Source organism: Phreatobacter aquiterrae, assembly GCF_053471285.1.
In genome coordinates this window covers 222,480-334,542 of sequence record NZ_JBJPHW010000002.1, presented here as the reverse complement: position 1 = coordinate 334,542, position 112,063 = coordinate 222,480, and the positions used below count along the sequence as shown (strand labels likewise).

Here is a 112,063-nt window from a genome sequence, read left to right as displayed (position 1 = left end):
GTGCCGCGCCCCAGCGTCGAGCGGATGCGCAGCGACCCGCCATGCATCTCCACCAGCGACTTGGCGATGGCAAGGCCAAGCCCCGACCCCTGATGGTCGCGCGAGAACTGGCTCTGGACCTGCTCGAAGGGCTTGCCGAGCTTGTGCAGCGCATGGCGGGGAATGCCGATGCCGGTGTCCTCGATGGCGATGGCGACAACGCCGCGGGCTTTGCGGGCGCGCACCGAGATCATGCCGCCACGCGGCGTGAACTTCACCGCGTTGGACAGGAGGTTGAGGGCGATCTGCTTGATGGATCGCCGGTCGGCGACGAGATCCATGCCGGCGGGCACCTCGGCCTCGATCAGGATCTCCTTGTCGGCGGCCATCTTGGAGACGACGCGCATGGTCTCGTCCAGCGTCTCCTCCAGGCAGATCGCCGCCGGCTCCAGCGTCAGCCGGCCGGCCTCGATGCGCGCCATGTCGAGGATGTCGTCGATGAGGGACAGCAGAAAGTGCCCGCTGTCGTGGATATCGCGGGCGTATTCGAGGTATTTCAGCGCGCCGAGCGGGCCGAAATGCCCGTCCTTCATCACCTCCGAGAAGCCGATGATGGCGTTGAGCGGGGTGCGCAGCTCGTGGCTCATGGCGGCGAGGAACTCCGACTTGGCGCGGTTCGCCTCTTCGGCCTGCGTCTTCTGCTCGGAATACATCTCCGCGAGCTCGGCAAGCTGCTGGGTCTGCTTCTCGAGCGTGTACTGGCTGCGCTGGAGGTCGGCGACGCCGGCGCGCAGGCGCTGTTCGCTGGCGGTAAGCTGCGTCTCGTGGCGCTTCAGCGCGGTGATGTCGGTGCCGACCGAGACGAAGCCGCCGCAATGGGTCCGCCTCTCGCTGATCTGCAGCCAGCGGCCGTCGACGAGTTCCACCTCCAGGTCGCGGGAGCCGTCATGCGAGCGATCCGACAGGACGCGGCCGTCCTTGACCCGCGCGCCGCCGCCGGTCGCCGCCAGGATCTCGTCATAGCGGCCGCCGGGGAGCGCCTGCTCCTCGGTGAGACCGTTCAGCTCGCGGAACTTCGAGTTGCAGACGACGATGCGGTCCTGGTCGTCGCAGACCACGAAAGCCTCCGAAATGGTCTCGATGGCCTCGCGAATGCGATGGTCGGCGGCGGCGTTGCGCGCGGCGAGTTCGAGCTGCTCGGTGATGTCGACGACGATGCCGACGAATCGGGGATGGTCAACCCCGGAGAGGCTGAGGCCGCGGCCGCGGGCACGCAGCCAGATCCAGCGCCCGTCGGCGTGGCGCATGCGGAACTGGAAGTCGACGGCGTTGCGCGGATCGAGATCGGTGAGGTTGGCGATGCCGCCGAGATAGCCGTCGTCGGGGTGAAGCAGAGGGAGGAGTTCGTCGAAGGTAACGAGCCCGTCGCGGTCGCTCATGCCGAGGATCTCGAACATGGAGGCGGACCAGTACATCTGGTGTGTGCCGATCTCCCAGTCCCACAGACCGCAGCCGCCGCTCTCCAGCGCCGCGTCGATGGTGGCGCGGGCGTTCTGGTTGATCATGTCGGCGGTGGCGGCGCGCATGGTCTGGATGTGGAAGGCAAGGCCGATGACGAGAAGCAGCAGGCCGGTGGTGGTGAACAGCGTGCCGGTCAGCACCGAGGAGCGCCACCACTGCGCCAGAGCTGCATCGGGCGTCTGCAGGACGTAGAGATGGGAGAGCGGCAGCGGCAGTGGCCGCGTCACCAGAATCACGTCGGCTCCTGACGACAGTTGGATTGCGATGGCGCCAGCGCCGATCGCCGGCGGCGCGGCGAAGACATCGCGCACCGGCTTGCCGATCCACTGCCGGGCGGCCGGCGGCGTTGCCGCGACGACGTGTCCGGAGCCGTCAGCGACGAGGATGATCCGGCCGGCGGACGCGCCGATGCGCGGGGCGGTCAGGTCGAGCGCCAGCTGGGCCGCCGTGCCGACGTCGCCATCGGTGACCGCGATGCGGTGGTTGAGATCGATGTCGATGGCCGATGCGGCGATGGCGAGGTCGGCGCCGATGCCGTTGAGCGCCTCGACCCGGCTGGTGAGAATCTGCTGGACGGCGCCGGCGCCCATGACGACGAGGAATGCGATGATGAGGGTCGGGACGAGCCGCCGCAGGAGCGGCTCGTAGGGGGACAGCCAGGTCTCCAGCGACGTGTCGAACGTGCTGGCGAAGCCCTGCGATCTCGTGGCGTGAATCAGCGCGTCCGCGCTGGGCGCGACACTGCGCTCCATCGCCGGTACCCCCGTCGAATCTCTGAAGTTTCGCTCGGAGATCGAGCCCCAGCCCCTCCGAATCACGGCCATAAGAATCGATTTGCCGGAGGGCTGTCTAGAGTCGCGGAATCACACGGAAGGAAATATTTCGTTAATGCGGTTGGGAATGAATCCCTTGTCAGCCAAGCGAGCGGGCGACGATGTCGCGGACATCGGCCGACAGGGTGCCGACGGCGGCGACCCGTTCGAGTGCCGCGCGGGCCTTGCCACGGCGGCCGATCTCCAGCGCGCGCCAGCTCCGGAAGGCGGAGAGGAGCCGCGCCGCGACCTGCGGATTGCGGCCGTCCGTGTCGATGACGACCTCGGCGAGGAAGTCGTAGCCGGCGCCGTCGGCACGGTTGAACTGGGTCTGGTTGGTGGTGGCGAAGCTGCCGACCAGCGCCCTCAGGCGGTTCGGGTTGCCCATGGCGAAGGCGGGGTCTGCGAGGAGGGCGCGCACCCGGTCCAGCGTCGCCGCCTCCGGAATGGCGGCCTGCAGGGCGAGCCACTTGTCGAGGATCAGCGCATCGGCGCGGTAGCGTTCGCGGAACGCGGCGAGCGCCGCCTCGCGTCGCGGCCCGACATGCTGGGCGAGAACGGCGAGCGCGGCGAAGCGGTCGGTCATGTTGTCGGCGTCGCGGTGGCGGGCTTCCACCACGGCCAGCCTGTCGTCGGAGCCGCCGGCTGCCCAGAGGTCGAGGGCGACGTTGGACAGGGCGCGCCGGCCGGCCGAGGCGGCGTGGGGTGAATAGGGTCCCGGGGTGGCGAAGCGGCCGAGGGTCGCCTCGAGCCGTGCCGACAATTCTGTGCCGACGGCGCGCCTGAGCGCGCCGCGCGCCCGGAAGATCGCGTCCGGATCGACATCGCTGCCGCTCTCGCGGGCGATGTCGGCCTCAGACGGCAGGGTAAGGCACTGCGCCGCGAAGGCGGGATCGGTCGCCGCCCCGTCGAGCACGGCGGCGAGAGCCTCGGCCACGGCCTGGGCGCCCTGGGGTTCCGTTCCGCCCCGGCTGACCGCGACGAGATGCTCCGTCGCCAGTGTCTGGATCGCCTGCCAGCGGTTGCAGGGGTCGCTGTCGTTGCGGGCAAGGAAGGCGAGATCGGCGCGGCCGAGGTCGGTCTTCAGTACGATGGGTGCCGAAAAGCCGCGGTTGATCGACAGCACCGGGCGGGTCGGATGGCCCGAGAAGGTCACCGTGCGGTGCGTCTCGTCGAGCGCGATCACCCCCGGGATCGTCCGTCCGTCTTCGGTGAACAGCGGCCGCTCCGTACCGTCAGGACCGATGAGCCCGAAGGCGAGGGGAATGACCATGGGCTTCTTGGCGTTCTGCCCTGGCGTCGGCCTCAGTGTCTGCGTGAGGTCGAGCGTGAAGGTGCCGGCCTTCGCGTCGTGGCGGGTGGCGACGGAGACCTCCGGCGTTCCGGACTGGCGATACCAGAGGAAGAACTGGCTGAGGTCGCGGCCGCTCGCCTCGGCGAAGCAGGCGATGAAGTCCTCCACGGTTGCCGCGTCGCCGTCGTGGCGGGCAAGGTAGAGGTCCATGCCATCACGGAACGCCTCCGCGCCGATCAGCACTTTGAGCGCCCGGATCACCTCGGCGCCCTTCTCATAGACGGTCGCCGTATAGAAGTTGTTGATCTCGTGATAGATTTCAGGGCGGACGGGATGGGCGAGGGGACCCGCATCCTCGGCGAACTGGTGGCTCTTCAGCAGCCGCACGTCGGCGATGCGCTTCACCGCGCGCGAGCGCATGTCTCCCGAGAACTCCTGGTCGCGGAAGACGGTGAGGCCCTCCTTCAGGCAGAGCTGGAACCAGTCGCGGCAGGTGATGCGGTTGCCGGTCCAGTTGTGGAAATACTCGTGGGCGATGATGGCCTCGATCGCCGCGTAGTCCTGGTCGGTGGCGGTGTCGGGAAGGGCGAGAACGTACTTGTCGTTGAAGATGTTGAGGCCCTTGTTCTCCATCGCCCCCATGTTGAAGTCGGACACGGCGACGATGTTGAAGACGTCGAGGTCGTATTCGCAGCCGAAGGCCTCCTCGTCCCAGCGCATGGAGCGCTTCAGCGCGTCCATGGCATAGGCGCAGCGGTCCTCCTTGCCGTGCTCGACGAAGATGCCGAGGCGGACGACACGACCCGAGCGCGTGGTGAAGCTGTCGGTGACCTCGGCGAGATCGCCACCGACGAGGGCGAAGAGGTAGCTTGGCTTGGGATGCGGGTCGTGCCAGACGGCAAAGTGGCGTCCGCCGGGCAGGTCGCCGGCCTCGACGAGGTTGCCGTTGCCGAGCAGAACCGGCGCCGCCTTCTTCTCCGCCTCGATGCGGGTCGTATAGACCGCGAGCACGTCGGGACGGTCGGGAAAATAGGTGATGCGGCGGAAGCCCTCGGCCTCGCACTGGGTGCACCAGGTGCCCGACGAGCGGTAGAGGCCCATGAGCTGCGTGTTGGCCTGCGGGTCGATCACGGTTTCCACTGTCAGGCGAAATCGCTGGGTCGGCGGCGCGTGGATGACGAGGCGGTCGGGCGTCGCCTCGTATTCGCCGGGGTTCAGGACGCGCCCGTCGATGGCGATGGCGGCAAGCGTCAGGCCGCCGCCGTCGAAGACGAGCGGAGCGTCGGCGCGGCCCTCGGGGTGACGCTCGATCTCGGTCACGGCCTTCACGGTGGTCGCGGTCGGATGCAGCGCGACGTCGAGATGCACGGTCTTCGCGACATGGTCGGGAACCCGGTACTCGGAGAGACGCACGGGGTTCGCCTGTTCGCTGCGCATGAAACCATCCTCGTCTACGATCGTCGGGGCCGCGGTGAACCTAGGGTGGTCGCGGCGGCTATGAAAGGGCGCGCGGCGGCTCGGTGTGGCCGACGACGCGGATCACCCGCGCATGGATGCGCCGGAACCTCCGCTCGATCTCGTCGACGGCCTCGTGGACGGCCTCCACCGTCAGCGACGGGTCGGCGCGGCAATGATAGGTGACGACGACGCCCTGGCCCGTCTCGCGAACCCTGACGCTGTGGACGTCGGTGATCGGGCCGGTCTCGGCGGCGAGCGCCGCCAGGCTCGCCGCAACGTCGGCGACGCGGGAGGGCTCGGCGTCGCTGCCGATCAGCATCTCCACCTGCAGCGGCTCGATATGGGTCTCCACCTCGACATCAGCGCCGAGTTCGCCGCGGATGGCGGTTTCCAGCCGGCTGGCGATCTCGTGCGCCTCGCCGAGCGTCAGCGCGCCGTCCACCTCAAGGTCGAGACCGACGCAGAGCTGCTCGCCGAGATGCTGCACCGTGACGTGGTGGACCGCGAGAGCGTGCCGGCGGGCGGTCAGGTGGACGCGCTCCATCACGGTCTCGTCGTCGAGCGCGACCGGCTCGGTGGTCACCGTCGTGACCGTGCCCGCATGGGCCGTCGCGGCGGCGGCGGCGATGGCTGACTTGATCTCGGCGACCCGTTCCAGTGGCAGGGTGCGATTCACCTTGACGATGACCTCGGCGAGCGTGTCGGTGCCGACCTCGCGCAGCCGGATGCTCTCGACCTCGACGACGCCCGGCACGCCCGCAACCGCCTCGCTGACCGCAGGAGTCGCCCCCTTCGGCGCCCGGTCCATCAGCGTGTCGATGGTGCGGCGGCCGAGCTGCCAGCTCATGACGCAGATGAGGATGGCGACGACGATGGCCGCGATGGCGTCGGCCTTGGGAAAGCCGAGCCAGACGAACAGCAGCCCGGCCAGCACCACGATCGAACTCGCCATGTCCGCGGCGAAATGCAGGGCGCCCGACTCGAGCGCGTGGCTGCCGGTTTCCTCGGCGACGCGCCTCATCACCCTGACGCGCCAGTAGTCGATGGCGATCACCGCCACCATCAGACCGGCCATCAACGGCGTCACCTCGACCGCGTGGCCGCCGCCGGCCAGCCTCCGGACCGCCTCGGTGACGACGATGCCCGAGACGAGGAAGAGGAAGGCTGTTTCGGCGAGGGCGGCGATGGATTCGACCTTGCCGTGGCCGTACTGGTGATCGTCGTCGGCCGGCTTGTCGGCGAGCCGCACGGCATAGAAGGTGAGCAGGGTCGCCGCCGTATCGACGAGGCCATGCGCGGCCTCCGCCAGGATCGCGATGGAGCCGCTGGCAAGGCCCACCGCCCCCTTCGCCGCCGTCAGGACGACCGTGACCAGGATCGAGGCCAGCGCCGCCTTTTGCTTGATGGAGACCATGGTCGCGGATCCTTGGCCGTGGATTGAAGCGGAGGCCTAGTCGCTGCCCCGCCGCGGGTCAATCGCCATACATGATCCCGGCCGCCGCCCGCGCGGCTGCCGCCCTGCGCGCGCCCTTGACGCTGCCGGCCCGGCAGGGTCCCGTGGGCGCCGATCCCCGTTCCGGACCCGGCCGCCATGACGCCCATCGACCTCGACGCTCAATACAACAACCGCGCCATGGTGCCGGAACACCCTGCCGTCATGGCCGGCTGGGCCAGCGACGCGGCGGCCTTTCGGGTGGCGCGGCCGGATGCCGCCCTCGACCAGCCCTACGGCACCGGCGAGCGGCATCGCTACGACCTCTTTCCGGCCGCCATGCCGCGGCCCGGCGCGCCGGTGGCGCTGTTCATCCACGGCGGCTACTGGCAGGCCCTCGACAGGGCCTCCTTCAGCCATATGGCGGCTGGCGCCAATGCCCATGGCCTCGACGTCGCCGTGACGAGCTACGACCTCTGTCCCCAGGTGAAGCTGGCGGCGATCGTCGACAATGTCATCGCATGCATCCGCGCCCTGCGCGAGCGCACCGGCCGGCGGGTGCTGCCCTTCGGCCATTCGGCCGGCGGTCACCTCGCCGCCTGCATGGCGGCCGCCGACTGGCCCCGCATCGGCGAGGCCGCCGACATCATCGCCGCGGCCATGCCGGTCTCGGGCCTGTTCCATCTGGCGCCGCTGGTGCCGACCTTCGTCAACCGGGCCATGGGCATGGATGCGGGGGAGGCGGCCGCACTCTCGCCGCTCGTCTGGACCCCGCCGGGGGGATTGAAGGTCACGGCCGTGGTCGGCGGGGCCGAATCCGGCGAGTATCACCGCCAGACCCGCACGCTGGTGGAGTGCTGGGGTATTCTCGGGGCGGAGACCCGGGAGATCGTGGTGCCGGGCGCCAACCACTTCACGATCATCGGCCCCTTCGCCGATGCCGGGTCGGATCTCACGGCCGAACTGGTGCGCCTCGCCTCTTGATCGACCACAAGGCTCTCGCTGGCGCGTCATGACATGCTGCACGACACTCCCAGCTCCGAGGCCCTCATGCTCCCCCGCGTTCCCCACGTCTTCGTTGCCTTGCTCATCGCCGCCTGCCTGCTGCCGGACCTGGCCGCGGCGCAGAGCCAGCGCGTGCTCATCCGGCGTGGCGAGACGCTGGTGCGCCAGCACTGCGCCCTCTGCCACGGGGTCGGCCGGGAGGACACCAGCCGCTATCCCAATGCGCCGCTGTTCCGCGAGCTGAGCAAGCGTTATCCGGTGGACGTGCTGGAAGAGGCACTTGCCGAGGGCTTCACGTCAGGCCATCCGGCAATGCCGGAATATACCTTCTCGGCGGACCGCGCGGCGGCCATCGTCGCCTATCTCATGTCGATCCAGACCGATCCGAACGCCCGTCCGCAGCGGCAGTGAGACGGCGTCGCCGCGGGACCCGTGAAACGACAAAGCCCGGCGCGAGGGCCGGGCTTTGCTGCAGGACGAGGATGGCGCCAGGGTTCAGAAGAACGCCTGGATTCCGGTCTGGGCGCGGCCGAGGATGAGCGCGTGCACGTCGTGGGCGCCCTCGTAGGTGTTGACCGTCTCGAGGTTCACCATGTGGCGGATGACGTGGTACTCGGCCGAGATGCCGTTGCCGCCGTGCATGTCGCGGGCCATGCGGGCGATGTCGAGGGCCTTGCCGCAGTTGTTGCGCTTCATCAGCGAGATCGCCGGGGGCGCGAAATTGTGCTCCTCCATCAGCCGGCCGAGGCGCAGCGCGCCGTGCAGGCCAAGCGTGATCTCGGTCTGCATGTCCGCGAGCTTCTTCTGGACGAGCTGGGTGGCGGCCAGCGGCTTGCCGAACTGCTTGCGGTCGAGCGTGTACTGGCGGGCACGGTGCCAGCAGTCTTCCGCCGCGCCCATGGCGCCCCAGGCGATGCCGTAGCGGGCGCGGTTGAGGCAGCCGAACGGGCCGGAAAGCCCCTTGGCGTTCGGCAGCATGTTCTCGGCAGGCACGAAGACGTCATCCAGCACGATCTCGCCGGTGACGGAGGCGCGCAGGCTGACCTTGCCTTCGATCTTCGGGGTGGAGAAGCCCTTCATGCCACGCTCGACGATGAAGCCGCGGATGGCCTCGTCGGTCTTGGCCCAGACGACCGCAACGTCGGCGATCGGCGAGTTGGTGATCCACATCTTGGACCCCTTGAGCACGCAGCCGCCGTCGACCTTCACAGCGCGGGTCTTCATGCCGGCGGGGTCCGAACCGGCATCGGGCTCGGTCAGGCCGAAGCAGCCGACCCACTCGCCCGAGGCGAGCTTCGGAAGGTACTTCTTGCGCTGCTCCTCCGAGCCGTAGGCGTAGATCGGGTACATGACCAGCGAGGACTGCACCGAACAGGCCGAGCGATAGCCGGAATCGACGCGCTCCACCTCGCGGGCGATGAGGCCATAGGCGACATAGCCGAGGTCGGCGCCGCCATATTCGGAGGGCAGCGTCGAGCCGAGAAGGCCGAGTTCGCCCATCTCGCTCATGATCTCGCGGTCGAAGCGCTCGTCGAGGAAGGCCGAGGTGACGCGCGGCAGCAGCTTCTCCTGGCAATAGGTGCGGGCCGTCTCCTGCACCATGCGTTCTTCTTCTGTCAGCATGCCGTCGAGGTTCAGCGGGTCTTCCCAGTTGAACTCTTCGCTGTCCTTCACATAGGAGCCGGAAGCGGGGGTGAGCGAGGCGACGGCCATGGCGATGATCCTCAAGCGACTGATGGCGCTGTCTTAGGCCAAAGGCCCGACAGCGCCAAGCACCCGATGGTCATACCCTGCCTGCCGCCGGCGCGGGATGCGGCATCGTCGCAAGGCGCGCCAGGGGCGATGCGACGGAGACGAGAGCGGAGGCGGCGAAGGCGACGGCCACCATGGCGATGGCCGCGTCGAGGCCCGCATATTGGCCGACGAGGCCGCCGGCGAGCGCCCCGATCGGGCGGATGCCATAGATGGCGACCTGAATGGTCGCCGTCACGCGCCCCATGAGGGCGGGCGGCGTCACGATCTGGCGGACCGAGGTCTGCATCACCAGCCAGAGCATGGGGCCGAAGCCGATGAGGCCGAAGGCGAGGGCGGCCATGGCGAGCCCGCCGATGCGCGGCGACAGCGCCATCAGGATTGCGCCCAGCGCCGAAGACAGCGGCCCGAACAGCAGGACGGCGCGCGGCTGCACCCGCGCGAAGATGAACGGGGCGGCAGCCGCGCCGGCGATCATGCCGAGCCCGTTGACCCCCTGGGCGAGGCCGGCGCCGGCCGCATCCGTGCCGAGGCGGGTGAGGGCGAAGGGCACGAACACCGCCAGGAGCGCGACGAAGGCGAAGTTCCAGAACACGGCGCAGAGGCCGATGGCGCGCAGCAGCGGATCGGCGACGACGAAGCGTGCACCTTCGGCGATGGCCTGGAGGACGGGCGGCTTGGCGGTCGCCGCGGCTGTATCCGGCACCCGCAGCCGCGTGGCGCAGGCGAGCGCGCCGAGCGCGAGCATGGCGGCGAGGAGATAGCCTGAGAGCGGCGATGCCCGGGTCGCAAGAAAACCGACGATGAAGGGCGCGGCGGCGCTGGCGAGGGCTCGCGCCAGTTCGATCCGCGCATTGGCGCGCGGCAGGTTGGCGGTGGCGACGATCTCGGGCATCAGCCCGATCTGGACGAGGACGAAGGTCACGGTGCCGGCCGCCGCGAGAAACGCGGCGATGCCGAGCAGAACCGGATTCTGCAGTGCGGCCGCCGCGACCGCGCCGGTGGCGCCGAGAAGGCTGAGTGCCAGGGCTGTCAGCAGCACCCGGCGCTTCGACAGCCGGTCGACGACGACGCCCGCCGGCAGCGACACGAGGAGCCAGGCGGCGGTCTGCGCTGCCACCAGCGCCCCGACGAGGCCGGGGCCTGCGCCCATGACGAGGATGGCGGTGACGGGCAGGGCGGCTAAAGCGATCTGGTCGGCCGTCTGGACGAGGCCGGCGGTCGCGAAGAGGCGGGAAAAGGCGGTGGGCGAGCGGGTCGCGGTCGTGTCGGTCATGGCGGATCTCCTGCCGGCAGACCTGTCACGACTGGCGGCGGGGCGACACCCGATCTCTCCACCCGATTTCTGCACGGTCCGGCAGCCGGCGTTCCGGTGGCTGTGATGCGGAACCGTCACCCTCCCCTGGAGGGGGAGGGTCGGCGGCCGAAGGCCGACGGGGTGGGGTGGATGCTCGCACATTGACCGAAGTATGCCGCGTCACCCCACCGCACCCCGCTCTCGCTCCGCTCAAGCGACCCTCCCCCTGCAGGGGGAGGGTCAAGATGGCGCGCAACCTCGCATGGTGGGGCCGTACTTTTCAGGGAACCGGCACCATGAGCCGACCCTCGGGAGCCTACCGCCCGGCGCGCTCCATCAGCAGCGGCCGCCCGCCCTCGGCCGGGTCCTTCGTGAAGCCGGTCGCGGTGAGGAGGAAGGAGAGGCTGTTGCCGTCGAGGCCGTAGAGCACCAGCTTTGGCGCCTCGATCCGCCAGGAGGCGAGCCGAAGCCGCGTAACGGCGGGCTGGCAACCCTGCGCGGTGACGCGGACCGCATAGCTTTCCTGACCGCCGGGCGGCGGCCGGTCGGACAGGTGGAGGCGGCAGACCACGTCGCCCTCAGGCCGGCGCAGCACCCAGTCTCCGAAGGCGTCGCGCGCATTGGGCACCCGGTCGATCCCCTCGGGCGCCTTGACGAGCACATATCCCGGCGCGGGCTCCATGGCGGAATAGGACGCATCCTCGTTCTCGCGGAAGCGCAGCAGCGTGCGTCGGGCCGGGTCGATGAGGCTGATGCCCTCGACCGGGCTCCAGGCCGCGGCATTGGCGATGGCGGGAACCCGCTGGGCACAGGGCGGAGACACCGCCAGGCCGTAGCCGCCGATGGCCGGCGTCGTCGCCAGCGTGACGCGGCAGCCGGGCGCGCCATCGGCGGGCGCGACAAGCCATGTGCCGGCCAGCGAGCGCAGGATGCCGGGATCGATGCCCTGCGCTCCCGCCGGCAGGCCGAAGGCCATGACCAGAAGCGTGAGCGCGGCGCGGATCATGACGGATGATCCCACACCGCTCCCGTCCCTGTCAGGCCACACGGGCGAACTGGAAGTTGCGACCGGGGGCCGCCTCGAACAGCGCGCGGGTATATTCGTGCTGGGGGGCGGCGAAGATGTCGGCCGTCTTGCCGTGCTCGACCACGACGCCGTTCTGCATCACCGCGATGCGGTCACAGATCTGCGCCGCGACCCTGAGGTCGTGGGTGATGAACAGCACCGCGAGGTCGAACTTCTTCCTGACGTCGTCGAGGAGGTCGAGCACCTGCGCCTGCACCGACACGTCGAGGGCGGAGACCGCCTCGTCGGCGATGAGGATCTCCGGCTCCATGGCCAGTGCCCGGGCGATGCAGATGCGCTGGCGCTGGCCGCCGGAGAACTGGTGCGGATAGCGGTCGAGGGCGTCGGGCGACAGGCCCACGAGGTTCATCAGGTCGCGCGCCTTGGCGATGGCGTCGGCCTCGCTCTGCCCGAAGTTGATCGGCCCCTCGATGATCGAGGCCCCGACCGAGCGGCGCGGATTGAGCGAGCGGTAGGGGTCCTGGAAGACGATCTGGCAGTGCTTGCGGTGCGGACGGAGCTGGCGCTCGCGCAGGTTCGCGATGTCGATGTTGCTGACGAGGATGCCGCCGGAGGTCGGCTCGATCAGGCGGGCGATGCAGCGCGCCACCGTCGACTTGCCGGAACCCGATTCCCCGACGATGCCGAGCGTCTCGCCGCGCCGCACGCGGATCTCGACGTCGGAGGCGGCGCGCACCTCGCGCTTCTTCTGGAAGAAGCCGCCGCCGCCATAGACCTTGCACAGCTTCACCGTCTCGAGCGCCAGAGCGCCGGTACGCTCCTCGCGCACCGGAGGGGTGAGCGTCGGCACGGCGTTGATGAGCATCTTGGTGTAGGGGTGCTGCGGGCTCTTCAGCACCTCGGTGGCCGTGCCGGTCTCGACGACCTTGCCATGTTGCATGACGACGACGCGGTGGGCGATCTCGGCCACGACGCCGAAGTCGTGGGTGATGAACAGCACGCCGGTGCCGCGGCGCTCCTGCATCTCGGCCACCAGCTTCAGGATCTGCGCCTGCGTCGTCACGTCGAGCGCCGTGGTCGGCTCGTCGGCGATGAGGAGAGCAGGATCGAGCACCAGCGCCTGGGCGATCATGATGCGCTGGCGCTGGCCGCCGGACAGCTGGTGCGGATAGGCGTCGTACATCTTCTCCGGGTCGGGAAGACGCACCGATTCCATCACCGCGAGCACCTTCTCCTTGCGCTCGGTGGCGCCGAGATCGGTGTGGATGCCCAGCACCTCGTCGATCTGTTCACCACAGGTGACGACCGGATTGAGCGCGGTCATCGGCTCCTGGAAGATCATCGACATGCGGGTGCCGCGGAGCGCCCTGAGGCGGCTGCCGCTGGCCTGCAGCACGTCCTCGCCCTGGAGGAGGATCTCGCCGCCCGTGGCCTTGAGCTGGCCCTTCGGCAGAAGCCCCATCACCGCATGCGAAGAGACCGACTTGCCCGATCCGGACTCGCCGACGACGCAGACGATCTCGCCGGGATAGACGGAGAAGGAGACGTTCTCCACGGCGTTCTTGCGGTCGGCGCCCTTGGGCAGTTCGACCGTCAGGTTCTTGATATCGAGGATCGGGGCGCTCATCCGCGCTTCTCCATTTTCGGATCGAGCGTGTCGCGAAGCCCGTCGCCGAGCATGTTCACGGCGAGAACCGTGAGGGCGAGGAAGATGCCCGGATAGAGGATGTTGTGAGGGAAGATGCGGAAGAGCTGTCGCCCCTCGGCCATGATGTTGCCCCAGGTCGGCACGTCCGGCGGGATGCCGATGCCGAGGAAGGAGAGGATCGCCTCCACCAGGATCGCCGAGGCGCAGATGAAGGTGCCCTGCACGATCAGCGGCGCCGCCGTATTGGGCAGGATGTGGCGGATGATGAGCTTGATGGTCGGCGTGCCGGACATGATCGCCGCCTCGACATAGGGCTCCTCGCGCACCGACAGGACCACCGAGCGGACGAGGCGCACGACGCGCGGCACCTCCGGCACGACGATGGCGATGATGACCGAGACGAGGCCGGCGCGGGACAGCGACACCACTGCGATGGCGAGCAGGATGGCGGGAATCGCCATCAACCCGTCCATGATCCGCATGATGATGCCATCGAGCCAGCGGATGTAGCCGGCGGCCAGGCCGATGACGAGGCCGATGCCGATCGACAGGATCGCGACGGCGACGCCGATGAAGATCGACACCCGCGCGCCGTAGATGACGCGCGAGAACACGTCGCGGCCGAGCGTGTCGGTGCCCATGTAGTGCTTCACCGTCACCCGCGTGCCGTCGTCGAGGCGCATGCTGCTTTCCGCCATGGGGAAGCGGTTGCGCGCGGCGGGGTTGATGGCTGAGGGGTCGGAGGTGGCGATCAGCGGCGCGATCAGGCCGATGAAGACCATGATCAGCACGATGGAGAGGCCGATGATGACCGAGGTGTTGCGGAACAGCTTGCGCCAGACCGTCGGCTTTGCGGGCGCTGCGACGGGCGCGTCAGCGGCCGGCAGCGGTTCGAAGGAGGCGGGGGCGGTCAATAGCGGATCCTCGGATCGAAGATCGTATAGGACAGATCGACGAGCAGGTTGATCATGACGTAGACGAAGGAAAAGGCGAGAATGATCGCCTGGATGACGGGGAAGTCACGCGCGAGCACCGCGTCCACCGTCAGGCGGCCGAGGCCCGGAATCGAATAAACGCTTTCGGTGACCACGACGCCGCCGATCAGCAGCGCGACGCCGATGCCCACCACGGTGACGATGGGCACGGCGGCGTTCTTGAGCGCGTGCTGGAACAGCACCTTCACTTCCGTCTGCCCCTTGGCGCGGGCGGTGCGGATATAGTCCTCGGACAGCACTTCCAGCACGCTGGTGCGCGTCATGCGGGCGATCAGCGCGACATAGATGACGGAGAGCGTCACGGCGGGCAGCACGAGGCTGCGGAACCAGGGCCACACCCCACCGCCGATGCGCTGGTAGCCCTGGACCGGGAACCAGCCGAGCTTGATCGCGAAGACGTAGATGAGGAGATAGCCGATCACGAAGACCGGCACGGAGAAGCCGATCACCGAGAAGCCCATGACGATGCGGTCGATCCAGGTTCCCTGCTTGTAGGCGGCGATGACGCCTAGCGGAATGGCGATCATCACGGCGAGGACGATGGTCAGGAAGGCCAGCGACAGGGTCGGCTCGATGCGCTCCGAGATCAGCTCGAACACCGTCTTGCGGAAGAAGAAGCTCTCGCCGAGGTCGCCGCGCAGAAGGCCGCTGAGCCAGATGAAGAACTGCTGGAGGATGGGCTGCTCAAGACCGAGCTTGGTGCGGATGTCGAGGATCTGCTGCGTGGTGGCATTGTCGCCTGCGATGATCGCGGCGGGGTCGCCCGGCGTCAGGCGCAGCATCAGGAACACCATCACGGCGACGGTGAACAATACAGGGACGGTCGCCGCAAGGCGTCGAAGGATATACGAGAGCATTGGAAAGGGGGCCTGACTGCAATGGGAAGGTGGCGGCCGGGAGAACCCGGCCGCCAGTCGTCAATTCCTCACGCGCCGCGGCCCTTCTCGATGTTCCAGAACACCGGGGCAGGCGATTCGAGCCAGCCCGAGATGTTCTTGCGGTGGGCGCCCGGCGAGTACCACTGACCCAGATGGATGTGCGTCGGGGCTTCCGACACGCGGCGCTGGACCGCCTCGGCGATCTGCTTCTGCTCGGCCGCCGTCGCGGCGCGGGCATAGCGGGCGCGCAGCGCCTCGATCTCCGGGTCGCTCGGCCAGCCGAAGGCCGCCTTGTCGCCGGAGGCGTTGAAGAAGCCGGCCATCACCGGGTTGAGGATGTCGGCCGCCACCCACGAGGTGAGCATGGCGCTCCAGCCGCCCTGGGTCGGCGGGTCGCGCTTCACGCGGCGCGCCACGACCGTCTGCCAGTCCATGGACTGCATGTCGACGACGAAGCCGGCGCGCTCGAGCAGCGACTTGGCGACCGGGGCGAGGTTGGTGAGAACCTGCAGGTCGGTGGAGTGCAGCAGCACGACCGGCTCGCGATTGTAGCCGGCCTCCTGGAGGAGCTGGCGCGCCTTGGCGAAGTTCGATTCCAGCTTGTCTTCCATGCCGGCCATCGTCTCAAGCGGCGAGCCGCAGACGAACATGGCCTTGCAGACCTTGTAGTATTCCGGATCGCCGATGGTCGCCTTCAGGAAGTCCTCCTGGTTCAGCGCATAGAGCACCGCCTGGCGGATCTTCGGATTGTTGAACGGCGCCGTCGTGTGGTTGAAGCGCATGGTGTACTGGTTGCCCAGCACGTTCCAGTTGAACAGCTTGACGTTGTCGTCCGACTTCAGCAGCGGCAGAAGGTCATGGCTGGGCGACTCGATGATGTCGATCTCGCCGGCCTGCAGGGCGTTGATGGCCTGCTGCTGGTCGGTGATGACGCGCCACTCGACGCGGTCGACCTTGGCGACCTTGCCGCCGGCAAGGCCCGAGGCCGGCTCGGAGCGCGGCTTGTAGCCCGCGAACTTGGCATAGACGGCCTTGTCGCCCGGCTTCCACTCGTCACGCACGAACATGAACGGACCCGAGCCGATGAACTCGGTGATCTGGGTGTTCGGGTCGGTCTCGGCGACGCGCTTCGGCATCATGAAGGGCACGTTCGACGAGGGTTTGCCGAGGGCGAAGATGAGGAGGCCGGTGGCTTCCTTCAGCTTGATCTCGAAGGTCTTGGGATCCTTAGCTTCCATGGAGGCGACGAAACCCATCACGGTCTGGCCGAGCGGGTCGCGGGCGGACCAGCGGCGGATCGAGGGGATGATGTCGGCAGTCGTGACGGGCGTGTTGTCGTGCCACATCAGGCCGTCGCGCAGGGTGAACGTGTAGGTCAGCTTGTCGTCGCTGACCGTGAACTTGTCGACCATCTGCGGCTGCACCTGGCCCTTGGAATCCAGGGCGAACAGCGTGTCGTAGATCATGTAGCCGTAGTTGCGGACGATGTAGGCGGTCGTCCAGATCGGGTCGATGATGCGCAGATCCGAGTGCATCACGACGCGCAGCACGTTCGCCGAACCCTGGGCGGAGGCGCCCGTGGAACTCGCCAGCGCACTTGCGGCGGCGGCGCCGGCCATCACCGTGCGGCGGGACAATTTGACGGATTTCATGACGACTCTCCCCTGGAACTCCGCAGCCGGGCTCGACCCCTGATCGACCCCTGGCCGCGAGAAGTGCGGATCAGACGATGCTTGGTCGAGCGGTGTCAATCCCGTTGCGCAGGCAACTGCCGCGCAAAAACCAAGCAGACGGCTGCGACTTAGGCGCGCGTGTGCGACATCGGGACGCGTGCGAACGGGCGCTCGGATTCAAAGGCCCGCATGGCCCTGAGAACGAGGGCCTCCTGGCGCTTCCAGCCGACGATCTGCAGGCCGATGGGAAGGCCGTCCGCGTCGAGGCCGCAGGGCACGGTGCCAGCCGGCTGCTGGGTCACGTTGAAGGGCGGCGTGTAGGGGCACCAGTCGGTCCACAACGGTCCCCACTCGGACTGCCCGGCGAATCCCGAAGGCGGCAGGTCGGCCCCGAGCGGAATGGCGCCGGTGGGCATGGTCGGCGTGATCAGCAGGTCGTAGCGGTCGAAGAACTCGGCCATGGCGATGACGGTCTTCGTGCGCCGATAGAGCAGGGCGTCGATCAGTTGGGCCGCCGTGAACAGGGAGCCGGTCTCGGCGCAGCCGACGAGACCGGGATCCATCGTCTTGCGCTGCTCGGCGTCATAGGGAGAGAGCGCCAAGGCTGCGCCGGCGTTCCAGATGTCCCAGGCGATGGGGGTGGGGTCCTCGATCGGCGGATCGACCTCCTCGACGATGGCGCCCATGGCGGCGAAGGTCGCCGCCGCAGCCGCCACCGCTTTCTCCACCTGCGGGTCGAGCTTCTTCACGAAGCCGAGGCGCGGCGAATAGGCGATCCTGAGACGCCGCACGCCGTCGTCGAGCCCGACGCGATAGTCGGGGGCCGGTGTGTTCCAGGCCATCGGGTCGCGGGCATCCGGTCCCGACAGGATGGTGAGGAGGGCGGCGACCTCGCGCACGTCGCGGGCGATGGGCCCGAGATGGGCGAGTTCGCCCATCACCGAGATCGGGTAGGCCGGCACGCGGCCATAAGTGGCCTTGATGCCGGCGACACCGCAGAAGGCGGCCGGGATGCGGATGGAGCCGAGGCCGTCCGAGCCGAGATGGAAGCGGCCGATGCCGAGCGCGGCCGCGGCAGCGCCGCCGGAGGTCGATCCGCCGGCCGTGCGCTCCCTGTTCCACGGGTTGCGGGTGTGGCCGGTCAGCGGCGAGGTCGACAAGCCGATCCAGCCGAACTCCGGCATGGTTGTGAGACCGAGAATGACGAGGCCCGCCTCCCTGCAGCGGGCGGTAACCGGCGCGTCGAAGCTCATCGGCGTGGTCGGGACGACCTTCGATCCCTTCATCGACGGCCAGCCGGCGACGGCCATGTTGTCCTTCACCGTGACGCCGACGCCGTCGAAGGGGCTGAGCGGCTCTCCCTTCGCCCAGCGAGCCTCCGATTGGCGGGCCCAGCCGAGCGTCCGCTCGCGATCGATCAGCGAGAAGGCGTTGATGCTGGACTGGCTCGCCTCCGCCCGGTCGAGCGCGTCCCTGGCGACCTCGACGGGCGACAGGGTCCGACGCCGGAAGGCGTCCCCCAGCGCGAAGGCGTCGAGTTCGGAGATGGCGGTCGAATAGATGGTCATGAAACGGGGCTCCCGCGACGCAGCATGCAACGGCGACGTGCCCCAATGATAGGGGGCAAGGCGGGCGACGGTCATGCGGGCCGGCGGCGCCTGCGCCTCAGCGCCTTGATCTCGGCGATGCGTTCGGTGTCCTCCACCTGGAGGTAGCGGCCCCGCTCCATGATCTCGAGCGTGTACTCCTCATAGGTCAGGCCGAGCCGGTCGGCCTTCTCCATGCGGAACCGCATGACATCCGCCGACACGCTCTTCCAGGCCGCCTTGTGGGCGCGCTTCCAGTGCAGGAACATGTGAGGGTCGCCCTTGCCCCAGGGCGGTCCGTCATAGTCGTCGAGCGGCGGTCCGCCATTGTGCCGTGCAGCCGACGGGGCGGAGGTCGCCGGGGCCGGCTTGCCCCGCGTTCCGATCAGCATTGGCCTCGCCCTGCGGCGCATGGGTGCAGCGTCTTTCCTGTTTGATGGAATTACGCTCCACTATCATGGAAAAAATGGCAAGCCAAAACCGATGCCGCATTGGCATATCGATATTGCGGCGGTCCTATCGGTCCATGAGGGCTGGCAGGATGGTCATCAGGCCCGGGAAGGCCATGGCGATGGCGAGACCAATTCCCTGCAGGATCCAGAATGGCATGATCCCGCGATAGACGACGCCCATGGAGAGGTGCGGCGGCAGGGTGCCCTTCATGTAGAAGAGCGTGTAGCCGAAGGGGGGCGAGATATACCCCATCTGGATGGTGATGGCGTAGAGCACGCCGAACCAGATCTCGTCGAAGCCGAGGAATTTCACCACCGGAATGAAGACCGGGACGGTCAGCAGGATGATGCCGATCTCGTCCAGCACTGTGCCGAGGAAGATCAGGATCGCCATCATCACCAGCAGGATCACGATAGGGGCGACGTCCATCGACTTGATCAGGCCGAGCAGCGTATCCGCGCCGCCGAGGCCGGTGAAGATAGCGACATAGGCCTTGGCGCCGATGGTGATCCACAGGATCATCGCGGTCGCCTTGGCGGTGTCGATGGCGGAGGAGACGAGAGCCTCCTGCGTCAGCCGTTTCTCCATCGCCGCGGCGATGAGGGCGCCGAGGACGCCCACGGCGGCCGCTTCCGTCGGTGTGGCGACGCCGAAGAAGATGGAGCCGAGGATCATCACGATGATGAGGGTCGGCAGGATGAGCGAGGTAAGGGCCGCGAGCTTCTCGGCGAGCGGCACGTCGCCGGTGTCGTCCGAAAGCGGGGCCATCTCGGGCTTCAGCCACGAGATCACGACGATATAGCCGATGTAGAGCGTCGCCAGGATGAGGCCCGGCACGATGCCGGCCATCAGCATCTTGCCGATCGAGACCTGCGCCGTGATCGCATAGACGATGATCAGCACCGACGGCGGAATGAGGATGCCGAGCGTTCCGGCCGCGCAGATCGTGCCGGTGGCGAGTTCCGGCGAATAGCGTCGCCGCAGCATCTCGGGCAGGGCCAGCAGGCCCATGGCGGTGACAGCCGCGCCGACCACGCCCGTCATCGCCGCCATGATGACGCAGATCACCACCGTGCCGATGGCGAGGCCGCCGCGCAGCCGTCCGAACCACAGCTCCATGGCGCGGTAAAGCTTCTCGATGATCCCCGATCGCGACAGCAGCGCCGCCATCAGGATGTAGAGCGGGATGCCGAGCAGCGCCTCCGACTTCATCGTGTCGAAGATCTGCAGGACGAGGATGACCACCGCCTGCGGGTTCCACAGCGTGACCGTGATGACCAGCGACAGCCCGCCGAGGACGAAGGCGATGGGCAGGCCCGTCATCATGAACAGCGTCAGCCCGCCGAACATGATGACGAGGATGGCGGTGGAGGAGAGGGCCGGCGTCATGACGCGACCGCTTCAAGGCTGGGGTCGCGGAACAGCAACCGGAGGAATTCGGCCATCGCCTGGGCGAGCATGAGGGCGAGAGCCAGCGGCACCGCTGCCTTGGCCCACCAGATCGGCGGGTTCCAGGCGGAGAAGGACGTCTCGCCGTAGTTCCACGAGTCGATCGCCAGCGGCAGCGAGTACCAGAGCAGGATGCCGGCAAAGACGATGATGATCGGCATGTTGACGAGGTCCACCAGCCGGCCGGCGGCCGGCGACAGGCGCTGGCGGACGATGTCCATGGCCACGTGCCCCTTGAGGTGCAGGACATAGGGGCCGGCGAGCAGGAAATAGGGGCCGAAGATCAGGACCGCGAGCTCCATCGCCCAGACCGTCGGCTTGTTGAAGACATAGCGCATGGCCACGTCGATCAGCATCACCGGCACGATGGCGTAGATGGAGAGCGCGGCGAGGTGGAACGCCGCCCGGTTCAGCGCGGTGACGGCGCGCGTGAAGGCGCTGATGATCGGCGGCACGTCCTGCTCCTCGGGACTACGCGCTGGGGAGGGCAGCCGGACGCGGGGCGCCCGGCCGCCATGTGTGCGTCAGGCGAGGACGCCGAGCTTCTTCATGAAGTCGATCTGGCTCGTCAGGATCTTCTTCGCCAGCGCGTTGTCCTTGGTCGCCGCCTGCCAGGCCGCGACAGCCTTGGGGCGATTGGCGAGGATGTCGGCGCCGTCCAGCGTGTGGATGGTGCAGCCCTTGGCCTTGTACTTGTCGAGCACAAGAACGTCCTGCACGAGGATGTGCTGGCGCAGGCTGGTCGAGATCTCGCGCGCCGCCACCGTCAGCGCCGCCTTGAACTCGGCCGGCAGGGCGTCGTGGGCGCGCCGGTTGGCGACATAGCTCGTCGCCGTGGTCGGCTGGTGGACACCCGGCAGCACGACGTGCTTGGCGACCTCGGCGAGGCCCGCCTCGAAGTTCGCGGTCAGGTCACCGCGGTCGGCGATGTCGATGACGCCCTTGTCGAGCGCCGAATAGACCTCGCCCGTCGGCAGCGGCGAGACCGAGACGCCGAAGGCGGCCATGACGGCGGAGGCGAGGCCGACGAAGCGGCCCTTCTTGCCGGCGAGATCGGCGATCTTGGTGATCGCCACCTTCGAATGGATCGGCTCCTGGCCGTAGATGGTCGGCGCGATATAGACGAGGCCGGCGGGCGCATAGGCCTCGCGGGCCATCTCCAGTCCGCCCATCTCGTAGAACCAGGCCTCGTACTGGTCGGACTCGGGGAAGCCGAAGGGGATGGTCGAGGTGAAGGCGAAGGCCGGGATCTTGCCGGCCTCGTAGCCGTCGAAGGTCTTCATCATCTCGAAGGCGCCGCCGCGGACCGCGTCGAAGGCCTGCGCTGCCGGGACGATCTGGCCGCCGGCGAAGAGGTCGATGGTGAACTTGCCGCCGGTCAGCTCGCCGACGCGCTTGACGAAGCGCTCCTCGAACTTCTGCGGGGTCGTGCCCGGGTCCCACAGCGCCTGCATGCGCCACTTCACCTGGCTCTGCGCCAGGGCGGGAGCGGCGAGGCCGGTGGCGGCGGCGGCGACGGCCGCGCCCTTGAGTACGATGCGTCGATCGAGTGTCATGTCTTCCTCCAGGATTGTTGTCGTTTTGGACGGATGCGTGCGCCGAGGCACGCCCCGCATGCGCTGGTCAGCCCTGACGGAGCCGCGCCAGAATCTCCTTCGCGCGGTCGGTCCGCACGTCGTGGGCGGCGGCGAGTTCCGCCGCCACTGTCTCGATCTCCGCACCGGTGGCCCCCGCCACGATGGCGATGTTGCGGGCGTGCAGCGCCATGTGGCCGCGCTGGATGCCTTCGGTGGCCAGCGCCCTCAGCGCCGCCATGTTCTGGGCGAGTCCGACCGCCACCGTCACCTCGGCCAGTTCCTGGGCCGACTGGACGCCGAGAATCTTGAGCGAGAGCTGGGCGAGCGGATGGGTCTTGGTCGCGCCGCCGACGAGGCCGAGCGCCATCGGCATTTCCAGCGTGCCGACGAGGCGGCCGTCGGTGGAGAGTTCCCACGTCGAGAGCGAGGTGTAGCGCCCGGACCGCGCCGCATAGGCATGGGCGCCCGCTTCGATGGCGCGCCAGTCGTTGCCGGTGGCGACGACGACCGGGTCGATGCCGTTCATGATGCCCTTGTTGTGGGTCGTCGCGCGGTAGGGGTCGACCGCCGCGAAGGTGTAGGCGTCGAGGATGCCGTCGATCATACGCTGGCCGGAGAATTCGGCCGTTTCGAGCGCCTCTGGCGTGAGGCTGACGCGGGCGCGGGCGATGCGCAGGTCGGCGAGGTTGGAGAGGATGCGCAGGCGCACCGTCCCGCCGGTCACCCGCTCGGCGATGGGGGCGACCGTCTCCGCCATGGTGTTGACGGTGTTGGCGCCCATGGCGTCGCGCACATCGACCAGCAGGTGCATGACGACGATGGCGCCGCGCGGGGTGTTCGGAAAGACGTGGACCTCGATGTCGCGGCAGCCGCCGCCGAGCGAGATGAGTACCTTGTCCTTGGCGTTTGCCGCCGCGACGATCTCGTCGCGCGCGCCGAGCAGCCGCAGCCGCGCGCCGTAGGGATCGGTCAGGCCGACGATCTGCACCTGCGCGCGCATGATCGGCAGGGTCGACGAGGTCTCGAAGCCGCCGCAGCCGCGGGCGATGCGCGCCATGTAGGAGGCGGCGGCGACGACGGAGGGTTCCTCCACCGCCATCGGCACGAGATAGTCGCGGCCGTTGATCTGGAAATTGGTGGCAACGCCGAAGGGCAGCTCAAATGTACCGACGACGTTCTCGATCATGCCGTTGGCGCGGGTCAGCGGTAGGGCGCCGGGCGACGACAGCAGCGCCTGCTCGGCCTCGGTGAGACCCACCGCGCCGGAGAGCATGGCGATCCGCTCGGTCGGCTCGAGGTTGCGGTAGTTCGCAAGACGCGAATTGACGGCGTTGCGACGCGACGTGTCGGCAGTCATCGGCAGTTTCCTCACATGGTGGCCGCGCTGTCGGGCCACGCTTGATTTTCATGTGAGTTTGGCCAGTCTGCGCCATCCCACAAGGTACAGTTCGGCGTATCGTCCGCCAAACTGTGCCATTCATTCGACTGGTACGATTTGCGATGCGCACGACACGTTCGGAACAGATCGCCGCGATCATTCTCAAGCTGATCGAGCAGGGACACCTGCCGCCCGGCCGGCGGATCGCCTCCGTGCGCGCCGCCGCGCAGGAATATGGCGTGTCCAAGAACACCGTCGTGGAGGCCTACGACCGGCTGGTCGCCTCCGGGGCGCTGGAGCCGCGGGCCGGCTCCGGCTTCTACGTGGCGGTGCCGCGCCGGCGCGGCGTCGAAGTGCGGCCGGCCCATGTCGCCGCCGCCATCGACCATCTCTCGCTGCTGCGCGAACAGCTCGACCAGCACCATGCCGTCCGCGTCGGCGACGGCCGGCCGCCGCCGAGCTGGATGGAGGGGTCGGAACTGCGCCGGTTCCTGCGACCGCGCAGCGGCCTTGGCGGCGGCGAGATGGAACACGGTTACGGCGCGCCGCAGGGGTTTGCGCCGCTGCGCGAACGCATCGCCCATCTGCTCATCGAGCGCTCGATCCCGGCGACCTCGGCGGAAGTGCTCATGACTTTCGGTGCCAATCATGGGCTCGACCTCATCGTCCGCCACTTCCTCGAGCCGGGGGACGCGGTCTTCGTCGACAGTCCCGGCTACTATCCCCTTTTCGGCAAGCTGCGCCTGATGGGCGCGACCCTGGTGCCGATCCTCCGGACGGCCGAGGGGCCGGACCTCGACGATTTCGAGGCCAAGGCGGTCCAGCACCGGCCGAAGCTCTTCTTCACCCAGGCACTGGCCCACAACCCGACCGGCACGTCCATGGGGCTCGCAAGCCTCCACCGCCTGCTGCAGGCCGCCGAGCGGCACGGCATGATGGTGGTGGAGGACGATCCTTTCGCCGACATCCTGCCGCCGATGACGCCGCGCCTCGCCGCCCTCGATCATCTCGACCGGGTGCTCTATGTCGGCACCTTCTCCAAGACGCTCTCGGCCAGCCTGCGCGCCGGCTACATCGCCGGGCACCGCGACATCATCCGCTCACTCACCGACGTGAAGATGCTGACCGTGGTCAACAGTTCCGGCTACGTCGAGCGGCTGATCCACGACCTCATGGCCGAGGGGCACTACCGCCACCATCTCCGGCGGCTGAGGGATCGCGTGGCGCGCGCGAGCGAAGCGGCCTCCGACAATCTCGGACGATTGGGGCTGACCGGGTTCAGCCCGCCATCGGGGGGTTACTATCTCTGGTGTCCCCTGCCGGACGGTTTCGACGACATGGAGCTGACCCGCCGCGCGGCGTCGGCCGGCATCTTCATGGCGCCGAGTTCGATCTTCACGCTGGACAGGGTCGGTTACCGGCCGGCGATCCGCGTCAATGTCGCCTATGCCGACGATCCGCGCTTCCTCGACTTCATGCGCGGGGAACTCGGCTGACGCCAACGTAGAGATGACGCGTCCGTCACCGGTGGTGGTGCGGGTTGAAAAGCTGTATCCGGGTAGCCCCCGGCACAATTCATCCATGACGCAGAGGTTCGCGTGACGCAGCCTGACAACTGGGGCAGCCTTGCCCGCATCGGCCTTTTCATCGTCTCGCGCGAGGTCGTGCCGGAGGCTGAATGGTGGGCGATGTGCCCACCGGGCGTGTCGATGCACGCCGCACGGGTCGCGGCCCCGGCGCCCTGGGCCATCTGGCGGGACGACCGCAGCGGGGTCGAGCTTGCGCCGGACATGGTCCGCGGCTGTCAGGCGTTCAACGCGATCGCGCCCGATGTGGTGGTCCTCGCCCATTCCTCCAGCAGCTTCGTCGGCGGTCCGGACTGGGACGAGGCCGTCATCGGCGCCATGGCGGATCAGCTTGCGCCGGAAACGACGGCCACGACCAACGGGCTCGACACGCGGCTCGCGCTCGCCCGCCTCGGCGTCTCGCGGCCGTTTCTGATGATGCCGGCCTGGATGAACGACAGGCTGATCGAGAGCGCCGTGAGCTACTATGCCGCCTTCGGCATCACCATTCCGGCGGCGTCGCGCTACGTCCCGCCGCCGCCCTGGCGGGATATCGCCCCGCAGCATCTCTATGAGCGCGGCATGGCGACGGCGCAGGAGACGGACCTGCTGCTCGAGCAGGTCTGCCGCGAGTGCCCGCCGGAAGCGGACAGCGTTCTGCTGGCCGGCACCGGCTTCCGCTGCACGGCGATCATCGAGGCGCTCGAGGCAAGGCTCGGCCGGCCTGTCGTCGCGGCGAACCAGGCCAGCCTCTGGCGGGCGCTGGATGTCGCAGGGGTCAGGGTGCCCATTGCGGGCTACGGCCGGCTGCTTGCCGGCTGAACGGCCCCGGCGCGAACTCGACGCTGGCGGTCATTGGCCCGGACGCTCGACGCCCCAGACGGGACGGCGCTGCAAGTAGCGCTGCATCATGCGCGGCGCGATGATCCAGGCGAGGGGCGCAGCGAGCATGAAGCTCACGACGATTGCGTAGGGCAGGAGGGTTTCCATCTCCGCCCGCATCGGGGTGGCGAGCACGAGAAGAGCGCCGACGCCGAACAGGACGCCCTGGACGACCATGAAGATCAGCGCTGTGACGGCAAGACGGGTTTTCATCGTGGGGTTCCTTTTCAACGACTGCAGACACAACGCGCCAGGCCGTCGATAGTTCAGAGACCCGTGGTCGAATGGCCCGGATGACGCCGGTCAGCTGTCCTTCTCGCCCGACATCCATGACGCGATGACGGCCAACGCCACCGCTCCTGCGACGGTTACGGCTAGACCCTCGCGTCCCTCGAACGCATGCCCCAGGCGTTCCAGCAGCGATGCAGGGCGCCGCCGCCACGGGGCCCACCAGCGACGCGGCTCGGGCTGGAGCATACTGGTGAGGGCCGGCAGGGCCGACTCGACGAGACGCGGCACCTCGCGCCGGATGCTGTCCGCACGGCTGCGCAACCCGGGCTGGTAGTCGTCCCAAGTCGAGCGGGCGTCGCTCGCTGCCTGACGCGCGGTTCGCCCGACGGCCGAGGCCAGGGCGCCCGCGGCCTCGCCGGTCGAGAGTTCCGCCTTGTTCTCGACGGCGCTCGCCGCCCTGGCCACCGATCGGGTTCCGCGCGCCACGGCGCGTCCGGCCAGCATGAGCAGCGCGCCCACCAGTCCGATACCACCGGTGGCGAGCGACGTGCCGATCCGGCCGGCCCGGACCGAGGTCAGGGTGCGTACGGTCATGCTGGCGGCAGAGGAGGCGAGAGCGATCTTGGCGAGTTCATTGCCAGGGGCCGGTCGGCGCGCCCTCATCCTTGCGACGAGCAGGACGATGCCGGCGAGGCCGAGGAACGCGCCGCCGATCATCAGCGCGGCGATTTCCGGGTCATACCACCGCGACAGGACCACGTGACCGGCGACCACGCAGAACAGCAGGCCGATGAGGCCCAGAAGCGCCGCAACCGCATAAAGCGTCACCTGCACGGTCCAGGCGGAAAAGACGTTGCGGGCATAGATGGTCGCGGCGGCAAACATTCAGGCAGGCTCCGTGGCGGCAGTCGTGGAAGCGCGTCGGCTCAGCGCGTCAGGCCGAAGATGAAGCCGACCGTCGCCGCGATCGCCAGCGCGTGATACGGCTTGCGGCGGATTTCGGCGGCGACCAGTTCCTGCAGTTCGCTAGCTTTTTCCTTGGCGGTATCCGCCATCACCTCGGTGTCGATGCCGGCCGATTTGAAGCCGGACACGATCTGCTCCTTGGTCGGAAGAACCGTTTCGTTGCTGCCGTTACCGGCGGCGGAACGCGCATCACGGGTGGTCTCGGTCTGGGCGGCCATGATGATCTCCTGTGTCGATGGACGTGGCGGGATGGCAACGCCAGCCCGTCCCGATTGTTCCCGCCGGGGCGGCTCCAACGGGGTTCAGGCCGCCGGTCTGAGAGACGGCTGCGGCGGGTGTTCGGGTGCGTCCGTCTCGGGCGCGCGCAAGGCCCGGTAGCTCGACATGACCTCCCCCATCACGATCGCGATCAGCAGGAGAGGTGTCGAGAGAATCGCCCCCACCGGACCCCACAGCCAGAGCCAGAATGCGAAGGACAGGAACACCATGAAGGGCGATGTGGTGAGGCGTCGGCCGATGAGGCTGGGGGGGACGATGTTGCCCTCCACGACATTCAGGGCGAGGTAGACGGCGGCGGGCCAGACAGCCTGGGCAAGGCTCGCATCCGAGACGAGGCCTGCGCCGAAAATCAGCGCCGTGGCGATGGCGGGGCCGACGAACGGCACGAAGTTGAGGATGAAGGCGAGCGCGCCCCAGAACGGCGGGTAGGGGAGGCCCGCGGCCCAGGCGAGCCCCGTGACGAACAGGCCGACGAGCAGGTTGATCACAGTGACCACGCCGAAATAGGCGGCGATGCGGGCCTCGAGTTCCTGAAGGAACGTATCGGCCATCTGCCTGACATCGCGGCCGAGGCACATTCGCAGGAGGCTCGCCTTCAGCCTGCGCCGGCCGGCGAGGTAGAAATAGACACTGGCGACGAAGATCAGCATCCCGCCGGCGGCGCTGGTGGATGTGGCTGCGATGGTGACGAGCGGCGCCAGCGGATCGGCGGTCGCCGCCGCCTGCGCGGCAGGTGCCGATGTGCCCGGCTGTGACCCGCGAACCGCGTCGGCGAGATCGAGCAGGCCGTCCAGCTTGGACCGGAGCGTCGCGATGATGGACGGCAGCTGGTCGATGCCCATGGCGAGCGGCGCCGCCAGCACGACGATGATCCCGATCAGGGCGCTCGCCATCGTGACGACGACGAGCGCGGCGGCGAGCGGCGCGGGGAGCCCGCGTCGTACGAGGCGATCGGTGACGGGTCCGAGGACGATCCCGAGCACCATGCCGGCCGTCACGGGCAGGGCGATGGGTCGGGCGATCGACAGGGCCGCTGTCGCGAGAATGAGAAATATCCCGAGCGTCGCATAGCGCTGGATCGGGTCGTGGTCGCCCAGGTCGAAGATGTCGGGGAGGTCTTGTCCGGGCGGTTCGGGCTCGGCTTCGGACGCGAGCCAGCGCAGATAGTCCTTCATGGCTGCGCCTCCCGTTCCGTGGCCGAGCGGCAGGACAACCACGAAGTCTGCGGACGGTTCCTTCGACGGGTTGCCGCGGTCGGCAACGATTGCTCTCGCAGGTCGCCGTGCTATCCGCGCGGGCCGACGAGCATCGCGCCGTAGGCGACGGCAAAACCCCCGAAGGCCAGCACCCAGGCGAGACCCGCTGCGGCGATGAGGGCCACGGAATGGTCGGGCAGGAAGGCGGCGACGATGCGCAGCAGCGCCGCGAGAAAGACCGCCACATAGATGAGGACGGTCGACGGCGGCGCCGTCAGAGGCCGGCCGGAATGGCCGCGGGTGGCGCGGGTCATGACGGCGAGGGTCATCATGCCGACGGCGCCCGTCGTCCAGGCGTGGATCCCTGCCGATCGCGCGGCGACGCTGTCCGCCAGCAGCGCCCATCCCGACAGCAGGAAGCCTGCGGGCACGAAGGCGAAGGCGACGTGCAGCACGGTGACGAGCGGCTCGGCCAGCGTCCGCTCGCCGGCCCAGCGCACCAGCCGCACGGCCTTCAATACGCCGGTCGCGACGAGCAGCAGGCCCGCGGGCGTCTCAAGCACCGGCGCGAGCGGGACCACGACCCATGCCGCGAGGGCTGTTCCCGCGACGATCATCGCGACGAGATCGAACCGGCCGAAGGTGGCGGGCTGACGGCCGGGATTTTCCCGCTTCAGCCAGTTGGTGGTGAAACTGGGGATAATCCTGCCCCCGACGATCATGATGAGCATCACGATGGCGCCGATCGCCAGGCGGTCAGCGACAACCGGACGGCCGAAGCGCCAGATCTCGTAGTGGAACAGCGCCTGGGCGACGCCGAGCAGGGCGACGCCGATCAGCACCTTCAGATTGCGCCAGTTGCTGCCGGCGACGATCTCCCGCGCGATCATCCCGGCCAGCGCGACGGGAAAGGCGAGCACCAGGAGCGCGAGCACGAGAGGATCGAGCAGGGCCGACACCGTCATCGCCACCCGCGCCGCGAGCCACAGGGCGAACAGCAGCATCAGCGGCCTGCCGACCACCGGCAAACGTCCGGTCCAGTTCGGCACCGCCGTCAGCAGAAACCCCGCGACGATGGCGGGGACATAGCCGAAGAGCAGTTCGTGACTGTGCCAGGCGAGGGGCGGGAAGGCGCTGGGAACCGCGATGAGAGCGAGGAACCAGGGCACCCAGAACGCGATCAGCAGCGCCGCCAGAACCGCTCCGGAGAAGAAGAAGGGCCGGAACCCGTAGCTGAAGAAGGCGGGCCCACGCCAGGCACGCAACTGCTCCATCGTCGTGGCCATGGGGAACCTCTCGGGCGTCGTCGTCTCGCCCGGGCCGGGCGATGAACATTGACGCGCCAGAGCACGCGCAAAATTGATTAACGTCAAATCTGAAACGGAGCAGCCGAGGCAGAGTGGCCAGTATCGGGGTCGTCGTCCGGCCACCGGTTGGCAAATGTCGGGACGGCTGATGGGCGAAACGTCGGGCATCGAACTTCTCGCCAGGGTGAGAGCCGTCCTCGGGACGGTGGACCTCGACTGCGCCTGCCGCGACAAGCTGGACGATGCGCTCAGGCGCTTCGAGGCTCTGGAACAGCGTCGCGGCATGCGTGAGCTGATCGCCGATGCGCGCGCCCAGTGCGAGCAGGTGGCCGCCCTGCTCGACCTGCTGAAGGAACTCGACGAGATCCGGGTGGAGGACACCGATCGCGGGGTCTTCGAGGAACTGGCCCTCCTGTTCGAGACCATCGCCGCAGCCGCGATGCGAGGCGCGGAGGACATGCGCGCCTTCCGCGCCCTCCTGACGGCAGGCGCGGATCGCGAAGCCGTCGTTGTCCCGCCCACGGCCTTGCCGATCAGGCCGTTCAGGTCCTGAGTGGCGGCGCCGCGGTCCTGAAGCGGCCTTCCCATGCCCCCGCTCGCCGCGTGTGAAGGCTCATCGGGTGGCCTTCCCGGCGACCGCCTTCTGCTTCGACATGCGTCACCTTACTGAGAGACGGAATGTTCTAGAGCCCCTTGGCGCAATGCCGCGCGATGTCGGCGTGGGTCGCGAACCAGCAGCCGCCTTTCGCCTTCATGTGACGGATGAGTTCCTCCACGATGAAGATGCGCGAACGGTATCCGATCACGTGCGGATGCATGGTGAGGAGGAACAGGCCGGCCTCCTCGTGGGCGCGGTCGAACTCGCGGATGAAGATGTCCAGCACGGCGGGCGGCGGCGTGTGGGGGCGCAGGCCCTTGAACCGGTCCATGTTGAAGTAGGGGGCATCGTCGCGGATCCACTCGACTGGCAGCTCGACGATGCCGGTCGGCACGCCGTCTTCCTCCAGCTCGTAGGGATCATCGTCGGCCATCAGCGAGGAATCGTAGATCAGGCCGAGCTCGCGCTGGATCTTCAGCGTCGATCGCGAGAAGTCCCATGAGGGCGTGCGCATGCCGACAGCCCTGACGCCGGTGATTGTCTCGAGCTGGTCGGCGGCGCGGAAATGCAGGTCGCGCTCCACCGCCTCCGGCAGCACGGAATTCAGCTCGTGGATCCAGCCGTGCAGGCCGATCTCGTGGCCCTCGGCGATGACGCGGCGCTGCTCCTCGGGGTGGAGCAGGGCGGCGACTGCGGGCACGAAGAAGGTGGCGGGCACCGATTCCCGCGCCAGGATCGACAGGATGCGGGGGATGCCCTTGCGCACGCCGTACTGGCCCCAGGACATGCGGCCGATGGAGACGCCCCCGTCGCGCAACTCGTTGGTCTCATGATCGGAATCGAAGGAGAGGGCGACCGCGCAGCGCGCGCCGCCCGGCCAGCTGGCAGGCTTCAGCGACTTGCCGGCACGCGCATGGTTCACCCGCTCGCGCCACTCGCTCTCAGGCCATTCCCACGGTTCCATGGCGGTCCTCTCCTGTGTCGCTGGTCAGCGGATGATGGCAGGCAGCGCGCTGTCCGGCCCCGATGTCGCGCAGGTCCGGCGCCTCGCTCCGGCACCGTTCGGTCGCGGCCGGGCAGCGCAAATGGAAATGACAGCCCGGAGGCGGCGAGAGCGGCGAGGGTAGTTCGCCCTGGATCGGCCGGAAGGTCACGAACTCGTCGCCGTCGGTAACGAGTTTCGGAACGCTGTCCAGCAGGGCGCGGGTATAGTGATGCGCCGGGCGCTCGTAGATGTCGTCGGTCCGGCCAATCTCGACGATGCGCCCGAGATACATGATGGCGACGCGGTCGCAGATGTGGCGGACGACGCCGAGGTCATGGCTGATGAACAGCATGGTGAGCTTCAGTTCGCGCCGGAGCTTCAGGAACAGGTTGATGATCTGCGCCTGGATCGACACGTCGAGCGAGGCGACGGGCTCGTCGCAGACGAGGATGTCGGGCCGCATGGCGAGGGCGCGCGCGATGGCAATGCGCTGGCGCTGGCCACCGGAGAACTGGTGCGGGAAGCGGTCCGCGGCGTCCGCCGGCAGGCCGACGGCGGTGAGCCAGCGCGCAACCTCCGCCTTGGCGTCGCCACGGGCAACGAACCGGTGGGCCACCGGACCCTCGGCGATGGTCTCGCCGATCCGGACGCGCGGATCGAGAGAACCGAACGGGTCCTGAAAGATCATCTGCACGCGCGTCGTGGTCTTCACGCGCTTGCGCGCGCCGCCCATGACCGGCTCGCCATGGACATAGGCCTCGCCCTCGCTGGGGGCATGAATGCCGGCGATGACGCGTCCGAGGGTGGATTTTCCGCAGCCGGACTCGCCGACCAGGCCCAGCACTTCGCCTTCGACGATGTCGAGCGAGACGCGGTCCACCGCGTGGACCGTGCGGGTCTCGACCGGCGCGCCGAGCAGCGCGGCGATGCGCTCGCCAAGCGTGACGCTGGGCGTGAACCTGCGGGAGACGTTGTCGACTCGAACGAGAACCTCGCTCATGCCGCCACCTCCTCGTGGGGATGGTGGCAGCGCCAGCGTCGCGCCACCGCACCGGAAAGCGCCGGTTCCACGTCGCAGGCCGCATCGGCGCGCGGGCAGCGCGGAGCAAAGGCGCAACCGGGCGGCAACGCGACCATGGAGGGCGGTGCGCCGGGGATCTGCACCAGGTCCTGGCCGGCGACGGCCTTGGCAGGAAGGGAGTCGAGCAGCCCGCGCGCATAGGGGTGGCGGGGCGAGGACAGAACCTTGCGGATCGGCCCCTCCTCGATCACGCGGCCCGCATACATGACGAGAATGCGGGAGGCGAGCGAGGACACGGTGGCGAGGTCGTGGCTGATCCAGATCATCGCCGTCCCCATGTCGCGCGCGAGCGAGCGCATCTCCGTGAGGATCTGCGCCTGCACGGAGACGTCGAGCGCTGTGGTCGGCTCGTCGCAGATGATGAGCTTCGGCCGGTTGAGAAGCGCCGTGGCGATGGCGACGCGCTGGCGCATGCCGCCGGAAAACTGGTGCGGATAGGCGTCGAGGCGGCGCGCGGCATCAGGAATGCCGACGAGGGTCAGGGCTTCGGCGACGCGCGCGCGGGCCGCCGCCTCGCTGACCCGCTCATGGGCGTGGATGGCCAGCGCCATCTGGTCGCCGATCCGGAGCACCGGGTTGAGGGTCGCGGCCGGGTCCTGGAACACCATGGCGATCTCGCGTCCGCGGACGGCGCGGAGCTCTCTGGACGGCAGGCCAACCAGTTCGCGCCCGGCGAGCCTCACCGATCCTCCGGCGATGCGTCCCGGCGGATCGATGAGCCCGAGGATGGAAAAGCCCGTGACGCTCTTGCCCGAGCCGGATTCACCCACCAGCCCGACGATCTCGCCGGCATCGACATGGAACGAGACCTCCCGGATGGCCCGGACGATGCCCGCCCGGGTCGGGAATTCGGTGGTCAGACCCTCGACGACGAGAAGGGGTTCGCTCATCGCCGGAGCCTCGGGTTCAACTGGTCGCGCACCTGGTCGCCCACGAGATTGATGGAAGCGATCAGGATGATCAGCGCGATGCCCGGATAGATGGAGATCCAGTAGCGGCCGGAGAGAAGGTACTGGAAGCCGTTGGCGATGAGCATGCCGAGGGATGGTTCGCTCACCGGCAGGCCGAGGCCGAGGAAGGACAGCGTCGCCTCCAGCGCGATCGAATTGGCGACCTGCACGGTGGCCACGACGATCAGCGGCGGCAGGCAGTTCGGGAGGATGTGGCGGAAGACGACCGTGCGCGGCTTCAGGGGGGTGGAGAGCGCCGCTTCCACATACTCCTTCGACCGCTCGGCAGAGGCCGCGCCATGGGCGGTGCGGGCGAAATAGGCGTATTGGGCGGTGACGAGGGCGGCGATGAGCTGCCACTTGCCCTGGCCGAGCACGGCGGCGAGCACCAGCGCCAGCAGGATGGCGGGGAAGGAGAGCTGCAGGTCGATGAAGCGCATGATCAGCGCCTCGATCTTGCCGCCGAAATAGGCCGCGAAAGTGCCGAGGGTCGCCCCCAGCGAGAAAGCGATGATGCCGGCGGCAAGCCCGATCTCGATGGAGACCCTGAGGCCGTAGAGGATGGCCGAGAGGACGTCCCGACCCTGACCGTCGGTGCCGAGCCAGTGGGTGATGCCGGTGCCCGGGCTGACGAAGCCCGGCGGCCGGCGCGCATCGACGAGGCGCAGCGTTGCCATGTCATAGGGGTTCTGCGGCGTGATCCACGGCGCGATCACCGACAGCACGATGATGGTCACGACGATGGCCAGCGCCACGACCGCGACGCGGTTGGCGCGGAACTCGTCCCAGAAGCGGGCCAGCGGGCTGTCGCTCATGACGCCCTCCGGAGCCTGAGGCGCGGGTCGAGCGCCACATAGGCGATGTCGATCAGGAGGTTGATGACGATGAAGAAGAAGGCGACGAGCATGAGGTAGGCGACCATCACCGGCCGGTCGAGCGTGTTGATGGAATCGATGATGAGCTTGCCGACCCCCGGCCAGGAGAAGATCGTCTCCGTCACCACCGCGAAGGCGAGCGTCGAGCCGAATTCCAGCCCGAAGACGGTGACGATGGGGATGGCGATGAGCCGCAGCACGTGGCGGCTGAGGATCGTCCATTCGCTCTCGCCGGCGGCGCGGGCGAACTTGACCGTGTCGGTGAGCATGAGCTCGCGGGTGCCGGCGCGGGCGAGCCGTACCATCATGGCGAACTTGAACAGGGCGAGGTTCAGGGCCGGCAGGAACAGGTGCTGCCAGCCGCTCGGCGTCAGAACGCTCCATTCGACGCCGAAGAGCTCGCGCGTGTCACCGCGATTGCCCGCCGGCAGCACGCCGAGCTGGACGGCGAAGATGAAGATGAGGACGAGGCCGATCCAGAAGGTCGGCACCGAGAAACCGAGGATCGAGACGCCCATGATGGCGCGGGAGACGAGGCTGTGCGGCCGGTAGCCCGCATACATGCCGAGCGGGACGCCGATCATCGTCGCGCCGACGACAGCCACCAGGGTCAGTTCCAGCGTCGCCGGCAGGCGCGACAGGATCAGCGGCAGGACCGGCGTTCCGAAGACGAAGGACCGGCCGAAATCGCCCTGCAGGAGGCGGCCGAGAAAATCGAGATACTGCTTCCACAGGGGCTGATCGAGGCCATAGGTGCGGATGGCCTCCTCACGGATCTGCTGCGTCGCGTCCGGCGAGAGCAGCACGTCGATCGGATTGCCGACGGCATAGACGCCGCAGAACACCAGCAGCGAGATGACCAGCATCACGACGAAGGCCTGCATCAGCCGCTGGATGACATAGCCGAGCATGGGGCGTCAGGCCCATCCGTCGGCGATCACGGCCCGCGTTTCTGCCACAGCAACGTCCCAGATGGCCTGCATCTCCTCGTCAGGGCGCTGATAGAGCCCGCCATAATTGCCGTCGCCGAGCAGTGCCTTCTTGGCGCCGGGGTCGAGCTGCTGGAAGCGGGCGAGATCGAGCATCGGCTTCTGGTGCGCGGGCGCCCCGACATTGGGCAGGCGCGTCCAGGGGAAGTTCTCCATCCATGAGGCGTGCGAGGCGACGGGATCGATGGCCTGCACCGTCGCGGAGGTCTTCGGCGCGTTCCACCAGTTGTGCCACTTCACCTGGCTGCCGCGATTGTGGTCGAGCCATTCCAGCACCGCGCCGTGAACGGGCGAGTTGCCGCCGTGGCCGTTGACGATGGTGATGCGGCGAAAGCCGGAGCGCGCCATGCCGTCGAGAATGTCGGTGACGACGGCACAGAGTGTCGAGAGGCGCAGCGTCACCGTGCCGGGATAGTCGACGAAGCTCGGCGTCAGGCCGTAGTTCACCACCGGAAACACCGGCACGGCGATCGGCGCGCAGGCGTCGACCGCCACCTTCTCCGCGAGGATCGCATCGACGCAGAGGCTGAGGCCCGCGTGCTGCTCGGTCGATCCGACGGGAAGCACCGCGCGGTCGTCACCCTTCACATGGGCCTCGACCTGCATCCAGTTCATCTCGGCGATGCGCATGGCGAGCCTTCCTCAGTCCTGGATATCGTCGGCGTGGAACATGCCGAGCACGACCTTCGCCATCAGCGTCGAGAGCTGTTCCCGCTCGATCAGCGACAGCGGCTGCAGCATATCCTCCTCCAGCGCCACGAAGCGTGGCATGGCCTCGTCCAGCAGGGTCCGACCGGCGGGGGTCAGGGACAAGGGCTGCGCCCGCCTGTCCGCCGCGTCCGTTCCGCGCCTGACGAGACCGAGCTTCACGAGACGGTTGACGGCGCGGCTGAGCGAGTTCTTCGGGAAGGCCGTCGAGGAGGCGATCTCGGAGGCGGTGACGCCGTCCATCAGGCCGAGGCTGTAGATCACCACGAACTCGATGCGGGCGAGGCCGAAGCGCTCCTCCACCCAGCCGTAGAGCGGCTGGTTGTAGCGCAGCGCCAGGTAGTTGAAGCGGGCGGCAAAGCCGCAGGGGTTCTTCCACAGGCGCGCATGGGTGAAGGCGTCGAGGCGCCTCTGGCTGCCCGCGACTTCCGGTTCGGCGATGTCCTGCGATCGTTCAAGCAGTTCCAAATCGAACTTCCTTTCACCGGGGACCCACTATATCGGCGCGAGATAGTTCCACAAGGGATTGACTAGGCGCTATGCACGCCATTTGAATAGGCAGTGTCGGCGCCAGCACGAAGGGCGGCCGGCCGCCCTGTTCAGGAGGATCCCATGCGAATTCTCAGACGTTCCCTCATGCTCGGTCTCCTCGGCGTCGCGGCCCTCGGTGCCGCTCCCGTCACGTCGGCCGGTGCGCAGACACTGACGATCGGCGTCCGTGGTGGCCCTGAATCCATCGACCCCCATTTCACCGCGACAGGCACCCACGCGGAAGCCCTGAAGCACGTCTTCGACACGCTGGTGTGGTCGGGACGTGGGCTCGAACTGGAGCCGCGCCTTGCCGAAAGCTGGCGCGCCATCGACGCCACCACCTGGGAGTTCAAGCTGCGCCGCGGCGTGAAATTCCACGACGGCTCCGACTTCACCGCCGAGGACGTGAAGTTCTCCATCGAGCGCATTCCGATGGTGGCCGGTCCGAACCCGACGACGATCTATGTGCGCCGGGTGAAGGAAACGAAGATCATCGACCCCCACACGATCCATATCGTCACCGACGGTCCAGCGCCGAACCTGCCGAACGACTTCATCCGCCTGTTCATCGTCTCGTCGAAGGCCGCCGCCGGCCTGACCCGCGAGAGCGCCAACGAGGCCTTCAACTCCGGCCGCGCCGCCATCGGCACCGGTCCCTACCGCTATGTCTCGTGGCAGCCGCGCGGTGAGCTCGTCCTTGCCCGCTTCGACGGCTACTGGGGTCCGAAGGAGCCGTGGGAGCGCCACGTCCGCCGCGAGATCCCTAACGATGCCGCCCGCGTTGCGCAGCTTCGGGCCGGCCAGCTCGACCTCATTACCCGCGCGCCGGCGTCAGACGTGGCGACCCTGCGCCGCGACAACCGGCTGACTGTCCAGACCGTTCCGACCGTCTATGTCTTCAATCTCGAGATGGACGTTCGCGAGCGCCCCAACAATATCACCGCCAAGGACGGGTCGGCGCTGCCGGCCAATCCCCTGCGCGACCTGAGGGTCCGTCAGGCGATTGACCTCGCCATCGACCGCAACGCCCTGGCCGAGGTCGCCATGGAGGGCCTCGGCGCGCCGGTGAACCAGATGGTCACGGAGACGATCTTCGGCTTCAACAAGGCGCTGCCGCCGCGCCGCTACGACCCCGCCGAGGCCAAGCGCCTGCTGACCGCCGCCGGCTATCCCAACGGCTTCAAGATGCAGTTCTCGTTCACCAGTGACCGCCTGCCGGGCGATCGCGAGGTTGGCACCGCCATCGCGCAGATGTTGGCGGCCATCGGCATCGATACCCAGCCGAACGCCATGCCGGCCGCGGTGTTCTTCCCCGCGCGGACACGCGGCGAATTGTCCGTGTCCATGTCGGGCTGGGGCACGCTGACGGGCGAGGCACACTACACCCTGTCGTCGCTCGCCCATTCCAACGACCGCGAGCGCCGCATGGGGGCCTTCAACGTGCTTGGCTACAACAACCCGGCCATGGACAAGCTGCTGCAGGACGCCGCCATCGAGATGGACGAGGCCAAGCGTCGCCGCCTGCTCGAGGAAGCGAACGCTCTTGTCGATGCCGACAAGCAGCGCCTGCCGATCGTCGCGGTCTCCTCCGCCTGGGCGATGAACAAGGCCAAGGTCACGCTGTCGCCGCGCGTCGACGAGGACACGCTCGCCATGGACATCCGTCCGGTGCGCTGACGCAACTCGCAGGGGCGGCGGCCTGACCGTCGCCCCACGCCTCCGTGTCTGATCAACCCCCGGAACAGATGTCATGACCGACAGGCCCATCCTGATATGGGGCGCCGGCGCCATCGGCGGCACACTCGGCGCCTACTGGGCGCGGGCTGGCCTCGACGTCCTGCTGGTGGATCAGGTGGCCGAGCATGTGGAGGCCTGCCGGACGCGCGGCCTGCATATTTCGGGGCCGATCGAGGACTTTACCCAGGTGGTGCCCGCCGCGACGCCCGACGAGGTCTCGGGCACCTTCGACATCATCGTCCTCGCGGTGAAGGCGCAGGCGACGGAAGGCGCGCTGGCCCAGCTCGCGCCGCACCTTGCGTCCGACGGCTATGTGCTCTCGGCGCAGAACGGTCTCAACGAGCTGACCATTGCGAAAGCCGTCGGCGATGCGCGCACCATGGGATGCTTCGTCAATTTCGGCGCCGACTGGCACGGACCGGGCGAGGTGCTCTTTGGCAATCGCGCCGCCGTGGTGGTCGGCGAGATCGACGGTTCGATCCGCGAGCGGACGCGGGCCATGCACCAGCGCCTGAAGCTGTTCGAGTCGGAGGCGGTGCTTACCGACAACATCTGGGGCTATCTCTGGGGCAAGCTCGCCTATGGCGCCATGCTCTTCGCCACGGCGTTGACGAACGATTCCATGTCGGAGAACTTCGCCGACCCGCGCCGGACCGTCGCTTTCGAGAACCTTGGCCGCGAGGTCATGGCGGTGGCTAGGGCGCGCGGCGTCACGCCCATCGGCTTCAACGGCTTCGATCCCGAGGTCTTCGCCCCCGGAGCGCCAGCCGAGGGCGCACGCCAGTCGATTGCCGCACTGGCCGAGTTCAACCGTCACACGGCCAAGACCCATTCCGGCATCTGGCGCGACCTCGCCGTGCGCAAGCGCCGGACGGAGGTGGATCCGCAGATCGGCGTCATCGCCGCCCTCGGCGCGGAGGTCGGTATCGCCACGCCCGCCATTGTGAAGCTCGTGGAGCTCATCCACGCCATCGAGGTCGGGGCAAAGCCCATGGCCTTCGAGACCTTCCAGGAACTGATCGACACATGCGCATCGACCTGACCGGCCGTCTCGCCCTGGTGACCGGCGCCGCACAGGGCATCGGCCAGGCCATCGCGCTGGAACTGAAGGACGCCGGGGCGATGATCGTGGCCGCGGATCTCGACGCGGAGGGCGTCGGCGCCTTCGCAGCCACCAACGGCTTCGAGGCGCGCGTGCTCGATGTCTCGGATCGGGCGGCGGCCCACGATCTCGTATCGGAAATCCTCGCCGACCACGGCCGTATCGACATTGTCGTCAATGCCGCCGGCGGCGTGCGCGGACAGGTCGGCGGACCCATCGCGGAGGTCGGGGAGCGCGACTGGAAGGTCCTGTTCGAGGCCAATGTCGACGGCGCCTTCTGGCTCGCCCAGGCGGCGTCGGCGCCGATGGCGAAGGCCGGCTTCGGCCGTATCGTCAACATCGCCTCGGGCGCGGGCCTGAGGCCGAGCCTCACCGGCATCCAGGCCTATACCGCGGCCAAGCACGCCCTCGTCGGCCTGACGAAACAGCTCAGCCAGGACCTCGGACCGATGGGGATCACCTGCAACGCGGTGGCGCCGGGCTTCGTCCGATCCAATCCTGCCACCGAGCGCCAGTGGAAGGCCTACGGCGCCGATGGACAGAAGCGCTTGGTCGATTCGATCCATACCCGCCGCCTCGGCACGGCGGCCGACATCGCCCATGCCGTGGTCTTTCTCGCCAGCGAGCAGGCCGCCTGGATCAGCGGGCAGATCCTGTCGGTCGATGGCGGGCGCTCCTGACACCCCGTGACGGTTTGGCTGCAACCGCGGCTATGGCGGCCCCGCAGACCGGCCTTGCCGACGACGCACAGCACGGCCGAGCAAAGCCGGGCAGGATGCAGCCACCGTTTGCACCCAAGAGTCGCATGACCATGTTGTCCCACGATCAGACTTCCGCACTCGACCGCCTGATGCGCTTCCTCGCCATCGAGGGCGTCACCGGCCAGGAAAAGGCCATTGCCGAGGACGTGGCTCGCGCCCTCGTCGAGGCTGGCGTTCCCGCCGAGGCCATCGCCTATGACGATGCCAATAGCCGCATTCCCGTGCCGACCGAGACGGGCAACCTGATCGTCAAGATTCCCGGTCGCGGCACGCTCGGCAATGCGCCGCCAATCATGTTCATGACCCATCTCGACACGGTGCCGCTCTGTGCCGGCGCGAAGCCCCGCATCGTCGGCGACCGCATCGTCTCCGGCGGCGACACCGCGCTCGGCGGCGACAACCGCACCGGCTGCGCTGTGCTGGTGACGCTGGCCGCCGAACTGGCGAAGCAGGGCCTCGACCATCCCCCGCTCGTCCTCGTCTTCTGCGTGCGCGAGGAGAGCGGCCTGTGGGGCGCGCGCTATATCGACCTCGCCATGCTCGGTGCGGTGTCCATGGGCTTCAACTATGACGGCTCGCGTCCCGCCGACGTCGTCACCGGCGCGGTCGGTGGCGACGGCTGGTCGGTGGAAATCTTCGGCCGTGCCTCCCATGCCGGCGTTGCGCCCGAGCGCGGCATCTCGGCCAGCATGGTCGCTGCCATGGCGCTGGCCGATGCGCAGGCCAATGGCTGGTTCGGCAAGGTGGTGAAGGGCGACAAGGCCGGTACCAGCAATGTCGGCACGGTGGGCGGCCAGAATGGCCGCGGCGCGGGCGATGCCACCAACGTCGTTACCGACTACTGCTCCGTCGAGGGCGAGAGCCGCAGCCACGACATGGCCTTCGTCGACGCCATCACCGACGCCTTCGAGGCGGCTTTCCACAAGGCGGCGAAGACGCTGGTGAGCAGCGAGGGCAAGACCGCCCGGGTCGCCTTCTCGCGCCAGCGCAAGTACCATTCCTTCGCCCTTGATCCGGCGTCGCCGGTGGTCCAGCGCGGCATCAGGGCGGTGGAGGTGATCGGCCTCACGCCCAATCCGCGCCTGGTGAACGGCGGGCTCGACGCCAACTACCTCTGCCTGCACGGCATCCCGACGGTCACCTTCGGCGCCGGCCAGAACGAGGCCCACACGGTCGACGAGTGGGTCGACATCCCGGCGTTCCACAACGCCTGCCGGCTGGCCCTGGCGCTCGCGACGGCCCGCTGACGGGCGTCGCGCTCCGCACCCTCAGGGAAGCGCGGGCATCGGCACGGGCGGGCCACGACCGTCGCCCTCCCGGTCCCCCGGCAGGATGACATCCGGCTCGTCAGAGGGGCGCGGTGCCGGCAGGATCACGTCGTGATCGATCTGCACATGCTTCTTCGGAATCCGCACCGGCCCGTCGGCGGGCGGCTTCGGGTCGGGCAGGTCGGTGGGCATGGTGTCCTCCTCGCGGCGGTGGCTCACGTCCGGTCAATCGGGTTGGGCGCAGGCGGTGGAGCGTCGGGAGCATCGACAGCGCGCCGGCGGTCGGGCGACCGGCCGGCCTTCTCGTGGCGGGGACGGCGTTCTTCTCCCTGATCGACGTCGCGGGGGAAGGCTTCGCGGTTATCGAAGGTGCGGTCGGGAACGCCGGGCGGCTGGTCCGGTACGTCGGGCATGGCGGTTGACTCCGGTTGACTGTCTCCGGACCAACCGTCCTTCCGCCGGGTTGTTCCGTCGGCCCGCCCGTGCGGGAGCGCCCCAGGTCAGTCGTAGCGCAGTTCCGACGCCTTGCCGCGGAACACGTAGTAGCTGAACACCGTGTAGCCGATGATCATCGGCAGCACGAACAGCGCGCCGAACAGGATGATCAGCAGGCTCTCCGGCGCGCTTGCCGCCTGCCAGATGGTGAGCCGCTCGGGAACCACATAGGGGTAGAAGGAGTAGGCGAGCCCCAGGAAACCGAGTGCGAAGAGGCCCACGGCGCCGAGGAACGGCACGAGGTCGAGCGAATGATCGGCCCTCGGCATGCGCGCGAGAAAGACCCACAGCCCCGCGAAGAGCGCTGCCGTCATCAGCGGGATCGGCGCGAGTCCGATGATGTTGGGGAAGGTGAACCAGCGCTCGAAGATGCGGTCGGAGACGAGCGGCGTCGCGACCGAGACGACGAGGATGCCGATGCCGGTGAGGATCAAAGCCACCCGCGCCCAGCGCACCGCCCGCTGTTGCAGATCGCCCTCGGTCTTGGCGATCAGCCAGGTGGCGCCGACAAAGGCATAGGCCGCCGCAAGGCCGAAGGCGGCCAGCAGGGCGAAGATTTCCGCCTCAACGCCCGGGCGAAACCCCATGACATAGCGGCCCAGCATGTAGCCCTGGGTGAGGGAGGAAAGGGTCGAGCCGGCGACGAAGGCGATGTCCCACCAGTTCTGGTGATGCTGCTGCGCCTTGACGCGGAACTCGAACGCCACCCCGCGCAGCGTCAGGCCGAGCAGCATCAGGGCCACCGGCAGGTAGAGTGCGGTGAGCACGATGCCGTGGGCGGCAGGGAAGGCCACCAGAAGCAGGCCGATGCCGAGCACAAGCCAGGTCTCGTTGGCGTCCCAGAAGGGGCCGATGGTCGCCACCATCCGGTCGCGGTCGGGCCGGCCGACGCCCGCCATCAGCATGCCGACCCCGAGGTCGTAACCGTCGAGGATGACATAGGCCAGGATGGAGATGCCCATCAGGGCAGCGAAGATCAGGGGCAGGGTGTGTCCGTCCAGCATGGGGGCCTCTGGAGCTGTTGGGTCAGGCGACCTTGACGGCGGGATCGGCGGGGCCGTCGGCCGGTCCCGCAGGCTCGGTGCGCGCCACATAGCCCTTGCTCGCAAGATGGAAGAGCACCGAGACATAGGCGGCGATGAGCAGCGCGTAGATGGTCAGATACATGGCGAGCGTCGAGCCGATCATGCCGGCGGAGACCCGTGAGGCGGCCTGCGCGGTCGTCAGGACACCCGTTACCAGCCAGGGCTGGCGGCCGATCTCGGTAACATACCAGCCTGCCAGGGTCGCGACCCAGCCGGAGAAGGTCATGGCCACGAGCACCCATGCGAGCGGACGGTTCAGGCCGCCGCGCCGCCATATCTGGTAGCCGCCGAGCCACGACACGGCGAGCATGAGGACGCCGACCCCCACCATGATGCGGAAGGCGAAGAAGACCGGCGCCACGGGCGGGTGGTTCCGTGTGCCGTCAGCCGCGACGAAATCGTTGAGCCCCGGCACGACGCCATCCGCCTGGTGCTTGAGGATGAGGCTGGCGCCGTTCGGCACGGCGACTTCAAAGTCGTTCCGCCGCTCCCGCTCGTTGGGGATGGCGAAGAGGACCAGCGGTACGTTCCCGCGCGTCTCCCAGTTTGCCTCCATGGCGGCGACCTTGGCGGGCTGGTGCTCGAGCGTGTTGAGACCGTGCAGATCGCCGACGAAGATCTGGACCGGGATCAGCACGGCCGCCACCGTGACGCCCGTCCTCACGCCGATCATCACGTCCTCGGTCCGCTGGTCCTTGAGCCAGCGCCAGCCCGACAGGCCGGCGACCAGGAAGGCGGCCGTGAGCCCCGAGGCGAGCAGCATGTGCGTCAGCCGGTAGGGCATGGATGGGTTGAAGAGGATCGCCCACCAGTCGACGGCATGGGCGACGCCGTCGCGCATCTCGTAGCCGACGGGCGTGTGCATCCACGAGTTGAGGGCGAGGATCCAGAAGGCGGACATTGTGGTGCCGAACGCGACCAGGATGGTCGCGCCGGTGTGGACCCAGTCGGGCACCCGGCGGAAGCCGAAGAGCATGATCCCGAGGAAGGTCGCCTCGAGGAAGAAGGCCGTCAGCACCTCGTAGGCGAGCAGGGGGCCGGCGATGTTGCCGACCTTCTCCATGAATCCCGGCCAGTTGGTGCCGAACTGGAAGCTCATGGTGATGCCGGACACCACCCCGAGCGCGAAGGACAGGGCGAAGACCTTCACGAAGAAGAAGTAGGCGTCCATGAAGGCCTGCCGCCCCGTGGCCCGGAACCGCAGCTTGAAGAACAGCAGGATCCAGCCGAGCGCGATGGTGATCGTCGGGAACAGGATGTGAAAGGAGATGTTGGCGCCGAACTGGATGCGGGCCAGCAGGATCGGGTCCATCGGTCAAACCTCCTTGCGGGACTTTGCGCGCCCGCCGGGCAGGGCGAGCAGGCGGTCCTTCATGTCGAGGACGCGCACCACCTTCGAGCCGAGCGAGAGCAGCTGGATGAGTCGCTCCGTCTCAAGGCGCTGGACGTCCGCATACCAACCCGTCATGAGCTCGATAAGTTCATGCATGTCGCGCATCCGGGCCTGCGCGTGGCGCTCCGCCTCGGACTCCGGCGATTGCATGATGAGTTCGCGGAGCATGGACAGCGTCGGGTCGATCTCCCGCTTCTTGCGTTCCTCGACCAGCGTCCGAACGATGACGTAGATGTCGTCGGGCGTTGAGAAGAACTCGCGCCGGTCACCGGGGACAGGCTTCTGGCGCAGCAGGTTCCAGCTCTGCAACTCCTTGAGCCCCATCGACACGTTGGAGCGGGAGATGCCGAGGCGCTCGACGATCTCGTCGGCGCAGAGAGGCCTTTGGGCAATGAACAGCACGGCGTAGATCTGGCCGACCGTGCGGTTGATGCCCCAGCGGCTGCCCATCTCGCCAAAATGAAGAACGAACGCCTCGCACAACGGGGGAAGGTGCATCGAGCGATCCTTGCGGATATTCCGAGATTTCAGGAATTACTAAAAATCCAGAACGCGACTGGCAAGTCCGTCGACCCCGGATTCCTTCCGTCTCACCATGATGTGAACCGCCCACGGCATGTCCGGCAGAACGTGCTGTCGAGGCGTCCCCCTATCTCATCGGCTTTGGAATGGTCCGTGAGGGTTCGGCCTGCGTATTCAGGACAACAGCAGCCGAAAGGTGCGGGAAGAAATTCGCACGCCGGCCAACAAAACAATCCGACGGCCGCTCATCGGCCCCGGCCATGCCTCTGGATCGTCAGGAGAACGGACGTGCCCGCACCGCGCATCACCATCATCGCCTATGGAGCGACCTTCCTCGCCTTCCTGCTAATCGATCTCGTCTGGCTGTTCTCGGCGGGCGTGCCGATGTTCCGCGCGGTTGTCGGCGACATCATTCTCGAACAGGCGCGCCTCGCCCCTGCCATCCTCTTCTACCTGATGTTTCCAGTTGGCATTCTCTATTTCGCCAGCCTTCCGGCCCTCGCTTCGCGGTCGCTTGCGACGGCCGCGATCCGCGGCGCCGCCTTCGGCTTCTTCGCTTACGCCACCTACGAACTGACCAACCACGCCACGTTGCGCGTGTGGAGCTGGAGCCTGGTCGTCGTCGATACGATCTGGGGAGCTCTTCTGACCGCGACTTCGGCGGTGCTGGGCGTCGCCGCCGCGAGATGGTTCAACGCTCGCGCGGCAGCGTAGCGGCTGCGTGACGGTAGAGGTCGCTGGCGCGGTTGAGATGGTCTGTCATGGCCCTCGCCGCCTCGTCCGCGGCTCCTGCGGCGATGGCGTCCAGGATGCGCTGGTGTTCCTGAAGCGTGGCGCTTTCGGCGCCGGGCGCGCGCACCAGCATGGTGTAGTGGTCGCCGAGCCAGGTCAGCAGCCCCTCGACGACGGCCGGAAAGATCGGATTGCCACTCATCGCCGCGATCTGGCGGTGAAAGGCGATGTCGCGGGCGAGGAAGTCCGCCGAAGAGGCGTCACGCTGCTCGGCCAGCCGCTGGCGCAGAAGCGCGAGACCGGCAGGATCGGCACGCTCAGCCGCAAGCCGCACGAGGCCTGCCTCCAGGAAGATCCGTGCCTCCTTCAGGTCGTCGAGGGAACGCGGCTGCACCCGCAGCAGGTAGCGCGCCGCGTCGCCGATCTGGTCCAGCATGCCGTCCGCTGTCGGCAGCACGACCCGCGCCCGCTCGCCGTGGCTGATGGTGACGATGCCCGAGCGTTCGAGCTGCTGCAGCGCCTCGCGGATCGCCGGACGCCCGACGCCATAGGCGTCCATCAGCTCGCGTTCGGAGGGTAGCCGCGTGCCGGGCGGGAAATCGCCGGCCTCGATGCGCGCCATCAGCCGGTCGACCACCTCCTGATAAAGCTTGCGGCGCTGGATGGGGCCTTCGGTCACGGTTGTCGTCATCCCCGTCAGGCCGGCGCGAGCGCGCCACCGTGGCGCGCGGCGCTGAAATAGTCATCCGCGCCGATCTGGCCGCCCTTCAGCGCCAGTTCGAGTCCGTCGCGATCGGGGCGTTCGGCATGGGCCCGGCAGAGCGGCGCGCCGGGGGCCAGTGCCGCCGCGGCGGACAGGGCATCGATGCCGAGCCCGAGCGTCGCGTGGCCCGACGTGTCGCCGCCGGCGATGACAGCACGACGGAGATGGCTCCCGTCGAGGATCTGCCCGAGCAACGACCCCAGTCCGGCGCCGATGCGGTCGTTGACGTCGGAAGGGGCCGCGCCGGCACTGCGGCAGGCTTCGGCAAGTGCGGCGATGGCGGGGTCATCTGGGCCGCGGGCGGTATAGGCAATCGGCGAAGCGCCCGTGCCGAGAGCCGCCAGGCCAAGGCTGGCGACGCGGCCGATCTCGGCCTCCCAACTGGCCGGATCGGTGGCGCGGTTCACCTCGATGCGGATCGCGGCAAAGCCGTTCTGCTCGGCATGGGCGATCTGCCGTGCCGTGACCGGGGAACAGGAGCCGGACACGACCGCGATCCGCTCCACCGAAGGCAGGGTCATGGCGGCGGGCGCCTCAGGGATCAGCCCCGCCGCGCGCCAGTGCGCGACGAGGGCATATTCGACGCCCTGCGACCCCGCGACGAAGCGCCCCTCGCCGCGATGATGCCAGATCAGCTCGCCGGCCAGGGCGAGGGTCTCGTCGTCCAGCACGTCGATGGCGACCACCGGCGCGTCGTCGCCGGCCAGCATCGCGCGCCGTGCATCGCCCTCGCCGCGCTTGAGGGCGGCGACATCGATGAGGCCGATGCGGCGCACCGTCTGCCGGGCGAGGTGCCGCGTGATGTCCGCCTCGTCCATGGGCGTGACGGGATGGCTCGCCATGACCGGGTGCCGGTCGAGCCGGTAGGCGGCGCCACCCATGCCGGCGAACAGCGTCCCGAAGGCCTGGTAGCGCGCCAGGGCAGGAGCGCCGACGACCAGTGGAATCCAGCGCGCAGGGAAGGTCGCCGCGCCGAGATCGACGGCGCGCCCGATCGAGCCGATATGTGGCGCAGAATCGAAGGTGGAGCAGACCTTGTAGTGGACGAGCGGCGCGCCGAGCCGGGCGAGGGCCGCGTAGATCGGTGGCAGCGCGGCGTTCATCCAGTCCGGCGAGCGCGAGCGGGCGATGCCGTCAATGCCGATGCAGCGCCGGTCGGCAAAGCGGGCGAGACGCTGCGGCGTCGGCACGTCGAGAAACATGACCGAGCTCAGCCCGGCGAAGGCCATCACCTCCATCGCGGCGGTGGAGCCGGTGAAGTCGTCGCCATAGAACGCGAGCAGGGGTCCCGGAGGCAGCTCGGTCATGCGAACCGCCCGAGGGCCGCGGCGAGCGCCGGACGGTCGCGGGCCGCCTGTTCGATCGGCTGGCCGGCGATCGCCGCGTCCCAGGCCTCCCGCAGCGCGGCGACGCCCGCGGCCGGCCCGTCCGGATGGGCGAGGATACCGCCGCCGGCCGCGAAGATCAGGTCGGTGGTGCCGAGTGCGGCGTAGGTGCCCGCCGCCTGCCGCACGGTCTGGCCGGAGGAGAAGACGGGCATGACGGTGTCGTCGCGATGCCGGAACAGCGGCGAGAGGCACGCCCGCGCGGATGCGATGACGCTTTCGTCGGGCTCGCTGAACTTGTTGGCGAGGCCGTTGACATGAAGGTGGTCGGCTCCGGCGAGGCGCCACAGCTTGTGCCAGGCGCGGTAGTCCCAGCCGAGCCCCGGCGCCCGGGACATGTAGCCCCAGCCGTTGCGATGGCCGTGGATGGGCAGTTGCGTGAAGCGGCCGAGCTCGATCATGCCGACCAGCCCGACCGAGTTCAGGCTCGCCATCACGCAGGTGCCGCCGGCCTTGAGCACGTGGTCGTGGCGGCGCTTCATCTGGTCGAGATCGCCGGTGATGTTGAAGGCGACCATCGCCTGACGCCCGCGGCGGTCGGCCTCGGACCTGACCACCCGCATGACCGCCTCCACCCGCGCCTTGAAGGGACAGAGGGGGCCGTCGGACTGCAATTCGTCGTCCTTGATGAAGTCGATGCCCGCCTGAACGAGCGTCGCCACCAGATCCGCCGTCTCCTCAGGCCCAAAACCGACGCTCGGCTTGATGATGGTGCCGATCAGCGGGCCGGTCGCGACGCCGGCAAGCTTGCGCGTGCCCGCCACCCCGAAGCGCGGGCCGCCATAGGCATCGGCGAAGGCGGCCGGCAGGCGGATGTCGAGGAGCCGCAGGCCGCTGACCTGTCGGAGTTCGAACAGATTGCCGGCGACGGTCGCGACGAGGTTGGGGAGCGAGGGGCCGAGCGTCTCCAGCGGCCAGGACAGGGTCACGCGGGCGCGGCGGTAGTCGCCCGGAACGGGAAAGGCCTGAGGCGTCGCGGAGGGCAGGCTCGGCGCGTTTGCGCTGTCGAGCAGTTCCAGCCGCTCGACGCGGGCCGCCGCCCGTGCGGTCAGTTCGGGTGTCTCGCCGGGCACGGCGACGAACGTACCGCTCGACTGCTCGCCGGCCATGACCTCGGCCGTGCGCCGCGGATCGCCCGGCGTCTCGAGCCAATAGTCCGCTTCGATCCGCTCTGGTGCCTGCACGCCATGCTCCGTTTCAAAACCGGGCGCGACAGGCCGCGGATCATCAACTCATAAGGTCATCATACCAGATTGACAATTCTCGCGGGCCCATGGGAGATCGCCCACGGCGCGCCGGCTTGTAGGGCGCAAACCACTGGAGCGGGATCGATGACGGCAGTCGCTTTGTTCGGCGCAGGCGGCAAGATGGGCATGCGGATCGGCCGCAATCTCGTCGCCTCGCGCTTCTCCGTCCTGCCTGTCGAGGTCAGCGAGGCCGGCCGCGCCCGCTTCGCGGAGGCCCACGGCATCTCCTGCGTCGCGGCGGAGGAGGCGATCGCCACGGCGCAGGTGGTGGTGCTGGCGGTTCCCGATACGGTGATCGGCGCGGTCACGCAGAGCCTCGTGCCGAAGCTCGGGGCCGGGACCATGGTGGTGATCCTCGATGCCGCGGCGCCCCATGCCGGCCACCTGCCCGAGCGCGCGGACATCACCTATTTCGTCACCCATCCGTGCCACCCGCCGATCTTCAATGACGAGACCGATCCGGCCGCCCGGGCCGATCATTTCGGCGGCATCGCCGCCAGGCAGCACATCGTCAACGCGCTGATGCAGGGGCCGGAGGAACACTATGTCCTCGGCGAGGAGGTCGCCCGCGCCCTGTGGGCGCCGGTCATGCGCTCCCACCGCGTCACCGTCGAGCAGATGGCGATCCTCGAACCGGGCTTGTCCGAGACGGTCTGCGCCACCTTGCTGGACGCCATGCGGGACGCGATGGAAGAGGCGATCGCGCGCGGCGTGCCACGCGAGGCGGCCCGTGACTTCCTGCTCGGCCACATGAACATTCTCGCCGCTGTCACCTTCCAGGAGATCCAGGGGGTGTTCTCCGACGCCTGCAACAAGGCGATCGTCTATGGCAAGGAGACGATCCTGAAACCCGACTGGAAGCAGCTCTTCGAGCCCGAGGAGATTCTCGCCAGCGTTCGCCGGATCACCTGAGCGGAGATAGGTGCCGGGGTCCGGATCGGCCGAACGGCGTCTTGGGCGCGGCAGACCTTGTTGCGACAATGGAGCCCAATGGCCGAACCGGCCGAGGGAGCGGGTGAATGAGCATGCAGGAGGCCCGTCCGGCCGCAATGGCGACGGCGAGGGCCGATTTCGGCCCGGTGACCGTCTTCTTCGGCGAGAAGAACGGAAAGTACCCGGAGGCCAATCAGGTCATCGTCACGGGGCGCGACACCCGGGCTGCGCTCGACGCGCCGCTCGTCGCCAACCGGATCGGCGAGCCGTTCGACGCGGCCGATCTGGTCGTGCTCGGCCATGTCCACGAAGACCACATGGCAGGTCTCCACCGCCTGCCGTACGCGCCGGTGCATGTCCATCGCGACGATATCCCCGCCGCCCGGAGCTGGCAGGGCTATGCCGATGCCCTTGGCGTCAGCCAGGCCGTGCGGCCGGCCCTTCTCGCGAAGCTGCAGCGCGAATTCCACTACGCCCCCCGGCCCGACGCGGTTCCCTATGACGACGGCGCGGTCTGGGATCTCGGAGGGATGCGGCTGAGGGCGGTCCACATGCCGGGCCATACGGCGGGGCACTGCGCGCTCCTGATCGAACCGCATGGCATCGCCTTCATCGGCGACATCGACCTCAGCGGATTCGGCCCTTACTACGGCGACGCCTCGTCATCGCTGGCGAGCTTCCGGAAAACCCTGAAGCAACTCCCCGATCTTCCTACGAACGTCTGGATCACAGGCCACCATCGCGGTGTCTATACGGACCGCGCGACGTTCCTTGCCGATCTCGCGGCCTTCGAGGCGAAACTCGCTTCGCGCGAGCAGCATCTTCTGGATCTTCTCGGAGCCTCACCGAAATCGCTCGAGGATCTGGTCGCCTGCCGCCTCCTCTATCCGCCCGACTACGAGGAACTGTGGGTGACGGATGTCGAGCGGCGGTCGATCCGCCAGCACCTCGACGAACTGATGGAGCAGGGCAGGGTCGCTCTGGTCGATGGGGTCTATGACCTCGCCCGGTAGTTGAGGCCTTCGTCGGCGGCACGTCAGCCTAGCCAGCGCAACTCGCCCGGCGGCGGCGCGATGTCGGGATTGTCGGCGATCATCCGCTCCCAGACGCGCCGCGTCACCGCCTCCGCCTCGCGGATCAGCGCCGGTTCGTCGATGGTCAGCACCTTGCGGTCGCGCATCAGGAACTCGCCGTCCGTCATGACCGAATGGACCGTGCCGGGATGGCCGTAGTGAACGACGTTCGAGACGAGGCGGATGAGCGGCCTGAGCGCTGGCGCATTCAGGTCGATGAAGGTGAGGTCGGCTTTCTTGCCAGCCTCGATCGAGCCGATCTCCCTGCCGGCGCCGACGGAGGCGGCCGCCAGCCGCGTCACCGAATCCAGGATCTGCTCGGGCGAGGGGTCGACGCCGCCTTCCACCTCGCGGCCGCGGCCGGTGCGATGGACGATGCTGCCGAAGGCCATGGCCTGGAACATGTCCTCGCTCATGTTGTCGGTGCCGAAGACGACCTTCACGCCGGCATCGCGAATCTGGCCGATGCGGACCTTGTGGAAGTTGCGGCGCGAGATGCTGGCCGGCGTATGCGCCATCTGCACGCCTTTGGGCGCCAGCAGGCGAATGTCGTCCTCGGTGCAGAATGTCCAGTGCGCGGCGACGAGATCGGGTCCGAGGAAGTCCTCGCGGTCGAGATACTCCGTTGAGGTGAGCCCGTGGGCCGCCTTCACCGCTGCGACCTCGCCGGGGCTCTGTGACAGGTGGATGGTGCGCGTGAGGCTGTATCTCTCGGCCATGTCGCGCACGGCGCGCAGCATTGCCGGCGAGCAATTGTCGGGGGCATGGGCCGCAGCCTGGCAGCGCACCCGATCGCCGGAGGACCCGTGGAACCCCTCGATGAGCGCGGTCGCGCGGTCGAGAAAGGCGGCTCCGAAGGCCTCGTCGACCTGGTATTCGCCGTGGCGGATCCTGCGCGTGTCGATGTCGGCGCAGCTCTCTGTCAGCCACAGCCGCATGCCTGTCTGCGCCATGGCCGGCGCATAGGTCGTGACGTGACGGAACGGATCGACCAGTGTCGTGGTCCCGGAGCGGATCGCCTCGAGACAGCCCAGCTGGGCGATGACTGACCGCTCTTCCCAGCTCATCGCGTAGGAGATCGGCGTCATGTAGCGATAGATCGCTTCGCCCGGCCAGTCCTCGATGGTGCCGCGCAGCGCCAGCAGCACGGTGTGCGTATGGGCGTTGACGAAGCCGGGAAAGACCGCGAGGCCGCGGGCGTCGAAACGCTCGTGGCGCGGGTAGTCGCGCTCCAGATCAGCGGTCGCGCCGACGGCGGCGATGCGGTTGCTGGTGACCGCAACGGCGGCATCGGCGTGGATCGTCCGGGCATCGTCGCCGGTGACGACGACGGCGTGGGTGATCAGGATGTTCATGGCCGCCGCTCTTCAAAGGGGCAGGTGCGGACCCGCATTGGGCCCGCACCTGCCGTGCCGATCAGGGCTGGCCGGCATCGATCTCGGCGCGCGGCAGCGCCTGTGCCTCCAGCCCATGCTTCTTCAGCAGCGTCATGTAGGTGCCGTTCTCGATCAGCCGGTTGAGCGCGGCGGCCACCGCATCACGCAGGACGGTCGACTCCTTCGGGAAGGCGAGACCCGACATGTTGCGGCCGATCGGCGTGCCGATGCGCTTGATCGCCCCCGGCTCCTGCTGGGAGAGGTAGACGACATATTCGGCGCCCAGAACCGCAGCATTCACGCGGCTCTGGCGCAGGTCGGTACGGGTGGCGGCGGCACCCTCGGTGCCGACGACGTTGATGGCCGGCCGGCCCTGGGCGACGCAGTTCGCCTGGCTCCACGCCTGAAGCGTCGGGAAATAGGCGGTGGTGCGCGGCGTGGCGATGGACTTGCCGCAGAGGTCCGTCGGCTGGTTGATGTCGGCCGCCAGGGCGGTCATGGCGAAGATCTGCGGGCCGGTCGAGACATAGTCGACGAAGGAGAGGCGCTCGCGGCGCGCCGGAAGGTCGGTCATCGACGACCCCGAGAAATCGATGCGGTTGGTCGTCAGCGCCGGGATGAGTTGGGCGAAGGCCATCTCCTCCCACTGGATGCGCAGCCCCAGCACCTTGGCGATCTCGGTGACCAGATCGACGTTGAAGCCGCGGCGCTCGTTGGTCGCCGGGTCCTTGTAGGCCATGGGCGGATAGGTCGCCTCGATGCCGATGCGCACCACACCGGCGGTGCGGATGGCGTCGGGCAGCGGGATGGGCTGCTGGGCGGAGGCGGTGGTGGTCACAAGCGCGGCGAGGCCGGCAGCGAGAAGGGTCGTGCGGAAGGTCATGGCTCTGTCCCCTTTGATGTCGACAACTGGTCGGCAAGCGGTCCTTGCGGCCCCTCACCCTTCTCTCTCCCCGCCAGCGGGGCGAGGGGCACAGGCGTCGCGCTTCGAGACCGATCCGCCGCGCCCGGCACCTCACGCGGCGATATCGCGGGAGGTCGTGGTCCCCTCTCCCCGCGTGCGGGGAGAGGATGGAGGTGAGGGGCAACGTGCCCTTGGTCCTTACCCCGCCTTGGTGTCCGCCGCCTCGCAGGACGCGAAGTGGCCGGCGATCTCGCGACCCGTGCCGATCCACACGTCGCCATAGCTCTTCACGTGTTCGAGGAACTCGCGCAGCAGCTTCAGACGCATCGGCCGTCCCGAGACCTGCGGGTGCAGGACGGTGGTGATGAGCCCGCCCCAGTCGCGTGTCTCGGCCAGCTCGTCGTTCCATATCGACAGCACGTGCTCGCGGGGAAACAGCGGGCGCGGCGAGTAGCGGTGGGTGAGGCCGTACATCCAGTCGTCGAAGGTCATCGTGGCGGGAAGCTCGATGACCCCCGGCGTGCCGTCGGCCAGCACCTGGCGATAGGGCCGGACGTCGTCGCGCCACGACGAGGAATAGAGGAAGCCGTGCGTCTTCAGGAGCACGCGCAACTCCTCGCAGCTCTCGCCGAGCGGCGCGCGGTAGCCGACCGGCACCACGCCGAGCTTGCGCTTCAGGCTGTCGAGACCCTTGTCCATCTCCTCGACGATGTGCGGCGCGCCGGGATCGGGCATCAGGTGGTGGAAGCCGTGGTGGCCGACCTCGTGCCCGTCCTTGAGGATCGCCTCGCACATCGCGGTATGGGCCTCGATCGCCCATCCCGTGATGAAGAAGGTCGCCTTCAGCTCCTGCTCGCGCAGCATCTCCAGCAGCTTCGGCACGCCGACGCGGGCCTCGAAGCCGCCATAGGACATGGTGACGAGCCGCTCGTAGTGGTTCGGGTCCTTCGCCGTCCAGGCCGATTCCGCATCGACATCGAAGGACAGGAACACGGCGGCCTTGTTGCCCTCCGGCCAGGGATAGACCGGCGAGAGCGGCGCCCGGTTGGCGGGCAGCAGCGGCAGGGCGTCGAGACTAGCGACCGGCATTGATGGTGATCTCCGTGAGTTCCGAGGGCTGCAGCTGCCACTTGGCGAGAAGCTGCTTGTAGGTGCCGTCGGCGATGAGCGCCTTCAGCGCCCCGACGATCGCCTGGCGCAGCTCTTCGGCTTCCTTGGCCGTGGCGATGCCCATCAGCGTGAAGCGGGTCGGCTCGCCGACGAGGGCGAAGGTGTTGGGTTCGAGGCCCATGATGTAGGGCAGCGTCTCCGAGCCCTGCATGGCGGCGTCGATACGGCCCTGGCGGAGCTGCGTGCGCGCATCGGCCGAGCCTTCCGTGCCGACATAGTTGATGGCCGGACGGCCCTGGGCGACGCAGCTGGCGTCCGAGAAGGCCTTGATCTCGGCCGGCAGCGAGGTGCGGCGCGAGGCGCCGACCGTCTTGCCGCAGAGGGCCTCGCGGTTGGGGAATTCGCTCGCGCGGGAATGCTGGGTGAAGAACTGCGTGCCCGAGCGGATGTAGTTGATGAAGGTCGCCGTCTCCTGGCGCGCCGGCAGGTCGCTCATGCCGGACAGGATGATGTCGACGCGGCCGGTTCGGACGGCGGACAGCATCTGCTCGAAGCTCGTCTCCTGCCACTGCATGCGCACGCCGAGCTTGGCGGCGATGGCGTTGCCGAGTTCGATGTCGAAGCCGGTGAGTTCGCCCGTCTGCGGGTTCTTCATCTCCAGCGGCGGGTAGTTGGGGATGACCGCGGCGATGATCGTGCCGCGCTGCTTGACGGCCGCAGGAAGTTCCTGCGCTCCGGCGGCAAAGGCGGTGACGCAAAGGGCGGCGGAGAGCATCAGTCGTTTCAGCATGGCGTGGCTCCTGGTGTCTGGAAGGGCGGCCGATGGTTCCGGCTCTGATCGGTGGGAAGGGCGGTCATGCCAGCACCGCAGCGATGAAGGCGCTGGTGCGCGCCTCCGTCGGCGATCCCAGCACCTGGCTCGCGGGGCCCATCTCGACGATGGCGCCGTGGTCCATGAAAACCACGCGGTCGGCGACCTCTCGGGCGAAACCCAGTTCGTGGGTCACCACGATCATGGTCATGCCGGAGGCCGCGAGCTCGCGCATGACGGCGAGAACCTCGCCGACGAGTTCGGGATCGAGGGCCGAGGTCGGCTCGTCGAAGAGCATCAGCTTCGGCTTCATCGCCAGCGCGCGGGCGATCGCGACGCGCTGCTGCTGGCCGCCCGACAGGTTGGTCGGATAGGCATCGGCCTTTTCGGAGAGGCCGACCCGCTTCAGCAGGGCATGAGCCTCCTCGACCGCGTCGCGTTTCGGCTTGCCGAGCACCTGCACCGGCCCCTCGATGATGTTCTCGAGCGCGGTGAGGTGCGGGAACAGATTGAAACGCTGGAACACCATGCCGGTGGCGAGGCGCTGGCGGGCGATCTCCTTCTCCGGCAGGTGGTAGAGCTTGTCGCCATCGATCCTGAGGCCGGCGAGCTCGCCGTCGACCCAGATGGCGCCCCTGTCGATCTGCACGAGCTGGTTGATGCAGCGGAGCAGCGTGGTCTTTCCGGAGCCGGAGGCGCCGATGATGCAGACGACCTCGCCCGGAACGACATCGAGCGACACGCTGTCGACCGCCTTGAAGGTGCCGAAGCTCTTGTGGACATCGATGATCGAAACGATGGGGGTGAGGCCCGGGGGAGGGGTGAGCGTGCTCATCGGCCGACCCCCGCGCCGCGGCCATAGTGGCGCTCCAGCAGCATCTGCGCCGGGGTGAGGACCGACACCACGACGAGGTACCAGATTGCCGCCACGATCAGGAGTTCGATGACCCGCGAGTTGGCGTAATAGATGTTCTGCGCGTTGTGCAGGATCTCGGAATACTGGATGACGCTGGCGAGCGATGTCAGCTTCACCATGCCGATGAATTCGTTGCCCAGCGGCGGAATGATGACCCGCATGGCCTGCGGGAAGACAATCCGGCGCAGCGCCGTCAGCCGGGTCATGCCGATGGATTTGGCTGCCTCATACTGGCCGACGTCGACGGAGAGCATGCCGGCACGCATCACCTCCGACGTATAGGCGCCCTGGTTGATGCCGAGGCCGAGGAGGGCCGCCACCGCCGGCGTCATCACGTCCACGGTGCGAAACGAGAAGAGGCCGGGAATGCCGAGGGTCGGGAAGATCAGCGCCAGGTTGAACCAGAGCAGCAGCTGCAGGATGACCGGGGTGCCGCGAAACAGCCACGCATAGCCCATGGCGACGCCCTTCAGCACCGGATTGGGCGACATACGCATGACGGCGGTGACGACGCCGAGCACGACGCCGAGTGTCATTGCGCCGATGGTCATCAGGATGGTGTTGGCGAGGCCTTCGAGAATCGATTTCGCGGTCAGGAACTGGCCGACGAATTCCCACTCGATCTGGCCGACGGCGAAGGCGCGGGCGAGTGCGGCGAGGACCAGGAGGATGATCGCGACGGCGACCCAGCGGCCCCAGTAGCGCTCGGCGACGATGCTGTGCCCGGAGATGTCGGGCAGCAGGGGATGGGACGCGGCGGGCGGGGTCATGCGCTGAGCCTTTCCTCGGCGGCCGGCTTGGGCGGCAGCATCGCGCCGACCTGGTCGACGATGGCGCGGTAATGCTGCGGCCGGCGGTGGGCTGCGAAGTTGAACATCTTGTCCTTGCCCTGCCGGCAGGCGTCGAGATCGACCTCGGCCACGAGAACCTCGTCGCCGAGCGTCTGTGCCTGCGCCACCACGACGCCGTTCGGATCGACGATGCAGGAGCCGCCGATCAGTCCGGAGCCGTCCTCATTGCCGGCCTTGGCGACCGAAACGGCCCAGGTGGCGTTCATGTAGGCGTTGGCCTGCACCGCCAGCGTCGAGTGGAACGTGCGCAAGTCCTCGTTCTCGGTTGTGCCGCCGTTCGGATCATAGGCGGCCGAGTTGTAGCCGATGAGCATGAGCTCCACGCCCTGGAGGCCGTAGCAGCGCCAGGCTTCGGGCCAGCGCCGGTCGTTGCAGACGAGCATGCCGAGGATCGGCTCATGCCATTCCTTCGGCCCCCAGAAAGCCGGAAAGCCGAGGTCGCCGTAGTCGAAGTAGCGCTTCTCGAGTTGCTGGAAGCGGTCGCCGGCACGCGGCTCGATGGAACCGGGCAGATGGACCTTCCGGTACTTGCCGAGCACCGCCCCGTCCGGTCCGACCGTGATGGCCGTGTTGAAATGGCGGCCCTCGGCGAGTTCCGCATAACCGACATAGAAACCGACGCGGCGCTCGCGCGCCCGGTGGAACAGCGCCGCGACGTCCGGGTTCGGCATGGCCGCCTCGAAATAGGCATCGACCTCACCCGGCTGCAGCAACCAGCGCGGAAAGAAGGTGGTGAAGGCGAGTTCGGGATAGACGACGAGATCGGCGCCCTGGTCGGCTGCCCGGTCGAGCAGTGCGATCATGCGGCCGAGAATGTCGGAACGGGCGTCGGCACGCTGGTTCGGACCCATCTGGGCAGCCGCGACGCGCAGGATGCGGGACATGAAGACCTCTGTCTCGGGACCTCGGCAGCCCCTTCGATGGGGAACCGCGGGTCAGACTGCGACGAGGCCGACGATGGGACAATGCTGCAGACTATGATTTTTTGGGCAAGCCTATTTGCTAGGCAAATAGGGGCGCTGATGGCAAACGGTTCTCCCACGATCCGCGGCGCGAGCTCATGCCAGCCGTTCGGCGGCCTCGTTCAGGGCAAGGCGAACTTCGCGCAGGAAATCCCCTGCCAGCCGCGAAAGTGGCCGGCTGCGCGAGGAGACGACATAGGCGCGGACGGCGGTCGCCGGTTCGAAGGGGATCACGGCAAGGTCCGGCCGGCCGCTTCCGACCGGCGAGAAGGGATCGACGACCGCGACCCCGATCCCGCTTGCCGCCAGGACACAGGCGGTGTGGCAGTAGCGGACCTCGACGGCGAGGTGGAAGGGCTCCGCCGCAGCCTCGAAGGCCTGTCTGACAGCCGTACCGAGCCGTGTGCCGCGTTCCAGCGCGATGAAAGGGACGCCGCGCAGATCGGCGGGCGTGATCACGCCGCGCTCCGCCAGCGGATGGCTCTTGTGCACCGCGCAGACCATGCGCCCCTCATAGACGGGTTCGACCTTCAGCGCCGGGTGGTCGCCGATGCCGAGGACGAAGCCGAGTTCCGATACGCCGAGCTCGACCTTTTCCGCCACGTCCTCCAGCCGCAGCACGTCGAAGGAGATGCGGACCTTGGGGCGCCGCGCCAGAAAGCGCTGCAGCGCCACCGGGATGGGTCCGTAGCCGAGGGGCGGCGTGGCGATGATGCGGATGCGCCCCGCCCGGTTCTCCCTCAGGTCCTGGACCCGCGCCTCCAGCGCAGTGTGCATGGCGAAGATCGGCTCGGAGTCCTGGTAGAGCGTGCGGGCCTCCTGCGTCGGGAACAGGCGGTTGTTGATCCGCTCGAACAACGCGAAACCGAGTTGATCCTCCAGATGCTTGATGGCGTTGGATACCGCCGGCTGCGACAGGCCGAGTTCGCGCGCGGCGCCCACAGTCGTCTCGCAACGGATCACGGCCCGGAGAAGTTCAAGCTGGCGCAGATTCACGGACGGCCACCCGCGTGGACTGGGAGAGGGTGGAAGTCGGCAAGCAAATAGCATGCTGCCCCGCAGGCGAACACCCGCTACCGAGGCCTCGCCCTGTCGAACGGTGGCTTGAGGCTCGGAATGGAATGTGGGACATCTCCCCTATGAGCAGTGCCCTCTTCGAGGGTGAAACGGGAATGCGGTCAGGACCCTCGGGTCCGATGCCGCGGCTGCCCCCGCAACTGTAGGCGACGAGCAGGCCTCGCGACACCACTGGCCCATGGGCTGGGAAGGTTGGGGCCGGCATGGAGTCGCGAGCCAGGAGACCGGCTGCTCTGAACTGCTGCTGATGGACGCTATCCGGCGGGGAGCACGGAGAGCGCGCTGGCGAGGCCGAATGCCGGGCCTCGACCATCAGGGCTGGCCCGCGGGCGTCTGGCGCCGACCGGTCTGCCATGACGAATCGTCACGTATGTCCAAGTTCATAGGACCTGTGATCATCACGGTCTGCACCTCCTGTCGTCAGGCCGGCGTCGAGCGCACCGATGCGCCAGGTCGTCGGTTGTTCGACGCGGTCAAGGCGGCCGCCGCCGCGGATGTGGTCGTCCGACCCACCCAGTGCCTGAGCGTCTGCAAGCGCGTCTGCACGGTCTCGCTCTCCGCCGAGGGCGGCTACACCTTCCTCTTCGGTGATCTCGATGCCGACCGCGACGCCCCCGCCATCGTGGCGATGGCGAAGGCATGCCGGGAAGCGGATCACGGCTTCGTGCCGTGGAAGGACAGGCCGGACGCGTTGAAGCGCGGCATCATCGCCCGCGTGCCGCCGCCACACTGGTCGCCGGATGATGGCGGAGCGCCGGCATGACGGTGGCTCTGTCCTCGACCCTCGTCCTGGGGGGCGCCCGCTCGGGTAAGTCGGCCTTCGCGGAACGTCTCGTGGTCGCCTCGGGCCTTGTCCGCACTTATTGCGCGACGGCCGAGGCGCAGGATGCGGAAATGCGTGAACGCATCGCCCGGCACCGGGCCGACCGCGCCGACGGCGGCTGGTCGACGGTGGAGCAACCGCTCGATCTCGCCGCCGTGATCGGCAGCCAGACGGGCCCTGGCAGGGCCCTTCTCATCGACTGCCTGACGCTCTGGCTGTCCAACGTCATGCTGCGCGGTGACGACGTCGCCGCGCGCCAGGACGACCTCCTCGCGGCACTGGCCGCCGCCGCCGGCCCGGTCGTTCTCGTCTCCAACGAACTTGGCCTCGGGTTGGTGCCGGAGACGCCCCTCGGCCGCCGTTTCCGTGACGCGCAGGGGCGTCTCAACCAGGCGGTCGCGGCGGCATGTCCGCGTGTCGTTTTCGTCGCCGCCGGCCTGCCGCTGGCACTCAAGCAACCCTCCGAAGGTCATTCCATCTCATGACGATCGACAGCACCGAAGACGCAGCGAACCTCCGCCATGCCGAGAAGATGAGGAAGCATCAGGCCGCCAGGGCGAAGATCATGGCGGGCAAGACGGCCGAAAAGGGGCTGATTATCGTCCATACCGGTCCGGGCAAGGGCAAGACCTCGGCGGCGCTCGGCATGGTGTTCCGCCACATCGCCCATGGCCTCCCCGTCGCCGTGGTGCAGTTCACCAAGGCGCCGGACTACGTCACCGGCGAGGCGATCCTGCTGCGCCGGTTTCCCGATCTCTGCACGCTGGAGATCATGGGCGACGGCTTCACCTGGGACACTCAGGACCGCGCCGCGGACATCGCCTCGGCCCGCGCCGCCTGGGAGCGGGCGAAGCAACTGATCCGTGACGACCGCCATCAGTTCGTGCTGCTGGACGAACTCAACATCGTCCTGCGCTACGACTACCTGCCGGTGGAAGAGATCGTCGACTTCCTCAAGGTCGAGAAGCCGCCCGCCAAGCATGTCGTCATCACCGGGCGGAACGCCAAAGCCGAACTGATCGAACTCGCCGACCTCGTCACCGAGATGGCGCTCGTCAAGCACCCGTTCCGGGGGGGCGTGAAGGCGCAGAAGGGCATCGAGTTTTGAGAACGGGGCGCACGCCGGCCATCATGCTGCAGGGCACCGGCTCGCATGTCGGGAAGTCGACGCTGGTCGCCGGCCTCGCGCGCGCACTTGCCCGGCGGGGGCTGGCGGTGCGCCCTTTCAAGCCCCAGAACATGTCGAACAACGCTGCTGTGACTGCCCCCGGCGGCGAGATCGGCAGGGCTCAGGCGCTGCAGGCGCGCGCGGCCGGCATTCCGGCCTCCGTCCATATGAATCCGGTCCTTCTGAAGCCGGAATCCGACACCGGCTCCCAGGTGATCGTGCAGGGGCAGCGCGCGGGAATCCTCCGGGCAGCGGCCTTTGGCGAGCGCAAGGCCGACCTCATGCCGCGCGTTCTCGAGAGCTTCTCGCTGATGGAGCAAGAGGCCGACATCGTCCTCGTCGAGGGGGCCGGCAGCCCGGCCGAGATCAACCTGCGCGCCGGCGACATCGCCAACATGGGCTTTGCCCTCGCGGCGGGCGTGCCCGTCGTCCTCGTCGGCGACATCGACCGCGGCGGCGTCATCGCCAGCCTCGTCGGCACCCACGCGGTGATCGCGCCGGAAGAGCGCGCTCTGGTCCGGGGCTTCGCCATCAACAAGTTCCGCGGCGACGCGGCGCTGTTCGATGATGGCCTCGCTGCCATCGTGGCGCGCACGGGCTGGCCCTCCCTCGGGGTCGTGCCGTGGTTCGCCGACGCTCATCGCCTGCCGGCCGAGGATGCTCTGGACCTCGTCGACCGGGGAGGGGGTGCAGGGCGGATGGTGGTCGCCGTGCCGGTTCTCGCCCGCATCGCCAATTTCGACGATCTCGATCCGCTCTCGCAGGAGCCCGAGGTCGACCTGCGCCTCGTGCCCTCGGGAACGCCTGTCCCTGTCGAGGCCGACCTCGTCATCCTGCCCGGATCCAAGGCGACCATCGCCGATCTCGCCTTCCTGCGTGCGCAGGGCTGGGACATCGACATCGCATCGCATGTGCGGCGCGGAGGGCAGGTGCTTGGTGTGTGCGGCGGTTACCAGATGCTGGGCCGCTCGATCGCCGATCCAGAGGGCATCGAGGGCAGACCCCAGACCGTCGCGGGGCTCGGCCTGCTCGACGTTCACACCGTGATGGCTGCGGCGAAGACAGTCCGCCCGGTCAAGGCCCGCCACATCGAATCGTGCCAGTCGGTGTCGGGCTACGAGATCCATCTCGGCCAGACGTCGGGGCCGGACTGCCTGCGCCCGCTGCTCGACATCGATGGCCAGATGGACGGGGCGGCCTCGGCCGATGGCCGTGTCTCCGGCTGCTATGTGCATGGCCTTTTCGCCAGCGACGGCTTCCGCAAGGCCTTTCTCGCCGGTTTCGGCCGCCGCAGCACGCTCGCCTACGAGACGGGTATCGAGGCGACGCTCGATGCGCTCGCCGATCACTGCGAGAGGCACCTCGACGTCGAGGCGATCCTCGCCATTGCACGCAGCCGCTAGGACGGCTCAACCAAGCGCCACGGCGCCGATGAGGACGGCTGCGCCCACGACCCCTCCGGCGCCGATGAAGACGCGCAGCGCCCGGCGGATATCCCTCGGGCCCGCCTCCCTCCGTTCCTCGCCGTTCAGATAGGGATCGTCCACCAGACGGGCGCCGTAGCGGCGTGGTCCGGCCAGCGCCAGCTCGAGCGCGCCGGCCATGGCGGCCTCCGGCCAACCGGCATTCGGCGAACGGTGCAGCCGCGCGTCCCGCAGCATGCAGTGCAAGGCCGCGCTAGTCGTGCCGCCAGCCAGGGGCGCGGCCAGGGCTATGGCGAGACCCGAGAGGCGCGCCGGCACGAGGTTCACCAGATCGTCGAACCGGGCTGCGGCCCAGCCGAAGTCGCGATGACGCTCCGAGAGGTGGCCGATAATGGAATCGGCCGTGTTGATGGCCTTGTAGGCGGCGAGACCCGGCAGCCCAAGAAGGGCGAACCAGAAGGCCGGGGCCACGACACCGTCGGAAAAATTCTCCGCCGCGGTCTCGATGGCGGCGCGGCAGACGCCGGCCTCGTCGAGGCTGTCGGGATCGCGGCCGACAATGAGGGAGACGGCGCGCCGCGCCGAGGCAAGGCCGCCCGCGTCGAAGGCCGCCGCCACCTGCGCCACATGCCGGAAGAGGCTGTTCTGGGCGATCAGGATCGAGGCGATGAGGCCGATGGTGACAACATGACCGGGCAGTTGTCGCAGCGCCGTCTCGACCGCCGCGCCTGCAGCGGCTGCCACAAGGACGATGACGATCAGCGCGCCGACACCGAGAATGCGCCGCCTGTCGCCGGGCCACCCAGGCCGGTTGAGTCGGCGGTCCAGCACGCCGATCAGCGTCCCCATCCAGACGACGGGGTGTGGCAGCCGGCGCCAGAGCCGCTCCGGATCGCCGACCACAGCATCGGCGATCAGGGCCACCGTCAGGATCAGAAGGGCGTCAGCGTGGATCAGCACGGCGCGGCCGGAGCGCCGCGATCTGGGCGGCGAGGGACTCGATGGCGCCGACCAGCATCGGCCCGCCGCAGACGGTGAGCGCCTCCGACATCAAGATGCGGCGCTCCGGCGGGAACATCCCGGCGATGGCGGGGTGCAGGAGCAGGGCGCGGCCCTGATCCTCGGCGCGACCGTCCTCGCGGCCGACGAGAATGGCGTCCGGCCGCAGCCGCACGATCTCCTCGAGCGACATGAACCCGCCGGAGCGGCGGCCGGCCTCGCCCGCCGCATTGACGAGCCCGGCAGCGGTCAGGAGATCGGTGAGAACGCTGTCCTGACCGGCGACCCACCCGCGTCGCGCCAGCGGCAGGACCCGCAACTGCTGCCCGCGTGCGGCGGTCCTGAGCCGGTCCATGGCCGCGTCGAGTTCGCCGGCCCGCTGCCGTCCGCGCTCCTCGGCGCCGACCAGTGCAGCCATCCGCAGGATCTGGGCCTTGGAGTCAGCGACCGTGCGAACCACGCTGAACTCCTCCAGCCGCATGCGGCGGGCGCGGATGAACTCGCGGGTCGCCCGTCGTGTGAAGGTGCCCGCGACGACCAGGTCCGGCTTCAGGATGAGGATCTCCTCCGCCGTGCCCGAGAGGATGGGGAAACCGCCGGCTTTCGCGGCGATCCAAGATCGCGCCGCATCGCGCGCGAAGGGGCTGAGGCCGACGATCTGCTCGGGTCGCGCGAGGTCGACCAGCAACTGGTCGGTGCACATGTTGATGGAGGCGACGCGCGGAAGCGATTGGGCCAAGGTCGGCAAGCCCGTCCCGGAGAGGCCTACCGCGACGGCCAGCATCTGGCCAATTCGGGCAAGCCATGGCAGGGACAGGCCATGCAGCATGGCGGCGATCTGACGACGGCGATGGCGGTCCACGGCGGGACTCGTGAAGCGTGGCTCGACCTCTCGACGGGCATCAATCCCTTCGCCTGGCCGGTGCCCCGCGACCTGCCGGTCGACGCCTGGACCAGTCTGCCGACCAGGGGCGCTCTCGACCGCCTGCTGGCCGCGGCACGCCGGGCCTATGCGGTGCGGAGCGATGTCGCGATCCTCGCGGCTCCGGGCACGCAGAGCCTCATCCAGTGGTTGCCGCAGCTTGCTCCGGACGGCCCGGTCGCCATCGTGCAGCCGACCTATGCCGAGCATGCTCTCGCCTGGCGTCGCGCCGGCCACGAGGTGATCGGCAGCAGTCCGGCCATGCCGTTGCCGGATGCGGTCCGCCATCTGGTCATCGTCAATCCCAATAATCCCGACGGGCATCTGTTCGGACAGGACACGCTGGCCGACCTCGCCGCCGCCGTGGCGAAGCGCGGCGGCTGGCTGGTCGTCGACGAATCCTTCATCGATGTCACGCCCGAAGCTTCCGCTGTTGCCCTCTGTGCTGACCGTCCTGTTCTGATCCTGCGCTCCTTCGGCAAGTTCTACGGCCTCGCGGGGCTGCGGCTGGGCTTTCTCATCGCCCGGCCCGCAATCGCAGAGCCGGTCGCGGAGGCGTTCGGCCCCTGGAGCGTCGCCGGTCCGGCGCTGGAGATCGGAGCCGCGGCGCTCGCAGATGCAGCCTATGCCCTGATGATGCGGAGCAGGCTCACCGAAGAGGCCGTCGCGCTCGATGCGGTGCTCCAACGGGCAGGACTGGACGTCGTTGGCGGCACGACGCTCTTCCGTCTGGTCCGCCATCCCGCCGCACGGAAGCTGCACGCGGCGCTCGCCCGCGGCCACATCTGGGTGCGCCGCTTCGACTGGGACGACCAGTTGCTGAGGTTCGGCCTGCCCCCCGGTGACGAGGCGAGGCAACGTCTCGCGGCGGCGCTCGCCGATGGTCTCGCCGAGGCTCATGTGGGTGACCAAGGCACGAGGACCGGTTGCCCCTGATGGTCGAATGACAGCGCCTCGACGCCATAGACATCCCGCAGCAGGGCAGGGGTCATCACCTCGGCAGGCGGCCCGAGCGCCGAGATGCGGCCGGCGTCGATCACCATGACGAGGTCGGCCATGCGCGCGGCGAGGCCAATGTCGTGTGTCACCGCGATGACCAGCCGCCCGCGTCGGGACTCGGAGCGCAGCGCCTCCATGATGCCGATCTGGTGACGGGGATCGAGCGCTGCCGTCGGCTCGTCCGCCAGCAGGACGCCGGCCTCAACGGCGAAGACCCGCGCCAGCATCACCCGCGCCCTTTCGCCGCCCGAAAGGGTGAGGATGTTTCGCGCGGCAAAGGCCGCGGCGTCCGTGCGCTCCATCGCCTCGTCGACGATGGCGCTGTCGCGTTCGCCCATGCGCGAGGGGTCGTTGACGCCGTGGGGATAGCGGCCGAGCGCCACGACATCGCGTGCGTTCAGGGGCCAGTGGACCGCATGGCCCTGGGGCAGATAGGCGATGCGGCGGGCGCGATCACGCGGCGCCATGCCGGCGGCATCGACGCCGTCGATGGTGAGGCGGCCGGTCGCCGGCGCAAGGCCCGCCAGAGCGCGCAGGAGACTGGTCTTGCCGGCGCCGTTCGGACCGATCAGCGCCACGATCTGCCCCGGCGCCAGCGCGAACGAGGCGTCGCGCACGACGATCCGGTCGCCATAGGCAACCGAGAGGCCATCCGCAACGAGGCCCTGTCCGGAAAGCATGGTCATGTCACGCCCCCGGCAAGGCTGCGGCGTTCCCGCACGATGAGATAGAGGAAGAACGGCACGCCGATGATCGCCGTCAGCACCCCCACCTTGATGTTGGTGGTGGAGGGGATGATCCGCACGGCGATGTCGGCACTGAGCAGCAGCGCCGCGCCGGCAAGGCCGCTGGGCGCCAGCAGGCGTGCCGGGTCGTAGCCGACCAGCGGGCGCATCAGATGCGGTGCGACGAGTCCGATGAAGGAAATGGTGCCGGCGACCGCCACGGAGCCGCCGACGCCGAGCGCCACGCCTGCGATGACCAGGAGGCGCAGGTGCGACACCGCGACGCCGAGGCTCTGCGCCGCTTCCTCGCCGAGCGACAGGGCCCGGAAGGCCCCGCGCTGCAGGTAGAGCAGAATCGCCGCCGGCAGGATGAAGGGCAGCGCCAGCGTCACGTGACGCATGCTGCGATCCTCGAGTGAGCCAAGCAGCCAGAAGGCGATCTCCAGGGCTGCGAAGGGGTTCGGCGCGAGATTCATGGCAAGCGCCGTGCCGGCTCCGGCGAGACTCGACAGGGCGAGGCCCGACAGGATGAGCAGCAGCAGTCCGCTGTTGCGGCCGGCGATGGCGAGCAGCACGAAGACCGACAGGAAGGCCCCGGCGATGGCTGCGAAGGGCAGGCCGAGGGACAGCGTGTCGTTGATGCCGAGCGAAATGGTGGCGACGGCTGCGAAGGCGGCCGACTGCGGCGCGCCGAACAGCGAGGGCGTCGCCAGCGGGTTGCGCAGCAGTCCCTGCATGGCGGCGCCCGACAGCCCGAGAATGCCGCCGATCGCCACGGCGAGGATGGTCCGTGGAAGCCGGATCTCCCTGACAATGGTGACGAAGGCATCATCGCCCTGTCCGGCGAGCGCTGCGATGAGATCATGCAGCGACAGCGTGACGGGGCCAGCGGCGAGCGAGGCCGCCGCCAGTCCCGCCACCAGCAGCGCCAGAAGCGGGATCAGCCAGGGCCTGCGCGCCCGCGCCGCCGTCGTTTCGGCTCCCGGCCTCACCATGTCGCCTTCAGGCCCCCGTAAACGGAGCGGCCTGCCGTCCCGTAGTTGTAAACCTCCTCATAGCGCACATTTGTCAGGTTCTCGAACCGCGCATAGGCGTTCCACGTCCGGTTGATCTGATAGGCGGTGTGCAGGTCGAAGCGCGCATAGGGATTGAGCCTCAGTGTCTCCCCACTGCCGCTGAAGCGCTGCGACACCAGCGTCACGGAGGGCTCGATGGTCCATTGCGGCGTTGGCGTGATGGCGAGACCGATGCGGGCGACGTCGCGCGGCCGGCGCGCCAGGGTCAACCCGGTGGCTATGTCCCGCGCTTGCAGGTGCGTGTAGCTCGTCCGCAGCCGCAGATAGTGCGGCCAGAGATCGAAGGACGCCGCAACCTCCAGCCCGCGCGTCTCGGCGCGCGCCACGTTGAAATAGGTGCTGGCCGCGCTGTTGAACTCGATGAGGTTCGAGAACCGGTTGGAGAAGGCGGTGACCGACAGGGTGCCGCGCCCGCCGAACAGGTCCTGGTCGAAGCCGGCGTCGAAGCCGATGCTGGTTTCGGCGTTGAGATTCGGATTGCCGTAAAGCGGCGAGTAGAGCTGGAACAGCGACGGCGCCTTGCCCCCTGTTCCGGCGCTGGCCCTGAGCTTCGTCCCGGTCTCCGTGATCCGGTAGGCCAGTGTCGCGCGCCACGTGGCGAAACGGGCGACACCCACCACGTCGTCGATCCGCCCGCCGAGCGACAGATCCAGCCGATCGCCGAGCGGCAGTTGCCAGAGGGCGAAGATGGACTGCGTGGTCTGGCCTGCCCCGAGCGTCGGTGCGCGGGCGATCGGCGTCGGCAGATATCGCTCTGAGAAGGTCTCGGCGGTCTCCCTCTCGATGCGTCCGCCGAAGGTGACCCGTCCGACGATGCCCGCCCGGAGGTCGCCCTGATACTCCGCCCCCGCGCGCTGCCCGTAAAACTCCGAAAGGGTCGAGGTGGTCTGTGGCGGCGTCTGGTTCGTGCCGTAGCGCACCTCGCGGAAGATGCGCTCCGATCGGTTCGCGAAGGTGGTGAGCGAATGGGTCAGGGCGCCGCCGAAGGTCTCGAAAGAGGCGCGCGCATAGGCCTGGAAGAAGCGCCGGAAGGCGAGGTTCGGCGTGTCGGGAAAGAGCCCTGTGCCGCCGTCGAACTCCGCCCGCGTGGCCGTCGCCATCGTGCCAATCTCGAAGCGGAAGCCGGTGCCGGGATCATAGCCCGCCCGCCCGTAGCCGCCGAACCGGTGGAACCCGTCGGCATCGAAGGTCGCGCGCAGCGCCGGATCGATCCGTGCGATGCGGTAGCCGTAGCGCGAGAAGCCGTCGCTGCGGGCGAACGTCCCGGCGGCAGCGTAGCTCCAGGGGCCACTTCCGCCGTGGACGCCGCCCGTCAGGCTGCCGCTGCCATAGCTGCCTCCTTCGACCTGCGCGAAGCCCTGCGGCGGTCCCATGCCGCGCCTGGTGATGATATTGACAACGCCGCCCATGGCATCGGACCCGTAAAGCGCGCTCTGCGGGCCGCGCAGCACCTCGATGCGCTCGATCAGCCCGGGAGCCAGCATCGACATGTCGAAGTCGCTGCCCGCGCCAGAGGGGTCGTTGACCCGGATGCCGTCGATGAGGACCAGCGTCTGGCCGGTGCTCCCGCCGCGCAGCCGGATGTTGGTGGTCGCGCCCGGTCCGCCGGTTTCGGTGGTGTCGAGGCCCGGCACGCCCCTGAGAACATCGACCAGCGACCCCGGATTGGTCCTCTGGATCTCTTCGGACGACACGACGGTCACCGCGCTGCCGACCCGCTGCAGGGCAGTGGGCGAGCGATTCGCTGTGACCGTGACCTCGATCACCGGCAGTTCGACCGGTGGAGGTGAAGTCTCTGCGCGGGCGAATTGGGAAAGCGAAATGGCGCAAATGGCCATCATGGCGCAGAGCGCCATCGGCATGGAACGAGACATGTTGACCCTCTCTGGCCCACCGCCAAAGCTGAGGTTGAAGACATGCTCTCGGCCGGTCTCCTGGCTCGCGACCTGCCGGCTTCACCTTCCCGGTCCTTGGACCAGTGGCGATTCGAAGCCGTGTCGTCGCTTACAGTTGCGGGGGCAGCCGCGGCATTGGGCCCGAAGGCCCGCACCGCATTCCCGTTTCACCCGTCCTGCGACGGGCACCCAGAGCACGTTGATGACAATCACACGTGACCGGTCTTGGCAAGACAGGACGAGAGACAGGGGCGGCTGGCCATAAGGGACGCAGGCTCGCTGCATGACCAGCATGCCACTGTCTTGCAGAGGTTCTCTGGCAGGGCCGCGCTCGCATCAGGGCCGCGGGATGTCTCGCGGCGGATCCATGGGCCAGATTGCGCCATGGTCAGTCGCCATAGTCCGGTCGCCGCAGCGCCGGGTGGATGGGAGACCGGTGCGCTTCGCCGTCACGACAGCACTGCTGGGATAGAAAACGTCTCCCGGGTCAAGCTGTCTCCCCTTGTCCTCCCTGCGAGAGTTTTTGCCCGTTTCCGACCTATACCGTCCAACGGAGCGGTTCATATGGGTCCGGAATAGCCTTCCCGATCTCGACGATGGTCCAGGCCTCAAGAAGCGGCCGTGGAGGCGAAAAGCAGACGCTTGGGTATGGGCCAGGGACAGTGCTCGCCGCAGCCTTTCCAGACGGCGTGACAGATCATTTCACGCTCCAGGAAAAGACTTCGCCAAGAAGCAACTTTGCAAAGACCTCGCCGGCTGCGGAGCAACCGCGGACGAGACGAGACGTCGAACAGGGAGGATCATCAATGCGCAAGGCAATTCTAGCCGTCCTTTCGGCCGTGGCTCTCATGTTGCCCGGCTCGGCCATGGCCCAGGGTAGCGGCACGATCAAGATCGGCATTCTGGTTGCCCTCGAAGGCGCCTTTGCAGCCGGCGGCGCCGACGGCGTCCGCAACGTCGAACTGGCACTCAAGCAGATCAACAACACGATCGGCGGTCGCAGGATCGAGACCGTCGTCGCCCCCACTGATACCCGTCCGGATACAACCATCCGTATGGCGCGCAAGCTTATCGAGCAGGATCGCGTGGACATCATTATCGGGCCGTTGTCCGGCTCCGAGGGCATCGCGATGCGCGATTTCGCCAAGACCATCCCCGGCCATGTGGTGATCAATGGCATTTCCGGGGCGCTCGAGACGACCTGGGTCGACCCGGCGCCCAACTTCTACCGTTTCAATCTCGACGGCGCACAGTGGGGCTATGGCCTCGGTAGCTATGTCGTGAAGACGAAGAACTGGCGGCGGGTCGTGACCATCGCCGCCGACTATTCCTTCGGCTACACGAACTTCATGGGGTTCGCCGTCGATTACTGCAAGGCAGGCGGCGACATCGTCCAGCGCTTCTGGCAGCCCCTCGGCCAGTCCGATTTCGGCGCCATCATCGCCCAGTTGCCTGACAACATTGACGCCATCTATCTCGGCCTCGGTGGAACGGACGCCATCAACTTCCTCAACCAGTACCAGCAGGCCGGCGAGCGGACGAGGCTCATCGGCGGCACGATCATGGCCGACCAGACGGTGCTGACGGCCCGCGGGCGCGCCAAGGAGGTGTTGACCGGCACACCGACCTCCGGCCCCTTCGCCGTCGACAACCCGGATGCTGCCTGGCAGACCTATGTGAAGCTCTACCAGGACAGCTTCCCGGCCAACCAGCGCTTCCCGACTCCCTCGCTCTTCGGCCTTGGCTACTATGTGGCGACCCTCGCCGCGATCCGTGGGCTGGAGGAGGTCGGCGGCGACCTGAGCAACGGGCAGGCGCGTCTCAAGGAGGCGCTGAACAAGATCCAGCTCGAAAGCCCCATCGGCCGGATCACGCTCAACGAGAACCGCCAGGCCACCGGCACCGTCTTCATCAATGAAGTCGTCGAGGGTCCCGACGGCAACCTGACCAACAAGATGGTTGGCAGGACCGACAACGTCACGCAGACGCTGGGCATGACGGCCGAACAGTACCGGGCTATCGGGCTGCCCTCCCGCAATGTGGTCGACTGCGCAAGGCTGCGCACCGGCGGCTGACCAAGCGACCGCATGAGAAGAGGCCGGCGCATGCTGGCCTCTTCCGTCGGTACCTCTCGCGGATGTCCTGGCGAAACCCAGGGCGACAAGGGGGCCCGGATGACGTTGATCGGCTATCTTACGCGAACGCAGTTCGCAGACGGCGCCATCGACGATGCCCTGCCCGAGGAAGCCTCGCGGCTCGGCACGGCGCTGGCGCTCGTCGACACCGAACCAGGCGCGGCCCTGGCGCTGGCCCGCGTAAGGGATGCTCTGCCGCACGTGCAACTGGCGACAGCCACGATGAGTTGCGGCGCACCGCTGCGCAGTGCGGTCCGACGGGTGATGGCGGCACTGGATCGTGCCGACGCGTCGACCATCATCGCGATCGGCGGGGCCGGGGCCATCGGTCAGGCCCGCCTGGTTGCCGAGGCATCCGTCCGGCGCGGCGCGGCATGCGCTATCATCGCCGTTCCCGTGAGCCTGTTCGATCTCGGCCTGGGCCGGCAGGTGCGTCCGCGCGACGGAGAGCCGGTGCGGTGCCCGCGGCCCGACCGGGTGATCGCCGACCCGACCGCACTGGCTCATGTTCCGCCACGCCGGCTTGCCGCTGCAGGCATGGAAATCCTCGTCCACGCCATCGAGGCCTATGCCAGCCCAACCTACAACCCGCCGGCCGACGGCCTGGCGCTGGAAGCGGTCCGTCGTCTCGCGCGATGGCTACCTCTCGCGGTCGCGGTGCCAGACAATGCGGAGGCGCTGCGCGAGGTTCTCGCGGGGGCGCTTACCGCCGGGCTGGCCATGGAAAAGGACATTGGCGGCGTCGATGCGCTCGCCCATCCCCTGGAGGACGAACTGGCTGGAACGGCCATGCCTGGCGAACTGCACGCGCCCGTCCTGGCCGCTTTCGTCGGCTTCAACGCTCGTGCCGTCGGCGATCGCTATGGCGCCCTTTCTGACACCATGGGTCACGGCAGGGTGGGGGCGGGCCTCGACATCCAGCTCGCCACCTTCGCACGCGCTCTCGGCCTGCCGACGGCGTTGCGGGACACGGCTGCCGACCCCAACAGTTTCGCGCATGTGGCCAGGAGGGCCGCTGACGATCCTGCGGCCCTTGCAAATCCACGGCTTCTGACGCGTGCCGACTGCGAACGCATTCTGGAGGCCGCATGGTGAGAGTGCTCCGACGTGCACCTGTCTCGGCTCGGCCGGCCATCGCGGCCGTGTTCCAGCCGCCTCCGCTGTACCGCGGCGTTTCGCCCGTTGCGAGCGAGGAGGCCTGCGTTAAGGTCCTTCAGAAAAGACCGACACGACAACAAGAAGAGACGCCCGTTCATCAGGGAGGAGCGTTGTGAGTGTTGCTCACGCTGTTGCGCACGGCGTGTTTGGTCGCGTCTGCCTTTACGTGATGGACAAGGCCATGGCGCCCCATGCGCATCGGGAAGGCCATCTCATCTTCCACATCCATGGCCCGCAGGCCGAAGTGGTGGTTGATGGTCGACCCTACCCCCTGTCCCGTGGTCAGGCCGTGGCGATCAGCCCATGGCAGCCCCACTTCTATCGGCCCCTGACCCACCGCGACAATGTGCTCGTGCTGGTTCTCTACATCCGGCCTGGCTGGTTTGTTCAGGCCAGCCGCCAAGCCTCGGAGATCCTGCGCTTCGGGCGCGTCGGCGTCGAGGTGACCGACCGGCTCACCCGTCTGGTGGCTGATACCGGCCACCTCCTGTCGACGCTCCGCGGCACCGACGGGGACTTCGAGGACCGTCTGAGCGCGCTCACCCAGGCGTGTTTTGACCAGACGTGGCAATGGACGGCGGAGGGGCAGCACTTCATCGGGCATGAGCGACCGCTGCGCGACTTCCGCATCCGCCGGGCTCTGGGGCTTCTCGACGCGACGCTCGGCGAGCCCATCGATCTGGCGCGGCTGTCGCGCGCCGCCGGCCTGTCGCGACCGCACTTCTTCAAACTGTTTCGCGAGCAGATCGGCCTGCCTCCCACCATCTATGTCAACGCATTGCGCATGGAGCGGGCGATCGAGCGACTGGCGCTCGGCAAGGAGACGGTGGCCGACATCGGTCTGGATCTCGGGTTTTCAACGCCCGCCAGCTTCTCTCGCTTCTTTATCGCCAATGGAGTCGTGCCGCCGAGTACCTATCGGCGCAGCGTCATGGCCCATGCGCAGTAGTCCCCCAACTGGTGAGCCGCGAAAGAAAAGACCCTCGGTAAAGCCCACCGGCGAACGGAGGGCCTAGCCTTCCTCCGGCAGGCGGCGTTCTGGCCGCCAGCATCCACGTATCGACGGTGTGATGGAAAATTTCGCCAAGAACCATCCTGTCTGGGCGTTGACGATCGCGCTCCTCGCGGTGGGCTTCCTCTGGCTTGTCTTCGCGCCATGGCCCGTCGAACTGGAGGCCGCGGTCGGGCGCAAGCGGGTCTTTCTGAACGCGCTGCTCGGTGGCGTGACGCTCGGCGCGCTGTATTTTCTCGTGGCCTCGGGATTCACGCTGATCTTCGGCCTGATGCGGACCGTCAATCTGGCCCATGGCTCGCTGTTCCTGCTCGGCGGCTACATTGGCTACGAGGTTGCCACTTACACGGGCTCCTGGCTTCTCGCTTTCCCCGTCGTCTTCGTCCTGGTCGGCTTTGTCGGCCTTGTCATGCAGCGGTTCATCTTCGCCCACATGGAAGGCGAGGAGCTGCGACAAACGCTGGTCAGTATCGGTCTGTCGGTCGTGCTGGCGGATCTGATGCTCTGGTACTGGGGCGGGCAATCCTACACCACGCTCGCGCCCGCCTTGCTGCGTGGTCCGGTCGAACTGCCCATCATTTCGTCGATCAATCCGACAAGCGGCGAAGCCATTTTCATCCGCTATCCCTCGGTGCGCGTCTGGATTCTCGTCGCGGCGATCGTCATAGGCGTCGCCATGTGGCTGGTGCTGAACCGCACCTCCCTCGGCATGGTGATCCGGGCCGGCGTCGATGACCGAGAGATGCTCGCCGCCTCAGGTGTGCGCATCCAGCTGGTATTTCTGGCCGTATTCGTGTTCGGGGCCGGCCTCGCCGGCATGGCCGGAATCGTCGGGGGCACCTTCCAGTCACTGTCGCCGGGAGAGGACACGCGATTTCTTCTCGCCAGCCTGGTCGTCGTGATCGTCGGCGGCATGGGGTCGATTGTGGGTGCAGCAATCGGCGCGGTGGTGATCGGCGTGACCGAACAGATGGGTCTGGTCTATGCGCCGACCTATTCGGTGGTCTTCACTTTCCTGATCATGGCCGCGGTGCTGGCCTTCCGGCCGCAGGGCCTTCTCGGCGCGGGGCGGTGAGCGATGTCGCTGGCTGATCAGGCCCCGCCGCGGGCAAGCACCGACACCGGCAAGGCCGAGGCGCCGACATGGATCGAGCGAATCCCGGCAGGGTGGTGGGCTGCCGCGGTCGTTCTTCTGGCCATGCCGCTGGTCGCCAACAATTTCTGGCTCTTCCAGGTGATGGGCTGGACCTTCATCCTCGGCATGATCGCAGTCAGCCTGACGTTTCTCGCCGGCTACGGGGGAATGGTCAGCCTGCTGCAGATGAGCATTGCCGGCCTCGCCGGCTACATGGTGGCCATTCTCGGTCCGTCGGGGGCGACAACGATCAGCCTCGGCCTGTCCTGGTGGATCGTGCTGCCTGCCGCTTTTCTGATCGCAGCCATCTTCGCCACCCTGTCGGGGGCGCTCGCAGTCAGGACAGAGGGCATTTACACGATCATGATCACGCTCGCGATTGCGGCGGCGTTCTTCTATTTCACCCGGCAGAACTATACGATCTTCAACGGCTATTCCGGCTTCAACCTCGTTCTGCCACCGCAGTTTTTCGGCGTGAACTGGCGCGATCCGGTGCCGTTCTACTACCTGTGCCTCGGCTGTGCGGCGCTGTGTTACGGCGCTGTGGTCTATGTCGCCCGTTCCCCCTTCGGTCTGGCGCTTCAGGGGGTGCGTGACAATCCGCGACGCATGGCGGCCCTCGGCTTCAACGTCACCGCCCATCGGGTCGCAGCCCACGCCTTCGCCAGCATCTTCGCATCCGCCGGCGGCATTCTGCTGGTCTGGCAGAACGCGCAGATCGCACCCGGTACGATCGGCATCTCCTCGGCGATCGACGTGCTGGTGGTTGCCGTCGTCGGCGGCATGCGCCGCCCTCTCGGGGCCTTTGTCGGCGCCTTCATCTACGTCATTCTTCAGGTCTTCTCGCCCGATGTGCTTGGGGCGTTCGGTTTTTCGGCAGAGCGGTTCAAGCTGATCATCGGGATCGGCTTTCTGGCCGTGGTGTTGTTCTCGCCGGATGGCGTTCTGGGCCTGTGGGATCGCTGGCGCGCCCGGGCCGCCAGACGGGTCGACCCCCTGACCGGGGTGCCGCGATGAACGCCTCCACCACCATTGAACGCCCCGGGCAGATGAACACGGGCAATGCGCTGGAGTTGCGCGGCATCACCAAGATGTTCGGTGCGCTGGCCGCCATTGCCGATGTCACGATCTCCGTGCGACCCGGCGAGCGGCGGGCGGTGCTCGGCTCCAACGGAGCGGGCAAGACAACCCTGTTCAACTGCGTCACCGGCGACTTCCCGGCGACCTCCGGCATCATCCGCTTCTTCGGAGAGGATGTGACGGCCTTCCCGCCCTACGAGCGCATCCGCCGCGGCCTGCGCCGCACCTACCAGATCTCCTCCCTCTTTGCGGGGCTGAGCGTCATCGACAATGTCTATCTGGCCTGCCGTGGGGTCTCACGAAACCGCTTCTCGCTGCTTCGACCACGCAGTGACGATGCGCTGGTTCATGCCGCCGAGACGCTGGTGGAGGCGGTGCACCTGACCGCATTGAAGGAGCGGCTCGTCGGGGAACTGGCCTACGGCCAGCAGCGCCAGCTGGAAATCGCCCTTGCCCTGTCTGGCGCCCCCCGATTCATTCTGTTCGACGAGCCGGCAGCGGGCCTCTCGCCGACCGAGCGGCGCGATCTGGTCAACATCCTGACGTCTCTGCCCTCCCATATCGGCTACATCATTATCGAGCACGACATGGACGTGGCGCTGCGCGTCGTCGAGAGTGTCACGATGATGCACAATGGTCGGGTCTTCAAGGAAGGCCTGCCGAGCGAGATCGAGGAAGACCCCGAGGTCCAGGAACTCTATCTGGGGGGCGGCCATGGCTGAGCGCTTCCCGGTTCCGCAGAAGGCCGGCGTACCGGTCCTCCAGTTGCAGGGCGTCAACGTCTTCTACGGCCGGAGCCATGCCGTGCAGGGCGTCGACCTGACGCTTCAGTCCGGTGTCCTGTCCGTGGTCGGCCGCAACGGCATGGGCAAGACGACCATGTGCAAGGCCATCATGGGCCTGGTGCCGATTTCATCGGGATCGATCCGGTTCATGGGTGAGGAGATCGCCGGTCGCGCGCCGGCCGAGATCGCCCGGCTTGGCGTCGGCTACGTCCCGCAGGGGCGCCGGTTGTGGCGCTCACTCACGGTGCACGAACATCTTCGCCTCATGGCCAAGCCGAAGGGGCGCTGGACACCCGAGCGAATCTACGAGGTGTTTCCGCGCCTGGCGGAACGGCGCAACAATGGCGGAGCGCAACTGTCCGGCGGCGAGCAGCAGATGCTGGCGATCAGCCGGGCGCTCCTCATGAACCCGCGCCTCCTGATCATGGACGAGCCGACCGAGGGCCTCGCCCCGGTCATTGTCGCCCATGTGGAAGATACGCTGGGGCGTCTCGCAGCCGAAGGCGACGTCTCGATCCTCGTTATCGAGCAGAACATCGGTGTGGCCACCCAGATGTCCGACCCGGTGGCCATCATGGTCAACGGCCGGATCAACCGGATCATCCCGTCTGCAACCCTGGCGGCGGACCGCGACCTGCAGCAGCGGCTCCTCGGCGTGGGTCGGCATGGCATTGACGACACGGATACTGAAGCCCGCCCGGCCGCGGACGGTGCGCCACCGGCGACGGTAACGACACCGGCCAGCCAGGGGCCGATCCGGGTCTATGTGGCCAATCCTGTCATTCCCACGCGCTGGTCGAAGGATGTTCCCGCCGCCCAGCTCGAAGCCTCGGCCCGCACGGTTTCGAGGCCGACCCTGGCTGCGATCGACGGCCGCCGGATCGGCGACACCTCGGCGCTGGCCGCCCGTGGGTCGAGCGAACCCTACGTCGTCATCGCCGGTACGCTCGACACCAAGGGCGAGGAACTCCGCTACATCCGCGACATCATCAAGGCGGCGGGGCTGCGCACGCGACTGGTCGACGTGTCGACCCAGGGACGCAATCACGGAGCCGATGTGTCGGCGCCGGAGGTGGCGCTGGCTTCGCCGCGCGGCCTGCCCGGTCTGGCTTCCGGTGATCGGGGCACAGCCGTCGCGGCGATGGCGGATGCTTTCTCGGCCTGGACGGCAGCGCAGCAGGGGGTCGTCGGCCTCATCTCGGCCGGCGGTTCCGGGGGTACGGCGATTGCGACAGCGGCGATGCAGGTTCTGCCCATCGGCGTGCCGAAGATCATGGTCTCGACCATGGCGGCGGGAAATGTCGCGCAGTATGTCGGCGCGACCGATGTCACGATGATGCATTCGGTCACCGACGTTCAGGGGCTCAACCGCATCTCGCGCGCCGTACTCGGCAACGCCGCCCATGCCATGGCAGCCATGGCCAAGGCTCACCTGGCGAGCGCAAGGCCCGCTCCGACGCATGGTCGTCCCCTCGTAGGCCTGACGATGTTCGGGGTGACGACACCCTGCGTCCAGCAGGTCTCGAAACTCATCGAAGCGGAGTGGGAACCGCTCGTCTTCCACGCGACCGGTGTGGGCGGGCGATCGATGGAGAAGCTCATTGAATCCGGGTTCCTCCAGGGCGTCATCGACGTCTCGACCACGGAAGTGTGCGACATGATGCTGGGTGGCATCCTGCCAGCCACCGAAGACCGTTTCGGAGCGGTCATCCGCACCAGACTGCCCTATGTCGGCTCGGTCGGTGCCCTCGACATGGTCAATTTCGCCGCGCCGGAAACGGTCCCGGAGCGGTATCGAGGGCGCAAGTTCTACCCCCACAATCCGCAGGTCACGCTGATGCGGACCACCGTCGACGACAACGCCCGCATGGGGCGCTGGATCGGCGAGCGGCTCAATCTCATGGAAGGCCCGGTGCGCTTCCTCATTCCGGAAGGCGGGGTGTCGGCTCTCGATGCGCCGGGACAGCCATTCCACGATCCGGATGCCGATGCCGCGCTGTTCGAGGCCCTCGCCGGCACGGTGCATCTCACGGCGAACCGGCAGCTGATCCGGCTGCCCCATCACATCAACGATCCCGCCTTCGCTCAAGCGCTGGTGCGCGAGTTTCTCGCGCTGCATCAGGGCCGCCGCGGCATTGCGCGCAGAAGGACCTGATCGATGGCTCGCTACTCGAAGTCGCAGTTGCTTGAACGCTACCGCGCCATGATCGCCAGGGGAGAGCCTATCGTGGGTGGCGGCGCCGGTACCGGCCTGTCTGCCAAGTGCGAAGAGGCGGGCGGCATCGACCTCATCGTCATCTACAATTCCGGCCGCTTCCGCATGGCCGGTCGTGGTTCGCTTTCGGGACTGATGCCCTATGGCGATGCCAATCAGATCGTCATGGAGATGGCAGGCGAAGTCCTGCCAGTCGTGACGAAAACCCCGGTGATCGCCGGCGTCTGTGCCACCGACCCCTTCCGTCAGATGGACGTATTCCTGGACGAGGTGAAGCGCATCGGCTTTGCCGGCGTCCAGAATTTCCCGACGGTCGGGCTGATCGACGGCGTCTTCCGAGCCAATCTGGAAGAGACCGGTATGGGCTTCGGCCTGGAGATCGACATGGTCGCCCTCGCCAACGCCAAGGACCTGCTGACGACGCCCTACGTCTTCTCGGAAGACGATGCCCGTCGGATGGCAGGGGCCGGCGCCGATATCGTCGTTTGCCATCTCGGCCTGACGACGGGCGGGTCCATCGGCGCGGAGACGTCTCTCAAGCTGAAGGACTGTCCGGCCATAGTCGACGCCTGGGCGGCCGCTGCCCTGGAGGTGAAGCCGGATGCCATCATTCTCGTCCATGGCGGTCCCGTCGCCGAGCCCGCCGACGCCGATTTCATCCTCAAGAATACGCGCCATTGCCACGGCTTCTACGGCGCGTCGTCGATGGAGCGCCTGCCGGTCGAGGTGGCGATCCGCGATCAGACCCGCGCCTTCAAGACAATCAGCCGCTGAGGCGGCACCACACCACACACGACGAGACCAACAAAGAAACGTCGGGAGGAACATGACATGACGGGACAGCTCATCGGAGCCCTGATCCTCTGGCTGATCGTGGCCGTGGTCGCCATCGCGATCATCGTTTACCTCGTCAACTGGCTCTACAGGCGTTCGTCGAAGGAAGTGTCCTTCGTCCGGACGGGCCTCTTCGGCGAAAGGGTGGTGATCAACGGCGGTGCCTTCGTGTTGCCGATCATCCACGACGTGACGCCAGTCAACATGAACGTGCTGCAACTGGCGGTGACGCGCAGCAGGGACACCGCCCTGATCACCCGCGACCGCATGCGGGTCGATATCGACGCGGAATTCTACGTCCGGGTCCGGCCGGACAAGCCATCGGTCGCCATCGCCGCCGCGACGCTCGGCAGACGAACGCTGCAGCCCGATCAGCTGAACACCCTTCTGTCGGGCAAATTCATCTCGTCGCTGCGGACCGTCGCCGCCGAAATGTCCATGGAGGAAATGCACGAGCAGCGGGGCATCTATGTCCAGCGCGTCAAGGAGGCCGCAGCGGAGGCCCTCGATCAGAACGGACTGGTGCTGGAATCCGTGGCGATCACCGACCTCGACCAGACCGATCTTCAATACTTCAACCCCTCCAACCGCTTCGATGCAGAGGGCCTGACGCGCATCATCGGCGAGATCGAGGAAAAGCGGAAGATCCGCAATGACATCGAACAGGAATCGATGATCAAGATCCGCACCCGCAACCTGGAGGCCGAGCGACAGGCGCTGGATATCGAGCGGGAGAGCGAAGCGGCAAGGCTCGAACAGCAGCGCGAGATCGAGATCAAGCGCGCCTTGCAGCGCACCGAGATCGCCCGCGAGCGCGCTGCCCGCGACACCGAGGCGGAGCAGGCCCAGATCGCCTCCCGTGAGGAGATCGAGAAGTCCAAGATCGCCAATGAGCGGGCGATCAGCGAGGCGCGCATCGCGTCCGACCGCGACATCCGCCAGCAGGAGATCGCTCGGACCAAGACAGTCGAGGCTGCCGAGATCGCGGCCCGCGAGGAGATCGAGAAGGCCAGGATCGCCAACGACCAGGCCATTCAGGCTGCACGCATCGCGTCCGACCGCGAAACACGGCAGAAGGAGATCGAGCGCACGACGGCGCTGGAGCAGGCCGAGATCGCGGCGCGCGAGGCGGTGGAAAGGTCGCGCATCGCGCAGGAAGCGCAGGTGAGTGCGGAGCGCATCGACCGGGAAAAGGAGATCAAGAACCTCGAAATTGCGCGGAACAAGGCCCTCGACGAGGCCGAGATCGCCGCGCGCGAGGCGGTGGAGAAGGCCCGGATCGCCCAGGACATTGCCCTGACGGCGGAGCGCATTGCCTCGGACGAGGGCAAGCGCAAGCTGGAGATCGCCCGCAACCGGACGATCGAGGAGGCCGAGATTGCGGCGCGCGAGGCGACCGAAGCCGCGCGGATCGCGCAGGAAAAGGCAACGGCGGTCGAACGCATCGCCTCTGGCCTCGCCACCCGGCAGCTGGAAATCAAGAGCACGGAACAACTCGAGGCGGCAGAGATCAAGCGACGCGACGCGGTCGAGAGACAGCGCATCGCCGCGGAGCTCAAGATCGAGGAGGAGAGGATCGCCTCGTCGAAGACGCGCGAAGTGCTGCAGATCGAGCAGAAGAAGGCTGTGGAGGTGGCCGAGGAAGACCGCGCCATCGTCATGGCCGCCAAGCGGGCGGAGCGGACGGACGCCGACAAGACGCTGCGCCAAACCGAGATCGTCGCCAAGCAGGAGGTCGAGAAGGCCGACGTGGCGCGTGAGCAGGCGCTCGAAGCGGCGAGGCTTGAACGACGCCGCGCCATCGAGCAGCTGGAGATCGCCCGCGCGCAAGCGCTGCAAGAATCGCAGATCGCCTCCAATGAAGAGGTTGAGCGCGCTCGCATCGCTTCAGATCGCGGCCTGGACGAGGCCCGCGTCGGCAGGCAGCGCGACCTCCGCAGGCTTGAGATCGAGCGCGAGCGGGATGTGGAGAACGCCGCGATGGACAAGGCGATCACGCTCTACGCCAAGTCCCTGGAGGAAAGCGCGGCTGCCGTGAAGGCCGAAATCGCCAAGGCCAAGGCGACAGAGGCTGCGGAACTCGTGCAGACCGTCAAGGAGAGCGAGGCCGCGAAGCGCCGCAAAACCGTCGAGGTGATCAACGCTGAAAAGGCCGCCGAGGAGGTGCGTATCGCGGCCGAGGCCGACAAGGTGCGCAAGGCGGTCGACGCGGAAGCGCAGAAGCTCCTCTACGAGGCGGAGAACCTTCTGACGGACGGCGCCCGCTACGGTCTCTTCCGCCGCCGCCTGCTCGACCGGATCGAAGGCATCGTGCGCGAAAGCGTCAAGCCCCTGGAGAAGATCGAGGGCATCCGCATCCTGCATGTCGACGGCCTGCAGGGCACGGCCGGCGCGGGTGGAGGATCGTCGCGCACGCCGACCGACGAGGTGATCGAATCGGCGCTGCGCTACCGCGTCCAGGCGCCCCTCATCGACCAGGTCCTCAAGGAGATCGGCATCGAGGGGGGTAGCCTCGCCCGCATGGGCGGGCTGATGCGCGAGGCCTCCGACATGCAGCGTGTCGCCAAGGACGCCCAGCCGCCCAAGCCCAAAGACGACGGCGAGAAGAAGTGAGGCAGGCGATCATGGCACGCGTCTATGTCTCCAGTGTCGTCAACGCCCCCGCCGCCCGGGTCTGGGCACGGGTGCGCGACTTCAACGGCCTGCCGAACTGGGTCCCCGCCGTCGCGGAGAGCCGGATCGAGAATGGCGAGCCTGCCGACAAGGTGGGCTGCGTCAGGGCGTTCTCGCTCCGCAACGGCGACAAGCTGCGCGAGAAGCTTCTCGGCCTGTCGGACTTCGACATGTTCTGTACCTATTCAATCCTCGACAGCCCGATGCCGCTGACCGAATACGTGGCGACCTTGCGACTGACGCCGATCACCGACCAGGACCGCACCTTCGTCGAATGGTCCGCCGAGTTCGACTGTGCGCCGGACAAGGAGCAGGAACTTGTCACGGGCATCGGCCTCAACGTGTTCCAGGCGGGCTTCGACTCGCTCAAGCGCGCCTTCGGAGGGTGATGTGCCAAGGGTCGTCCGCAGCACCATCATCAATACGCCGGTGGATCGCCTCTGGGGCGTGCTGCGCGACTTCAATGGCCATGACCAGTATCACCCGATCGTCGCCGCCAGCGCGATCGAGCGCGGTCACCCCTCTGACAGGATCGGCTGCGTGCGCAGGTTCACGCTGCAGGACGGCAGCGAATTGCGCGAGCAACTGCTGTCCCTTTCGGATCTGGAAATGACCTGCAGCTACTGCCTGCTCGACACGCCGATCCCCCTGTTCAACTACGTCGCCCATATCCGCCTGTTGCCGGTCACCGACGGCAACCGCAGTTTCTGGCATTGGGAAAGCCGGTTCACCACCCCGCCGGGCCGCGAGGCGGAACTGGCCGAAACGGTCGGCAACGACGTGTATTCGGCCGGGATGGAGGCGGTTCGCCATCTCCCCGAACTCCAGGGCGGAGTGCTCTGACCATGCCGATCGAGTTGCGCACCGCATCCACGTTGGCAGAAGCGGCAGGCCTCATGGCTGGCGATCGCGGCGCGAGGCTCTTGTCCGGCGGCACCCTGCTGATGCGCGATGTCAACGAGGGCCGTCTGATCGACGGGCTGATCATCCGGATCGTTGATCCCGCCTACCGCACCATCAGCGTGTCAGGCGGGCGGGTCGAACTCGGCGCCGGCGTCACCATGGCCGCTGTCCTGAGGCGCCGGGATCTCGCCTATCTGCATGCTCCCGCGCAGGCCATCGGCGGGCCGGCGGTGCGCAACATGGCCAGCATTGGCGGCAATCTCTTCGCCGAGACGCCGTATGGCGACTTCACCGTGGCGCTACTGGCCCTCGATGCGCGGGTCATGCTCATGCAGGGCTTCGGGGCACCGCGCGCCATGCCACTGGAAGAGTTCCTGAACGGGCGGGCTCGTGGTGGCCAGGGACTCGTGACCGCGGTGCAGTTCGCGCCGCCGCAGAATGCCGCAGACTTCCGTTTCCGGAAGGTGAGCCGGGTCAAGCCGAAGGGCATGGCCGTCCTGTCCGTTGCCGCCCACCTGCCGCTCTCCGGAGGCAGGGTAGTGGGTGGTCGTGTTGCCTACGGCGCGATGGCACCGACCCCGATTCGCGCGAAGGCGGTGGAGCGCGCCCTGGAGGGCAAGGCGCTCGATCCGCCCACCATCGCGGCGGCCCGGTCCGCGGCGGGGGAGGGAACGCGGCCGGCGACGGATGCCATCGCCAGCGAATGGTATCGCCGCGAAGTGCTGCCGGTGCATCTGGCCCGGCTCCTGTCCGGTCAAGGGTGAGGAGACGCGCGTGGCGAAGATTCCTGTCCAATTCCGCCTGAACGGTTCGGATCGTGCCGCCTTTGTAAGTCCTGCCGACAATCTCCTGACCCTGCTGCGCCGTGGCCTGAACGACTTCGGTCCGAAATATGGCTGCGGTCAGGGGACATGCGGCACCTGCACCGTGCTGGTCGATGGCGAGTTGCAACTGTCCTGCCTCACGCTCGCGGCGACCTGCGAGGGCAAGAATATCGAGACCGTATCCGGCATGGCGGAGGGGCCGGCGCTGCACCCTGTGCAGCAGGCCTTCATGGACCATTTCGCAGCCCAGTGCGGCTTTTGCACGCCGGGCATGCTGACGGCGGCGAAGGCGCTTCTCGCGGCCAATCCGAACCCCTCGCGCGAGGAGGTGATCGACGGCATCTCCGGGAACATCTGCCGCTGCACCGGCTACGAATCGATCATCGAGGCCATCCTGGCCGCTGCCCGCGGCGGGCAGGCCAGTCGCGCTTACTGACGGAGGTCACGATGCTGGAATTCCGCAAGGACCTTTTTGCCGCAGAACGCGACGACAACCTCAATGTTGTCGGGAAAGGGACGCAGCGCCAGGACATGCCCGGCCATGTCACGGGACGTTCGCCCTTCTTCGACGACCACGCCTTCGAGGGCCTTCTGCATCTCAAGGTCGTGCGCAGCCCCCATCACCATGCCCGTCTCCGCCACATCGACACCGCGGCGGCCGAACGGGCGCCGGGCGTCAAGCGCATCCTGCGCGGCGCCGACGTGCCGGTGAACAAGAATACCCTGCTCAGCCTGATCAATTTCGGCAAGGACGACGAGCCGACGCTGGCCGTCGGCAAGGTCTCGTATAAGGGGGAACCCGTCGTCGCGATCATCGCGGAGACGGAGCATCAGGCTCTCGCGGCACGGGCGCTGGTGCGCATCGACTACGAGGTGATCCCGCACGTCTTCGACGTGGAGGAAGCGCTGAAGCCGGGCGCGCCCGTCGTCAACGAGACCTATCCGAACAACTACTTCGAATATCACGACCGTTACGACCACTCGAAGCTGCGCTTCGGCGACGTGGACCAGGCCTTTGCCAGTGCCGACTTCATCGTAGACGACCGCTACCAGATGTCGCCGATCGAACATGCGCCGACCGAGACCAACGGCTCGATCGCGGCACCGGAGCAGAACGACCGCTTCGTCGTCCATTCCTGCGCGCAAGGCCTGTTCTTCTCGCTCGGCACGGCGGCCAAGATCCTCAACCTCGAATCCAACCGCCTGCATTTCGTCGGCGGCACGGTGGGCGGCGGTTTCGGCGGCAAGGTCGATTCCCTCACCGAGCCCCTGTCGATACTCGGCGCCATGATGACCGGCCAGCCGGTCCGCTACGTGCTCGATCGCGAGGAGGAGATGCTCTACGGCTCGCCGCGCGGCGCCGAGCGCATCTACATCAAGGACGGCATCATGCGCGACGGGCGCATCGTCGCCCGGCGAATACGCAGTTACTTCGATGCCGGCGCCTACACGCGCCTGTCCAGCTACGCGGCGATCAAGTGCACCGCACATCTGCCCGGTCCCTACACGATCCCCAACGTCAGCGCCGACATCTATGTCGCCTACACCAACCGCTGTCCCTCGACCGCCATGCGCGGCTTCGGGATCACGGCGGTCGACTTCGCGCTGGAAGTTCACATGGACAAGGGCGCGGAAGCCTGCGGCATGGACCCGATGGAGTTCCGCATCCTCAACGCCTACCGGGACGGCGACATGAAGGCGCACCGGCGCGTCGCCAAGAATACGGCCCTGATCGAATGCGTGCAGGTGGTAGCCGAAAAAGCGGGCTGGCCCTTGTCCGAGAATGCGCGGCGGCAGTCCTCGCTGACAGGCGGGGGCGGCGCGCGCGGCGATATCCCGGCAACGCCTCTCGACGACAACGGCCGTATCAACCGGCCGGAGACGCGCACCGGCCCGCCAACGGAGACACTCGCCGCTGGCACGACCCGCATTCCCCTGAGCAAGCAACCGATCATGGAAGGGTCCGCCGAGGCCCGGCCGACGCCACCCGCCGTACCGCAATATGAGCCTTACCGCCCGTCCCAGCCTACGGCCCAGCCCGCCTATGCGCCGCCTTACACGCCGATGCCGGCGGCGCCTGCGCAGGCGGCACCTCCGATCGCGCCGCCTCCCGCACCGCCGCCCGCGTCCGCTCCGCAGACACAGCACGGCGCGGTGCGCTTTTCCTCCGTCTTCGGCACGAGGAGGCGCTGACATGGCCCGGTATCGTGGACGCGGCATGGCCTCCGTCAATTATCCCATCGGCATGAATCTCGGCGGCGATCCGAGCCAGGCTCTCATCCACTCCAATCCCGACGGCAAGTTCACCGTCGCGCTCTCCGCCATCGATCTCGGCCAGGGCATGAAACAGGTGACGCGGCAGGTGGCGGCCGAGACGCTCGGCGTGCCGATGGAAGACGTCTATGTTGACACCGCCGACAGCGATACCGGTCCTCACGACATGGGCAGCTTCGCCTCGCGCGGTACACACCGCATGGGCAATGCCGTCATCGCTGCCGCCCGCGAGGCGCGCGGGGTGCTGCTGGAGGCGGCCGCCGAGGAGCTCGAGGTCAATGCCGGAGACCTCGTCACCGACGGTCGCGGCAACATCCACGTGAAGGGTGCGCCGTCGCGCTCGATCACCGTCAAGGCGACGGCCCAGGCAGCCCAGTTCAAGCAGGGCAAGACCATCGCCGGGCGCGGCATTTTCCTCATCCCGCTGTCGACGGTGGACCCGCAGACCGGGGAGATGAACCCCAACACCGCTTTCGCCCATGCCAGCCTCGTCGCCGACGTGGAGGTCGACGACGAAACCGGCGAGGTGACGGTGCTGAAGATGGCCTCGGCCTACGAGCTCGGCCGGGCGATCAACCCGAAGATGGTCGAGCAGCAGCTCGTTGGCGGCGCCTGGATGGGCATCAGCCACGCGCTCTACGAGACGCCGGAGCCCTATTATCCGGACCCGAGCCACGGGCCGCGCGACTTCAATGAATACCTCATGCCGGGTCCGGGCGACATTGCGCCATATTCCATCACAGTCCTGGAGCGGCCTGCCCCGGACGGTCCCTTCGGCGGCAAGGGACCTGGCGAGATGTGCGCCAATCCGGTGCTGCCCGCCATCGCCAATGCCGTCTACAACGCCGTTGGAGTCCGCGTAAACGAGCTGCCGATCACACCCGAGAAGGTGCTGCGGGGCATCAAGGCCAATGGCGGCGCGCGGCCGCAACCGCGTCGCGGCGGCGGGGGCTGACGCACCATGGCGCTGCAACCCCCCATTGCCGGCCTGTCGAGCCCCGAGGCGCTGTCCGAAGCGCTCAAGGCCGCGATGTATCTGGCTGATGACGGCATCGCCACGGCGGGGTTCCTGGCGCTGGCGCTCGGCAAGCCGCTGCTGCTCGAAGGAGCTCCGGGTGTGGGCAAGACCGAGGCGGCCAAGGCGATGGCGGGAATCCTCGGGCGACAGCTCATCCGCCTGCAGTGCTACGAGGGCATCGACGCGTCGGCGGCGCTCTACGAATGGAACTACCCCCGCCAGATGCTCGCCATCCGCCAGGCCCGCGAGGGCGAGGCGATTGATATCTATCGCGATGATTTTCTCATCGAGCGGCCGATGCTGGCCGCGCTCCGGCGGCCCGAATCGACCGTCCTGCTGATCGATGAGATCGACCGCTCCGACCACGAGTTCGAGGCGTTCCTGCTGGAGTTCCTGTCGGACTTCTCCATCTCGATTCCGGAGCGCGGCACGTTGCGCGCAGCCGACCGTCCGGTTGTCGTCCTCACCTCCAACCGCACCCGTGACCTGCACGAGGCGCTGCGTCGTCGGTGCGTCTATCACTACATCGCTTACCCCGATCCGGCGCGGGAGGCGGCCATCATCATGCTGCGCTCCTCCGCCGTTGCCGAGAGCACGGCGCGAGCTGTGGTGCATGCCGTAGGTCTCCTGAGGCAGGAACCCCTCACCAAGCCGCCGGGCGTGGCCGAGGCGGTCGACTGGGCGGAAGCCGCGACTGCACTCCACCGGACGGGCGCGCCGTGGCCGGACGCTTTCCGCCGCTCGATCGGCACGGCCCTGAAGGACGAGGAGGACCTCGCGCTCATGCGGCCGCGCATGGACGCCTTCATCCGGGCGGTGGCGGCATGAACGCACCCGCCGCCCCGCAGCGCTTGCCGGCCGCGACCCGGCCCCTGGTCGCCTTCGCCGCACTCCTGCGCGGCAACGGCTTCGCCGTCGCGCCTGAGCAGACGGTGACCTTCCTCCGCGCTGTCGAACTGCTGGGACCCCGCTCCATCGAGGACGTGCGAAAGGCGGCCATCGCGACCTTCGGGCCCCCGTTCGAGCTGCGGGAGACTTTCGATGCGCTGTTCGACATGCATTTCCTCGGGACCATCGGCGAACCTGAAAGGGTCGACGACTGGCAGCCCGACGACGAGATGAAGGTGGAGGAGGAAGGGGCCAGCCGGGAGATTCTCGTCGGTGACGAAATCCACGAGACCGGCCGGGAAGCGACCGCAGCCGAGGCCCTGGCGGTGCGCCAGCTGAACCCGCCCGACGACGGCGACATCCTCCGCCGCTTCGCGCGCGACCTGCCCGAGGCACTGCTCCGCCGCCGCGGCTATCGCCACCGGCGCGCCCGGCGCGGCCCCGGCTTCGACCTCGCGGCCAGCCTCAGGGCCGCCATCCGCAACGACGGCGAGGTCATGGCACTGAAGCGCTGGCGGCGCAGCACCCGGGTGCGGCCGATCCTCCTGCTCATCGACGTTTCCGGTTCGATGAAGCAGCGGACCGACGCCAATCTCGCCCTCGCCCATACGATCGTGCAGAGCGCGCCGCGGGTCGAGGTCTTCACTTTCGGAACGCGGCTGACGCGGCTCACATCGGCCCTGCGGTGGCGCAACCGGGACCGGGCGCTGGCCGTTGCCGCAGGCCTGGTGGCCGACTGGGACGGCGGTACGCGCATCGGCGACGCGCTTCAGGCCTTCCTCGCGGTGCCGCGTTTTGCCGGCTACGCCCGTGGCGCGGTGGTTCTCGTCGTCTCCGACGGGCTGGAGCGCGGCGACCCGGGCGCCATGATCCACGCCATCCAGCGCCTCGCCGCCCGCGCCCACCGGGTCGACTGGCTATCGCCGCTGGCGGCTGAGCATGGCTACCGCCCCGAGACCGAGGGGCTTGTCGCCATCCGACCCTTGATCACCTCGCTGGTGAATGGCGGGACGACTGCCGCCATCTGTCGCCACGTTCTTTCTCTCGGCCGGGAGCGCGCGGCATGATCGACGCCCATTTCCACATCTGGCGCCAGGCCGATCTCCCCTGGCTCATGGGACCGATGCAGCCGCGGATCTTTGGCCCCTACGAGCCGATCCGCCGCGACTATCTGATCTCGGAATATCTCGCCGACGCCGGGTCTGCGGGGATGACAGGAGCCGTCTATGTCCAGGCCAACTGGCCAGTGGACCGCTTCGTCGAGGAAGCCGCTTTCGTGGCGGAAGCGTCCGACAGCAGCGGCTTTCCGATTGCCATCGTCGCCTATGCCGACATGCTGACCAAGGATGTCCGACCGCAGCTCGATGCGCTGGCCCGCAATGGGCGTGTGCGCGGCGTGCGTATGCAACTGCACTGGCATGAGAACCCGCTCTACCGTTTCGCCAGCGCCCCGGATCTGGCGTTGAACACAGCTCTTCAGCGCAATGTCGCGCGCCTCGTCGACTATGGCTGGAGCTTCGACCTGCAAGTCTTCGCCGGTCAGATGGCGGGGGCGGCCGAACTCGCCGAAGCCTGTCCCGGCGTGACCTTCGTCCTGCAGCACGCGGGCATGCTGGAGGAACTGTCACCGGAGGGAATCGCCGCCTGGCGGGCCGGCATGGCTGTCTTGGCGGACAAGCCCAATGTCGTCAGCAAGTTGTCGGGGCTTGGCACCTTCCTGCGCCGCAACGATCCCGCCCATGTGGCCATGGTCGCGGGGGAGACGTTGGCCCTGTTCGGTGCTGAGCGCTGCCTGTTCGGTTCGAACTTCCCGATCGAAAAACTCTGGACGAGCTATTCGGATCTCTTCGAGGCGCATCGGGCCGCTGTACCCGCCCAGCACCGCGCGGACGTCTTTTCTGCAACTGCCAAGCGGGTCTACCGGCTGGCCTGACACCATTGGAGGGAACGATGCCACTCGAGATCAAGGTCCTCGACTACGGCGACATCGAACTGGAATCGAGCTTTCTGGTGCTCGGCCGGGGCTGCGGCCAGACGCGACGCACCTACACCTTTGGATTCCTGATCCTCGGTGGCCCATGGCCCGTGGTGGTCGATACCGGCTATCGCCATAATCAGATCATGGAGAGCCTCGGCATGCGCGGCCTCCAGTTCCACGAAAACATGATCGAGAACCAGCTGATGCGCCACGGCGTGCGCATGGGCGACGTCCGCTATGTCGCGCACACCCACCTGCACATTGACCATGCCGGCAAGGACGATCTGTTCCCGATGAACACGACCGTGATCCTCAACCGGCGGGAGCTGGAATATTCGGTTTCCGGCCTCATGCACCCGCAATATCCGGCACCCGACATCAAGCATCTGATCGACCGCCTGCACACCGCGCAGGCCCTGCGCCTTGAAGACCTCGAGCTCTCCGGGATGGTCGAGCTCTTCCCCGGCTGCTACCTGGAGGCGGCCGGAGCCCACACCGAGGGCTCGATGAACGTCCATGTCGACACAGCCGAAGGCAGGGCAACAATCTGCGGAGATGTGATCTACGACTTCAACGATCAGATCGTGAATCCATTCCACGAGATCCATGCCGGCGAACCTCGCGTTACCGGCAATCATGGCGGCTCCAAGCGCGAAGAGAAGGCGGCCATCAAGAAGTTGCTGAACGGCTCGCGCTTCCTCCTGCCGGTGCATGACAAGCCGGCCAGGATCGAGGCGGGACAGGTCGTTGGCCGACTGGACATGGCCGTGCCGGGTCCCGTCACGCAGACCTTGCCATCGCGCCCCTGGTTTCCGGCCTGATCCTTTTTTTGGCCCCGAAGGTCTCCAGCGCGGAGCCGACCGAACGAGATCGCCCCATGACCACTCATGTCGCCGTCACGCCGGCCTTCAACGAGCTCATCGACCTCTGGGCGCCTGTGCGCCAGCTCGGCACCGGATTCCACTTCACCGAAGGACCGATCTGGCAGCCGAAGGAGGGGTTTCTGTTGTTCTCCGACATGCCGGGCGACGTGCGCCGGCGCTGGGACAGAACCGGCATCCGGGAGGTCATGCGTCCCGCCAACAAATGCAACGGCATGACCTATGACGCCGACCTCAATCTGATCGTCTGCGAACATGCTACCTCGACCCTGGTGCGCGAGCGGCCGGATGGTCGGCGGGAGGTTCTCGCCTCCCATGTCGAGGGGCGCGAACTCAACAGCCCCAACGATGTGGTGGTAAAGTCTGACGGGGCCATCTATTTCTCCGACCCCTGGTACGGCCGCATGCCGGTCTATGGCATCGAACGCCCTCGGCAACTCGGGTTTCAGGGTGTCTACCGCATCGCGCCGGGCGGCGGGCCTCCGCAACTCCTCGTCGACCGCTACCTCTTCGAGCAGCCGAACGGCCTGTGCTTCTCGCCCGATGAGAAGAAGCTCTACATCAACGACACGGTGCGGCAGCTGATCCGGGTCTTCGACGTGCTGCCGAACGGCTCGCTCGGTGCCGGCCATGTCTTTGCCTCGAGCATCTCCTCACCGTCCGAGCCCGGCGTGCCCGACGGCATGAAGTGCGATGCGCAGAGCAACATATGGGTCTGCGGGCCGGGCGGCGTCTGGGTCTATGCGCCGAACGGTGACCTGATCGGCAAGGTCAGGGTGCCCGAACTCGTCGGCAACCTGACCTGGGGCGGACGGGACTTCCGCACCCTGTTCCTCACCGCGACCCATTCCCTCTATGCCGTCGAGACCAAGGTCGGCCCGCGCGCCGAGCCCTACATGATTTCCGCTGACGCGCCGCGCGCCACGTCAGGCTCTGCACCGAAGACGGTCGCGGCGGCGGCGGTCGCCCGCAACGGGGCGCTGAAATGCGCTCCGGGCTATCTCCTCGACGCCAGCCGCTGCGCGGTCATCGTCCAGGACATGCAGAACGACGTGGTGATGGAGGGCGGCGCCTTTGCAGAATCGGGATCGCCTGCGCATTGCCGCGAGCAGAACGCCATCGCCAATGCCGCCCGCCTCGCCTCCGCAGCGCGGGCCGGGGGCGTGCCCGTCATCCACGTCTGGTTCATCGTCGAGCCGGGTTGCCCCGGTGTGACCATGAACGCCCCGCTGTTCGAGGGGTTGGCGGACGCCAAGGCCATGGTCCGGGGGACATGGGGGGCGGCGCCCGTGCCCGGTCTTGAGGCGATGGCCGGCGATCATGTGGTGGAGAAGCAGCGGATGAGCGCCTGGGAGGGCTCGCGGCTCGAGACGGTGCTCAAGGCGCTCGGCCGCGACATCATCATCGTCACCGGGGCCTGGACCAACATGTCGATCGAACACACCGCCCGGACTGGCGCGGACAAGGGCTTCTACATGATGGTTCCCGAGGACTGCTGTTCGACGATGAACGCCGAATGGCACACCGCCTCGGTCAATTACGCCCTGCAGAACGTCGCCGTGGTCACCGACGCCGACGCGGTTATCCGCGCCTGGGACTGACGCGGGGGCGTGGTTGTTCAGTCGCCTGAGTCTCTCCGTGCTGCAGCAAGGCGCCGAATAGTGTAGCTAGAGCGCCGAACGATGGCAGGCGAGAACGACGGAAAGCCGCATGAACGCTGGGTCTGATGCCGCGAGCCGTTGGCGCTTTGCCGTGGCGCCCATGATGGACTGGACAGACCGCCATTGCCGGGCCTTCCATCGCGTCCTGTCGCGACACGCCCTCCTCTACACCGAGATGGTGACGGCCAATGCCGTGGTCCACGGGGATCGCGATCACCTGCTCGGCTTCGATCCGGCCGAACACCCCGTCGCCCTGCAACTCGGCGGCGCGGATGCGACGGCACTTGCGGAGGCGGCGCGCATCGGCGAGGGATTCGGCTACGACGAGATCAACCTCAACTGCGGCTGCCCTTCGGATCGCGTTCAGGGCGGCAATTTCGGCGCCTGCCTCATGGCCGTCCCCGACGATGTCGCGCGCGCGGTCGAGGCGATGAAACGGGCGGTTGGCGTGCCGGTGACGGTCAAATGCCGGATCGGCATCGACGATCAGGATCCGGAAGCGGCCCTGGACGCCTTCGCCGACGCTGTGGTTGCCGCCGGCGCCGATGCGCTGATCGTCCACGCGCGCAAGGCCTGGCTGCAGGGACTGTCACCGCGCGAGAACCGCGACATCCCGCCCCTCGACTACGACCGTGTCTTCCGGCTGAAGGCCCGGATGCCAGAGGTTCCCATCGTTATCAACGGGGGGATCGCCGGAATTGCGGCAGCACGGAAACTGCTGGAGCCGCGCAACGGGGTGGCGCTGGATGGCGTCATGCTCGGGCGCGCCGCCTACCAGTCGCCTGCGCTGCTCGGCGAGGTCGACCCTGCCTTCTTCGCCTCTGCTGCCCCCGTCGAAAGTCCGGCGGAGGCCATCGAGGCGTTCCTGCCCTATGTCGAGCGTCGTCTGGCCGAAGGCGTCCGGCTGTCGGCAATGACACGCCACGTCCTCGGCCTGTTCCAGGCGGTTCCGGGCGCGCGGCAGTTTCGCCGCCATCTCTCGGTGGAGGCGGTGAAGCCCGGTGCCGGCGTCGCGGTGCTGCGCGACGCGGTGTCGCTGGTGACCCGCCGCGCGGCGGGACGGGGCGAACTCGCCGCCTGAGGGCAAGCACGCCGGAAAACGCCGAAAGGCGGTGGCTGTGCCACCGCCCTCAGGACTGTCGATCATCGCAATCAGCGGCGGCCGCGCTCGCAGAAGTGGCCGCGCAGCAGTTCAAACCCGCAGAAGCGGGCATTGTCCTGCATCTGGGTCTGCCGCGGGATGGTCGAGCCGGGAACGGTCGCGTGGGTCACAGCCGGCGGATCGAAGCCGAGGCCGCTCCCGCCGCCGTCACCGGCGCTGCCGCCGCCGCCGGCGGTCTGCGCCATCGCGCCGGAGAGGGACGAGCCGACGGCCAGGGCGATCATGGCGGCCATGGAAAGGGTCTTGAAGCGGGTCATGGTGGGTCTCCTTGGGTTGCAGGACTTGCTGTGGACCCGTCATCGGGCCCGGTGATCGTTAGTCGCAGGAGGACCGGATTCGGTTCGACGGGGTGTGAGCCTTGGTGAACGAAATCCGGATGGAAGCGTCACCACCCGCAGGATCGCGGCACTGAGCCGGCCGCGATCCGGGGAGCGGCGGTCAACGCTGGCTGCCCTCGCAGAAGTGGCCGCGCAGCAGCTCGAAGCGGCAGGTCTGGTGACCGAGCTCGGGCTGGCCGGGACGGGCCTGGGGAGTGCCGGGCAGGTTGATCGCCATCGTCGGGGCGTCGAAGCCGAACGAGCCACCGGGGCCGCCATCGCCCGAGCTGCCACCGCCGGCGACGGCGGCGAAGGCGCCGCCCGACATCGCGGTGCCGGCGGCGAGGGCGAGAAGGGCGGCCATGGAGAGGGTCTTGAAGCGGGTCATGATGGGTCTCCTGAAGGTGTGGGAGCGGCCTGGTCGGCGCCTTGGTGGCGATCGATGCCGGCCGCGTCGGTGGTTCTCTTCAACCCGGCGCTTTGCAGTCCGAAGCCGCTCCCTCGCAGCCGCGTTTCGCGTGTGTCTGCCATGTTGCAGCAGCTGTCCGATGGAAATCGGCCTGTGCAGGCCCGTTGCGCGTGGTCCGCACTTGCTCCGCGATGGAACGCTGGCTTAAGTCGCGCGCTCTCCTGCGGCGCGGATGTCCCCCATGTTCTTCGGCGTTCCCTACGACCAGCTGGCCATTCTCGCTGTCGGCCTTCTTGGCGCCGGCGCCATTACCGGCGTTCTCGCCGGCGTCTTCGGCGTCGGCGGCGGCGCGGTCATCGTGCCGGTGCTCTACGAGCTCTTCGGCGTCGTCGGCGTGCCGGTCGAACTGCGCATGCCCCTGTCGGTTGGCACCTCGCTCGCGATCATCATCCCGACCTCGATCCGTTCGTTCCAGGCGCACAAGGCCAGGGGCGCGGTGGACATGGAGATCCTGCGCGCCTGGGCCGTGCCGGTGGTGGTCGGCGTCATCGTCGGCTCGTTCATCGCGCGCTATGCGCCGCCGGCGGTGTTCAAGGCGGTGTTCGTCTTCGTCGCCGGCCTGTCGGCCTGGCGGCTGCTGACCGGCAAGGAACTGAACTTCGGCACCGGCATGCCCGGGCCTTCCGGCATGGTCGCCTCGGGCGGCCTCATCGGCGTGCTGTCGAGCCTGATGGGCATTGGCGGCGGCCAGCTCGGCAATCTCGTTATGATGGCTTATGGACGCTCGATCCATAACGCCGTCGCCACATCCTCGGGCCTCGGCGTGCTGATCTCCATCCCCGGGGCACTCGGCTACATCTATGCCGGCTGGCCCAAGGCGGCCGAGTATCCGGCGGTCGCAGCGATGCAGTTCCCCTTCGCGCTGGGCTACGTCTCGCTGATCGGCTTCCTGCTCTTCATCCCGACCTCGATGTGGACCGCACCGCTCGGCGCACGCCTCGCCCACGCCCTGCCGAAGCGCAAGCTGGAGCTGTCGTTCGGCATCTTCCTGCTCATCGTCTGCCTGCGCTTCACCTGGGACCTGGTGACGCGCGGCCTCGGCTGACGCATCAGCCCCGTGCCATCGCCTTCAGGCGCGCGCGTTCTGCCTTGCCCATGCCGGTGCGGGGGATGGCCTGAAGCACGAGGATGTGGCGCGGCGCGAGAACCGCATTGCGCTGCCGGCAGTGGGCGATGATCTCGTCGGCGCTGATCGCCTGCCGCGGCACCACCGCGAGCCAGATCTCGTCGACGCCGCCCGGGCCGGGCAGGGCGAAGGCTGCCGCTTCGGCGATGGCCGGATGCCCGGCCACGAGGTCCTCCACCCTCTCGGGCGCGACCTTCAGCCCGCCCGCATTGATGAGGTCGTCGGCCCGACCGGCGATCACCAGCATGCCATCGGCCGAGATCGATCCGAGGTCGCCGGGATAGAACCAGTCGGGCGTCTGGTCAGGATAGAGATCGCCGGTCTGGAGCGGTTTGCCGCCGCCATCGACGAGAATCCGCACGCGCCCCATCTCGCCGGCGGCGACCGGCTGGCCCTCGTCGTCGACGATTTCCACGCGCTTGCGCGGCGCCACCAGCCCAACGCAGCCCGGTGCGACGTCAATCATGTCGCCCGTTGCGAGGGCGATCCGGCCGCCCTCGGTCGAGCCGTAGATGACGATCACATGCGGGCACAGGCGCGTTCGGATCGCCCTGACAAGGGCGGGACTGGCAAGTCCGCCGCCGGTCTTCACAAGGCGCAGAGAGGAGCAGGAGGCGGGCGTCGTCTCGAGGGCCTCGATCAGCGCCGACAACTGGTGGGGCGACCCGATCACCGTTCCCATCTGGTAGAGGTCGATCATCCGCGCTGCCTCCTCCGCCGACTGCGCGAAGCCCAGCGTGCGCGCCGCAACCAGGACGCGCGAGGCCTGCACCAGCGCCCAGATCGAGGAAAAACCGACCAGCAGCAGGTCGCGTTCGGTGCCCGGGGCCGGCTGGTAGCGATAGAGATCGCTGATGCGGTGGTCGAATTCGCCGACCGTCAGCGGCACGAGCTTGTTCTGGCCGGTCGTGCCTGATGTCAGCGCGATAATGCCGAGGCGCCCTGGATCGGACGCCCGCAGGTCGACAGAGTAGGGCGTTGGATCGGGTTGGAACCACACGTCGTCCACGACGAGCATCCGCAGGCCGACCGGTGCCGGCCCCGGCATGTCGCTCAGTACCGCCACGGCGCCAACGAGCGGAGCCTTGAGCGCGCTGCCCGGAGCGATAGGCATGATGACCACGCCGAGGCGCATCATCGCATAGGCTACGGCGATGAAACGAATGGGATTGTCGATCGCGAGAACCACCGTGTCGCCGGGCCGGATGCCGCTGGCGAGGGCCCGGGCGGAGACCCAGTGGATCGCTTCACCCAGCATGCCGAAGGTTACGACACGGTCCATCAGCATGATGGCCGGACGCTTCGGGAAGAGCCGGCCGTGCAGCAGGATCACGTCGACGAAGGACATCTTGTCGCCTTTGAATGTGGTCTGGTAGAGGGGTCCTACGACAGATGACGTGCGTCGGCCAGCCGGTGCATCCGGGAGTTTGCATGAACAGGATATTGCCCGCCAGTCGGGGCTTGTCGCGCCGTCTTCTTCTCGCCGCCCCCGCGCTTATGGCGATGGGCGTCCGCGCACATGCGCAGTCTGCGCCGCTTCGGCTTGTCGTCCCGTTCTCCGCCGGCACCAATGTCGACACCATGGCCCGGCGCTTCGCCGAGGCGGTTGCGCCGCTGGTCGGCGAGCGACCCGTCATCATCAACCGGGACGGCGGGGGTGGGACGGTGGCCTTCGCGGAATTCGCCCAGCGGGAGCCGGACGGATCCACCTTCCTCTTCACGCCGGCGGGACCTTTGGTCGTTCACCCGCATCTGGCGCGCGAGCCGCGGATCGACCCCGCCGCCTTCCAGCCGGTGTGCCAGGTCTATCAACAGGACCTGGTGCTGATCACTTCCCGCAAGCTGGCTGTCGAGAGCTTGGAGGCTCTGCTGGCCGAGGCGCGCAGGCGGCCGGGCGAGTTGAAGTTCGGTCACTACGGGCCGGCCTCCGCCACCCATATCGAGCTTCTCGCTCTCAGCCGCGCCACCGGCATCCGCGTCATTGCGGTTCCCTACCGCGCTCACGGTCAACTCATGGCCGATCTGGCAAGCGGCGCGCTCGACGCGGCCCTGACGACGCCGGGCACCTTCGATCCGACGGTGCTCCGTCCGGTCGCTCTCGTCGCCGACGAAGCCATCGATCTCTATCCGGGATTGGCGACCACGATGCATCTTGGACACCAGCCGCAGGCCCGCGTGTTTGGCGGGCTGATTGCGCGCAGTGGCACCGCCGCGCCCGTGATCAAGCGGATGGAGGCTGCGTTTCGGACGGCGTTCGACGACGCCACCTTCCAGGCCATGGCGTCGCGCATGGGCGCGCGGCCGCGCTTTGCCGGCTCGCAGGCCTTCACCGCCCGCATAAACGAAGAGCGCCTGCAGATGCAGGCGCTCCTGAAGTCCCTGGGATTGATCGGCTAGGCTGTGGCCGGCGTCAGAACCGGTAGGACGCGCCGACGCGGGCCTGCACCTGCGACGAGCGCGTCGGGAAGACATAGCCCGTGTTGGTGAGGTCCGTGGCGCGGCTTGAGCCGAAATCGTAGTAGATGGTCTCGAAACGGACCGTCCAGTTCCGGCTGACCATGTACTCGACGCCGGCACCGACGGCGAGGCCGACCCGCAGGCTGTTGATCTGGCCCTGCGGGGCACCCCAGACGGCGTATTGCGAGGGATTGCCGAGGGCCAGTCCCGCCGTGACGTAGAGCAGCGCGCGGTCGATAGCGACGCCGGCGCGGACGCGCAGGCTGCCGGCGAACTGCGCCTTGGCGGAAACGGATGATCCACCCCCGATGCCCGGCGTGCTGCCGCTGGCGGTGTTGTAGGTGAGATCGGCCTCGACACCGACCACACCGGTCGACGAGAGTTGCCAGTTGTAGCCCGCGTAGAGGCCGAGGGCGACGCCGACAGGGTTGATACTGTAGGTGGTGCCGGCCGCACCCATGGCGCCGCCGACGTCGGAGAACCGGTTCATCGAGAAGCCGGCGCCGATCAGGCCGCCGACATAGCCGCCCGCCCAACCACCGGCCGGAGCCGGAAGGCCCTGAGCCTGGGCTGCGCCAGCTGAGATCGCGACGACACAGGCGGACGACAAAAAGTGCGCGCGAAGCGACATGCGTTCATTCCCCACGGGAAACCAATCGATCGATCTCTAGCAATGCAACCCGATGTTGCAAAGGGGATGCGGGCAAGATGTGCGACAAACCAGACCGGTGCGATCAATCTGCCACACCGGATGATGCTGCTATGCGATCAAGGACTTGCGAGCATGCCCGCGCCACGTTGCGGGCATTGCCGCTGGGCGGCCGGCCGGCGCTCAGCCGTAGAGCCCCAGTTGCTTCAGGATGGCCCGGCCGATGGCGAGCCGTCTCGGCGCCATGGCCATCTGCGGCATGTCCATGTTGAGCGTGAAGGCGTGGATGCGGCTGCCGCGCTCCACCCAGCCGGTCCACCACCCGATGGAGGTCTGGCCGCGCTGCACGTACCAGCCCGTCTTGCCGTAGACGGTGGCGCCGCCGGCGCGTTCCAGCCGGATGATGTCGTGGACCAGCGTCTGCGCCAGTGTTGAGGCCGGAAGGGCCTTGCGCGCCAGCCTGGCGTTGAACCGCGCTTCCTCGATCGCGCTGATCCTGAGCGGGCCCTCCAGCCAGAACCGGTCGACCACGGTGCCCGGCTCCCGGTTGCCGTAGTCGAGCCGCGCCAGCCAGTCCCGATAGCGTGGAAGGCCCACGCGCCGCGCCACCTCCTAGAAGACCGGCACGTTGGAGATAGGCATGGCGTCGCGAAGCGACATATTGCGCGCCCAGGTGGGGTTGCGGGTCCGGCCGCCGCCATAGGGCAGCACCTCGTCGGCATCGCGCACGACGCCGCTCCCGATGGCGATGAGGGAGTTGGGGATCTTGAAGGTCGAGGCCGGCACGAAGCGCCGCCCGGCGCGGGCAGGGTCGGCGAGGGTCGCCTCGCCGTCGCCAGCGTCGACCAGGGCAAACGTGCCCTTCGCGCCATGCTGGCGGAAGATATCGAGCAGGTCAGGCCGGTCGCGCGCCTCGGCCAGCGACGGCGTGAAGGGCAGGATGGCAGCCAGTGTGACCGCGCCGCGGCGGGTGAAGACAGGGGACATGGACATGCGGTTCCGTCGAGGAGGGACGACGACAATCGGCAACACCGAACGATCGGCGCCCTACTTGAGAATGATCCGGCCCTCGATTCGCGGCGAGACGGTCCCGAGCCGGCGCATGTGCGTCATCAGGTCGGAGGCGACGAGTTTGCCCTGGACGTCCTTGTCGGGAGCGCGCAGCCCCAGCATCGTGTACCCGTCGCCGCCCCGCAGCATGAAGTCGTTGGTGGCGACAGTGTAGATGCGGTCATCGGAGAGCGGTTGGCTGCCGACCTGTATGGAAACGACCCGGCTGCCGGGCGGTCGGTTCGGATCGACCTCCGCCGTGATGTTCGAGACGTGCGGAAAGCGGCCCGCACGCTGCTCCACCTGGCTGACGCCGTTCTCGAGAGCCCGGCGAATATCGGCGCCCGAGACCTTGGCCACCACCGTCCGGTTGCCGAACGGCAGTTCGCTGAGCGCATCACGTCGAGAGAAGCGGTGGCCGGCCGGGTAGATGCGGTTGCCTCGGATGGCGCCCGCATTCGTCAGGCCGATATCGGCGCCGGTGGCGGCCCGCATGGCGTCGGCGACGAGATTGCCGATCGGCTGCTCGCCGGACCGCACCGAGGTGGTGCGGGTGTCGAGTTCGCCGGTGACGGTGGCGATCACGACGTCAAGCTCCTCGGAGAGGATGGTCTCGTATTGCCGGACGCGGGCGACCGTTTCGGGATCCGGCGTCACCAACCGGCTGTCATTGACCCGGAAGGACGGTGTGAAGGCCATCCGCGTCACGCCCTCGACGGTGACGCGCGACAGGGTCAGGTCGATCGCCGTGACGTAGTAGCCCTCCTCCGAGCTCTCCACCATCACCGTGCGCCCGTCATAGGCGATGGCGAGGTCGTGGTCGTGGCCGGTCAGCAGCACGTCGATGAGCCGGGAGCGGACGATCTCGTTGTCCTCGGCCCGGTCGGTATGGGCGCAACAGATGATGAGGTCGGCGCCCTCGCGGCGGAGCCGTGCCGATTCGCGCCTGACCGTCCCCATTGTCGGGAAGAAGCGGATGTCGCCGGTCGACGAGACCTCCGGCGTATTGGGCAGCGCCACGCCGAAGACGCCGAGCTTGGCCACGCCGAAGTCGAAGATGCGGCCGTCCTCGTGGCCGGGCAGGATCGAGCCGTTGGCGGCGCGCATGTTCGCCGCGAACCAGGGAAAGCGCGATTCCTGCCGGCGTTTCGCATAGGCCTCCGGGCCGAAGTCGAACTCGTGGTTGCCGGGCACGAAGACGTCCGGCGGCGCGATGTTGCAGAGTTCGACAGTGTGCGCGCCCTGGTCGAAGCCGGACATCAGCGAGGGTGAGAACATGTCGCCGGCATGGACGTAGAGCAGCGGCGTGCCGCGCGCCCGCTCGGCCTTGACGATGGCGTTGAGCCGGGCAAAGCCGCCGCGGCCGTTCTCCTCTCCCATCTTGTAGATGTCGTTGACGAGCAGGAGCGTGACCATCGCCGTGCCGGCCTGCGGTGCCTGGCCCGAGGCGCTGCCGGTGCCGACCGCGGCAAGGCCCGCGCCCAGTCCGGCTGTCAAGGTGTCGCGGCGGGAGATGCGGCTCATCATGTCCTCATGTTTGCCCCGGACAATGCCGCCGCGCGGCCAGCCCTGACAAGGCCGTCGGTCAGTTGCGTCCGCGCAGCACCATGCGCCCACCCCTGACCTCGTAGCTTTCCAGCCGGTCGAGGAAGGTGTGGCCGAGAAGGCTCGTCGTCAGCGCGCCGGGCCGCGCGACAAGGGCGCGGACGTTGCGTTCGGCGATGGGACCGACGGCGACGCTCTCCACGGTCGCGGCCGCGGTCAGCGACTGGCCGTTCGCGGTCTGCACCGGAACGCTGAACGACAGTTCGTCGACGCGGATTCCGGCGCGTCGCGCGTCGCCATCCGTCAGCACCAGGGCAGACGCGCCGGTGTCGACCAGCATGGGCGTCGCACGCGCCCCGTTCAGCGCGACGCGCACGACATAGGTTCCGCCGCCGCCACGCGGCACGGTGACTTCGCGCGTGCCGGTGACGCCCTCGGCGCCCATGCCGGGAACGAGGTTGCCCAGGACCCGCCGTCCGACGGCCTCGAATTCGAAGCGATACGTGTAGATCACCCCGAGAAAGGCGAAGATCGCGAGCCAGGCGATTGTCGCCTGCACGGCATCGCCCGCGCGGCCGCGGAACATGCCCGTGACGCTGGCGCCGCACAGAACCGCGAGCATGGAGAGGCCGACGAGAGCTCCCCAGTCGCCGGCGTCGAGATTGCCGCTGGCGAGCCCGCTCGAGCGCATGGCCATCACCAGGACCAGCAGGACGACGCTTCCGAGGAGGATCCAGAGAATGGTTCTCGACGTCATATCGGCTCCGCCATCGCCGCCAGCCGGCCGGGCAGGGCCGCCATGATAGTGCATCGCTGCCCAGCGCTCATCGACAGCCAGCCGCCGATTTCCGCGAGCGTGCGCCCGCATCCTTCGCAGAGGCCATGGCGCGGGTGCATCCGGCACAGTCGGATGCAGGGGCTTTCGATCGCCGTGGCGCGGTGGGCGACGGTCATGGCGCAGCGACCGCGAGGAGAGTGAGAAGTACGGCGATCTCGATCACCTGTTGGGTGGCGCCGGTCATGTCGCCGGTCTGCCCTCCGACATGGGATCTGGCGAAACGGATCGCCAGAACGACGACGCCACCTGTGACGACGAGCCCCATGACCGCGCCGAAGAGGCCGCCGACGGGAATGGTCAGGAGAAAGATCGCGGCAGCCAGCAGCAGAGCCTTGAACCAGTCGTCGTCCCGCGGCTGGCCGGTCGCATAGGCGACGCCGTCGATCCGGGCCGGGGGCAGGCGCACCTGCACGCCAAGGGCAGCCGCCCGTGACAGGGCGCCCGATGCGGCGAGGACCAGCGCCGTCCGTCCCGCGCCGACGCTCGCGACCAGGCCGCCAATCGCCGCGACGCGAAGCCCCAGGCCAATGATGAGGGCGCAGGCGCCGAATGTCCCGATGCGGCTGTCCTTCATGATTTCCAGCCGCCGCTCGACCGTCATGCCGCCGAAACTGTCGGCGGTGTCGGCAAGGCCGTCCTCATGGAAGGCGCCCGTCATGACGATGGCCGCACCGACGCAGACGAGGGCTGCGACAACCGGCGGCCAGACCAGCGAGGCGAGGATCAGGACCGCGCCCGCGAGACCTCCAAGAATGAGGCCTGCCAGCGGCACGACCCGGATCAGTCGGGTGAAATCGGGCAGCCCATGCGGGTCCGCCTCCCCGGGGAGGGGCGGGAGCGGGAGGCGCGAGAAGAAACGGAGCGCAACAATCGTGTCACGCCAGAGGGCTGGATTGTCCATGCCGAATGGCATAGCCAGAGCCGCGCCGGTTCGCCAGCCCGGCTTGTGCCGGCGCAACCTGTCCTGCTACCGCTCCGCACCCTGCGAAGCCGATTCCGAAAGCGCTCCATGGCTCTGCCGCCTCCGAATCCCTCCGGTCTGCCCTTCGACGACATCCGCGACCTGCTCACCCGCATGCCCGGACCTGACGAGGCTGCGGTCGCCGAGGTGCGGTCGCGCGACGCCGAACTGACCAAGCCGGCGGGTTCGCTCGGGCGTCTGGAGGAGATCGTCACATGGGTCGCGGCCTGGAGCGGCAACGGCAAGCCGCGCGTCGACCGGCCGCTGGTCGCCATCTTCGCCACCTCGCACGGCGTCACGGCGCAGGGCGTGTCGGCCTTTCCGGATGCCGTGAACCGCCAGATGCTGGAGAATTTCGCCGCCGGCGGCGCCGCGATCAACCAGATCTGCGTCGCCAACGACATCGGCCTGAAGGTCTTCGACCTGGCCATCGACGTGCCGACGCCGGACATCACGCTTGCCGATGCCATGGATGAGCCCGGCTGTGCGGCCACCATCGCCTTCGGCATGGAGGCGATCGTCGGCGCCGACTTGCTCTGCCTCGGCGAAATGGGGATCGGCAACACGACCGTGGCCGCGGCCGTTCATCATGCCCTCTACGGCGGGGACGCTGGCGACTGGGTCGGTCCGGGCACGGGTGTGGGTGCCGAGGGTCTGGCGCGAAAGGCGGATGCGGTCGCCCGCGCCGTCGCGCGTGCCGGCGGCCCTGGCCTCGATCCGCTTGAGATCCTGCGCCGCGTCGGTGGCCGCGAGATCGCCGCCATCGCCGGCGCCATCCTCGCCGCCCGTCTGCAGCGCATTCCGGTGCTGCTGGACGGCTATGTCGTGACCGCTGCCGCCGCCGTCCTGCACGCTATCGACCCGACGAGCCTGGATCATTGCCTCGCGGCCCATCGCTCGGCCGAAACGGCCCACGGCCGCGTGCTGGAGACGATCGGCAAGCGGCCGCTGCTCGATTTCGGCATGCGTCTCGGCGAGGCGTCGGGCGCAGCGCTCGCCTGCGGCATCGTCAGGAATGCGCTCGCCATCCACCAGGGCATGGCGACCTTCGACCAGGCCGCGGTCAGCCGCCGGACGTGACGCAGACGGCGGCTCTGCCGGCGGTTTCAGTGCGCGGTGAGCACGATGCGCACGAGATCGGCGGCATTCCGTGCGCCGAGCTTTTCCATGATCCTCGCCCGATGGACCTCGACGGTGCGCGGGCTGATGCCCAGCATGCGGCCGACTTCCTTGTTGGACGAGCCCTCGGAGATGCGCTCCAGGACCTCGCGTTCGCGTGCCGTCAGCAGGTTCTCACCCGGAAAATGCGTGGCCAGACGGGGCGTCCCGGAAGGACCCTGCGCGCGTGACGCAATCGCCGTGCGGACGCGGCGGACCAGCATCTCCGCATCGAATGGTTTCTCGAAGAAGTCGAGGGCGCCGCTCCTGATCGCATCGACGGCCATCGGAATGCTGGCCTGCCCGGACATGGCAAAGACCGGCGCCGTGCAGGCAGTCGCCTTCAGGATCTTCAGGAGATCGAGGCCCGAATGCCCGGGCATGCCGACGTCGAGGATGATGCAGTCCGGCATGTGGCCCTGGGCCGCCGAGACGAAGGACATCCCGTCGGCGAAACCGGTGACGCCGAAGCCTTCCATGGACAGGATCGTGCCGAGGGAATCGCGCACGGCCGGATCGTCGTCGACGACATAAACGTCGCCATGAGCTGTCGCATTCACGTCGTCATACTCCCTTGCCCGCCGCCTGGCGGCTTTCCGGCACGCTCCCCGCGAGGGGCAGGACCAGCGAGAAGGTCGCGCCCCGGCCGCCGCCGCCCGGATCGACCCGGATGACCCCGCCATGGCTTTCCGCGATAGCTCGCGAGATGGCGAGGCCGAGGCCGAGACCCGACCGCTTCGATGTCGCAAACGGGCGAAACAGATCAGCCATGGCGTCCGCCGCAATTCCGGCGCCGCTGTCCGTCACCGAGAACCACGCGCATCCGTCTCCGGCCCTGGTGACGATCTCGATCCGGCCGCGCTCCTGGCCCTCGACGGCGTCGAGGGCATTGCGCAGCAGGTTGACCGCCACCTGCTGCACCTGGATTGCGTCGGCGTGAACGATGAGGTCCTTCTTCGGCGCCCGTCGCGTCACCTGGATGGCCGACCGGCGTCCCAGCAATGTCAGGTCCACGGCGTCGTCGACCAGCGGATCGAGCGCGACCGGCGCGTGGCTGGGCACCCGCTTCTCCACGAAGCTGCGCATGCTGCTGATGATCTGGCCGGCCCGTTCGGCCTCGCGCCTCGCCTTGGCGATCACCGGCGAGGCTGTCGCGGCGACGTCGTCAGTGAGGAGGCGCCCGGCGGCCTGCAGATAGAGACAGATGGCGGTCAGCGGCTGGTTGAGCTCATGGGCGAGCGCCGACCCCATCTGGTCGAGCGCGGCCACCCGGGCGAGGTGGTTCAATTCGGATCGCAGCAGCGCAAGCCGCTCCTCCGCCTCCCGGCGTGACCGGAGATCCCTCAGGATGCAGATGAACTGGATTCCGTCCGGCGTCGCGGCTTCCGCGACCGACACCTCGACGGGATACAGCGAGCCGTCGCGGTGCCGGGCCAGAAGCTCCTGCGGCGCACCGATGCGCTGCCGCATTTGCGTCGCCCCGTCCACTGGCTGCGTGACCTCGGCCTCCAGACCGGTAAGAACCATGTCGATCGGCCGCCCGGCGACCTCGGGCGCGGTCCAGCCCGACATCAGCTCGCAGGCCCGGTTGAAGACGAGGATCGTCGCTGCAGCGTCGAGCACGGCAATGCCGTCGCCCGCCATGTCGAGCACACGCGACAGGCGCGCTTCGGAGACGCTGGTGAACGGTGTGACGATCTGTTGGATGCCAGCCTCCGCAGCACGTGGACGCCGCGAGCCGACCTGCGTCAACCCGCCTCATCCGTAAACAATGCTACGGAGAAACCCGGAGCGCAACGGTCTGATGCGTCAGACCGTCGCAGGGCGTCTCACAATCGTGGAATGGCCGCCATGAGGTGCTCCGCCGCCAGTTCGATCTGGTCTTGCGAACGCAGGTAGCAGAGCCGCAGATGCCCTTCACCCCCGGGACCGAAGGCGCTGCCCGGGGCAAGCCCGACCCGTGCGATGTCGACGAGCTGCTTCGCGGCGGCATTGGAGTCGGTGACGCCGTCGATGCCGAAGAACAGGTAGAAGGCCCCGTCCGGTCGCGAGAAGCGGCATCGGCCCGTCGATTCGATCGCCGCCGAGATGATATCGCGGGCCTTGCGCGCCTTGGACACCTGATGGGCGAGGAAGCTCTCGCCGCGCTCCAGAGCCACCACGCAGGCGCGCTGGATGAAGACCGGCGAGCCGGACGTCGAATACTGGATCAGGTTCTCGACGACGTCGCCGAGCGCCGGATCGGTCTCGACCCAGCCGGTGCGCCAGCCGGTCATCGCCCAGTTCTTCGAGAAGGTGTTGACCCAGATGATGCGGTCGCCGTCCTCGCGCACGTCATGGAAGGAGGGCGCGCGCCGCGGCGACCCCTCGGTCCACACGAAGCGGGTGTAGATCTCGTCGGCGATGATCCACAATCCGTGACGGCGGGCGAGCGCGAGGATGGCGGCGAGTTCCTCCTTCGTTGCCGTCCAGCCGGTGGGGTTGGATGGCGTGTTGATGAACATCGCCTTGGTCTTCGGCGTGATGGCTGCCGCGAGCTTCTCAAGGTCCATCTGCCAGCCGCGATTGCCGTGGTCGAGTTCGACGAAGACCGGCGTCGCGCCGCGCAGGCCCACCGCAGCCGGGGCGTTCGGCCAGGTCGGCGAGGGGATGATGACCTCGTCGCCGCTGCCAGCGACCATCGTCATGGCGATCTGGATGGCCTGCATGCCCGAGCCGCAGACGAAGAACCGCTCGGGGGAGAGTTCGCGGCCGTAAAGGTCGGATGCATAGGTGGCGATGGCCTGGCGGAGTTCGGGAATGCCGCGCTGCCAGGTGTAGGTGGTCTCGCCGGCGGCCAGCGAGCGCGTCGCGGCCTCGTAGATGAAGGACGGCGTCGCCATGTCGCCCTCGCCGACCCAAAGCTGGATGACGTCGCCGGCGCCGCGGGCATACTTGGCGAGTTCGACGATGCCGCTGGCGGGAGCACCCGCAGCTTCGGGGCGCAGCGAGGCGATGAGGGGTGAGGTCATGCGGCGAATCTCTGGGGTCAGGTGGCACGGCGCCCCGGAGGGCATTTCCGCCAATCATAGCGGCCGGAGCGCGAGCTTCTCATGAAATTCACGCGGCTTGTCCATCACCGGGCGCGATGGAACCGCGCCGTCGCCTGCCGGTGGACGACAGCATCATGGCCTTTGTTCCGCCCGACGGCTGTTGCTATAAGCGCCGATCGCGAAGGCAATCCGAGGATGATGGCGTGCGTATTGGGAAAGTGACGGCCGCCCTGGCGGCGGGTCTCATGCTCGGGGCGTGCGGCAGCACCGGCGGCAATCTCTTCGGCGGCAGCCAGCAGCAGACGACACAGCCCGCCGCGGCGCAGCCGGCGCCCGGCGTCGGCTCGCCCGTCCACAACACCCTGTTTGGTCAGCCGGTTCCCGAGGGCCAGCAGGCGCTGCACGCCAACCTCTGCCCGCGCGTCGAGATCCGCGACGGCTCGGCCGTCTGGCGGCAGGGCGGCGAGGGGCCGACCGAGCTTCGCTACCAGGGAACCATCACCGATCTCGCGCGCGAATGCCGCATCGACGGCCAGACGATGACCATCCGTGTTGGCATCGAGGGGCGCGTGCTGGTTGGACCGAAGGGTGACGGCGGGCGGGTGAACCTGCCCATCCGCATCGCGGTCACCAAGGGCCTGTCCACGCCGGTCTGGACCCGCCTCTACCAGGTGCCGATCGACATTCCGGCCGGCTCGCCCAACGTCGCTTTCACGCAGGTGGAGGATCAGGTGTCCTTCCCGCTGCCGGAGCCGGGCGACCTCGCGACCTACATCGTCTTCGTCGGCTTCGACAATCAGGCGCCCCAGCCCGACCGCCCCCGGCGTGGTCGCGCGCGGACGGCGCAGCGCTGAGGCCTGCCTGACCTTCGGGCAGCCTGCCCACAGGCTCGCCTTGACTTCGCCGCACGCAACCGCCATTGCCAAGGCGTGCCATATGAACCCGGCGGGAGAGTCCGGGTGGTCTTACATGATGGGATCCCCCGGCGCCGAAGGAGCAACGGCCCCGGAACCTCTCAGGCAAAAAGGACCGCCGGTGGAATGGCATTCTGGAAAGCGGCCGGAGGTCCAATCCCGGCCCACCGACGGAGTAAGCCGACGGCATCCGCTTGCGGGTGCCGGCTCAGACCGAGCCTAAGGTGAATCTCTCAGGTCCTGCGACAGAGGGGCGCGAGCGGGCGACAAGCCCGCGTTTCGGACGTGTTCGGCTGGCCCGGACGCGTTTGCGCGCCGGAGTGCAGGACCCATGGGCGAGACCCCGACCGGACCCTTGCTGAAGACCCCGCTTCATGCCCTGCATGTCGCGCTCGGCGCCAAGATGGTGCCCTTCGCCGGCTACGACATGCCGGTGCAGTATCCGACCGGCGTGCTGACCGAGCACAATTGGACGCGCGAGCATGCCGGCCTGTTCGACGTCAGCCACATGGGCCAGTGCTTCCTCATTCCGGAGGACGGCCCGTTCGAAACGGCCGCGGCGGCGCTCGAGAAGCTGGTCCCGGCGGATGTCCTCGCCCTGAAGCCCGGCCAGCAGCGCTATTCGCAGTTCACCAATGCCGAGGGCGGCATTCTCGACGACCTGATGATCACCCGCCTCGGCCATCCCGGCCACGAGCACTGGATCTATCTGGTCGTCAATGCGGCCTGCAAGGATGCCGACTACGCCCACATGAGGGGGCATCTGCCGGCCGGCGTTACCCTGAAGGTCGCCGACGACCTCGCGCTGATCGCGGTGCAGGGACCGAAGGCGGTCGCCGCCGTGGCGTCGCTCGGACCGGAGGTCGCCGGCCTCAAGTTCATGACCTCCCTCGACCTGCCGCTCGGCGGCATCTGGGCCCATGTCTCGCGCACCGGCTACACCGGCGAGGACGGCGTCGAGATTTCCGTGAAGAGCGCCGACGCCGTCGCGCTGACGGAGAAGCTGCTGACCGATGCACGCGTCAAGCCGATCGGTCTCGGCGCCCGCGACTCGCTCCGCCTGGAAGCCGGTCTCTGCCTCTACGGCCACGACATCGGCACGACCACCTCGCCGGTCGAGGCGGGGCTGACCTGGTCGATCCAGAAGCGCCGCCGCGCCGAGGGTGGCTTTCCCGGCGCCGCGCGCGTCCAGAAGGATCTGGCCGAGGGTGCGCCGCGCCTGCGCGTCGGCATCCTGCCCGACGGCCGCGCTCCGGCCCGCGAGGGGACGGTGGTGAAGTCCGCCGACGGCCAGCCGATCGGCGCCGTCACCTCCGGCGGCTTCGGCCCCACCATCAACGGCCCGCTCGCCATGGGCTATGTGAACCGCCGCTTCGCCGAGCCCGGCACGCCCGTCCTTCTCGAGGTGCGCGGCAAGGACCTGCCGGCGAAAATCGTCACCATGCCCTTCGCGCCGCATCGCTATTTCCGCGGCTGAGACCCACAGCAAGCCTCCAGGGGACCCCATCATGGCCACCGTCAAATACACCAAGGACCACGAATACATCCGCATCGACGGCGACACCGGCACGGTGGGCATCTCCCACTATGCGCAGGAGCAGCTCGGCGACGTCGTGTTCGTCGAGCTTCCTGCCGCCGGCAAGGCCGTCAAGAAGGGCGACAGCGCCGCCGTCGTCGAGAGCGTCAAGGCCGCCTCCGACATCTACTCACCGGTCTCCGGCCAGGTGGTCGAGGCGAACCCGGATCTCGAGGGCGCTCCCGCCACCGTCAACGACGATCCCGCGGGCAAGGGCTGGTTCTTCAAAGTGAAGATCGCCAATCCCGCCGAGCTCGACGAGCTCATGGACGAGGCCGCGTACAAGGCCTTCCTCGACACGTTGTGAGCCGAAACCGCCCTCTCCTGGTAGGGGAGAGGGTGTCGCCGGGCGGGACGAGGAGTCTCGCCGCAGCATACCCCACAGGGCCTCGCGCCCCGCCGACCTCTCATTCGCCCGCCGACACGGGCACCCTCTCCCGTAGTGGGGGAGGGTCAGTGGAGCCTTCCATGCGCTACCTCCCGCTGACGCCCCAGGACCGCACCGATATGCTGGCCAAGATCGGCGCTGCATCGGTCGACGACCTCTTCGCCAATGTGCCGAAGGCCCAACTCCTGAAAGGGCTGACCGACCTGCCGCGCGCCAAGGGCGAACTTGAGGTCGAGCGCATCATGGGCGCCATGGCGGCGGAGAACATCTCCGCCTCCGAGGTGCCCTTCTTCGTCGGGGCAGGGGCCTACAAGCACCATGTGCCGGCCTCGGTGGACCATCTCATCCAGCGGTCGGAGTTCCTGACCAGCTATACCCCCTACCAGCCGGAGATCGCCCAGGGCACGCTGCAGTACCTGTTCGAGTTCCAGACCCAGGTGGCGCTCCTCACCGGCATGGAGGTGGCGAACGCCTCCATGTATGACGGCTCCACGGGCGCGGCCGAGGCCGTGCTCATGGCCCACCGCGTCACCAAGCGGCGCAAGGCCGTCCTCGCCGGCAACCTGCACCCGCATTACCGCGACACGATTGAAACGCTGTCGCGCATGGCGGGCGACGAGTTGGTCTGCCTCCAGCCCAATCCTGTCGATGCCGGCGCGGACCTCAAGGCGGTCGCCGCCGCCATCGACGCCGAGACCTCCTGCGTCGTCATTCAGACGCCCGACGTCTTCGGCAACCTCCATGACCTGACCGCCATCGCGAAGAAGGCGCAGGACGCCGGCGCGCTGCTCATCGCCGTGGTCACCGAGGTGGTGTCGCTCGGCGCCGTCACCGCGCCCGGCCAGATGGGCGCCGACATCGTCGTCGCCGAGGGCCAGTCGATCGGCGTCGGCCTCAACTTCGGCGGACCCTATGTCGGCCTCTTCGCCACCAAGCAGAAGTATGTCCGCCAGATGCCGGGCCGCCTGTGCGGCGAGACGGTGGACGCCGAGGGCAAGCGCGGCTTCGTGCTGACGCTCTCCACTCGCGAGCAGCACATCCGCCGCGAGAAGGCGACCTCCAACATCTGCACCAATTCCGGCCTGATGTGCCTCGCCTTCACCATCCATATGACGCTGCTGGGAGAGGCCGGCCTGCGGAAGCTCGCGGCCGTCAACCACGCCAACGCCTGCGACCTTGCCGACCGGCTGGCGGACCTCGACGAGGTCGACGTCCTGAACAAGAGCTTCTTCAACGAGTTCGCCATCCGCGTGCCGGGCAATGCCGCGAAGGTCGTCGAGAAGATGGCGAAGAAGGGCGTGCTCGCCGGCGTTCCGGCCTCGCGCCTCTGGCCGAAGGACAAGGCGCTGGCCGACGTCATCCTCGTCGCCAACACCGAAGTGAACACCGACGACGACCGCGCCGCCTTCGTGGCGGCGCTGGCGGGGAGCGTGTGATGTGCGCTGGCAACCCTTACAGACACGCGTTTGAACGAACGTGGAACGCCATGGACGCTTTGTGTTCCTCAGCCCCACTGAGACAACGCGTATCTCACGCATATCTCCAGCACTTGGCTCCGCTTGACTGCTCAGATCTTCCGATGGAATGCAAACAGGTACTCCAAGAGTTGAACTCTTACTTCTCAAACGACAGTCGCTCGGACGAAATGAGGCGCTTGAACCGCATCTCGATTGCGAAAAACAACGAGCAGATAATGACCTCTCATCTGGCTCAACACTTTGTTGGGCGCATTAAGAGGTTCGCATTCCACGTTTTCTTTGCGCGTTCACAAGAGGCTGTCTGATGTCCATGAACAACCAGGGCCGTCCCACCGCCGCCGGCGAGGCCAATTCGTCCTCCGCCCATCCGACCTTCACCGGCAACAGGGCGCTGCAGATCGAGGAAGCACTGATCTTCGAGATCGGCCGCACCGAGGTCACCGGCGTCGATATGCCCGAACCGAAAAAGGTGAAGTCGCGTCTTGGAAAACTGGCACGCTCCGAACCGATCGGCTTGCCGGGCCTGACCGAACCAGAGGTGATGCGCCATTACGTGCGCCTGTCCTCCAAGAACTTCGGCATCGACACCGGGCTCTTC

The 112,063-nt window shown here is 67.9% G+C and carries 106 protein-coding genes, 1 pseudogene and 3 riboswitches (2 of these 110 only partly in view); of the genes and pseudogenes, 46 read left to right on the top strand and 61 right to left on the bottom strand.

The features are described 5' to 3' along the window. The 3 genes from ACJ4V0_RS04095 to ACJ4V0_RS04085 form a co-directional block, all read right to left on the bottom strand. Positions 1-2,252, bottom strand: partial view of a PAS domain-containing sensor histidine kinase gene (locus ACJ4V0_RS04095; RefSeq protein WP_448298282.1) — the 5' portion only. It extends 58 nt beyond the left edge of the window; the window shows 2,252 of its 2,310 coding nt (coding positions 1-2,252); its start codon is at positions 2,250-2,252; its stop codon lies beyond the left edge, outside the window. A gap of 160 nt (positions 2,253-2,412) precedes the next feature. Further along, positions 2,413-5,043, bottom strand: a complete 2,631-nt coding sequence (gene pepN / locus ACJ4V0_RS04090; protein WP_448298281.1) for an aminopeptidase N — start codon at positions 5,041-5,043, stop codon at positions 2,413-2,415. A 58-nt stretch (positions 5,044-5,101) separates the two neighbouring features. Next, positions 5,102-6,478 carry a cation diffusion facilitator family transporter gene (locus ACJ4V0_RS04085; RefSeq protein WP_448298280.1) on the bottom strand — a complete coding sequence of 459 codons (1,377 nt, stop codon included), beginning with the start codon at positions 6,476-6,478 and terminating at the stop codon, positions 5,102-5,104. Between the two features lie 177 nt (positions 6,479-6,655). Here ACJ4V0_RS04085 and ACJ4V0_RS04080 point away from each other — a divergent pair, with 177 nt between their 5' ends. Both ACJ4V0_RS04080 and ACJ4V0_RS04075 read left to right on the top strand, forming a co-directional pair. Continuing rightward, the gene (locus ACJ4V0_RS04080; protein WP_448298279.1) at positions 6,656-7,480 is read left to right on the top strand and encodes an alpha/beta hydrolase; all 825 of its coding nucleotides are present in this window, start codon (positions 6,656-6,658) and stop codon (positions 7,478-7,480) included. 66 nt (positions 7,481-7,546) lie between these two features. Continuing rightward, the gene (locus ACJ4V0_RS04075) at positions 7,547-7,912 is read left to right on the top strand and encodes a c-type cytochrome (protein ID WP_448298278.1); all 366 of its coding nucleotides are present in this window, start codon (positions 7,547-7,549) and stop codon (positions 7,910-7,912) included. 84 nt (positions 7,913-7,996) lie between these two features. On the opposite strand, the gene ACJ4V0_RS04070 is transcribed toward ACJ4V0_RS04075, so the two are convergent. The 13 genes from ACJ4V0_RS04070 to ACJ4V0_RS04010 form a co-directional block, all read right to left on the bottom strand. Then, positions 7,997-9,214, bottom strand: coding sequence for an acyl-CoA dehydrogenase (locus ACJ4V0_RS04070; RefSeq protein WP_448298277.1), 1,218 nt, complete (start codon positions 9,212-9,214; stop codon positions 7,997-7,999). 70 nt (positions 9,215-9,284) lie between these two features. Further along, a complete protein-coding gene (locus ACJ4V0_RS04065; RefSeq protein WP_448298276.1) occupies positions 9,285-10,529 on the bottom strand; it encodes an MFS transporter in 1,245 nt (414 codons plus the stop codon). A gap of 337 nt (positions 10,530-10,866) precedes the next feature. After that, positions 10,867-11,556, bottom strand: a complete 690-nt coding sequence (locus ACJ4V0_RS04060) for an AprI/Inh family metalloprotease inhibitor (protein ID WP_448298275.1) — start codon at positions 11,554-11,556, stop codon at positions 10,867-10,869. 31 nt (positions 11,557-11,587) lie between these two features. Further along, positions 11,588-13,204 carry an ABC transporter ATP-binding protein gene (locus ACJ4V0_RS04055; protein ID WP_448298274.1) on the bottom strand — a complete coding sequence of 539 codons (1,617 nt, stop codon included), beginning with the start codon at positions 13,202-13,204 and terminating at the stop codon, positions 11,588-11,590. Beyond that, on the bottom strand, positions 13,201-14,139 hold the full coding sequence (locus tag ACJ4V0_RS04050; RefSeq protein ID WP_448298273.1) for an ABC transporter permease: 939 nt from the start codon (positions 14,137-14,139) through the stop codon (positions 13,201-13,203). Before ACJ4V0_RS04050 ends, ACJ4V0_RS04055 begins: the two co-directional genes overlap by 4 nt. Next, positions 14,136-15,077 carry an ABC transporter permease gene (locus tag ACJ4V0_RS04045; RefSeq protein ID WP_448298272.1) on the bottom strand — a complete coding sequence of 314 codons (942 nt, stop codon included), beginning with the start codon at positions 15,075-15,077 and terminating at the stop codon, positions 14,136-14,138. Before ACJ4V0_RS04045 ends, ACJ4V0_RS04050 begins: the two co-directional genes overlap by 4 nt. Positions 15,078-15,145: 68 nt before the next feature. Continuing rightward, positions 15,146-16,750: an ABC transporter substrate-binding protein gene (locus ACJ4V0_RS04040; protein WP_448298271.1), complete on the bottom strand. Its 1,605-nt coding sequence runs from the start codon at positions 16,748-16,750 to the stop codon at positions 15,146-15,148. 149 nt (positions 16,751-16,899) lie between these two features. Continuing rightward, a complete protein-coding gene (locus ACJ4V0_RS04035) occupies positions 16,900-18,339 on the bottom strand; it encodes an amidase (protein WP_448298270.1) in 1,440 nt (479 codons plus the stop codon). A gap of 71 nt (positions 18,340-18,410) precedes the next feature. Continuing rightward, on the bottom strand, positions 18,411-18,749 hold the full coding sequence (locus ACJ4V0_RS04030) for a hypothetical protein (RefSeq protein ID WP_448298269.1): 339 nt from the start codon (positions 18,747-18,749) through the stop codon (positions 18,411-18,413). A gap of 124 nt (positions 18,750-18,873) precedes the next feature. Further along, positions 18,874-20,199, bottom strand: coding sequence for a TRAP transporter large permease (locus ACJ4V0_RS04025; RefSeq protein WP_448298268.1), 1,326 nt, complete (start codon positions 20,197-20,199; stop codon positions 18,874-18,876). Then, entirely contained in the window at positions 20,196-20,714 is a 519-nt protein-coding gene (locus ACJ4V0_RS04020; protein ID WP_448298267.1) for a TRAP transporter small permease subunit, read from the bottom strand. Before ACJ4V0_RS04020 ends, ACJ4V0_RS04025 begins: the two co-directional genes overlap by 4 nt. Positions 20,715-20,783: 69 nt before the next feature. Next, a complete protein-coding gene (dctP, locus tag ACJ4V0_RS04015) occupies positions 20,784-21,815 on the bottom strand; it encodes a TRAP transporter substrate-binding protein DctP (protein ID WP_448298266.1) in 1,032 nt (343 codons plus the stop codon). 67 nt (positions 21,816-21,882) lie between these two features. Further along, positions 21,883-23,193 (bottom strand): hydroxymethylglutaryl-CoA reductase, encoded by a 1,311-nt coding sequence (locus ACJ4V0_RS04010; protein WP_448298265.1) that lies wholly within the window; start codon positions 23,191-23,193, stop codon positions 21,883-21,885. Between the two features lie 143 nt (positions 23,194-23,336). Here ACJ4V0_RS04010 and ACJ4V0_RS04005 point away from each other — a divergent pair, with 143 nt between their 5' ends. Together ACJ4V0_RS04005 and ACJ4V0_RS04000 are read left to right on the top strand one after the other, a co-directional pair. Beyond that, positions 23,337-24,710 (top strand): aminotransferase-like domain-containing protein, encoded by a 1,374-nt coding sequence (locus ACJ4V0_RS04005; RefSeq protein ID WP_448298264.1) that lies wholly within the window; start codon positions 23,337-23,339, stop codon positions 24,708-24,710. A gap of 102 nt (positions 24,711-24,812) precedes the next feature. After that, positions 24,813-25,601, top strand: coding sequence for a maleate cis-trans isomerase family protein (locus ACJ4V0_RS04000; RefSeq protein WP_448298263.1), 789 nt, complete (start codon positions 24,813-24,815; stop codon positions 25,599-25,601). 30 nt (positions 25,602-25,631) lie between these two features. Here the strand turns inward: ACJ4V0_RS04000 and ACJ4V0_RS03995 are convergent, their stop codons facing one another. From ACJ4V0_RS03995 to ACJ4V0_RS03975, 5 genes are all read right to left on the bottom strand, one after another. Continuing rightward, on the bottom strand, positions 25,632-25,874 hold the full coding sequence (locus ACJ4V0_RS03995) for a hypothetical protein (RefSeq protein ID WP_448298262.1): 243 nt from the start codon (positions 25,872-25,874) through the stop codon (positions 25,632-25,634). Positions 25,875-25,964: 90 nt separating this feature from the next. After that, positions 25,965-26,777 (bottom strand): hypothetical protein, encoded by an 813-nt coding sequence (locus ACJ4V0_RS03990; RefSeq protein ID WP_448298261.1) that lies wholly within the window; start codon positions 26,775-26,777, stop codon positions 25,965-25,967. Positions 26,778-26,818: 41 nt separating this feature from the next. Beyond that, positions 26,819-27,076 (bottom strand): hypothetical protein, encoded by a 258-nt coding sequence (locus ACJ4V0_RS03985; RefSeq protein ID WP_448298260.1) that lies wholly within the window; start codon positions 27,074-27,076, stop codon positions 26,819-26,821. A gap of 84 nt (positions 27,077-27,160) precedes the next feature. Next, a complete protein-coding gene (locus ACJ4V0_RS03980; RefSeq protein WP_448298259.1) occupies positions 27,161-28,312 on the bottom strand; it encodes an AI-2E family transporter in 1,152 nt (383 codons plus the stop codon). Between the two features lie 110 nt (positions 28,313-28,422). Further along, the gene (locus tag ACJ4V0_RS03975) at positions 28,423-29,619 is read right to left on the bottom strand and encodes an NnrS family protein (protein ID WP_448298258.1); all 1,197 of its coding nucleotides are present in this window, start codon (positions 29,617-29,619) and stop codon (positions 28,423-28,425) included. Between the two features lie 169 nt (positions 29,620-29,788). On the opposite strand from ACJ4V0_RS03975, the gene ACJ4V0_RS03970 reads away from it, so the two are divergent. Continuing rightward, positions 29,789-30,193 (top strand): hypothetical protein, encoded by a 405-nt coding sequence (locus ACJ4V0_RS03970; protein WP_448298257.1) that lies wholly within the window; start codon positions 29,789-29,791, stop codon positions 30,191-30,193. Between the two features lie 130 nt (positions 30,194-30,323). Here the strand turns inward: ACJ4V0_RS03970 and ACJ4V0_RS03965 are convergent, their stop codons facing one another. The 7 genes from ACJ4V0_RS03965 to ACJ4V0_RS03935 are packed head-to-tail and all read right to left on the bottom strand — an operon-like array spanning position 30,324 to position 36,294. Then, positions 30,324-31,202 carry a polysaccharide deacetylase family protein gene (locus ACJ4V0_RS03965; protein WP_448298256.1) on the bottom strand — a complete coding sequence of 293 codons (879 nt, stop codon included), beginning with the start codon at positions 31,200-31,202 and terminating at the stop codon, positions 30,324-30,326. Continuing rightward, positions 31,180-32,223 carry an ABC transporter ATP-binding protein gene (locus ACJ4V0_RS03960; protein WP_448298255.1) on the bottom strand — a complete coding sequence of 348 codons (1,044 nt, stop codon included), beginning with the start codon at positions 32,221-32,223 and terminating at the stop codon, positions 31,180-31,182. The genes ACJ4V0_RS03965 and ACJ4V0_RS03960 overlap by 23 nt, the downstream gene beginning before the upstream one ends. Next, the gene (locus tag ACJ4V0_RS03955; RefSeq protein ID WP_448298254.1) at positions 32,220-33,194 is read right to left on the bottom strand and encodes an ABC transporter ATP-binding protein; all 975 of its coding nucleotides are present in this window, start codon (positions 33,192-33,194) and stop codon (positions 32,220-32,222) included. The genes ACJ4V0_RS03960 and ACJ4V0_RS03955 overlap by 4 nt, the downstream gene beginning before the upstream one ends. Beyond that, positions 33,191-34,069 carry an ABC transporter permease gene (locus ACJ4V0_RS03950; protein WP_448298253.1) on the bottom strand — a complete coding sequence of 293 codons (879 nt, stop codon included), beginning with the start codon at positions 34,067-34,069 and terminating at the stop codon, positions 33,191-33,193. Before ACJ4V0_RS03950 ends, ACJ4V0_RS03955 begins: the two co-directional genes overlap by 4 nt. Then, complete coding sequence (locus tag ACJ4V0_RS03945; RefSeq protein WP_448298252.1) at positions 34,066-35,040, bottom strand: ABC transporter permease; 975 nt, start codon at positions 35,038-35,040, stop codon at positions 34,066-34,068. Before ACJ4V0_RS03945 ends, ACJ4V0_RS03950 begins: the two co-directional genes overlap by 4 nt. 6 nt (positions 35,041-35,046) lie before the next feature. Then, positions 35,047-35,748: a creatininase family protein gene (locus ACJ4V0_RS03940; protein WP_448298251.1), complete on the bottom strand. Its 702-nt coding sequence runs from the start codon at positions 35,746-35,748 to the stop codon at positions 35,047-35,049. A gap of 12 nt (positions 35,749-35,760) precedes the next feature. Further along, on the bottom strand, positions 35,761-36,294 hold the full coding sequence (locus ACJ4V0_RS03935) for a MarR family winged helix-turn-helix transcriptional regulator (RefSeq protein ID WP_448298250.1): 534 nt from the start codon (positions 36,292-36,294) through the stop codon (positions 35,761-35,763). 144 nt (positions 36,295-36,438) lie between these two features. Between ACJ4V0_RS03935 and ACJ4V0_RS03930 the strand changes: the two genes are divergently transcribed. The 4 genes from ACJ4V0_RS03930 to ACJ4V0_RS03915 all read left to right on the top strand — a co-directional run bounded on the left by ACJ4V0_RS03930 (position 36,439) and on the right by ACJ4V0_RS03915 (position 41,204). Beyond that, on the top strand, positions 36,439-38,034 hold the full coding sequence (locus ACJ4V0_RS03930; RefSeq protein ID WP_448298249.1) for an ABC transporter substrate-binding protein: 1,596 nt from the start codon (positions 36,439-36,441) through the stop codon (positions 38,032-38,034). A gap of 73 nt (positions 38,035-38,107) precedes the next feature. Beyond that, positions 38,108-39,136, top strand: a complete 1,029-nt coding sequence (locus tag ACJ4V0_RS03925; RefSeq protein ID WP_448298248.1) for a ketopantoate reductase family protein — start codon at positions 38,108-38,110, stop codon at positions 39,134-39,136. Further along, positions 39,121-39,876 (top strand): SDR family NAD(P)-dependent oxidoreductase, encoded by a 756-nt coding sequence (locus ACJ4V0_RS03920; protein WP_448298247.1) that lies wholly within the window; start codon positions 39,121-39,123, stop codon positions 39,874-39,876. Before ACJ4V0_RS03925 ends, ACJ4V0_RS03920 begins: the two co-directional genes overlap by 16 nt. A gap of 134 nt (positions 39,877-40,010) precedes the next feature. Then, on the top strand, positions 40,011-41,204 hold the full coding sequence (locus ACJ4V0_RS03915) for a M20/M25/M40 family metallo-hydrolase (RefSeq protein WP_448298466.1): 1,194 nt from the start codon (positions 40,011-40,013) through the stop codon (positions 41,202-41,204). Positions 41,205-41,225: 21 nt separating this feature from the next. Here ACJ4V0_RS03915 and ACJ4V0_RS03910 read toward each other — a convergent pair whose 3' ends face one another. From ACJ4V0_RS03910 to ACJ4V0_RS03890, 5 genes are all read right to left on the bottom strand, one after another. Then, entirely contained in the window at positions 41,226-41,417 is a 192-nt protein-coding gene (locus tag ACJ4V0_RS03910; RefSeq protein WP_448298246.1) for a hypothetical protein, read from the bottom strand. 23 nt (positions 41,418-41,440) lie between these two features. Next, positions 41,441-41,638, bottom strand: coding sequence for a hypothetical protein (locus ACJ4V0_RS03905; protein ID WP_448298245.1), 198 nt, complete (start codon positions 41,636-41,638; stop codon positions 41,441-41,443). 87 nt (positions 41,639-41,725) lie between these two features. Then, positions 41,726-42,724: a cytochrome d ubiquinol oxidase subunit II gene (locus ACJ4V0_RS03900; protein ID WP_448298244.1), complete on the bottom strand. Its 999-nt coding sequence runs from the start codon at positions 42,722-42,724 to the stop codon at positions 41,726-41,728. A 22-nt stretch (positions 42,725-42,746) separates the two neighbouring features. Further along, positions 42,747-44,117, bottom strand: a complete 1,371-nt coding sequence (locus ACJ4V0_RS03895) for a cytochrome ubiquinol oxidase subunit I (protein ID WP_448298243.1) — start codon at positions 44,115-44,117, stop codon at positions 42,747-42,749. A gap of 3 nt (positions 44,118-44,120) precedes the next feature. Next, entirely contained in the window at positions 44,121-44,696 is a 576-nt protein-coding gene (locus ACJ4V0_RS03890; protein WP_448298242.1) for a GbsR/MarR family transcriptional regulator, read from the bottom strand. 312 nt (positions 44,697-45,008) lie between these two features. Between ACJ4V0_RS03890 and ACJ4V0_RS03885 the strand changes: the two genes are divergently transcribed. Continuing rightward, complete coding sequence (locus ACJ4V0_RS03885; RefSeq protein ID WP_448298241.1) at positions 45,009-45,434, top strand: DUF2177 family protein; 426 nt, start codon at positions 45,009-45,011, stop codon at positions 45,432-45,434. Here ACJ4V0_RS03885 and ACJ4V0_RS03880 read toward each other — a convergent pair. From ACJ4V0_RS03880 to ACJ4V0_RS03870, 3 genes are read right to left on the bottom strand one after another with little or no spacing between them, the layout of a single operon-like run. Continuing rightward, positions 45,412-46,131, bottom strand: coding sequence for a transcriptional regulator NanR (locus ACJ4V0_RS03880; RefSeq protein ID WP_448298240.1), 720 nt, complete (start codon positions 46,129-46,131; stop codon positions 45,412-45,414). The two genes, ACJ4V0_RS03885 and ACJ4V0_RS03880, sit on opposite strands and share 23 nt — an antisense overlap. Positions 46,132-46,148: 17 nt before the next feature. Then, positions 46,149-47,522, bottom strand: a complete 1,374-nt coding sequence (locus tag ACJ4V0_RS03875; RefSeq protein ID WP_448298239.1) for a four-carbon acid sugar kinase family protein — start codon at positions 47,520-47,522, stop codon at positions 46,149-46,151. Further along, the gene (locus ACJ4V0_RS03870) at positions 47,519-48,784 is read right to left on the bottom strand and encodes a ribulose-bisphosphate carboxylase large subunit family protein (protein WP_448298238.1); all 1,266 of its coding nucleotides are present in this window, start codon (positions 48,782-48,784) and stop codon (positions 47,519-47,521) included. Before ACJ4V0_RS03870 ends, ACJ4V0_RS03875 begins: the two co-directional genes overlap by 4 nt. Positions 48,785-48,931: 147 nt before the next feature. On the opposite strand from ACJ4V0_RS03870, the gene ACJ4V0_RS03865 reads away from it, so the two are divergent. Together ACJ4V0_RS03865 and ACJ4V0_RS03860 are read left to right on the top strand one after the other, a co-directional pair. Then, the gene (locus ACJ4V0_RS03865; RefSeq protein ID WP_448298237.1) at positions 48,932-49,759 is read left to right on the top strand and encodes a phosphogluconate dehydrogenase C-terminal domain-containing protein; all 828 of its coding nucleotides are present in this window, start codon (positions 48,932-48,934) and stop codon (positions 49,757-49,759) included. Between the two features lie 107 nt (positions 49,760-49,866). Continuing rightward, complete coding sequence (locus ACJ4V0_RS03860) at positions 49,867-50,793, top strand: MBL fold metallo-hydrolase (RefSeq protein ID WP_448298236.1); 927 nt, start codon at positions 49,867-49,869, stop codon at positions 50,791-50,793. Between the two features lie 23 nt (positions 50,794-50,816). On the opposite strand, the gene ACJ4V0_RS03855 is transcribed toward ACJ4V0_RS03860, so the two are convergent. From ACJ4V0_RS03855 to ACJ4V0_RS03820, 8 genes are all read right to left on the bottom strand, one after another. Continuing rightward, entirely contained in the window at positions 50,817-52,208 is a 1,392-nt protein-coding gene (locus ACJ4V0_RS03855) for an amidohydrolase family protein (RefSeq protein ID WP_448298235.1), read from the bottom strand. A 61-nt stretch (positions 52,209-52,269) separates the two neighbouring features. Beyond that, positions 52,270-53,112, bottom strand: coding sequence for an ABC transporter substrate-binding protein (locus ACJ4V0_RS03850; protein ID WP_448298234.1), 843 nt, complete (start codon positions 53,110-53,112; stop codon positions 52,270-52,272). Positions 53,113-53,331: 219 nt separating this feature from the next. Then, positions 53,332-54,222 carry a polysaccharide deacetylase family protein gene (locus ACJ4V0_RS03845; protein WP_448298233.1) on the bottom strand — a complete coding sequence of 297 codons (891 nt, stop codon included), beginning with the start codon at positions 54,220-54,222 and terminating at the stop codon, positions 53,332-53,334. Next, the gene (locus ACJ4V0_RS03840; protein ID WP_448298232.1) at positions 54,209-55,033 is read right to left on the bottom strand and encodes an ABC transporter substrate-binding protein; all 825 of its coding nucleotides are present in this window, start codon (positions 55,031-55,033) and stop codon (positions 54,209-54,211) included. Before ACJ4V0_RS03840 ends, ACJ4V0_RS03845 begins: the two co-directional genes overlap by 14 nt. Before the next feature lie 64 nt (positions 55,034-55,097). After that, the gene (locus tag ACJ4V0_RS03835; protein WP_448298231.1) at positions 55,098-55,889 is read right to left on the bottom strand and encodes an amino acid ABC transporter ATP-binding protein; all 792 of its coding nucleotides are present in this window, start codon (positions 55,887-55,889) and stop codon (positions 55,098-55,100) included. After that, positions 55,886-56,740: an amino acid ABC transporter permease gene (locus tag ACJ4V0_RS03830; RefSeq protein ID WP_448298230.1), complete on the bottom strand. Its 855-nt coding sequence runs from the start codon at positions 56,738-56,740 to the stop codon at positions 55,886-55,888. Before ACJ4V0_RS03830 ends, ACJ4V0_RS03835 begins: the two co-directional genes overlap by 4 nt. Further along, a complete protein-coding gene (locus ACJ4V0_RS03825; RefSeq protein WP_448298229.1) occupies positions 56,737-57,705 on the bottom strand; it encodes an N-carbamoyl-D-amino-acid hydrolase in 969 nt (322 codons plus the stop codon). Before ACJ4V0_RS03825 ends, ACJ4V0_RS03830 begins: the two co-directional genes overlap by 4 nt. 174 nt (positions 57,706-57,879) lie before the next feature. Further along, positions 57,880-58,779: a LysR family transcriptional regulator gene (locus tag ACJ4V0_RS03820; RefSeq protein ID WP_448298228.1), complete on the bottom strand. Its 900-nt coding sequence runs from the start codon at positions 58,777-58,779 to the stop codon at positions 57,880-57,882. A 131-nt stretch (positions 58,780-58,910) separates the two neighbouring features. Beyond that, positions 58,911-59,107: riboswitch (cobalamin riboswitch) on the top strand. 123 nt (positions 59,108-59,230) lie between these two features. Here ACJ4V0_RS03820 and ACJ4V0_RS03815 point away from each other — a divergent pair. The 4 genes from ACJ4V0_RS03815 to ACJ4V0_RS03800 are packed head-to-tail and all read left to right on the top strand — an operon-like array spanning position 59,231 to position 62,254. Continuing rightward, on the top strand, positions 59,231-59,623 hold the full coding sequence (locus ACJ4V0_RS03815) for a DUF1636 family protein (RefSeq protein WP_448298227.1): 393 nt from the start codon (positions 59,231-59,233) through the stop codon (positions 59,621-59,623). Further along, positions 59,620-60,168, top strand: coding sequence for a bifunctional adenosylcobinamide kinase/adenosylcobinamide-phosphate guanylyltransferase (gene cobU / locus ACJ4V0_RS03810; protein WP_448298226.1), 549 nt, complete (start codon positions 59,620-59,622; stop codon positions 60,166-60,168). The genes ACJ4V0_RS03815 and cobU overlap by 4 nt, the downstream gene beginning before the upstream one ends. After that, positions 60,165-60,791 (top strand): cob(I)yrinic acid a,c-diamide adenosyltransferase, encoded by a 627-nt coding sequence (gene cobO / locus ACJ4V0_RS03805; protein WP_448298225.1) that lies wholly within the window; start codon positions 60,165-60,167, stop codon positions 60,789-60,791. The genes cobU and cobO overlap by 4 nt, the downstream gene beginning before the upstream one ends. A gap of 23 nt (positions 60,792-60,814) precedes the next feature. Continuing rightward, positions 60,815-62,254 carry a cobyric acid synthase gene (locus tag ACJ4V0_RS03800; RefSeq protein WP_448298224.1) on the top strand — a complete coding sequence of 480 codons (1,440 nt, stop codon included), beginning with the start codon at positions 60,815-60,817 and terminating at the stop codon, positions 62,252-62,254. Positions 62,255-62,260: 6 nt separating this feature from the next. Here the strand turns inward: ACJ4V0_RS03800 and cbiB are convergent, their stop codons facing one another. Further along, a complete protein-coding gene (gene cbiB / locus ACJ4V0_RS03795) occupies positions 62,261-63,235 on the bottom strand; it encodes an adenosylcobinamide-phosphate synthase CbiB (protein ID WP_448298223.1) in 975 nt (324 codons plus the stop codon). Further along, on the bottom strand, positions 63,219-64,013 hold the full coding sequence (locus tag ACJ4V0_RS03790) for an ABC transporter substrate-binding protein (RefSeq protein ID WP_448298222.1): 795 nt from the start codon (positions 64,011-64,013) through the stop codon (positions 63,219-63,221). Before ACJ4V0_RS03790 ends, cbiB begins: the two co-directional genes overlap by 17 nt. Before the next feature lie 81 nt (positions 64,014-64,094). Here ACJ4V0_RS03790 and cobD point away from each other — a divergent pair, with 81 nt between their 5' ends. Further along, complete coding sequence (gene cobD, locus ACJ4V0_RS03785) at positions 64,095-65,132, top strand: threonine-phosphate decarboxylase CobD (RefSeq protein ID WP_448298221.1); 1,038 nt, start codon at positions 64,095-64,097, stop codon at positions 65,130-65,132. On the opposite strand, the gene ACJ4V0_RS03780 is transcribed toward cobD, so the two are convergent. Genes ACJ4V0_RS03780 through ACJ4V0_RS03770 form a run of 3 tightly spaced genes read right to left on the bottom strand, consistent with a single transcriptional unit; the run spans position 65,093 to position 68,870 of the window. Continuing rightward, complete coding sequence (locus tag ACJ4V0_RS03780) at positions 65,093-65,881, bottom strand: ABC transporter ATP-binding protein (protein WP_448298220.1); 789 nt, start codon at positions 65,879-65,881, stop codon at positions 65,093-65,095. The two genes, cobD and ACJ4V0_RS03780, sit on opposite strands and share 40 nt — an antisense overlap. Further along, positions 65,878-66,915 (bottom strand): FecCD family ABC transporter permease, encoded by a 1,038-nt coding sequence (locus ACJ4V0_RS03775; RefSeq protein ID WP_448298219.1) that lies wholly within the window; start codon positions 66,913-66,915, stop codon positions 65,878-65,880. The genes ACJ4V0_RS03780 and ACJ4V0_RS03775 overlap by 4 nt, the downstream gene beginning before the upstream one ends. After that, on the bottom strand, positions 66,909-68,870 hold the full coding sequence (locus tag ACJ4V0_RS03770; protein WP_448298218.1) for a TonB-dependent receptor plug domain-containing protein: 1,962 nt from the start codon (positions 68,868-68,870) through the stop codon (positions 66,909-66,911). The genes ACJ4V0_RS03775 and ACJ4V0_RS03770 overlap by 7 nt, the downstream gene beginning before the upstream one ends. Positions 68,871-68,903: 33 nt before the next feature. Continuing rightward, a riboswitch (cobalamin riboswitch) is annotated at positions 68,904-69,099 on the bottom strand. Between the two features lie 598 nt (positions 69,100-69,697). Between ACJ4V0_RS03770 and ACJ4V0_RS03765 the strand changes: the two genes are divergently transcribed. The 21 genes from ACJ4V0_RS03765 (at position 69,698) to dusA (ending at position 93,426) form a co-directional block, all read left to right on the top strand. Beyond that, positions 69,698-70,966 carry an ABC transporter substrate-binding protein gene (locus ACJ4V0_RS03765; protein ID WP_448298217.1) on the top strand — a complete coding sequence of 423 codons (1,269 nt, stop codon included), beginning with the start codon at positions 69,698-69,700 and terminating at the stop codon, positions 70,964-70,966. 30 nt (positions 70,967-70,996) lie between these two features. Then, positions 70,997-72,121 (top strand): dehydroquinate synthase/iron-containing alcohol dehydrogenase family protein, encoded by a 1,125-nt coding sequence (locus ACJ4V0_RS03760; RefSeq protein ID WP_448298216.1) that lies wholly within the window; start codon positions 70,997-70,999, stop codon positions 72,119-72,121. A 175-nt stretch (positions 72,122-72,296) separates the two neighbouring features. Next, positions 72,297-73,133 (top strand): helix-turn-helix domain-containing protein, encoded by an 837-nt coding sequence (locus ACJ4V0_RS03755; RefSeq protein WP_448298215.1) that lies wholly within the window; start codon positions 72,297-72,299, stop codon positions 73,131-73,133. A 121-nt stretch (positions 73,134-73,254) separates the two neighbouring features. Further along, positions 73,255-74,271, top strand: a complete 1,017-nt coding sequence (locus ACJ4V0_RS03750; protein WP_448298214.1) for a branched-chain amino acid ABC transporter permease — start codon at positions 73,255-73,257, stop codon at positions 74,269-74,271. Positions 74,272-74,274: 3 nt separating this feature from the next. Then, positions 74,275-75,348, top strand: coding sequence for a branched-chain amino acid ABC transporter permease (locus ACJ4V0_RS03745; RefSeq protein WP_448298213.1), 1,074 nt, complete (start codon positions 74,275-74,277; stop codon positions 75,346-75,348). After that, positions 75,345-76,133 carry an ABC transporter ATP-binding protein gene (locus ACJ4V0_RS03740; protein ID WP_448298212.1) on the top strand — a complete coding sequence of 263 codons (789 nt, stop codon included), beginning with the start codon at positions 75,345-75,347 and terminating at the stop codon, positions 76,131-76,133. The genes ACJ4V0_RS03745 and ACJ4V0_RS03740 overlap by 4 nt, the downstream gene beginning before the upstream one ends. Continuing rightward, positions 76,126-78,351: an ABC transporter permease gene (locus tag ACJ4V0_RS03735; RefSeq protein WP_448298211.1), complete on the top strand. Its 2,226-nt coding sequence runs from the start codon at positions 76,126-76,128 to the stop codon at positions 78,349-78,351. Before ACJ4V0_RS03740 ends, ACJ4V0_RS03735 begins: the two co-directional genes overlap by 8 nt. Before the next feature lie 3 nt (positions 78,352-78,354). Continuing rightward, positions 78,355-79,185, top strand: a complete 831-nt coding sequence (locus ACJ4V0_RS03730) for a phosphoenolpyruvate hydrolase family protein (protein ID WP_448298210.1) — start codon at positions 78,355-78,357, stop codon at positions 79,183-79,185. A gap of 57 nt (positions 79,186-79,242) precedes the next feature. Further along, complete coding sequence (locus ACJ4V0_RS03725; protein ID WP_448298209.1) at positions 79,243-81,858, top strand: flotillin family protein; 2,616 nt, start codon at positions 79,243-79,245, stop codon at positions 81,856-81,858. Between the two features lie 11 nt (positions 81,859-81,869). Beyond that, entirely contained in the window at positions 81,870-82,307 is a 438-nt protein-coding gene (locus ACJ4V0_RS03720) for an SRPBCC family protein (protein WP_448298208.1), read from the top strand. A gap of 1 nt (position 82,308) precedes the next feature. Continuing rightward, a complete protein-coding gene (locus tag ACJ4V0_RS03715; RefSeq protein WP_448298207.1) occupies positions 82,309-82,761 on the top strand; it encodes an SRPBCC family protein in 453 nt (150 codons plus the stop codon). A 2-nt stretch (positions 82,762-82,763) separates the two neighbouring features. Beyond that, positions 82,764-83,585, top strand: coding sequence for an FAD binding domain-containing protein (locus tag ACJ4V0_RS03710; protein ID WP_448298206.1), 822 nt, complete (start codon positions 82,764-82,766; stop codon positions 83,583-83,585). Positions 83,586-83,595: 10 nt separating this feature from the next. After that, complete coding sequence (locus tag ACJ4V0_RS03705; RefSeq protein ID WP_448298205.1) at positions 83,596-84,081, top strand: (2Fe-2S)-binding protein; 486 nt, start codon at positions 83,596-83,598, stop codon at positions 84,079-84,081. A gap of 11 nt (positions 84,082-84,092) precedes the next feature. Continuing rightward, positions 84,093-85,838, top strand: a complete 1,746-nt coding sequence (locus tag ACJ4V0_RS03700) for a xanthine dehydrogenase family protein molybdopterin-binding subunit (protein ID WP_448298204.1) — start codon at positions 84,093-84,095, stop codon at positions 85,836-85,838. A 1-nt stretch (position 85,839) separates the two neighbouring features. Further along, complete coding sequence (locus ACJ4V0_RS03695) at positions 85,840-86,874, top strand: xanthine dehydrogenase family protein molybdopterin-binding subunit (RefSeq protein WP_448298203.1); 1,035 nt, start codon at positions 85,840-85,842, stop codon at positions 86,872-86,874. Between the two features lie 6 nt (positions 86,875-86,880). Beyond that, entirely contained in the window at positions 86,881-87,765 is an 885-nt protein-coding gene (locus ACJ4V0_RS03690; protein ID WP_448298202.1) for an AAA family ATPase, read from the top strand. Next, positions 87,762-88,892: a vWA domain-containing protein gene (locus ACJ4V0_RS03685; protein ID WP_448298201.1), complete on the top strand. Its 1,131-nt coding sequence runs from the start codon at positions 87,762-87,764 to the stop codon at positions 88,890-88,892. Before ACJ4V0_RS03690 ends, ACJ4V0_RS03685 begins: the two co-directional genes overlap by 4 nt. Continuing rightward, complete coding sequence (locus ACJ4V0_RS03680) at positions 88,889-89,758, top strand: amidohydrolase family protein (protein WP_448298200.1); 870 nt, start codon at positions 88,889-88,891, stop codon at positions 89,756-89,758. The genes ACJ4V0_RS03685 and ACJ4V0_RS03680 overlap by 4 nt, the downstream gene beginning before the upstream one ends. 17 nt (positions 89,759-89,775) lie before the next feature. After that, positions 89,776-90,624, top strand: a complete 849-nt coding sequence (locus tag ACJ4V0_RS03675; RefSeq protein WP_448298199.1) for an MBL fold metallo-hydrolase — start codon at positions 89,776-89,778, stop codon at positions 90,622-90,624. A 56-nt stretch (positions 90,625-90,680) separates the two neighbouring features. After that, positions 90,681-92,285 (top strand): isochorismatase family protein, encoded by a 1,605-nt coding sequence (locus ACJ4V0_RS03670; protein WP_448298198.1) that lies wholly within the window; start codon positions 90,681-90,683, stop codon positions 92,283-92,285. A gap of 109 nt (positions 92,286-92,394) precedes the next feature. Beyond that, positions 92,395-93,426 (top strand): tRNA dihydrouridine(20/20a) synthase DusA, encoded by a 1,032-nt coding sequence (gene dusA, locus ACJ4V0_RS03665; RefSeq protein WP_448298197.1) that lies wholly within the window; start codon positions 92,395-92,397, stop codon positions 93,424-93,426. Between the two features lie 71 nt (positions 93,427-93,497). Here the strand turns inward: dusA and ACJ4V0_RS03660 are convergent, their stop codons facing one another. Together ACJ4V0_RS03660 and ACJ4V0_RS03655 are read right to left on the bottom strand one after the other, a co-directional pair. Then, positions 93,498-93,764, bottom strand: a complete 267-nt coding sequence (locus tag ACJ4V0_RS03660) for a hypothetical protein (RefSeq protein WP_448298196.1) — start codon at positions 93,762-93,764, stop codon at positions 93,498-93,500. 181 nt (positions 93,765-93,945) lie between these two features. Then, positions 93,946-94,212, bottom strand: coding sequence for a hypothetical protein (locus ACJ4V0_RS03655; RefSeq protein WP_448298195.1), 267 nt, complete (start codon positions 94,210-94,212; stop codon positions 93,946-93,948). 262 nt (positions 94,213-94,474) lie between these two features. On the opposite strand from ACJ4V0_RS03655, the gene ACJ4V0_RS03650 reads away from it, so the two are divergent. Continuing rightward, complete coding sequence (locus ACJ4V0_RS03650; protein ID WP_448298194.1) at positions 94,475-95,338, top strand: sulfite exporter TauE/SafE family protein; 864 nt, start codon at positions 94,475-94,477, stop codon at positions 95,336-95,338. Positions 95,339-95,342: 4 nt separating this feature from the next. Here ACJ4V0_RS03650 and ACJ4V0_RS03645 read toward each other — a convergent pair whose 3' ends face one another. Beyond that, positions 95,343-96,767: a class I adenylate-forming enzyme family protein gene (locus ACJ4V0_RS03645; RefSeq protein ID WP_448298193.1), complete on the bottom strand. Its 1,425-nt coding sequence runs from the start codon at positions 96,765-96,767 to the stop codon at positions 95,343-95,345. Positions 96,768-96,811: 44 nt separating this feature from the next. On the opposite strand from ACJ4V0_RS03645, the gene ACJ4V0_RS03640 reads away from it, so the two are divergent. After that, positions 96,812-97,816, top strand: coding sequence for a tripartite tricarboxylate transporter substrate binding protein (locus tag ACJ4V0_RS03640; RefSeq protein WP_448298192.1), 1,005 nt, complete (start codon positions 96,812-96,814; stop codon positions 97,814-97,816). A 13-nt stretch (positions 97,817-97,829) separates the two neighbouring features. Here the strand turns inward: ACJ4V0_RS03640 and ACJ4V0_RS03635 are convergent, their stop codons facing one another. From ACJ4V0_RS03635 to ACJ4V0_RS03610, 6 genes and pseudogenes are all read right to left on the bottom strand, one after another. Beyond that, complete coding sequence (locus ACJ4V0_RS03635; protein ID WP_448298191.1) at positions 97,830-98,507, bottom strand: outer membrane protein; 678 nt, start codon at positions 98,505-98,507, stop codon at positions 97,830-97,832. Between the two features lie 201 nt (positions 98,508-98,708). Then, positions 98,709-99,512: pseudogene (locus ACJ4V0_RS03630) on the bottom strand (penicillin-binding transpeptidase domain-containing protein). A gap of 60 nt (positions 99,513-99,572) precedes the next feature. Continuing rightward, on the bottom strand, positions 99,573-101,099 hold the full coding sequence (locus ACJ4V0_RS03625; RefSeq protein WP_448298190.1) for a bifunctional metallophosphatase/5'-nucleotidase: 1,527 nt from the start codon (positions 101,097-101,099) through the stop codon (positions 99,573-99,575). Positions 101,100-101,160: 61 nt separating this feature from the next. Continuing rightward, positions 101,161-101,877, bottom strand: coding sequence for a retropepsin-like aspartic protease family protein (locus tag ACJ4V0_RS03620; protein WP_448298189.1), 717 nt, complete (start codon positions 101,875-101,877; stop codon positions 101,161-101,163). Further along, positions 101,874-102,074: a DUF1289 domain-containing protein gene (locus tag ACJ4V0_RS03615; protein WP_448298188.1), complete on the bottom strand. Its 201-nt coding sequence runs from the start codon at positions 102,072-102,074 to the stop codon at positions 101,874-101,876. The genes ACJ4V0_RS03620 and ACJ4V0_RS03615 overlap by 4 nt, the downstream gene beginning before the upstream one ends. Continuing rightward, complete coding sequence (locus tag ACJ4V0_RS03610; protein ID WP_448298187.1) at positions 102,071-102,859, bottom strand: adenosylcobinamide-GDP ribazoletransferase; 789 nt, start codon at positions 102,857-102,859, stop codon at positions 102,071-102,073. Before ACJ4V0_RS03610 ends, ACJ4V0_RS03615 begins: the two co-directional genes overlap by 4 nt. A gap of 108 nt (positions 102,860-102,967) precedes the next feature. On the opposite strand from ACJ4V0_RS03610, the gene cobT reads away from it, so the two are divergent. Further along, positions 102,968-103,999, top strand: coding sequence for a nicotinate-nucleotide--dimethylbenzimidazole phosphoribosyltransferase (gene cobT, locus ACJ4V0_RS03605; RefSeq protein WP_448298186.1), 1,032 nt, complete (start codon positions 102,968-102,970; stop codon positions 103,997-103,999). Between the two features lie 26 nt (positions 104,000-104,025). On the opposite strand, the gene ACJ4V0_RS03600 is transcribed toward cobT, so the two are convergent. From ACJ4V0_RS03600 to ACJ4V0_RS03590, 3 genes are all read right to left on the bottom strand, one after another. Then, positions 104,026-104,637 carry a response regulator transcription factor gene (locus ACJ4V0_RS03600; RefSeq protein ID WP_448298185.1) on the bottom strand — a complete coding sequence of 204 codons (612 nt, stop codon included), beginning with the start codon at positions 104,635-104,637 and terminating at the stop codon, positions 104,026-104,028. Positions 104,638-104,641: 4 nt separating this feature from the next. Next, the gene (locus ACJ4V0_RS03595; protein WP_448298184.1) at positions 104,642-105,829 is read right to left on the bottom strand and encodes a sensor histidine kinase; all 1,188 of its coding nucleotides are present in this window, start codon (positions 105,827-105,829) and stop codon (positions 104,642-104,644) included. Positions 105,830-105,906: 77 nt separating this feature from the next. Further along, complete coding sequence (locus tag ACJ4V0_RS03590; RefSeq protein ID WP_448298183.1) at positions 105,907-107,088, bottom strand: pyridoxal phosphate-dependent aminotransferase; 1,182 nt, start codon at positions 107,086-107,088, stop codon at positions 105,907-105,909. Positions 107,089-107,312: 224 nt separating this feature from the next. Between ACJ4V0_RS03590 and ACJ4V0_RS03585 the strand changes: the two genes are divergently transcribed. From ACJ4V0_RS03585 to gcvPB, 5 genes are all read left to right on the top strand, one after another. Then, positions 107,313-107,963, top strand: coding sequence for a hypothetical protein (locus ACJ4V0_RS03585; protein ID WP_448298182.1), 651 nt, complete (start codon positions 107,313-107,315; stop codon positions 107,961-107,963). An 82-nt stretch (positions 107,964-108,045) separates the two neighbouring features. Then, a riboswitch (glycine riboswitch) is annotated at positions 108,046-108,151 on the top strand. Between the two features lie 203 nt (positions 108,152-108,354). Beyond that, positions 108,355-109,500, top strand: a complete 1,146-nt coding sequence (gene gcvT / locus ACJ4V0_RS03580; RefSeq protein ID WP_448298181.1) for a glycine cleavage system aminomethyltransferase GcvT — start codon at positions 108,355-108,357, stop codon at positions 109,498-109,500. A gap of 31 nt (positions 109,501-109,531) precedes the next feature. Continuing rightward, positions 109,532-109,906, top strand: a complete 375-nt coding sequence (gene gcvH / locus ACJ4V0_RS03575; RefSeq protein WP_448298180.1) for a glycine cleavage system protein GcvH — start codon at positions 109,532-109,534, stop codon at positions 109,904-109,906. A gap of 161 nt (positions 109,907-110,067) precedes the next feature. Beyond that, entirely contained in the window at positions 110,068-111,423 is a 1,356-nt protein-coding gene (gene gcvPA / locus ACJ4V0_RS03570) for an aminomethyl-transferring glycine dehydrogenase subunit GcvPA (protein ID WP_448298179.1), read from the top strand. Between the two features lie 346 nt (positions 111,424-111,769). Next, positions 111,770-112,063 carry the 5' portion of an aminomethyl-transferring glycine dehydrogenase subunit GcvPB gene (gcvPB, locus tag ACJ4V0_RS03565; RefSeq protein ID WP_448298178.1) on the top strand. The gene runs 1,281 nt beyond the window's last position, so 294 of the gene's 1,575 nt are visible here — the first part of the coding sequence; the start codon lies at positions 111,770-111,772; its stop codon lies beyond the right edge, outside the window.

Excerpts from the sequence above, each read along its gene's own strand:
- ACJ4V0_RS04045 (WP_448298272.1), bottom strand. The coding sequence starts at position 15,077 with ATGCTCTCGTATATCCTTCGACGCCTTGCGGCGACCGTCCCTGTATTG.
- gcvPA (WP_448298179.1), top strand. The coding sequence starts at position 110,068 with ATGCGCTACCTCCCGCTGACGCCCCAGGACCGCACCGATATGCTGGCC.
- ACJ4V0_RS03650 (WP_448298194.1), top strand. The coding sequence starts at position 94,475 with ATGTTCTTCGGCGTTCCCTACGACCAGCTGGCCATTCTCGCTGTCGGC.
- ACJ4V0_RS03955 (WP_448298254.1), bottom strand. The coding sequence starts at position 33,194 with ATGAGCGAACCCCTTCTCGTCGTCGAGGGTCTGACCACCGAATTCCCG.
- dusA (WP_448298197.1), top strand. The coding sequence starts at position 92,395 with ATGAACGCTGGGTCTGATGCCGCGAGCCGTTGGCGCTTTGCCGTGGCG.
- ACJ4V0_RS03990 (WP_448298261.1), bottom strand. The coding sequence starts at position 26,777 with ATGTTTGCCGCCGCGACCATCTATGCCCGCAACGTCTTTTCCGCCTGG.
- ACJ4V0_RS04025 (WP_448298268.1), bottom strand. The coding sequence starts at position 20,199 with ATGACGCCGGCCCTCTCCTCCACCGCCATCCTCGTCATCATGTTCGGC.
- cobD (WP_448298221.1), top strand. The coding sequence starts at position 64,095 with ATGCAGCATGGCGGCGATCTGACGACGGCGATGGCGGTCCACGGCGGG.
- ACJ4V0_RS03730 (WP_448298210.1), top strand. The coding sequence starts at position 78,355 with ATGGCTCGCTACTCGAAGTCGCAGTTGCTTGAACGCTACCGCGCCATG.
- ACJ4V0_RS03590 (WP_448298183.1), bottom strand. The coding sequence starts at position 107,088 with ATGACCTCACCCCTCATCGCCTCGCTGCGCCCCGAAGCTGCGGGTGCT.
- ACJ4V0_RS03925 (WP_448298248.1), top strand. The coding sequence starts at position 38,108 with ATGACCGACAGGCCCATCCTGATATGGGGCGCCGGCGCCATCGGCGGC.
- cobT (WP_448298186.1), top strand. The coding sequence starts at position 102,968 with ATGGCTCTGCCGCCTCCGAATCCCTCCGGTCTGCCCTTCGACGACATC.
- ACJ4V0_RS04005 (WP_448298264.1), top strand. The coding sequence starts at position 23,337 with ATGCGCACGACACGTTCGGAACAGATCGCCGCGATCATTCTCAAGCTG.
- ACJ4V0_RS04035 (WP_448298270.1), bottom strand. The coding sequence starts at position 18,339 with ATGACCATCTATTCGACCGCCATCTCCGAACTCGACGCCTTCGCGCTG.
- ACJ4V0_RS03680 (WP_448298200.1), top strand. The coding sequence starts at position 88,889 with ATGATCGACGCCCATTTCCACATCTGGCGCCAGGCCGATCTCCCCTGG.
- ACJ4V0_RS03905 (WP_448298245.1), bottom strand. The coding sequence starts at position 41,638 with ATGCCCGACGTACCGGACCAGCCGCCCGGCGTTCCCGACCGCACCTTC.
- dctP (WP_448298266.1), bottom strand. The coding sequence starts at position 21,815 with ATGACACTCGATCGACGCATCGTACTCAAGGGCGCGGCCGTCGCCGCC.
- ACJ4V0_RS03695 (WP_448298203.1), top strand. The coding sequence starts at position 85,840 with ATGGCCCGGTATCGTGGACGCGGCATGGCCTCCGTCAATTATCCCATC.
- ACJ4V0_RS04070 (WP_448298277.1), bottom strand. The coding sequence starts at position 9,214 with ATGGCCGTCGCCTCGCTCACCCCCGCTTCCGGCTCCTATGTGAAGGAC.
- ACJ4V0_RS04080 (WP_448298279.1), top strand. The coding sequence starts at position 6,656 with ATGACGCCCATCGACCTCGACGCTCAATACAACAACCGCGCCATGGTG.
- ACJ4V0_RS03620 (WP_448298189.1), bottom strand. The coding sequence starts at position 101,877 with ATGACGTCGAGAACCATTCTCTGGATCCTCCTCGGAAGCGTCGTCCTG.
- ACJ4V0_RS04060 (WP_448298275.1), bottom strand. The coding sequence starts at position 11,556 with ATGATCCGCGCCGCGCTCACGCTTCTGGTCATGGCCTTCGGCCTGCCG.
- ACJ4V0_RS03835 (WP_448298231.1), bottom strand. The coding sequence starts at position 55,889 with ATGAGCACGCTCACCCCTCCCCCGGGCCTCACCCCCATCGTTTCGATC.
- ACJ4V0_RS03985 (WP_448298260.1), bottom strand. The coding sequence starts at position 27,076 with ATGGCCGCCCAGACCGAGACCACCCGTGATGCGCGTTCCGCCGCCGGT.
- ACJ4V0_RS03710 (WP_448298206.1), top strand. The coding sequence starts at position 82,764 with ATGCCGATCGAGTTGCGCACCGCATCCACGTTGGCAGAAGCGGCAGGC.
- ACJ4V0_RS03845 (WP_448298233.1), bottom strand. The coding sequence starts at position 54,222 with ATGCCGGTCGCTAGTCTCGACGCCCTGCCGCTGCTGCCCGCCAACCGG.
- ACJ4V0_RS04055 (WP_448298274.1), bottom strand. The coding sequence starts at position 13,204 with ATGAGCGCCCCGATCCTCGATATCAAGAACCTGACGGTCGAACTGCCC.
- ACJ4V0_RS03875 (WP_448298239.1), bottom strand. The coding sequence starts at position 47,522 with ATGACCGAGCTGCCTCCGGGACCCCTGCTCGCGTTCTATGGCGACGAC.
- ACJ4V0_RS03865 (WP_448298237.1), top strand. The coding sequence starts at position 48,932 with ATGACGGCAGTCGCTTTGTTCGGCGCAGGCGGCAAGATGGGCATGCGG.
- ACJ4V0_RS03645 (WP_448298193.1), bottom strand. The coding sequence starts at position 96,767 with ATGTCCTTCGTCGACGTGATCCTGCTGCACGGCCGGCTCTTCCCGAAG.
- ACJ4V0_RS03950 (WP_448298253.1), bottom strand. The coding sequence starts at position 34,069 with ATGAGCGACAGCCCGCTGGCCCGCTTCTGGGACGAGTTCCGCGCCAAC.
- ACJ4V0_RS04010 (WP_448298265.1), bottom strand. The coding sequence starts at position 23,193 with ATGACTGCCGACACGTCGCGTCGCAACGCCGTCAATTCGCGTCTTGCG.
- ACJ4V0_RS03735 (WP_448298211.1), top strand. The coding sequence starts at position 76,126 with ATGGCTGAGCGCTTCCCGGTTCCGCAGAAGGCCGGCGTACCGGTCCTC.
- ACJ4V0_RS03840 (WP_448298232.1), bottom strand. The coding sequence starts at position 55,033 with ATGCTGAAACGACTGATGCTCTCCGCCGCCCTTTGCGTCACCGCCTTT.
- ACJ4V0_RS03690 (WP_448298202.1), top strand. The coding sequence starts at position 86,881 with ATGGCGCTGCAACCCCCCATTGCCGGCCTGTCGAGCCCCGAGGCGCTG.
- ACJ4V0_RS03960 (WP_448298255.1), bottom strand. The coding sequence starts at position 32,223 with ATGAGCGAGGTTCTCGTTCGAGTCGACAACGTCTCCCGCAGGTTCACG.
- ACJ4V0_RS03995 (WP_448298262.1), bottom strand. The coding sequence starts at position 25,874 with ATGAAAACCCGTCTTGCCGTCACAGCGCTGATCTTCATGGTCGTCCAG.
- ACJ4V0_RS03655 (WP_448298195.1), bottom strand. The coding sequence starts at position 94,212 with ATGACCCGCTTCAAGACCCTCTCCATGGCCGCCCTTCTCGCCCTCGCC.
- ACJ4V0_RS03975 (WP_448298258.1), bottom strand. The coding sequence starts at position 29,619 with ATGGCCACGACGATGGAGCAGTTGCGTGCCTGGCGTGGGCCCGCCTTC.
- ACJ4V0_RS03970 (WP_448298257.1), top strand. The coding sequence starts at position 29,789 with ATGGGCGAAACGTCGGGCATCGAACTTCTCGCCAGGGTGAGAGCCGTC.
- ACJ4V0_RS03765 (WP_448298217.1), top strand. The coding sequence starts at position 69,698 with ATGCGCAAGGCAATTCTAGCCGTCCTTTCGGCCGTGGCTCTCATGTTG.
- ACJ4V0_RS03945 (WP_448298252.1), bottom strand. The coding sequence starts at position 35,040 with ATGCTCGGCTATGTCATCCAGCGGCTGATGCAGGCCTTCGTCGTGATG.
- ACJ4V0_RS03610 (WP_448298187.1), bottom strand. The coding sequence starts at position 102,859 with ATGGACAATCCAGCCCTCTGGCGTGACACGATTGTTGCGCTCCGTTTC.
- ACJ4V0_RS03910 (WP_448298246.1), bottom strand. The coding sequence starts at position 41,417 with ATGCCCACCGACCTGCCCGACCCGAAGCCGCCCGCCGACGGGCCGGTG.
- ACJ4V0_RS03635 (WP_448298191.1), bottom strand. The coding sequence starts at position 98,507 with ATGTCGCTTCGCGCGCACTTTTTGTCGTCCGCCTGTGTCGTCGCGATC.
- ACJ4V0_RS04040 (WP_448298271.1), bottom strand. The coding sequence starts at position 16,750 with ATGAAATCCGTCAAATTGTCCCGCCGCACGGTGATGGCCGGCGCCGCC.
- ACJ4V0_RS03740 (WP_448298212.1), top strand. The coding sequence starts at position 75,345 with ATGAACGCCTCCACCACCATTGAACGCCCCGGGCAGATGAACACGGGC.
- ACJ4V0_RS03725 (WP_448298209.1), top strand. The coding sequence starts at position 79,243 with ATGACGGGACAGCTCATCGGAGCCCTGATCCTCTGGCTGATCGTGGCC.
- ACJ4V0_RS03815 (WP_448298227.1), top strand. The coding sequence starts at position 59,231 with ATGTCCAAGTTCATAGGACCTGTGATCATCACGGTCTGCACCTCCTGT.
- ACJ4V0_RS03675 (WP_448298199.1), top strand. The coding sequence starts at position 89,776 with ATGCCACTCGAGATCAAGGTCCTCGACTACGGCGACATCGAACTGGAA.
- ACJ4V0_RS03940 (WP_448298251.1), bottom strand. The coding sequence starts at position 35,748 with ATGCGCATCGCCGAGATGAACTGGATGCAGGTCGAGGCCCATGTGAAG.
- gcvT (WP_448298181.1), top strand. The coding sequence starts at position 108,355 with ATGGGCGAGACCCCGACCGGACCCTTGCTGAAGACCCCGCTTCATGCC.
- ACJ4V0_RS03900 (WP_448298244.1), bottom strand. The coding sequence starts at position 42,724 with ATGCTGGACGGACACACCCTGCCCCTGATCTTCGCTGCCCTGATGGGC.
- ACJ4V0_RS03890 (WP_448298242.1), bottom strand. The coding sequence starts at position 44,696 with ATGCACCTTCCCCCGTTGTGCGAGGCGTTCGTTCTTCATTTTGGCGAG.
- ACJ4V0_RS03720 (WP_448298208.1), top strand. The coding sequence starts at position 81,870 with ATGGCACGCGTCTATGTCTCCAGTGTCGTCAACGCCCCCGCCGCCCGG.
- ACJ4V0_RS03615 (WP_448298188.1), bottom strand. The coding sequence starts at position 102,074 with ATGACCGTCGCCCACCGCGCCACGGCGATCGAAAGCCCCTGCATCCGA.
- ACJ4V0_RS03800 (WP_448298224.1), top strand. The coding sequence starts at position 60,815 with ATGCTGCAGGGCACCGGCTCGCATGTCGGGAAGTCGACGCTGGTCGCC.
- ACJ4V0_RS03685 (WP_448298201.1), top strand. The coding sequence starts at position 87,762 with ATGAACGCACCCGCCGCCCCGCAGCGCTTGCCGGCCGCGACCCGGCCC.
- ACJ4V0_RS04085 (WP_448298280.1), bottom strand. The coding sequence starts at position 6,478 with ATGGTCTCCATCAAGCAAAAGGCGGCGCTGGCCTCGATCCTGGTCACG.
- ACJ4V0_RS03640 (WP_448298192.1), top strand. The coding sequence starts at position 96,812 with ATGACGTGCGTCGGCCAGCCGGTGCATCCGGGAGTTTGCATGAACAGG.
- ACJ4V0_RS03855 (WP_448298235.1), bottom strand. The coding sequence starts at position 52,208 with ATGAACATCCTGATCACCCACGCCGTCGTCGTCACCGGCGACGATGCC.
- ACJ4V0_RS03670 (WP_448298198.1), top strand. The coding sequence starts at position 90,681 with ATGACCACTCATGTCGCCGTCACGCCGGCCTTCAACGAGCTCATCGAC.
- ACJ4V0_RS03850 (WP_448298234.1), bottom strand. The coding sequence starts at position 53,112 with ATGACCTTCCGCACGACCCTTCTCGCTGCCGGCCTCGCCGCGCTTGTG.
- ACJ4V0_RS04030 (WP_448298269.1), bottom strand. The coding sequence starts at position 18,749 with ATGCTGATCGGAACGCGGGGCAAGCCGGCCCCGGCGACCTCCGCCCCG.
- gcvH (WP_448298180.1), top strand. The coding sequence starts at position 109,532 with ATGGCCACCGTCAAATACACCAAGGACCACGAATACATCCGCATCGAC.
- ACJ4V0_RS03980 (WP_448298259.1), bottom strand. The coding sequence starts at position 28,312 with ATGAAGGACTATCTGCGCTGGCTCGCGTCCGAAGCCGAGCCCGAACCG.
- ACJ4V0_RS03775 (WP_448298219.1), bottom strand. The coding sequence starts at position 66,915 with ATGGTGAGGCCGGGAGCCGAAACGACGGCGGCGCGGGCGCGCAGGCCC.
- ACJ4V0_RS03625 (WP_448298190.1), bottom strand. The coding sequence starts at position 101,099 with ATGAGCCGCATCTCCCGCCGCGACACCTTGACAGCCGGACTGGGCGCG.
- ACJ4V0_RS03745 (WP_448298213.1), top strand. The coding sequence starts at position 74,275 with ATGTCGCTGGCTGATCAGGCCCCGCCGCGGGCAAGCACCGACACCGGC.
- ACJ4V0_RS03930 (WP_448298249.1), top strand. The coding sequence starts at position 36,439 with ATGCGAATTCTCAGACGTTCCCTCATGCTCGGTCTCCTCGGCGTCGCG.
- ACJ4V0_RS03750 (WP_448298214.1), top strand. The coding sequence starts at position 73,255 with ATGGAAAATTTCGCCAAGAACCATCCTGTCTGGGCGTTGACGATCGCG.
- ACJ4V0_RS03760 (WP_448298216.1), top strand. The coding sequence starts at position 70,997 with ATGCTGGCCTCTTCCGTCGGTACCTCTCGCGGATGTCCTGGCGAAACC.
- ACJ4V0_RS03770 (WP_448298218.1), bottom strand. The coding sequence starts at position 68,870 with ATGTCTCGTTCCATGCCGATGGCGCTCTGCGCCATGATGGCCATTTGC.
- ACJ4V0_RS03825 (WP_448298229.1), bottom strand. The coding sequence starts at position 57,705 with ATGTCCCGCATCCTGCGCGTCGCGGCTGCCCAGATGGGTCCGAACCAG.
- ACJ4V0_RS03920 (WP_448298247.1), top strand. The coding sequence starts at position 39,121 with ATGCGCATCGACCTGACCGGCCGTCTCGCCCTGGTGACCGGCGCCGCA.
- pepN (WP_448298281.1), bottom strand. The coding sequence starts at position 5,043 with ATGCGCAGCGAACAGGCGAACCCCGTGCGTCTCTCCGAGTACCGGGTT.
- ACJ4V0_RS03780 (WP_448298220.1), bottom strand. The coding sequence starts at position 65,881 with ATGACCATGCTTTCCGGACAGGGCCTCGTTGCGGATGGCCTCTCGGTT.
- ACJ4V0_RS03860 (WP_448298236.1), top strand. The coding sequence starts at position 49,867 with ATGAGCATGCAGGAGGCCCGTCCGGCCGCAATGGCGACGGCGAGGGCC.
- ACJ4V0_RS03830 (WP_448298230.1), bottom strand. The coding sequence starts at position 56,740 with ATGACCCCGCCCGCCGCGTCCCATCCCCTGCTGCCCGACATCTCCGGG.
- ACJ4V0_RS03660 (WP_448298196.1), bottom strand. The coding sequence starts at position 93,764 with ATGACCCGCTTCAAGACCCTTTCCATGGCCGCCATGATCGCCCTGGCC.
- ACJ4V0_RS03700 (WP_448298204.1), top strand. The coding sequence starts at position 84,093 with ATGCTGGAATTCCGCAAGGACCTTTTTGCCGCAGAACGCGACGACAAC.
- cobO (WP_448298225.1), top strand. The coding sequence starts at position 60,165 with ATGACGATCGACAGCACCGAAGACGCAGCGAACCTCCGCCATGCCGAG.
- ACJ4V0_RS03895 (WP_448298243.1), bottom strand. The coding sequence starts at position 44,117 with ATGGACCCGATCCTGCTGGCCCGCATCCAGTTCGGCGCCAACATCTCC.
- cobU (WP_448298226.1), top strand. The coding sequence starts at position 59,620 with ATGACGGTGGCTCTGTCCTCGACCCTCGTCCTGGGGGGCGCCCGCTCG.
- ACJ4V0_RS03965 (WP_448298256.1), bottom strand. The coding sequence starts at position 31,202 with ATGGAACCGTGGGAATGGCCTGAGAGCGAGTGGCGCGAGCGGGTGAAC.
- ACJ4V0_RS04075 (WP_448298278.1), top strand. The coding sequence starts at position 7,547 with ATGCTCCCCCGCGTTCCCCACGTCTTCGTTGCCTTGCTCATCGCCGCC.
- ACJ4V0_RS04065 (WP_448298276.1), bottom strand. The coding sequence starts at position 10,529 with ATGACCGACACGACCGCGACCCGCTCGCCCACCGCCTTTTCCCGCCTC.